118 protein-coding genes, 1 tRNA gene and 2 pseudogenes (1 of these 121 only partly in view) are annotated in these 109,099 nt (G+C 69.0%); 57 read left to right on the top strand and 64 right to left on the bottom strand.

Annotation, left to right across the window (positions count from 1 at the left end):
* Together nagA and CLM62_RS25885 are read left to right on the top strand one after the other, a co-directional pair.
* Positions 1 to 162, top strand: the 3' end of a protein-coding gene (nagA, locus tag CLM62_RS25890) for an N-acetylglucosamine-6-phosphate deacetylase (protein ID WP_095752345.1). It extends 945 nt beyond the left edge of the window; 162 of the gene's 1,107 nt are visible here — the last part of the coding sequence; its start codon lies off the left edge, out of view; the stop codon is at positions 160 to 162.
* Between the two features lie 138 nt (positions 163 to 300).
* A complete protein-coding gene (locus CLM62_RS25885; protein ID WP_095752301.1) occupies positions 301 to 1,230 on the top strand; it encodes a 1-phosphofructokinase family hexose kinase in 930 nt (309 codons plus the stop codon).
* A gap of 15 nt (positions 1,231 to 1,245) precedes the next feature.
* Here CLM62_RS25885 and CLM62_RS25880 read toward each other — a convergent pair whose 3' ends face one another.
* Complete coding sequence (locus CLM62_RS25880) at positions 1,246 to 2,199, bottom strand: carbohydrate-binding protein (protein WP_095752300.1); 954 nt, start codon at positions 2,197 to 2,199, stop codon at positions 1,246 to 1,248.
* A 118-nt stretch (positions 2,200 to 2,317) separates the two neighbouring features.
* Positions 2,318 to 3,976 (bottom strand): diguanylate cyclase CdgB, encoded by a 1,659-nt coding sequence (cdgB, locus tag CLM62_RS25875; RefSeq protein WP_095752299.1) that lies wholly within the window; start codon positions 3,974 to 3,976, stop codon positions 2,318 to 2,320.
* A 389-nt stretch (positions 3,977 to 4,365) separates the two neighbouring features.
* Between cdgB and CLM62_RS25870 the strand changes: the two genes are divergently transcribed.
* Positions 4,366 to 4,950 carry a flavin reductase family protein gene (locus CLM62_RS25870; protein ID WP_257004089.1) on the top strand — a complete coding sequence of 195 codons (585 nt, stop codon included), beginning with the start codon at positions 4,366 to 4,368 and terminating at the stop codon, positions 4,948 to 4,950.
* 41 nt (positions 4,951 to 4,991) lie between these two features.
* Here CLM62_RS25870 and CLM62_RS25865 read toward each other — a convergent pair whose 3' ends face one another.
* Together CLM62_RS25865 and arfB are read right to left on the bottom strand one after the other, a co-directional pair.
* On the bottom strand, positions 4,992 to 5,870 hold the full coding sequence (locus tag CLM62_RS25865) for a sigma-70 family RNA polymerase sigma factor (RefSeq protein WP_095752298.1): 879 nt from the start codon (positions 5,868 to 5,870) through the stop codon (positions 4,992 to 4,994).
* Between the two features lie 105 nt (positions 5,871 to 5,975).
* Positions 5,976 to 6,413 (bottom strand): alternative ribosome rescue aminoacyl-tRNA hydrolase ArfB, encoded by a 438-nt coding sequence (arfB, locus tag CLM62_RS25860; RefSeq protein ID WP_095752297.1) that lies wholly within the window; start codon positions 6,411 to 6,413, stop codon positions 5,976 to 5,978.
* 182 nt (positions 6,414 to 6,595) lie between these two features.
* On the opposite strand from arfB, the gene CLM62_RS25855 reads away from it, so the two are divergent.
* Positions 6,596 to 7,171 carry a TerD family protein gene (locus CLM62_RS25855; RefSeq protein ID WP_095752296.1) on the top strand — a complete coding sequence of 192 codons (576 nt, stop codon included), beginning with the start codon at positions 6,596 to 6,598 and terminating at the stop codon, positions 7,169 to 7,171.
* 65 nt (positions 7,172 to 7,236) lie between these two features.
* Here CLM62_RS25855 and CLM62_RS25850 read toward each other — a convergent pair whose 3' ends face one another.
* Positions 7,237 to 7,689, bottom strand: coding sequence for a hypothetical protein (locus tag CLM62_RS25850; protein ID WP_095752343.1), 453 nt, complete (start codon positions 7,687 to 7,689; stop codon positions 7,237 to 7,239).
* Between the two features lie 261 nt (positions 7,690 to 7,950).
* On the opposite strand from CLM62_RS25850, the gene CLM62_RS25845 reads away from it, so the two are divergent.
* The 3 genes from CLM62_RS25845 to CLM62_RS25835 all read left to right on the top strand — a co-directional run bounded on the left by CLM62_RS25845 (position 7,951) and on the right by CLM62_RS25835 (position 10,643).
* Positions 7,951 to 8,535, top strand: coding sequence for a helix-turn-helix domain-containing protein (locus CLM62_RS25845; RefSeq protein WP_095752295.1), 585 nt, complete (start codon positions 7,951 to 7,953; stop codon positions 8,533 to 8,535).
* A gap of 14 nt (positions 8,536 to 8,549) precedes the next feature.
* Complete coding sequence (locus CLM62_RS25840) at positions 8,550 to 8,738, top strand: hypothetical protein (RefSeq protein WP_095752294.1); 189 nt, start codon at positions 8,550 to 8,552, stop codon at positions 8,736 to 8,738.
* A gap of 150 nt (positions 8,739 to 8,888) precedes the next feature.
* Positions 8,889 to 10,643 (top strand): ankyrin repeat domain-containing protein, encoded by a 1,755-nt coding sequence (locus tag CLM62_RS25835; RefSeq protein ID WP_095752293.1) that lies wholly within the window; start codon positions 8,889 to 8,891, stop codon positions 10,641 to 10,643.
* Here CLM62_RS25835 and CLM62_RS25830 read toward each other — a convergent pair.
* A complete protein-coding gene (locus CLM62_RS25830; protein ID WP_095752292.1) occupies positions 10,626 to 11,081 on the bottom strand; it encodes a transposase in 456 nt (151 codons plus the stop codon). The genes CLM62_RS25835 and CLM62_RS25830 overlap by 18 nt on opposite strands.
* Before the next feature lie 260 nt (positions 11,082 to 11,341).
* Here CLM62_RS25830 and CLM62_RS25825 point away from each other — a divergent pair, with 260 nt between their 5' ends.
* Positions 11,342 to 11,896 carry a hypothetical protein gene (locus CLM62_RS25825; protein WP_143659146.1) on the top strand — a complete coding sequence of 185 codons (555 nt, stop codon included), beginning with the start codon at positions 11,342 to 11,344 and terminating at the stop codon, positions 11,894 to 11,896.
* 188 nt (positions 11,897 to 12,084) lie between these two features.
* Here the strand turns inward: CLM62_RS25825 and CLM62_RS25820 are convergent, their stop codons facing one another.
* Complete coding sequence (locus CLM62_RS25820) at positions 12,085 to 12,510, bottom strand: carboxymuconolactone decarboxylase family protein (RefSeq protein ID WP_095752290.1); 426 nt, start codon at positions 12,508 to 12,510, stop codon at positions 12,085 to 12,087.
* A 73-nt stretch (positions 12,511 to 12,583) separates the two neighbouring features.
* Between CLM62_RS25820 and CLM62_RS25815 the strand changes: the two are divergent.
* A pseudogene (locus tag CLM62_RS25815) lies at positions 12,584 to 13,513 on the top strand (PLP-dependent aminotransferase family protein); the annotation flags it as partial.
* Between the two features lie 1,338 nt (positions 13,514 to 14,851).
* Here the strand turns inward: CLM62_RS25815 and CLM62_RS25800 are convergent.
* The 8 genes from CLM62_RS25800 to CLM62_RS25755 form a co-directional block, all read right to left on the bottom strand.
* Positions 14,852 to 16,096, bottom strand: coding sequence for a helix-turn-helix domain-containing protein (locus CLM62_RS25800; RefSeq protein ID WP_095752287.1), 1,245 nt, complete (start codon positions 16,094 to 16,096; stop codon positions 14,852 to 14,854).
* A gap of 231 nt (positions 16,097 to 16,327) precedes the next feature.
* The gene (locus tag CLM62_RS53175; protein WP_095752286.1) at positions 16,328 to 16,960 is read right to left on the bottom strand and encodes a DUF2637 domain-containing protein; all 633 of its coding nucleotides are present in this window, start codon (positions 16,958 to 16,960) and stop codon (positions 16,328 to 16,330) included.
* Positions 16,957 to 17,172 (bottom strand): hypothetical protein, encoded by a 216-nt coding sequence (locus tag CLM62_RS25790; protein ID WP_143659145.1) that lies wholly within the window; start codon positions 17,170 to 17,172, stop codon positions 16,957 to 16,959. The genes CLM62_RS53175 and CLM62_RS25790 overlap by 4 nt, the downstream gene beginning before the upstream one ends.
* 628 nt (positions 17,173 to 17,800) lie before the next feature.
* Positions 17,801 to 18,094, bottom strand: a complete 294-nt coding sequence (locus CLM62_RS25780) for a hypothetical protein (RefSeq protein WP_095752283.1) — start codon at positions 18,092 to 18,094, stop codon at positions 17,801 to 17,803.
* A 643-nt stretch (positions 18,095 to 18,737) separates the two neighbouring features.
* Entirely contained in the window at positions 18,738 to 19,208 is a 471-nt protein-coding gene (locus CLM62_RS25775) for a hypothetical protein (RefSeq protein WP_095752282.1), read from the bottom strand.
* Between the two features lie 11 nt (positions 19,209 to 19,219).
* Positions 19,220 to 19,540, bottom strand: a complete 321-nt coding sequence (locus CLM62_RS25770; RefSeq protein ID WP_143659144.1) for a hypothetical protein — start codon at positions 19,538 to 19,540, stop codon at positions 19,220 to 19,222.
* A 1,692-nt stretch (positions 19,541 to 21,232) separates the two neighbouring features.
* A complete protein-coding gene (locus tag CLM62_RS25765; RefSeq protein ID WP_095752280.1) occupies positions 21,233 to 21,421 on the bottom strand; it encodes a hypothetical protein in 189 nt (62 codons plus the stop codon).
* A gap of 528 nt (positions 21,422 to 21,949) precedes the next feature.
* On the bottom strand, positions 21,950 to 23,512 hold the full coding sequence (locus tag CLM62_RS25755; RefSeq protein ID WP_179382231.1) for a recombinase family protein: 1,563 nt from the start codon (positions 23,510 to 23,512) through the stop codon (positions 21,950 to 21,952).
* Positions 23,513 to 23,655: 143 nt separating this feature from the next.
* Here CLM62_RS25755 and CLM62_RS25750 point away from each other — a divergent pair.
* Positions 23,656 to 24,228: pseudogene (locus tag CLM62_RS25750) on the top strand (aminotransferase class I/II-fold pyridoxal phosphate-dependent enzyme); the annotation flags it as partial.
* A 100-nt stretch (positions 24,229 to 24,328) separates the two neighbouring features.
* Here CLM62_RS25750 and CLM62_RS25745 read toward each other — a convergent pair.
* Complete coding sequence (locus CLM62_RS25745) at positions 24,329 to 25,726, bottom strand: M1 family metallopeptidase (protein WP_095752277.1); 1,398 nt, start codon at positions 25,724 to 25,726, stop codon at positions 24,329 to 24,331.
* 41 nt (positions 25,727 to 25,767) lie between these two features.
* Here CLM62_RS25745 and CLM62_RS25740 point away from each other — a divergent pair, with 41 nt between their 5' ends.
* Complete coding sequence (locus CLM62_RS25740) at positions 25,768 to 26,268, top strand: hypothetical protein (protein ID WP_095752276.1); 501 nt, start codon at positions 25,768 to 25,770, stop codon at positions 26,266 to 26,268.
* Between the two features lie 67 nt (positions 26,269 to 26,335).
* Here CLM62_RS25740 and CLM62_RS25735 read toward each other — a convergent pair whose 3' ends face one another.
* The gene (locus CLM62_RS25735; protein WP_257004086.1) at positions 26,336 to 26,983 is read right to left on the bottom strand and encodes a pentapeptide repeat-containing protein; all 648 of its coding nucleotides are present in this window, start codon (positions 26,981 to 26,983) and stop codon (positions 26,336 to 26,338) included.
* 214 nt (positions 26,984 to 27,197) lie between these two features.
* On the opposite strand from CLM62_RS25735, the gene CLM62_RS25730 reads away from it, so the two are divergent.
* The 7 genes from CLM62_RS25730 to CLM62_RS25705 all read left to right on the top strand — a co-directional run bounded on the left by CLM62_RS25730 (position 27,198) and on the right by CLM62_RS25705 (position 32,616).
* A complete protein-coding gene (locus CLM62_RS25730) occupies positions 27,198 to 28,358 on the top strand; it encodes an NAD(P)-binding protein (RefSeq protein WP_095752274.1) in 1,161 nt (386 codons plus the stop codon).
* Positions 28,359 to 28,440: 82 nt separating this feature from the next.
* Positions 28,441 to 29,421: a zinc-binding dehydrogenase gene (locus CLM62_RS25725; RefSeq protein ID WP_095752273.1), complete on the top strand. Its 981-nt coding sequence runs from the start codon at positions 28,441 to 28,443 to the stop codon at positions 29,419 to 29,421.
* A gap of 33 nt (positions 29,422 to 29,454) precedes the next feature.
* Positions 29,455 to 30,384, top strand: coding sequence for an aminoglycoside phosphotransferase family protein (locus tag CLM62_RS25720; protein WP_095752272.1), 930 nt, complete (start codon positions 29,455 to 29,457; stop codon positions 30,382 to 30,384).
* 5 nt (positions 30,385 to 30,389) lie between these two features.
* Positions 30,390 to 30,875 carry a GNAT family N-acetyltransferase gene (locus CLM62_RS25715; protein ID WP_095752271.1) on the top strand — a complete coding sequence of 162 codons (486 nt, stop codon included), beginning with the start codon at positions 30,390 to 30,392 and terminating at the stop codon, positions 30,873 to 30,875.
* Between the two features lie 33 nt (positions 30,876 to 30,908).
* The gene (locus tag CLM62_RS25710; protein ID WP_095752270.1) at positions 30,909 to 32,003 is read left to right on the top strand and encodes a DUF4037 domain-containing protein; all 1,095 of its coding nucleotides are present in this window, start codon (positions 30,909 to 30,911) and stop codon (positions 32,001 to 32,003) included.
* Positions 32,004 to 32,052: 49 nt separating this feature from the next.
* Positions 32,053 to 32,238 (top strand): hypothetical protein, encoded by a 186-nt coding sequence (locus CLM62_RS49430; protein WP_143659143.1) that lies wholly within the window; start codon positions 32,053 to 32,055, stop codon positions 32,236 to 32,238.
* 174 nt (positions 32,239 to 32,412) lie between these two features.
* Complete coding sequence (locus tag CLM62_RS25705; protein ID WP_095752269.1) at positions 32,413 to 32,616, top strand: cold-shock protein; 204 nt, start codon at positions 32,413 to 32,415, stop codon at positions 32,614 to 32,616.
* Positions 32,617 to 32,718: 102 nt separating this feature from the next.
* Here the strand turns inward: CLM62_RS25705 and CLM62_RS25700 are convergent.
* A tRNA-Thr gene (locus CLM62_RS25700) sits at positions 32,719 to 32,791 on the bottom strand.
* A 339-nt stretch (positions 32,792 to 33,130) separates the two neighbouring features.
* Between CLM62_RS25700 and CLM62_RS25695 the strand changes: the two genes are divergently transcribed.
* From CLM62_RS25695 to CLM62_RS25685, 3 genes are all read left to right on the top strand, one after another.
* Positions 33,131 to 34,267 carry an ABC transporter ATP-binding protein gene (locus tag CLM62_RS25695; RefSeq protein ID WP_095752268.1) on the top strand — a complete coding sequence of 379 codons (1,137 nt, stop codon included), beginning with the start codon at positions 33,131 to 33,133 and terminating at the stop codon, positions 34,265 to 34,267.
* 214 nt (positions 34,268 to 34,481) lie between these two features.
* Positions 34,482 to 34,937 carry a hypothetical protein gene (locus CLM62_RS25690; RefSeq protein WP_095752267.1) on the top strand — a complete coding sequence of 152 codons (456 nt, stop codon included), beginning with the start codon at positions 34,482 to 34,484 and terminating at the stop codon, positions 34,935 to 34,937.
* Between the two features lie 119 nt (positions 34,938 to 35,056).
* Complete coding sequence (locus CLM62_RS25685) at positions 35,057 to 35,788, top strand: nucleotidyltransferase family protein (RefSeq protein ID WP_095752266.1); 732 nt, start codon at positions 35,057 to 35,059, stop codon at positions 35,786 to 35,788.
* A gap of 115 nt (positions 35,789 to 35,903) precedes the next feature.
* Here CLM62_RS25685 and CLM62_RS25680 read toward each other — a convergent pair whose 3' ends face one another.
* From CLM62_RS25680 to CLM62_RS25655, 6 genes are all read right to left on the bottom strand, one after another.
* Positions 35,904 to 37,604 (bottom strand): DoxX family protein, encoded by a 1,701-nt coding sequence (locus CLM62_RS25680; protein ID WP_179382229.1) that lies wholly within the window; start codon positions 37,602 to 37,604, stop codon positions 35,904 to 35,906.
* A gap of 119 nt (positions 37,605 to 37,723) precedes the next feature.
* Entirely contained in the window at positions 37,724 to 38,665 is a 942-nt protein-coding gene (gene rlmB, locus CLM62_RS25675; RefSeq protein ID WP_095752264.1) for a 23S rRNA (guanosine(2251)-2'-O)-methyltransferase RlmB, read from the bottom strand.
* A gap of 120 nt (positions 38,666 to 38,785) precedes the next feature.
* On the bottom strand, positions 38,786 to 40,186 hold the full coding sequence (gene cysS, locus CLM62_RS25670) for a cysteine--tRNA ligase (protein WP_095752263.1): 1,401 nt from the start codon (positions 40,184 to 40,186) through the stop codon (positions 38,786 to 38,788).
* A 101-nt stretch (positions 40,187 to 40,287) separates the two neighbouring features.
* On the bottom strand, positions 40,288 to 40,815 hold the full coding sequence (ispF, locus tag CLM62_RS25665; RefSeq protein WP_095752262.1) for a 2-C-methyl-D-erythritol 2,4-cyclodiphosphate synthase: 528 nt from the start codon (positions 40,813 to 40,815) through the stop codon (positions 40,288 to 40,290).
* Positions 40,805 to 41,557: a 2-C-methyl-D-erythritol 4-phosphate cytidylyltransferase gene (gene ispD, locus CLM62_RS25660; RefSeq protein ID WP_095752261.1), complete on the bottom strand. Its 753-nt coding sequence runs from the start codon at positions 41,555 to 41,557 to the stop codon at positions 40,805 to 40,807. Before ispD ends, ispF begins: the two co-directional genes overlap by 11 nt.
* A 287-nt stretch (positions 41,558 to 41,844) precedes the next feature.
* Positions 41,845 to 42,327, bottom strand: coding sequence for a CarD family transcriptional regulator (locus CLM62_RS25655; RefSeq protein ID WP_003953493.1), 483 nt, complete (start codon positions 42,325 to 42,327; stop codon positions 41,845 to 41,847).
* Between the two features lie 636 nt (positions 42,328 to 42,963).
* On the opposite strand from CLM62_RS25655, the gene CLM62_RS25645 reads away from it, so the two are divergent.
* Complete coding sequence (locus CLM62_RS25645) at positions 42,964 to 43,656, top strand: copper chaperone PCu(A)C (RefSeq protein ID WP_095752259.1); 693 nt, start codon at positions 42,964 to 42,966, stop codon at positions 43,654 to 43,656.
* A gap of 134 nt (positions 43,657 to 43,790) precedes the next feature.
* On the opposite strand, the gene CLM62_RS25640 is transcribed toward CLM62_RS25645, so the two are convergent.
* Together CLM62_RS25640 and CLM62_RS25635 are read right to left on the bottom strand one after the other, a co-directional pair.
* On the bottom strand, positions 43,791 to 44,471 hold the full coding sequence (locus CLM62_RS25640; protein WP_015659563.1) for a response regulator transcription factor: 681 nt from the start codon (positions 44,469 to 44,471) through the stop codon (positions 43,791 to 43,793).
* Complete coding sequence (locus CLM62_RS25635) at positions 44,468 to 45,724, bottom strand: cell wall metabolism sensor histidine kinase WalK (protein WP_095752258.1); 1,257 nt, start codon at positions 45,722 to 45,724, stop codon at positions 44,468 to 44,470. Before CLM62_RS25635 ends, CLM62_RS25640 begins: the two co-directional genes overlap by 4 nt.
* A 262-nt stretch (positions 45,725 to 45,986) precedes the next feature.
* Here CLM62_RS25635 and phoU point away from each other — a divergent pair, with 262 nt between their 5' ends.
* Together phoU and CLM62_RS25625 are read left to right on the top strand one after the other, a co-directional pair.
* A complete protein-coding gene (gene phoU / locus CLM62_RS25630) occupies positions 45,987 to 46,688 on the top strand; it encodes a phosphate signaling complex protein PhoU (protein WP_095752257.1) in 702 nt (233 codons plus the stop codon).
* Between the two features lie 524 nt (positions 46,689 to 47,212).
* On the top strand, positions 47,213 to 47,461 hold the full coding sequence (locus CLM62_RS25625) for an SCO4226 family nickel-binding protein (RefSeq protein ID WP_095752256.1): 249 nt from the start codon (positions 47,213 to 47,215) through the stop codon (positions 47,459 to 47,461).
* 80 nt (positions 47,462 to 47,541) lie between these two features.
* Here CLM62_RS25625 and CLM62_RS25620 read toward each other — a convergent pair whose 3' ends face one another.
* From CLM62_RS25620 to CLM62_RS25610, 3 genes are all read right to left on the bottom strand, one after another.
* Positions 47,542 to 47,952, bottom strand: a complete 411-nt coding sequence (locus tag CLM62_RS25620; RefSeq protein WP_095752342.1) for a VOC family protein — start codon at positions 47,950 to 47,952, stop codon at positions 47,542 to 47,544.
* An 89-nt stretch (positions 47,953 to 48,041) separates the two neighbouring features.
* Entirely contained in the window at positions 48,042 to 48,434 is a 393-nt protein-coding gene (locus tag CLM62_RS25615) for an AraC family transcriptional regulator (RefSeq protein ID WP_179382228.1), read from the bottom strand.
* 107 nt (positions 48,435 to 48,541) lie between these two features.
* Positions 48,542 to 48,862 carry a GYD domain-containing protein gene (locus CLM62_RS25610; protein ID WP_095752254.1) on the bottom strand — a complete coding sequence of 107 codons (321 nt, stop codon included), beginning with the start codon at positions 48,860 to 48,862 and terminating at the stop codon, positions 48,542 to 48,544.
* Positions 48,863 to 49,119: 257 nt separating this feature from the next.
* Between CLM62_RS25610 and CLM62_RS25605 the strand changes: the two genes are divergently transcribed.
* Positions 49,120 to 49,854 (top strand): class E sortase, encoded by a 735-nt coding sequence (locus CLM62_RS25605; protein WP_095752253.1) that lies wholly within the window; start codon positions 49,120 to 49,122, stop codon positions 49,852 to 49,854.
* 22 nt (positions 49,855 to 49,876) lie between these two features.
* Here the strand turns inward: CLM62_RS25605 and CLM62_RS25600 are convergent, their stop codons facing one another.
* Positions 49,877 to 50,140, bottom strand: coding sequence for a hypothetical protein (locus CLM62_RS25600; protein ID WP_095752252.1), 264 nt, complete (start codon positions 50,138 to 50,140; stop codon positions 49,877 to 49,879).
* Positions 50,141 to 50,702: 562 nt separating this feature from the next.
* Positions 50,703 to 51,095, bottom strand: coding sequence for a DUF3883 domain-containing protein (locus tag CLM62_RS25595; protein ID WP_095752251.1), 393 nt, complete (start codon positions 51,093 to 51,095; stop codon positions 50,703 to 50,705).
* A 358-nt stretch (positions 51,096 to 51,453) separates the two neighbouring features.
* Here CLM62_RS25595 and CLM62_RS25590 point away from each other — a divergent pair, with 358 nt between their 5' ends.
* The gene (locus CLM62_RS25590) at positions 51,454 to 51,708 is read left to right on the top strand and encodes a hypothetical protein (protein ID WP_095752250.1); all 255 of its coding nucleotides are present in this window, start codon (positions 51,454 to 51,456) and stop codon (positions 51,706 to 51,708) included.
* Between the two features lie 395 nt (positions 51,709 to 52,103).
* On the opposite strand, the gene CLM62_RS53170 is transcribed toward CLM62_RS25590, so the two are convergent.
* Positions 52,104 to 52,244, bottom strand: coding sequence for a hypothetical protein (locus CLM62_RS53170; RefSeq protein ID WP_373559186.1), 141 nt, complete (start codon positions 52,242 to 52,244; stop codon positions 52,104 to 52,106).
* Here CLM62_RS53170 and CLM62_RS50220 point away from each other — a divergent pair.
* On the top strand, positions 52,186 to 52,329 hold the full coding sequence (locus tag CLM62_RS50220; RefSeq protein WP_179382227.1) for a hypothetical protein: 144 nt from the start codon (positions 52,186 to 52,188) through the stop codon (positions 52,327 to 52,329). The genes CLM62_RS53170 and CLM62_RS50220 overlap by 59 nt on opposite strands.
* Positions 52,330 to 52,465: 136 nt before the next feature.
* On the opposite strand, the gene CLM62_RS53165 is transcribed toward CLM62_RS50220, so the two are convergent.
* Both CLM62_RS53165 and CLM62_RS25580 read right to left on the bottom strand, forming a co-directional pair.
* Positions 52,466 to 52,807: a hypothetical protein gene (locus CLM62_RS53165; protein ID WP_373559185.1), complete on the bottom strand. Its 342-nt coding sequence runs from the start codon at positions 52,805 to 52,807 to the stop codon at positions 52,466 to 52,468.
* A gap of 61 nt (positions 52,808 to 52,868) precedes the next feature.
* Positions 52,869 to 53,630 (bottom strand): phosphoglyceromutase, encoded by a 762-nt coding sequence (locus CLM62_RS25580; RefSeq protein ID WP_095752249.1) that lies wholly within the window; start codon positions 53,628 to 53,630, stop codon positions 52,869 to 52,871.
* A 231-nt stretch (positions 53,631 to 53,861) separates the two neighbouring features.
* On the opposite strand from CLM62_RS25580, the gene CLM62_RS25575 reads away from it, so the two are divergent.
* Complete coding sequence (locus tag CLM62_RS25575) at positions 53,862 to 55,169, top strand: MFS transporter (protein WP_095752248.1); 1,308 nt, start codon at positions 53,862 to 53,864, stop codon at positions 55,167 to 55,169.
* A 108-nt stretch (positions 55,170 to 55,277) separates the two neighbouring features.
* Here CLM62_RS25575 and CLM62_RS25570 read toward each other — a convergent pair whose 3' ends face one another.
* A complete protein-coding gene (locus CLM62_RS25570) occupies positions 55,278 to 55,703 on the bottom strand; it encodes a DUF2000 domain-containing protein (RefSeq protein WP_095752341.1) in 426 nt (141 codons plus the stop codon).
* Positions 55,704 to 55,752: 49 nt separating this feature from the next.
* Between CLM62_RS25570 and CLM62_RS25565 the strand changes: the two genes are divergently transcribed.
* Positions 55,753 to 56,553 carry an AraC family transcriptional regulator gene (locus CLM62_RS25565; protein WP_095752247.1) on the top strand — a complete coding sequence of 267 codons (801 nt, stop codon included), beginning with the start codon at positions 55,753 to 55,755 and terminating at the stop codon, positions 56,551 to 56,553.
* 148 nt (positions 56,554 to 56,701) lie between these two features.
* Here the strand turns inward: CLM62_RS25565 and CLM62_RS25560 are convergent, their stop codons facing one another.
* Together CLM62_RS25560 and mshA are read right to left on the bottom strand one after the other, a co-directional pair.
* Positions 56,702 to 57,202, bottom strand: a complete 501-nt coding sequence (locus CLM62_RS25560; protein WP_095752246.1) for a YbjN domain-containing protein — start codon at positions 57,200 to 57,202, stop codon at positions 56,702 to 56,704.
* Entirely contained in the window at positions 57,195 to 58,571 is a 1,377-nt protein-coding gene (gene mshA, locus CLM62_RS25555; protein WP_179382226.1) for a D-inositol-3-phosphate glycosyltransferase, read from the bottom strand. Before mshA ends, CLM62_RS25560 begins: the two co-directional genes overlap by 8 nt.
* A gap of 201 nt (positions 58,572 to 58,772) precedes the next feature.
* Here mshA and CLM62_RS25550 point away from each other — a divergent pair, with 201 nt between their 5' ends.
* The 3 genes from CLM62_RS25550 (at position 58,773) to CLM62_RS25540 (ending at position 62,619) form a co-directional block, all read left to right on the top strand.
* Positions 58,773 to 59,585, top strand: a complete 813-nt coding sequence (locus CLM62_RS25550) for an SAM-dependent methyltransferase (protein WP_095752244.1) — start codon at positions 58,773 to 58,775, stop codon at positions 59,583 to 59,585.
* Positions 59,586 to 59,838: 253 nt separating this feature from the next.
* A complete protein-coding gene (locus tag CLM62_RS25545) occupies positions 59,839 to 60,936 on the top strand; it encodes a C40 family peptidase (RefSeq protein ID WP_095752243.1) in 1,098 nt (365 codons plus the stop codon).
* A 333-nt stretch (positions 60,937 to 61,269) separates the two neighbouring features.
* Positions 61,270 to 62,619, top strand: coding sequence for a PP2C family protein-serine/threonine phosphatase (locus CLM62_RS25540; RefSeq protein ID WP_095752242.1), 1,350 nt, complete (start codon positions 61,270 to 61,272; stop codon positions 62,617 to 62,619).
* A gap of 119 nt (positions 62,620 to 62,738) precedes the next feature.
* On the opposite strand, the gene CLM62_RS25535 is transcribed toward CLM62_RS25540, so the two are convergent.
* From CLM62_RS25535 to CLM62_RS25515, 5 genes are all read right to left on the bottom strand, one after another.
* Positions 62,739 to 63,074, bottom strand: coding sequence for a DUF2516 family protein (locus CLM62_RS25535; protein WP_373559184.1), 336 nt, complete (start codon positions 63,072 to 63,074; stop codon positions 62,739 to 62,741).
* Between the two features lie 124 nt (positions 63,075 to 63,198).
* A complete protein-coding gene (locus CLM62_RS25530) occupies positions 63,199 to 63,867 on the bottom strand; it encodes a hypothetical protein (RefSeq protein WP_095752240.1) in 669 nt (222 codons plus the stop codon).
* A 77-nt stretch (positions 63,868 to 63,944) separates the two neighbouring features.
* Positions 63,945 to 64,466 carry a helix-turn-helix domain-containing protein gene (locus tag CLM62_RS25525; protein ID WP_095752239.1) on the bottom strand — a complete coding sequence of 174 codons (522 nt, stop codon included), beginning with the start codon at positions 64,464 to 64,466 and terminating at the stop codon, positions 63,945 to 63,947.
* Between the two features lie 105 nt (positions 64,467 to 64,571).
* Entirely contained in the window at positions 64,572 to 64,895 is a 324-nt protein-coding gene (locus CLM62_RS51865; protein ID WP_257004085.1) for a GNAT family N-acetyltransferase, read from the bottom strand.
* Between the two features lie 333 nt (positions 64,896 to 65,228).
* Positions 65,229 to 65,582: a helix-turn-helix domain-containing protein gene (locus CLM62_RS25515; protein WP_095752238.1), complete on the bottom strand. Its 354-nt coding sequence runs from the start codon at positions 65,580 to 65,582 to the stop codon at positions 65,229 to 65,231.
* A 90-nt stretch (positions 65,583 to 65,672) separates the two neighbouring features.
* Here CLM62_RS25515 and CLM62_RS25510 point away from each other — a divergent pair, with 90 nt between their 5' ends.
* Positions 65,673 to 66,563: an NAD(P)-dependent oxidoreductase gene (locus tag CLM62_RS25510; RefSeq protein WP_095752237.1), complete on the top strand. Its 891-nt coding sequence runs from the start codon at positions 65,673 to 65,675 to the stop codon at positions 66,561 to 66,563.
* A gap of 202 nt (positions 66,564 to 66,765) precedes the next feature.
* On the top strand, positions 66,766 to 67,605 hold the full coding sequence (locus tag CLM62_RS25505; RefSeq protein WP_095752236.1) for a nitroreductase/quinone reductase family protein: 840 nt from the start codon (positions 66,766 to 66,768) through the stop codon (positions 67,603 to 67,605).
* 52 nt (positions 67,606 to 67,657) lie between these two features.
* On the opposite strand, the gene CLM62_RS25500 is transcribed toward CLM62_RS25505, so the two are convergent.
* The 4 genes from CLM62_RS25500 to CLM62_RS25485 all read right to left on the bottom strand — a co-directional run bounded on the left by CLM62_RS25500 (position 67,658) and on the right by CLM62_RS25485 (position 73,884).
* On the bottom strand, positions 67,658 to 69,733 hold the full coding sequence (locus CLM62_RS25500) for an AAA family ATPase (RefSeq protein ID WP_095752235.1): 2,076 nt from the start codon (positions 69,731 to 69,733) through the stop codon (positions 67,658 to 67,660).
* A 106-nt stretch (positions 69,734 to 69,839) separates the two neighbouring features.
* On the bottom strand, positions 69,840 to 70,445 hold the full coding sequence (locus CLM62_RS25495) for a TetR family transcriptional regulator (protein ID WP_179382225.1): 606 nt from the start codon (positions 70,443 to 70,445) through the stop codon (positions 69,840 to 69,842).
* 69 nt (positions 70,446 to 70,514) lie between these two features.
* Entirely contained in the window at positions 70,515 to 72,707 is a 2,193-nt protein-coding gene (locus CLM62_RS25490; RefSeq protein ID WP_095752233.1) for an aminoglycoside phosphotransferase family protein, read from the bottom strand.
* 76 nt (positions 72,708 to 72,783) lie between these two features.
* Positions 72,784 to 73,884: an aminoglycoside phosphotransferase family protein gene (locus CLM62_RS25485; protein WP_095752232.1), complete on the bottom strand. Its 1,101-nt coding sequence runs from the start codon at positions 73,882 to 73,884 to the stop codon at positions 72,784 to 72,786.
* Positions 73,885 to 74,140: 256 nt separating this feature from the next.
* Here CLM62_RS25485 and CLM62_RS25480 point away from each other — a divergent pair, with 256 nt between their 5' ends.
* Both CLM62_RS25480 and CLM62_RS25475 read left to right on the top strand, forming a co-directional pair.
* Entirely contained in the window at positions 74,141 to 74,881 is a 741-nt protein-coding gene (locus CLM62_RS25480) for an HAD family hydrolase (protein ID WP_095752231.1), read from the top strand.
* A 183-nt stretch (positions 74,882 to 75,064) separates the two neighbouring features.
* Positions 75,065 to 75,961, top strand: a complete 897-nt coding sequence (locus CLM62_RS25475) for a hypothetical protein (RefSeq protein ID WP_095752230.1) — start codon at positions 75,065 to 75,067, stop codon at positions 75,959 to 75,961.
* A gap of 6 nt (positions 75,962 to 75,967) precedes the next feature.
* Here the strand turns inward: CLM62_RS25475 and CLM62_RS25470 are convergent, their stop codons facing one another.
* The 3 genes from CLM62_RS25470 to CLM62_RS25460 form a co-directional block, all read right to left on the bottom strand.
* Complete coding sequence (locus CLM62_RS25470) at positions 75,968 to 76,840, bottom strand: winged helix-turn-helix domain-containing protein (RefSeq protein ID WP_095752229.1); 873 nt, start codon at positions 76,838 to 76,840, stop codon at positions 75,968 to 75,970.
* Between the two features lie 62 nt (positions 76,841 to 76,902).
* Positions 76,903 to 77,691 (bottom strand): HAD family hydrolase, encoded by a 789-nt coding sequence (locus tag CLM62_RS25465; protein ID WP_095752228.1) that lies wholly within the window; start codon positions 77,689 to 77,691, stop codon positions 76,903 to 76,905.
* Positions 77,640 to 78,518, bottom strand: coding sequence for a winged helix-turn-helix domain-containing protein (locus CLM62_RS25460; protein ID WP_095752227.1), 879 nt, complete (start codon positions 78,516 to 78,518; stop codon positions 77,640 to 77,642). Before CLM62_RS25460 ends, CLM62_RS25465 begins: the two co-directional genes overlap by 52 nt.
* Positions 78,519 to 78,697: 179 nt before the next feature.
* Here CLM62_RS25460 and CLM62_RS25455 point away from each other — a divergent pair, with 179 nt between their 5' ends.
* The gene (locus CLM62_RS25455; RefSeq protein WP_095752226.1) at positions 78,698 to 78,886 is read left to right on the top strand and encodes a hypothetical protein; all 189 of its coding nucleotides are present in this window, start codon (positions 78,698 to 78,700) and stop codon (positions 78,884 to 78,886) included.
* Between the two features lie 35 nt (positions 78,887 to 78,921).
* Here the strand turns inward: CLM62_RS25455 and CLM62_RS25450 are convergent, their stop codons facing one another.
* Complete coding sequence (locus CLM62_RS25450) at positions 78,922 to 79,782, bottom strand: winged helix-turn-helix domain-containing protein (protein WP_257004083.1); 861 nt, start codon at positions 79,780 to 79,782, stop codon at positions 78,922 to 78,924.
* Positions 79,783 to 80,017: 235 nt separating this feature from the next.
* Between CLM62_RS25450 and CLM62_RS25445 the strand changes: the two genes are divergently transcribed.
* A complete protein-coding gene (locus CLM62_RS25445; RefSeq protein WP_095752224.1) occupies positions 80,018 to 80,203 on the top strand; it encodes a hypothetical protein in 186 nt (61 codons plus the stop codon).
* Between the two features lie 168 nt (positions 80,204 to 80,371).
* On the opposite strand, the gene CLM62_RS25440 is transcribed toward CLM62_RS25445, so the two are convergent.
* Together CLM62_RS25440 and CLM62_RS25435 are read right to left on the bottom strand one after the other, a co-directional pair.
* A complete protein-coding gene (locus tag CLM62_RS25440; protein ID WP_095752223.1) occupies positions 80,372 to 81,634 on the bottom strand; it encodes a GNAT family N-acetyltransferase in 1,263 nt (420 codons plus the stop codon).
* Positions 81,635 to 81,875: 241 nt separating this feature from the next.
* Positions 81,876 to 82,463 (bottom strand): aerial mycelium formation protein, encoded by a 588-nt coding sequence (locus tag CLM62_RS25435; RefSeq protein WP_095752222.1) that lies wholly within the window; start codon positions 82,461 to 82,463, stop codon positions 81,876 to 81,878.
* A 159-nt stretch (positions 82,464 to 82,622) separates the two neighbouring features.
* On the opposite strand from CLM62_RS25435, the gene dtd reads away from it, so the two are divergent.
* Entirely contained in the window at positions 82,623 to 83,048 is a 426-nt protein-coding gene (gene dtd / locus CLM62_RS25430; protein ID WP_095752340.1) for a D-aminoacyl-tRNA deacylase, read from the top strand.
* A gap of 140 nt (positions 83,049 to 83,188) precedes the next feature.
* Here dtd and CLM62_RS25425 read toward each other — a convergent pair whose 3' ends face one another.
* The 6 genes from CLM62_RS25425 to CLM62_RS25395 form a co-directional block, all read right to left on the bottom strand.
* Positions 83,189 to 84,154: a folate-binding protein YgfZ gene (locus CLM62_RS25425; RefSeq protein WP_095752221.1), complete on the bottom strand. Its 966-nt coding sequence runs from the start codon at positions 84,152 to 84,154 to the stop codon at positions 83,189 to 83,191.
* 10 nt (positions 84,155 to 84,164) lie between these two features.
* The gene (locus CLM62_RS25420; RefSeq protein WP_095752220.1) at positions 84,165 to 84,674 is read right to left on the bottom strand and encodes a Fur family transcriptional regulator; all 510 of its coding nucleotides are present in this window, start codon (positions 84,672 to 84,674) and stop codon (positions 84,165 to 84,167) included.
* A gap of 9 nt (positions 84,675 to 84,683) precedes the next feature.
* A complete protein-coding gene (locus tag CLM62_RS25415; RefSeq protein WP_095752219.1) occupies positions 84,684 to 86,267 on the bottom strand; it encodes a substrate-binding domain-containing protein in 1,584 nt (527 codons plus the stop codon).
* Between the two features lie 330 nt (positions 86,268 to 86,597).
* On the bottom strand, positions 86,598 to 87,173 hold the full coding sequence (locus CLM62_RS25410) for an FABP family protein (protein WP_095752218.1): 576 nt from the start codon (positions 87,171 to 87,173) through the stop codon (positions 86,598 to 86,600).
* A gap of 250 nt (positions 87,174 to 87,423) precedes the next feature.
* Positions 87,424 to 87,600: a hypothetical protein gene (locus CLM62_RS50215; RefSeq protein ID WP_179382220.1), complete on the bottom strand. Its 177-nt coding sequence runs from the start codon at positions 87,598 to 87,600 to the stop codon at positions 87,424 to 87,426.
* A gap of 21 nt (positions 87,601 to 87,621) precedes the next feature.
* Positions 87,622 to 88,944: an RNA-guided endonuclease TnpB family protein gene (locus tag CLM62_RS25395; RefSeq protein ID WP_095752216.1), complete on the bottom strand. Its 1,323-nt coding sequence runs from the start codon at positions 88,942 to 88,944 to the stop codon at positions 87,622 to 87,624.
* Positions 88,945 to 88,967: 23 nt separating this feature from the next.
* Here CLM62_RS25395 and tnpA point away from each other — a divergent pair, with 23 nt between their 5' ends.
* On the top strand, positions 88,968 to 89,399 hold the full coding sequence (tnpA, locus tag CLM62_RS25390) for an IS200/IS605 family transposase (protein ID WP_095752215.1): 432 nt from the start codon (positions 88,968 to 88,970) through the stop codon (positions 89,397 to 89,399).
* Positions 89,400 to 89,492: 93 nt separating this feature from the next.
* Here tnpA and CLM62_RS25385 read toward each other — a convergent pair whose 3' ends face one another.
* Positions 89,493 to 89,684 (bottom strand): hypothetical protein, encoded by a 192-nt coding sequence (locus tag CLM62_RS25385; RefSeq protein WP_095752214.1) that lies wholly within the window; start codon positions 89,682 to 89,684, stop codon positions 89,493 to 89,495.
* Positions 89,685 to 89,696: 12 nt separating this feature from the next.
* Between CLM62_RS25385 and CLM62_RS25380 the strand changes: the two genes are divergently transcribed.
* Positions 89,697 to 90,059: a DsrE family protein gene (locus tag CLM62_RS25380; RefSeq protein WP_095752213.1), complete on the top strand. Its 363-nt coding sequence runs from the start codon at positions 89,697 to 89,699 to the stop codon at positions 90,057 to 90,059.
* A 4-nt stretch (positions 90,060 to 90,063) separates the two neighbouring features.
* Here CLM62_RS25380 and CLM62_RS25375 read toward each other — a convergent pair whose 3' ends face one another.
* Entirely contained in the window at positions 90,064 to 90,261 is a 198-nt protein-coding gene (locus CLM62_RS25375) for a DUF397 domain-containing protein (RefSeq protein ID WP_095752212.1), read from the bottom strand.
* Complete coding sequence (locus tag CLM62_RS25370; protein ID WP_095752211.1) at positions 90,243 to 91,085, bottom strand: helix-turn-helix transcriptional regulator; 843 nt, start codon at positions 91,083 to 91,085, stop codon at positions 90,243 to 90,245. The genes CLM62_RS25375 and CLM62_RS25370 overlap by 19 nt, the downstream gene beginning before the upstream one ends.
* Positions 91,086 to 91,261: 176 nt before the next feature.
* Here CLM62_RS25370 and CLM62_RS25365 point away from each other — a divergent pair, with 176 nt between their 5' ends.
* From CLM62_RS25365 to CLM62_RS25340, 6 genes are all read left to right on the top strand, one after another.
* Positions 91,262 to 91,666 (top strand): hypothetical protein, encoded by a 405-nt coding sequence (locus CLM62_RS25365; RefSeq protein WP_095752210.1) that lies wholly within the window; start codon positions 91,262 to 91,264, stop codon positions 91,664 to 91,666.
* A gap of 137 nt (positions 91,667 to 91,803) precedes the next feature.
* Complete coding sequence (locus CLM62_RS25360; protein ID WP_095752209.1) at positions 91,804 to 92,541, top strand: DUF2993 domain-containing protein; 738 nt, start codon at positions 91,804 to 91,806, stop codon at positions 92,539 to 92,541.
* Positions 92,542 to 92,746: 205 nt separating this feature from the next.
* The gene (locus tag CLM62_RS53160) at positions 92,747 to 92,827 is read left to right on the top strand and encodes a putative leader peptide (RefSeq protein WP_350310325.1); all 81 of its coding nucleotides are present in this window, start codon (positions 92,747 to 92,749) and stop codon (positions 92,825 to 92,827) included.
* Between the two features lie 137 nt (positions 92,828 to 92,964).
* Positions 92,965 to 93,804, top strand: a complete 840-nt coding sequence (locus CLM62_RS25350; protein WP_095752208.1) for a sulfurtransferase — start codon at positions 92,965 to 92,967, stop codon at positions 93,802 to 93,804.
* A gap of 41 nt (positions 93,805 to 93,845) precedes the next feature.
* Positions 93,846 to 94,133, top strand: a complete 288-nt coding sequence (locus CLM62_RS25345) for a DUF1416 domain-containing protein (protein WP_010351646.1) — start codon at positions 93,846 to 93,848, stop codon at positions 94,131 to 94,133.
* Positions 94,134 to 94,222: 89 nt separating this feature from the next.
* Positions 94,223 to 94,489 (top strand): DUF3099 domain-containing protein, encoded by a 267-nt coding sequence (locus CLM62_RS25340; protein ID WP_095752207.1) that lies wholly within the window; start codon positions 94,223 to 94,225, stop codon positions 94,487 to 94,489.
* A 33-nt stretch (positions 94,490 to 94,522) separates the two neighbouring features.
* On the opposite strand, the gene CLM62_RS25335 is transcribed toward CLM62_RS25340, so the two are convergent.
* Genes CLM62_RS25335 through CLM62_RS25325 form a run of 3 tightly spaced genes read right to left on the bottom strand, consistent with a single transcriptional unit; the run spans position 94,523 to position 96,832 of the window.
* The gene (locus tag CLM62_RS25335) at positions 94,523 to 95,650 is read right to left on the bottom strand and encodes a hypothetical protein (RefSeq protein WP_095752206.1); all 1,128 of its coding nucleotides are present in this window, start codon (positions 95,648 to 95,650) and stop codon (positions 94,523 to 94,525) included.
* A gap of 2 nt (positions 95,651 to 95,652) precedes the next feature.
* The gene (locus CLM62_RS25330; RefSeq protein ID WP_095752205.1) at positions 95,653 to 95,907 is read right to left on the bottom strand and encodes a MoaD/ThiS family protein; all 255 of its coding nucleotides are present in this window, start codon (positions 95,905 to 95,907) and stop codon (positions 95,653 to 95,655) included.
* A 37-nt stretch (positions 95,908 to 95,944) separates the two neighbouring features.
* Positions 95,945 to 96,832, bottom strand: a complete 888-nt coding sequence (locus CLM62_RS25325; protein ID WP_095752204.1) for an alpha/beta hydrolase — start codon at positions 96,830 to 96,832, stop codon at positions 95,945 to 95,947.
* Positions 96,833 to 96,997: 165 nt separating this feature from the next.
* Here CLM62_RS25325 and CLM62_RS25320 point away from each other — a divergent pair, with 165 nt between their 5' ends.
* From CLM62_RS25320 to CLM62_RS25275, 10 genes are all read left to right on the top strand, one after another.
* On the top strand, positions 96,998 to 97,777 hold the full coding sequence (locus CLM62_RS25320) for a response regulator transcription factor (RefSeq protein WP_095752203.1): 780 nt from the start codon (positions 96,998 to 97,000) through the stop codon (positions 97,775 to 97,777).
* Between the two features lie 311 nt (positions 97,778 to 98,088).
* On the top strand, positions 98,089 to 99,114 hold the full coding sequence (locus tag CLM62_RS25315; RefSeq protein ID WP_095752202.1) for a LacI family DNA-binding transcriptional regulator: 1,026 nt from the start codon (positions 98,089 to 98,091) through the stop codon (positions 99,112 to 99,114).
* 164 nt (positions 99,115 to 99,278) lie between these two features.
* Entirely contained in the window at positions 99,279 to 100,346 is a 1,068-nt protein-coding gene (locus CLM62_RS25310; RefSeq protein ID WP_179382224.1) for a S1C family serine protease, read from the top strand.
* A 51-nt stretch (positions 100,347 to 100,397) separates the two neighbouring features.
* Complete coding sequence (locus tag CLM62_RS25305) at positions 100,398 to 100,583, top strand: hypothetical protein (RefSeq protein ID WP_095752200.1); 186 nt, start codon at positions 100,398 to 100,400, stop codon at positions 100,581 to 100,583.
* Positions 100,584 to 100,690: 107 nt separating this feature from the next.
* Positions 100,691 to 101,428 (top strand): response regulator transcription factor, encoded by a 738-nt coding sequence (locus CLM62_RS25300; RefSeq protein WP_095752199.1) that lies wholly within the window; start codon positions 100,691 to 100,693, stop codon positions 101,426 to 101,428.
* Positions 101,425 to 102,933, top strand: a complete 1,509-nt coding sequence (locus tag CLM62_RS25295) for a cell wall metabolism sensor histidine kinase WalK (protein WP_095752198.1) — start codon at positions 101,425 to 101,427, stop codon at positions 102,931 to 102,933. Before CLM62_RS25300 ends, CLM62_RS25295 begins: the two co-directional genes overlap by 4 nt.
* Before the next feature lie 18 nt (positions 102,934 to 102,951).
* A complete protein-coding gene (locus CLM62_RS25290) occupies positions 102,952 to 103,896 on the top strand; it encodes an aminoglycoside phosphotransferase family protein (protein ID WP_095752197.1) in 945 nt (314 codons plus the stop codon).
* Positions 103,897 to 104,072: 176 nt separating this feature from the next.
* Positions 104,073 to 104,951, top strand: coding sequence for a hypothetical protein (locus CLM62_RS25285; protein WP_095752196.1), 879 nt, complete (start codon positions 104,073 to 104,075; stop codon positions 104,949 to 104,951).
* A gap of 80 nt (positions 104,952 to 105,031) precedes the next feature.
* Positions 105,032 to 107,110: a pectinesterase family protein gene (locus CLM62_RS25280; protein WP_095752195.1), complete on the top strand. Its 2,079-nt coding sequence runs from the start codon at positions 105,032 to 105,034 to the stop codon at positions 107,108 to 107,110.
* 158 nt (positions 107,111 to 107,268) lie between these two features.
* Complete coding sequence (locus CLM62_RS25275; RefSeq protein ID WP_306457934.1) at positions 107,269 to 109,038, top strand: immunity 49 family protein; 1,770 nt, start codon at positions 107,269 to 107,271, stop codon at positions 109,036 to 109,038.
* The last annotated feature ends 61 nt before the right edge of the window (positions 109,039 to 109,099 follow it).

Genomic DNA, 109,099 nt, shown 5'->3' with positions numbered 1-109,099 from the left:
GCCGCCCTGTCCGCCAACCCGGCCCGTCTCCTCGGCATGTACGACACCGTCGGCTCCCTGGAGCCGGGCAAGGACGCCGACCTGGTCGTCCTTGACGCCGATTTCGGCCTCAAAGGCGTGATGCGCCGGGGCGAATGGGTGGTCGATCCCCAACTGGGGTGATCTGTCCGGCTGTTGAGGGCGGCGGTTGTCCTGCGAAACTGGGACGACCGCCGCCCGTTTGGCATGATCAGCCGTCCGGGCGCACAGACGGCAAGCACAATCTGAGTATCTGAGTATCTTCGGGGGAGGTCGGCCCAGGTGATCCTCACGGTCACGCTGAACACCGCTCTCGACATCACCTATCGCGTACGGTCCCTGCGCCCGCACGCCTCCCACCGGGTGACGGAGGTCACCGAACGGCCGGGCGGCAAGGGCGTGAACGTGGCCCGTGTGCTCGCGGCCCTCGGGCACGGGGTGACGGTCACCGGCTTCGTGGGCGGCGCCACCGGACGCGTCGTACAGGAACAGCTCACCGCCACGCCGGGCGTGGTGGACGCACTCGTCCCGGTCGGCGGTGCCACCCGGCGCACGATCGCCGTCGTGGACGCACAGACCGGCGACACCACCCAGCTCAACGAACCCGGGCCGACGGTCACACCCGCCGAGTGGTCCGCCTTCCAGGAGGCGTACGAGGACCTGCTCGCGTCGGCGTCCGCGGTCGCGCTGTGCGGGAGCCTGCCACCGGGGGTACCGGTGGGGGCGTACGCCGGGCTGATCCGTACCGCGAGGTCGGCCGGTGTCCCCATACTCCTGGACACCAGCGGTGAGGCTCTGCGGCGCGGGGTGGCCGCCCGCCCGGACATCATCAAACCGAACGCCGACGAACTGGCCGAACTGACCGGCTCCCACGAGCCCGTACGGGCTACCCAGGACGCCCGCCGACGCGGCGCCCGGGCCGTCGTCGCCTCCCTGGGCGCCGAGGGCCTCCTCGCGGCGACCCCCGAGGGCCGCTGGCGAGCCACCCCACCCGCCCGCGTCCACGGCAACCCCACAGGCGCCGGCGACTCGGCGGTCGCGGGCCTGCTGTCGGGCCTGGTGGACCACCTGCCCTGGCCGGACCGCCTGACCCGCGCGGCCGCCCTGTCCGCGGCGACGGTCCTCGCCCCGGTGGCGGGCGAGTTCGACCGGGCGGCGTACGAGGAGCTGCTGGGGCGGGTGGCGGTGACGGGGGAGGTCAGCGCGGCGTGACGGCGCGACCTCGCGCTATCGCTTGACCTGCCCGGCCTTCAGCCACAGCTGGTCCAGCAGGACATCGCACTGGTCGCCGTTCTGGCAGGAGACCGAGATCGTGTTCGTGCCCTTGTTGAGGCTCGGGTAGGCGTAGGTCTGGGTCCAGCCCTTCGCGAAGTCGCCCTCCGGGGCATTGGCGAAGTTCCCCAGATTCAGCTTGGTGCCGAACACCTTGCCGTTGACGGTGAGCGTCATCTTCTGGTCCTTGCCGGGGACGCTGTAGCCCGCGAAGAGGGTGTAGACGCCGTCCTTCGGGATGTCGCTGACGGTCCACGTGACCTCGGCGCCCGTCTGGTCGAGCCCGGCCACATAGACGCCGCCCCCGGCGCTGGCGCCCTTGATCTCCGAGGCGGTCGACACACCACTCCCGAGCCGCAGCGCCTTCGCGTCGATCTTCGGCAGATCCACCGTGCTCGCCCCGCCGCTCTTGCTGCCCGACGGGCTCGGCTCCGAGCTCTGCGAGGTGGTCGGCGTGCCGGACGCCTGGTTGTCGCCCGCGCTGTTGTCGCCGTCGCCGTTCATCATCGCCACGCCGATGCCGATGACGACCGCGGCGACCACCGCGATGGCGCCGATCAGCAGCCCCTTGGTGTTGGGGCCGCGGCCCCGCCCCCCGCCGCCGGGCAGCGGCTGCTGGGTGGTGGGGGCGCCGCCCGGGAAGGTCTCGGGCGCGGCGTAGTGCGCGTTCGGCTGGCCCTGGGCGCCCTGCTGCTGCGGCGGGACCTGGCCGTACGGGGCGGTCGCGGCGGCCGGCGCCTGCTGCTGCCCGTACTGACGCTGGCCGACCGCCCGCACCCGGTTGACGGAGTTCGGGTAGCCGTAGCCACCGGACGGTGGCTGGGCCCCGTTGGCCTGCCCGTCCGCGTAGAGATAGCCGAACGGGTCGTCGTCCTCGGGCGTGCTCGCGCCGTTGTTGCCGGACGTCATCCCTGGTCTCCTAGGAGGTGCGGTGCGGATGCGAAATGTGCGGTGAGAAGGGCGAGCCTACCCGCTCCTGATGCCCCAAACGGGTGACTCGGATCGCATCAGCTCGCTGACCTGGGGGTCATCCCGCGCGTCTGTGCTGTTTGGGACGGGATCGTTTCTCGACGTACATCCGCTCGTCAGCGGATTTCAAGACCTCGTCCGCCGTCATCCCGCAGTGCGCCCAGCCGATGCCGAAGCTGGCGCCGACCCGCATGGCCCGTCCGTCGACCCGGATGGGCTGGATGATCTCGTTGCGCAGGCGTACGGCGAGGTCCTGGGCGTCGGCCCGGCCGAGCCCGTCGGCCAGGACGACGAACTCGTCGCCGCCGAGCCGGGCCACGGTGTCGCCGTCGCGGACGCCCCCGGACAGTCGCCGGGCGACCTCGATGAGGACCGCGTCTCCGGCGTTGTGCCCGAACCGGTCGTTGATCGACTTGAAGCCGTCGAGGTCGCAGAAGAGGACCGCGAGCCCCTTGGCGCCGTCGTCACGGTCACCCTCGGGGGCGACGGTGTGCACATGGTGGTCGTAGGCGTCGTACGTCTCGCTGCCGCCCGGCCGGAAGTCGAAGCCGTGGCCGCCCGTGTCGTGTACGGGATGGCCGTAGGCCGCGTCCACGGACTCCAGGGCGCCCGCCTGGGTGAGGCGCTGGCACAGGCGCGAGGAGAGGCGGGCGCGCAGTTCGGCGGAGTTGGGCAGGCCGGTGAGCGAGTCGTGGGAGGCGCGGTGGGCGAGCTGGAGCTCGCGGCGCTTGCGCTCCTCGATGTCCTCGACGTGGGTGAGCAGGAAGCGGGGTCCGTCGGCGGCGTCGGCGACGACGGAGTTGCGGAGCGAGACCCAGACGTAGGTGCCGTCGCGGCGGCCGAGGCGGAGTTCCGCGCGCCCGCCCTCGGCGGAGGTCCGCAGGAGCGTGCCTATGTCCTCCGGGTGGACGAGGTCGGAGAAGGCGTAGCGGCGCATCGCGGAGGCGGGGCGGCCCAGGAGGCGGCACAGGGCGTCGTTGGTCCTGAGGATCCGGCCGTGCTGGTCGCCGCCCATCTCGGCGATGGCCATGCCGGAGGGGGCGTACTCGAAGGCCTGCCTGAAGCTTTCCTCGCTGGCGCGCAGGGCCTGCTGCTCCCTTTCGAGCCTGACCAGTGCGCGCTGCATGTTGGCGCGTAGACGCGCGTTGCTGATCGCGATGGCGGCCTGGAACGCGTACATCTGGAGCGCCTCGCGTCCCCACGCGCCCGGTCGGCGGCCGTTGCGCGGCCGGTCCACGGAGAGCACGCCGATCAGCTCGCCGCAGGAGCCGCCGCCCGGCGCGGCGGGCGTGTACATCGGGGCGAAGAGCCGGTCCGAGGGGTGCCACTCGTCCTCGAAGCGGGGCGCGGGGCCGTCGGTGTACCACTGCGGTACGTCGTCGTCGTCGAGGACCCAGCCCTCGGTGTGCGGGATGAAGACCAGGTCGCCCCAGTGCTCGCCCATGCCCAGGCGGCGCTCCCAGGACTCGCGGGAGCCGACGCGGCCGGTGATGAGCGCCTCGGCGGCGGGGTTTCCGGAGAAGGCGGCGACGACGAGATCGCCGTCGGGGCGCACGAGGTTCACGCACGCCAGCTCGTACCCCAGCGCCTGGACCACGCCGTCGGCGACCGTCTGCAGTGTGTCCGCCAGGCTGCGGGCCGTGTTCATGTCGGCCATGACCTGGTGCAACTGTCGCAGGGACGCAAGGCGGACGTAGGGCTCCGACTCGCTCTCCATGCTCGCCCTCCCCCCGAGACCTCGCAGCGAATCAAGGGTTCTCATCGGCGTATCGTCCTAGCAGCTTCCCGCCACTGAATCACAGCGCGCTGCCCACTCGGTACACAGGGTCAACAATTAGCGCCCCTTGTGACTCAAGTCACAGCGAAAGATGAACAATTGAGTGGGGTTTCTGTGGTTTCCCTGTGCGTTTACTGAACGTAGGTTTTGCGCGCTTGGGGTGCCTCCAAGGGTCTACATGGCCCTCATGGGCCCTATGGACCCCCTGGACCCCTTGGCCCCATGGGCCTCCATGGCGGTCTCCGTCGCGGGTCCTACGCGGGTCCTAGGTCCGGGCTCCGCCCAGGGCCCGATGTGGTGCCCGCAGACCGGAGATTAGCGTTCCCGGCGTGCCGAAAACTCCCCTTGCCACATCCCCCACCCTCTCCCCGTCCGCCTCCGGGCATGCTGAGGGGGTGACCAACGACGAGTTCCGCGCCGCCATGTCCCGGCTGGCCGCGGGTGTGGTCCTGGTGACCGCCCAGGAGCCCTCACTCGACCCGAACGACCCCCAGGCGCCGGTCGGTGAGGATGTCGGCATGACGGCGACGGCGTTCATGTCGGTCTCCCTGGACCCGCCCCTGGTGCTGGTCAGCCTGCGCGAGGGCTCCCGCATGGACGACGTGCTCACCGAGCAGCCCCTGTGGGCCGTCTCCGTCCTCGCCGAGAGCCAGCGGCACATCGCCGGCCGCTTCGCCATGAAGGGCCGCCTCAGCGACCGCCTGCTCTTCCAGGACATCCCGTACATCCGCGGCGAGGCGACCGGCGCTCCCCTGGTGGGCGGCGCCCTGGCCACCCTGGAGTGCCGTACGGAGCAGCGGGTGCAGGCCGGCGACCACGTCCTGGTGATCGGCCGGGTCCTGACGGCGACGCTGCCGAGCGCGGACGGGAGGCCGCTGACGTATTTCCGGGGGCGGTACCGGCATTTGGGGTGACGTGCCGGTGGTGCCGGTGGTGGGTCCGCGGTGGTGGGTGCCTAGACCGGACGTACGTCCATACGCGCCACGCGCGCGGGATCCCAGACGATGTCGATCACGGCGATCCGGTCGCGTACGAAGGTGAAGGTCAGCACACGCTCCACGCGGCCGTCGACGAGCATGACCACCCCCGTCGCCCCGTCGACCAGGGCAGGCCGGCCGAGGCGGGCGCGGTGGGCAAAGGCGCCGGCGCCCCGCGCGACCGCCGCCGCGCCGGTCGTGACCCCGGCCTCGGTACGCACCAGGACATCCGGGTCCAGGACCGCGACCAACCCCTCGAAGTCGCCCTCCCGCGCCGCGGCCAGGAAGGCGTCGACGACCTCCCGCTGCCGGACGAGATCGGCATCCGGAACCCGGGCTCCCTGGACCCGACGCCGGGCCCGGCTGGCCAGCTGTCGCGCTGCCGCCGGTGACTTCCCGACGATCCCCGCGATCTCCTCGTACGGCACCGCGAACAGGTCGTGCAGCACGAAGGCCAGCCTCTCGGCAGGGCTCAGCGTCTCCAGCACGACGAGCAGGGCGGCACCCACCGAGTCGGCGAGCAGGGCGTCCTGCTCGGGATCGGTGGTGGTGGCGGCGGGGTCGGGTGCCGTACGGCCCGAAGTGTTCAGGGCGTCCAGGGCGTGCAAGGCGTCCAGCGGTTGCTCGGCGCGCGACCTGCGCGAGCGGAGCATGTCCAGGCAGACCCGGCCGACCACGGTCGTCAGCCAGCCCGCGAGGTTGTCCACCTGCCGGATGTCGGAGCGGCTCAGCCGGATCCAGGCCTCCTGCACGGCGTCGTCGGCCTCGGCGACCGAGCCGAGCATGCGGTGGGCGACGGCCCGAAGGTGGCCGCGGTGCGCCTCGAACCGCTGGGCAAGGAACTCGTCGTAGCTCATCTGTCCGTCACACCTCTGGTCGCGTCCCGTCGTCAGTGGTGTGACGTACGGAGCGACGCGGATGTGACAACGGGGAGGTGCCCGCCGAGGCGATGCCCTGCGGGTCTACCCCCAGTCCCGTCCGGACCGCCCCCGCTTGGTCTGCGAGCGCTGCTTCTTCTCCCGCAGCCGGCGTTCATTGATGCCGCGCGGGATCCGGGTGGGCCTGCGCGGCTTGGGAGGCGGGGCCGTCGCCTCGGCGAGGAGGGAGGCGAGGCGTACGGCGGCGGTCTCGCGGTTGCGCCACTGGGAGCGGTGCTCGGAGGCACGGACGGTGACGACGCCGTCGACGAGCCGCCCGGCCAGCCGGTCCAGGGCCCGCTGCTTCCACACCTCGGGCAGCGCCTCGGTCCTCGCGAGGTCGAAGCGCAGCTCCACCTGCGAGTCGCTGGTGTTGACGTGCTGGCCACCGGGTCCGGACGACCGCGAGAAACGCCACATGAGCTCGGCCTCCGGCAGGGAGACAGAGCCACGGATCACGTACGGACCAGACATGACGTCCATGTTCCCGGCTCTGACCGGTCCACGTCACCCCAATATCGCTCAGGTCTCGCTTACGTCGGCTACTTGGTAAAGAAAGTAAAGACGCGCGGAACCTTCGGTACCCCCGTCGGCGTTCCTAGGGGTAGCTGTAGCTTCTTGCCGTACGTAAAGCCGTACGTAAACGAGGGAAGGGACTCCCAACAATGGCTGTAAGCCTGTCCAAGGGTGGCAACGTCTCGCTCACCAAGGAGGCTCCGGGCCTGACCGCCGTCACCGTGGGCCTCGGCTGGGACGTCCGCACCACCACCGGCACGGACTTCGACCTCGACGCGTCCGCGATCGCGGTCAACCCGCAGGGCAAGGTCTACTCCGACGCCCACTTTGTCTTCTTCAACAACAAGCAGACCCCGGACCAGACCATCGTCCACACCGGCGACAACCGCACGGGCGAGGGCGCGGGCGACGACGAGGCGATCAACGTCAACCTGGCGGGCCTCCCGGCCGACGTCGACAAGATCGTCTTCCCGGTCTCCATCTACGACGCGGAGAACCGCTCGCAGAACTTCGGCCAGGTCCGCAACGCGTACATCCGCATCGTGAACCAGGCCGGCGGCACCGAGATCGCCCGCTACGACCTGTCGGAGGACGCGGCGACGGAGACGGCGATGGTCTTCGGCGAGCTGTACCGCAACGGCGCGGAGTGGAAGTTCCGCGCGGTCGGCCAGGGCTACGCGTCGGGTCTGGTGGGCATCGCGCAGGACTTCGGCGTGAACGTCTGAGGGACGCCTGTTTCATCTACGGAGCCCCTGGCCTTGTGGCTGGGGGCTCCGCTGCGGGCGAGCTTTCATGCAAGGACCGGGCACGCCAGTTCCGGGTGCGCGAGGTTCGGAGAACACGTCACCAGCGCCACGGACAAATACGAGGGACGTTCGAGGTAGAAACTGAGCGACACGTCACCGCCCCAACTCAGCTTATCCACAGACGAGTTGACGAGCAGCGCCAAGTGGGCGGTGTCGCGCTGCGCCTCGCAGGCGAATCGGAACGCATGCTCGGTCAGTCGCTCCCCCAGCCAGGCCGCAGCCTCTTTCGGCTCGTCCCAGGTCCCTCGCACCAGCGTGCGGGGCTTGATCAACCAGTAGGCGATCTCCAGCGGCGGTAGATCCTCGACAGGGAACTCCGCGACCACTTCCCGATACCGCTGGATCTGTTCCGGCTTGGCTCCCACCGGAGGCGGCTCGGGATGCTGAGGCCGCCGCAGCGCTTCATTGTCGAAACGCTGCTTCGGGCCGATCCGGATGGCACGGAATGGAGCCGACTCAGGTCCAGCCGGACCTGTCGGAAGCGTCCTTCGGAACGAGGACCACGCCGGGTGCCAGGACTCGGCCACGGCCCACGGGGGCAAACACGTCTGGTTCGAGCTCCGCGACCATCCCGCCCAGGGCTAGTGCTCTGACCGACATGGTTCACCGGGTTGGTGTTCGAGGCGTAGCTGCCTCACAAAGGACTCGTTACAAAGAATCCGTTGCAACAAGTCCTTTGCAACGCTACTTTTGCACGCATGAACGAGCCCCAGGACCCACAGGTCCGCAGTCTCGACGCCCGCTCCCTGCGTGGGCTCGCACACCCTCTGCGCATGCAGCTGCTGGACGCCCTGCGCTTCGGAGGTCCGGCCACCGCCTCGCAACTCGCCGAAAAGCTGGGCGAGTCGAGCGGCGCGACCAGCTACCACCTGCGACAGCTCGCCGCCCACGGCTTCATCGAGGACGCCCCCGAGCGGGGCAAGGGCCGGGAGCGGTGGTGGAAGGCGGCCCACCAGGGCCTGCGCTTCGACGACGCCCTGCTCACGGCCGCCAACCCGGACGTACGCGGGGCCGCCGACATGTACCTCCACGAGGTCGCGACCACCCAGACCCGGGACCTGTCGACCTGGCTCGGCAACCGCCACGCATGGCCGGAAGAGTGGAACCGCACCTGGGACATGAGCAGCGCGACGCTACGACTGACGCCCGAACTCACCCGAGAACTCGTCGAGAAGATGCACGCGCTCGTCGACACGTACCGCGACCGGGCCACCGACGAGGGCGACGCCGACACCGCTCAGGTACGCATCCACACACGCGCGTTCCCCCTCACCACGGAATGAGAGGCCACAGCCCGATGCACCCCGAGACCCACCTCGCGCTGCACCACACCCGCGCCGCCGAACTCCGTGCCGAAGCCGACGCCTACCGCCTCGCCACCGCGACCCGACGCCCCCGAGACCTCCGTATTCGCCTCGGCTGGACCCTCGTGGAGGTCGGCCTGCGGCTGGCCGCCACGCCCAAGACGGCAGCCGCTGTTCCCTAGCCCTGTGACCGCATGACTCGCCGGTTTTGGATCAGGCTGCAGTTTTGAGTGCCCGCTCCTGCTCGGTGTACAGGCTCGACTCCTCCCAGGCGGAAAGATCGAAGCCGTAGAGGCTGAGGCACTGTCAGACCCCTCTGCCACGATCGGCACATGGGATTCTTCGATGATCTGGTACTGCCGGAGGAGCCGGCCGCTGAGCGGACCGCGTTGGTCCGGCTGGGGCCGCCGGGAGCAGACGACGGGAAGTACGCGCCGCCCGTAGACAGGTTTGCGCCGGCGCTGCTGTCGCAGCTCGGGGTGGCCGGTGCCGGTCCGCACACCCGGGTGCTGCTGACGGGATGGTCGCTGTGGCCGCGTGCGGCCACGTTGCATCTGTCGGTCTTCCGCAAGACCCGCTGGCAGAGCGCGGACGCGGGCCGGCAGTCCGGGCTGCGGGTCGGCCTGCTGTTCTCCGACGGCCGCCGGGTGACCTCGTTGGATGGCACGGTGCAGCGGGGGGTGCAGTTCACGACGTCCTCGGGCCAGGTGACCGAGGCGGCGACGCAGCAGGCCATCGGGCTGATTCCGCTGGATCCGGGGCTGCACCATTCCCGCCGGTCCCTCTTCAAGACCGACGTCGACCTGTATCTGGCGGAACTCCCACCACCCGGCGAGGCACAGCTGGTCGTCGAGTGGCCGGACGAGGGCATATCCGAGACGCGCACCCCGATCGACGTGGCGGCACTGCATGCCGCGTCGGCGCGGGCGCTTGAGGTCTGGCCGGGGATCGAGCCGCCGGATCCGGCGGAGCAGCCGAGTTCCTTCGCGCACATGGAGATGAGCGGGCCGCCCGGCTTTCTGGCGCCGCCCCTGTCCCGGCGCCAGCGCGAGGAGCTGCGCCGTCAGGAGGAAGAGCGCCTGCGCTACGTGCCGCGGGCCGACTGGCAGCAACTCGGGTACCGGGACTGGGGAGACGCGGCGCTGATCAGGGCCCGGCTCGACGGGGGTGCGCCGCCCGATGCCCGTGTCGGATGGCGCGGCACCATTCCGCTGCACCTGGCGGCGGAACAAGGGGCGGCGGAGGCAGTGGTCGCGCTCCTGTCGCACAACGCGGAGCCCGACGCACGGGACGACGACGAGCACACGCCACTGTGGTACGCCGCCTGCAGCGCGGACGAGGGCAGCGTCCGCGCGCTGATCAACGCCGGGGCTGATGTGTGGACGCCACAGACAGGGCCCTGGTCGCCGGGCCGACTGCTGCTGACCACGTCGCTCGCACCGCTCGTCGCGGGCCTGCCGGGGGCAGCGGCGCTGCCCACCGAGGAGGCCGCCGCCTTCCGGGCAGCGGACGCGCTCATAGCGGCCTTCGGCGAGCAGGAACTGTGGACCGAAGGGCTCGGTATCGCCTTCGTACGAGAGCTGAGCGAGGACGAGCTGATCCGACGGCTGGGCGCCGACCCTGCACAGTGCCCGAAAGCAGACCCGGAGCACGCGCCCTTCGACCCGGAGGACTACAACGAGTCCCTCCGCTATGTGGGCGTGACAAGCGTGCCCGGCGACCCCGGCGGCTGCGTGATCACACAGGACGGGTACATGCCGAGCGACGACGCAGTGCTGCGTGCGATAACGGCGGACACCACTGCCTACGGCATCTACTTCAACCCCAAGGGCGGGACGTTCGGCGCCCTGGCCCGCGACGGAGAGGTCGTCGAGCGCGAGGAGATCGGCCTCGCGCCGCACGAGCCGGAGCCGCCCGCCCACTGGCACTTCCGCTTCTGGCAGCGACACCACGCCTTCCCCTACGGCGCCGACGCTCTTGCCTATGCCTGCGACGCGGCCGGCCTGCGGATCAGCGACGGCCGGGACGCGGCAGATCGCCGCGCTCCGCGTCGCTGGGTAGCACTGCCTTCACAGCTTCAGCGCTGAGTGCCCTTCTACAGAACGATCGCGTTGCCTCTTGATCTTTTTCACGCGTGTCACGGCGCCCTCGGTGCCGCCCGAGCTCCAGTGCAGGGTCAGCCCGGCGATCACGGCTTCGAGGTCGGAGGTCAGTCCGCGGGCGAAGCCGGTGATCCCGGACAGCTTCGCGGCACGGGCGGTGTTGATCCAGTCCGGCAGGTCGGCGCCGGTGCGCTGGGTGAGCATCTGGGCGAAATCCCGTACGAGTCCATGGGTTTGCTCCAGCTCCGGGCAGACGGCCAGCACTGCCTTGAGCTGCCGCTTCTCGTCCTCGGTGAGGGTGTCGGGGTGCCGGGTCATCCAGCCGGCAACGGTGCGGACCGAGGGCGCCGCGGCGGCCGGGACGGGCGCGTCGGGCCACTGCAGGCGGCTGCGGGCCCAGTCCCGCAGGCTGCTGTAGGGCACCGGATGACCGGGGCCGGCGAGCTCCTCGCGTACCTCGTGATGGTGATCGTGCCGTCGGTCTCGTCGATGCGCCGTTGCAGGTAGGGCTGGTGAATATCGAGGCGGCTGGTGCGGGAACGGCGTCCGGTAACCATGTCCTGCCAGCGGGCGGCGCGCGCATACCGCTGGACGGTGTGCCGCCCCCAGCCCAGGTGACGGGCGATGGCACGGAGCCCCATTTCCGTCTTCCGCCGTCCCGCCTTCCCCGTCATACTCCGGTCGTGGCGAGTGAGGCTTCTGAACATCTACGGGCCGTCGGACGCGAACTGCGGCTGCGACGTTTCATGGGACCGCTGCCGTTCGACGTGGACGAGTGGATGAGGAAGGGCCTGGAGACTGATCTGCCCCTGCCCGAACCGGGAGACGACGGCGGGAAGGAGGAGTGGGAGTACAACTTCAATGTGCGCAGTAGGTACTACGGCGGCACATATTTCCAGCTGCGTTACAGCCCTCAAAGGGGGGCGCATCTGGATGTCGGCGGCGGCGGCAGCTATCCCGCCGACCTGGAGGGGTGGCGCTCGGTGGTCGCCTATCTCAATCAGAACTTCGGCGGGTCGGTCTTCGACGTGCGGTACATCTGGCTCCACGGCAGCGACGCCTTGATGCGCGAGGCCGACGACAGGCACCAGTACCCGGTGGCCACCATCATGGCCGCTTCCACCAGGGAATTGCCGACCCCTGACAGCACGACATCCTCACCTCTGCCCTCCAGGGACAGGATGGCGAGGCGTCTGGCATGGCGACGTCGCCGATGGTGGCCCTGGGGCCGAGGGTAAAGGCGTGCATAGCCGAGTGCTTTGCAACTCATGGTCCAGGAGCCCAACTGGCTGCACGGATAGATCGGCCTCAGAGCGGTCCGAACCCGCCGTTCACGACCTCCGTCCCTAAGCGAGGAGAGCGGTCCATGGCATGCCATGGGCGGTGGCCGGGGGGCCATCGCCCATGCGTTGAGCTGTCCCGACGCCTACTCCGTACCGGGCGTCTTGCGCGTGGTCACGTTCATGCGGTTCCACGCGTTGACCGTGAAGATCAGCGCGATGAGCTGGGCGAGTTGCTTCTCGTCGAAGTGCTGGGCGGCCTCGTCGTAGACCTCGTCCGGCACGCCCTCGGGCAGCCGGGTGACGGCCTCGGTGAGCGCCAGGGCGGCCCGCTCCTGCGAGGTGTACAGGCTCGACTCCTCCCAGGCGGAGAGCTGATAGATGCGCTCCTCCGCCTCTCCGGCCTTGCGGGCGTCGGAGGTGTGGTAATCGATGCAGTACGCGCACCGGTTGATCTGGGAGGCGCGGATCTGCACCAGCTCCAGCAGGACGGGGTCGATGCCGTCACGGGCGGCGGCGTCGAGGGCCAGGACGGCCTTGAAGACCTTGGGGGCGACGGTCGAGAAGTTCATGCGCTCAGCCACCTGAAATGTTGTCATGCGATGAACCTATGAGCGGAAACGACCCTGGGTATGGTGCATTTCCGTGGCAGAAACTTGGGTCAATGAGCAGCCCCAGGACGCCGGAACCCAGCCGGGTCAGACCGCGGGTCAGACCGCAGGTCAGGCCGCAGGGACCGACCTCCACCTGGAGCTTTCCGGGGAAGGAAGCCTGCGGGGCCGGCTCATGCACGCCCTGCGGGGGGCCATACGGTCCGGCCGGCTGGCCCCCGGCACCCGGCTGCCGCCCTACCGGAGCCTCGCGGGCGACCTGGGGATCGCCCGCAACACCGTCGCCGACGCGTACGCCGAACTCGTAGAGGAGGGCTGGCTCACCGCCCGGCAGGGGTCCGGCACCCGGGTCGCCCGGCGTGCCGCGCCGCTCCAGCCGGACCATGCGCGCCGTCCTCAGCGGCAGACCCGGCGCCGTGTCCTGCACGACCTGATGCCCAGTTCGCCCGACGCGTCGGCCTTCCCGCGCGCGGCCTGGCTCAGCTCCGCCCGCCGGGCCCTGGCCGCGGCCCCCAACGACGCGTTCGGCGTGGGCGATCCGCGGGGCAGGGCCGAACTGCGCGACGCCCTGGCCGAGTACCTGGCACGCGCCAGGGGCGTGCGCACCGAGCCCGACCGGATCGTGATCTGCGCCGGCTTCGCCCACGGACTGCGGCTGCTGGGCAGCGTGTTGCGGGGGCCGGTCGCGGTGGAGTCGTACGGGCTGGACTTCCACCGGGGCATTCTCGGCGAAATGGGCCTGCCGACCGTCCCGTTGACGGTCGACTCCCACGGGGCGCGGATCGACGAGGTGCCGGACACCGGCGCGAAGGCCGTTCTGCTCACCCCCGCGCACCAGTTCCCCACCGGCGGACCACTGCACCCGCAACGCCGGGCGGCGGTCATCGACTGGGCCCGTTCCCACGGCGGGCTGCTCGTGGAGGACGACTACGACGGCGAGTTCCGCTACGACCGGCAGCCGGTAGACCCTACACCCTGGCAGCTTGGAAAGACCACAGGTCAGCGGCATGCGGAAGCCCCCACCGTGAGTCACAGCGACGCACGATGGGGGCCGTGTGGGGTCGGCTCAGGGGCCTAGCGCGCTGAGACGTACTCAGGGAGCGGGGCACCCTCGTACGTGGTCAGTGGGACAGCCCGGCGACGCTGGCGAGTCAGGTTGAGTTCCATGGTGCTTTCCGCTTGCTGCCGGAACAGCTCTTGAGCCTCTTCCTTGGTCGGTCCGGTCCACGGTTCGGACCAGGGGCTGACAGGTGCTGGATCGGTGAACGCAGCGAGGTATTCGGCGGAGTGTCGCCCGGGATGGGTCCGGCGCGTCCATGGCAGTACGGAGAGCACCCAGAGAAGGGCACGGGCGATAGCATCGCTCATGGTCGTTCAGCTCCTATGCAAGCTGTTCGGCAAGCCCCGATGGACCGGGCCTAATCGGTCTGTCGGGGCGTTTTGGTTTCAGTGGTTCCGAGGGGACAGGAAGGCCCCGCCCATGCGCCACGGGGGAGCAACGCACGGACGGGGCAGCCGACACGCTGAGCCTTGATTGCCGTCCTCAGCGCGCCGGGGTCATTCAGTCCGCTCTACGCGGGCATGGTCGGTGAACACGCGCCGGAAGGTGCCATGACCCGTCCGGCCAGCGTGGCGAAGGCACCACATCTGAACGGCGTCTTCGTCACCAGGGCCGGAAGTCTCCTTGCAGTCGGCCGCAGTGCAGAAGGCTTCCCGGGTGCACTCAAGGTCGGGCGCGTGCCGGATCGTGTGCGGGACATAGCGCATGACACTTCGGCTCATCCGGCTACCTCACTGGGTGCTGCCGGGTCATCTTCGTCCCCGTCTTCGTCGCCGTCATCGCTGGCGTTCGGTGAGGAAAGGCGCAGTCCCCGACTCTCAGCAATCCGCATCACATCGGTCAGGCACTCGGTGAGTCGGATTCCGGCGTACCTCACCTCAGCGTGCGGAGACATGGGGTCATCCAGCACCTTCCGCGCGGCCTTGAGCATGTCCTCAGCCATGGCAAGCTGCACGGCCTCAAAGTCGTCAGCGAGTCGGGACAGGAACCCCTCTCCGTCACTGCTCAGCAAGCATTGCTTGCCGTCGCCAGTCGTCCACGGGAGCAACCGGGGTCCGTGCCCTGATGACACGTCGGCAATGTGCTGCCGTCGCTGCCGGTCGCCGTCCGTTCTCTGCATCGCTTCGGTCCCCTCGCCGTTGGTCGGTAAGGGGGACCGTATGAGCACTCAGCGAGTCAATCCACGTGCGCTGAACGGTAGTTGTGAAGTCCAGCGCACCGAAGTACCACGCTCCGCAGTACCTAGCCAGCGACGCCTAGATGTGCCGCCATGCTGCGCATCTCTTCCGTCAGCGTCCGCTTGCGGGTCTTGAGAATGTCGGTCATGACGTATCGCGCCATGGGCTGATGGGTGATCCATCCTTCTGCGCGCTGCCTGATCTGCATCAGTTCGCACATGGCTTCCTGGTGTTCCCCAGTTGCGACGTACGCCTTAGCCACGTCCAGCCGGTGACGGTTCCAGTTGTTCGACGTGACCCCGCCGAGACTACGCAGACCGTTAGCGCTTACGGGGCCTTCATCGGCACGCCGTAGCACTCCGCGCACGTCCCCAGTCAGCGACAGATCTTCAATGGCCTTCATCTCCACCGTGGCCGGACCGAATCCGCCCCAGTGGTTCGGGAATCCGCTGTCTTCGCGGCCCATGGCGCTCGCTGCCGTCGCTGCCATCCTGCGGGCTTCCTGTGCCACGTCCGGGCGGTTGTTGCGCACGCTGGACGCAGCGACCCTGAGCCAGAGTTCACCCCACACGGCCAGATGATCAGTCGACGCCTCAGACAGCCGGGGTTCAATCTCCGCTGCCGTCTGCGCTGCAAGTTGCTCGCATTCGTCAAAGCGGTCTTGCCGCAGCAGCAACCAGCACATACCGACGACACCTGTAGCCGCTGTGAGGGTCTGGCCATTCTCTCGTGCAAGGCGGATCGCTTCGGCCAGCGCGTAGTAAGCCATGTCGTACTGCCTCACTTGCGTGAGGAATTGCCCTGTCATCAAGAGCACTTGAGAGCGCGCCATCATCGCGTGTTGCTGTTCTTCACCCTCAAGTGCGTTCACGGCAGCCTCAGAGCTACGCAGCAGCGGGGGCAGCAACTTTGCGACGGACGAATACCGGTCTTGCTCGTATAGCGCGCGGGCATCCCGGACCTTGTGCCGCATGGTGTCCAGTCCCCCGGGCTCCTCCGGGTCCCCTGTGAGAGGGGCAGCAAGCCCGATGGGTGGCATGAGCGCACGCCGTAGCTCCACCAGGTGGCGCCGGTTGGCATCATCCTGGGGACCGACCACAGATCGGGGCGCCTCAGTGGCGAACAGTGCGGACGTGGACACCCCCAGCGCGCGGGCAAGGGCATGCAGCGTCTCAACGCGTACGTCTCCGCCTTGCTCCACCTTGCGAACGGTGCTCAGCGAGAGGTCAGCCGCTTCCGCCAACCCCTCTTGGCTCAGTCCGGCCGTGCGCCGGTACTTCCGGATGTTGTCTGGCAACCCTGTGGACATCGGCACTCACCTCACGCTCAAGGGTATGCCCCCGCCGTAGCTGGGCAACGCGTATCGGTCAAGCGGGAGTGCACGCAAGAGATCATCTGACTCAGCGTCAGAACACGGAAAGCCCCGTACCGGCCACCAGTAAGGCAGCGGGTACGGGGCTCAAGATCACGAGTGCTACCGGCTAAAGCGGAATGACATACTCCGGAAGCTACCGGCTAAAGGCGGAGTGACACCCTCCGTTTACGTGGCCATGGACAGGTACCGGCGTCCGGTCCTCTCGGATACGCCGTAATGGTCAGCGACCATGCGGCCGGTCACGGGTCGGCCATGTCGAGAAGCCAGCACGGAAACAGCCGCGCGGATGTCCTCAGCGGAAGGCGGAGTGACCGGGGCTTCGCTTTCAGCGTCTGTCGCGCTGTCCTCAAAATCGGCCCACAGGTCATCCGGTGGCCAAACGCTCTCAGCGCCCTTCTGCGGGGCTGCCGTTGACTCCCTGGTCTCCGTCCCTGCCGAAGCGCCCGGCAGGCTCTCAGATGGCCGCTCAGCCTCGCTGCGATGCATTCGCCAAACGGTCAGCGGGAAGACGGCATGCAGCCCGGCGGACACCCATGTATCAACGGCGGACAGGGATTCGGTCGTGAGGACACCAGCCACATTCGCGGCCATGGCGACGGACACGGCCAGAGCAATGTCACGGCGTGACCGGACAGCCCAAACCATAAACAGATCGATGGCCACGGGAACGGCCGGAGCAACGGACTCAGGCACACCGTGCGCAAGGGCTAGGTCTCGCTGTGTCGCGTAGGAAATCACCATGGCCGCAGCAAGGGCCGCGTACCGGACAACGTCAGTTACGGATATGCGCCGGGTCACTCGGTATCAGCCCAATCAGTCACGCGCTGGTCATGCTCGGGAATCTGGAAGTCATCGCCAGCGGAAAGCCGGGCGAACATGCGTCGGTTACGCGCTGACAGGAAAGCCGTTCGGTCGGCGGGGTGGATCTCCCACAGCGGACGCCTTAGCTCTTCTTCGCTGAGGAGTAGGAAGGCAGCAACACGCGCCTTGTAATCGGGGGACATGGTCACTCTCAGGGCATAGGAAAGACCCGGCCAGCGAGTGACCAGGGCATCAAATGGGGGTCGTTCTCTCCGCGCAAACGCTCCAAGCTGCGGCGCTAGCTTTTTCCCTCCCTGCCGCGCTCCTGTCAGGCCCGGAGGGGGTCACCCCCCGGGTACATGTCTCAGAACGGCGGCTCTTCGCTCTCAGCGTCGCGCTTCTCTGTCCAGTGCTGCCATTCACGCTGAGCCTGTGACTGCCTCCGCCTCTCAGCGACAACACCACCAGCCTGGTTGCGGCCAGTCTCACGGTTATGGCAGCGCACACAAAGGGCTCTTAGGTGCTCGTGTGCATTCGGGTCAGAAACGCCACGCTTGACCAGTTCCTTGCGACTCAGCGGAAAGTGATCAGCAACCTTGGAAGGCTGACCACACAAGACGCACCATGCATTCATGTACAGGAATGACTCACGCTTGCGTGGCCAATCCTTGCCGTATGCGCTGGTTCCCTTCTCAGCGCGTCGGGCAGTCAGCATGTGCACATGATCGGGGCAGGCCCGTTCCTTACCGCTTATGGAGTTAGGACAGTTGGGTACGGCAGGGCAGGGGCGCCGGGGGCGGTATGGCATAGGGGGTCCATTCACAGAGACAGGGGCGCCTACGAAATTTCGGAGGTGGGGGTGTCGGTAATGGCGCTGAATAGCTCCGCATCACTGAGCCCATGGATTGCCGCCACGGTGTCTATCTCCTGCTGTACGTCGTCCAGTGGGTCTAGCTCATCTTCCGCAGAACACAGCATGTTCCGAATGGCTTGCACTAGGTGCGCTGCCTTCTCCGGATCGGCGTTTCCGACAGCGAGCATGGCGCGCAATTCGTCGGCATAGGTGAGCGCATATCTCAGGGATTGGGCCAGCGACTCGGCGTGTGAGGGCGCACAGTCATCAGCGAGCACGGGCGTACTCCTTCACGCCAGCACACACGCCAGCGAAGAGGTGGTCAGGGAAAAGTGCAGGTCACGAAACCTGGGGGTTTTTGCCGGCTCGGGGTGCCTGGTTGCAGTCGGGACCAGTGCGAGCGGGCAGCAAAAGGGCCGTACCACTGGTGGGTGGATTCCAGTGGCACGGCCCCTGGTGTGCTCAGGCGGTCCGCTTCCATGCCCGATAGCAAGCCAGGCACATTGACTTCCGGTATCCCAGGGAATCCGGCCGGGAAACGCCCCGGGCTATGAGCTGAGCGCGCGTCAGCGGGTAGAAGCAATTCACGTCCGCTGCCACGCCTAGACCGTCTTCCGTGCACAGTTCGCAGAACGGGCTATCAGCCATAGTGGCCAGCCCACAACTGCCGCAGCACGTCTAGCGGAATGGTCGGAGGCACCAGCGGATTGCCCGCAGCGTCATAGTGCGTGAGGTCAACCCATGTGTTACGCATTCGGACAGTGCCCCGGGTTACCGGCGCTGCACCAGGCTGAGGGAAGACCACATCAGCGGACGTGTGCGTGTCGGCAAAGCACGGGGCTCCGTTCCCGTCCCGGGGCCAAACCAGGTAAGCAGGCTGGCCGTTGAAGTCCGGCCCCGGGTCGAGTAGGTCATGTGCCATTACTGGACCAGCCATTCAGCCGCTAGCTTGTCGGCAAGATCAGCGCCGTGCCGCCGGGAAGCCGTGACAATCGCGTCCTCTAGCCGATCCGCAATGCGCATGTCTCGCTCCGGAAGGTCCCGCGCGAACAGGTCGTCAGGGTGCTGCCCGTGTAGCCGGTAATAGGCGCTACGTGCAAGGGAGCGGACAGCGTTTCGCTTTGCACGCTCAATCCAGAAGTTAGCCACAGCGGCAATCGGGTCAGCACCCTCATAGATGGCATCAGCGGCAGACTTCGAACCGACTTCCTGTAGCTCCGCGTCAAGCGCCTCCCACTGGCTGAGAAACGCAGTGTCCTTCTCCTGCTGTCGCTCAAGGCGCTCAGCGGCCTTCTCAGCCTGTCGGGCGGACTCAATGGACTCAACCTCAGCCAACTTCGCGGCAGCCGCCTGAGCAGCCTTACGCACCTTCTCAATGTCAATGGCAGTCATGGTGTCTCCTTTCAGTTGTTGGTGCCGTAGCCGCGCGCAATACGTGCTTCCGGCGTGATGTCCTCAGTGCTGGTGCTGGTCTCTCGCTGCGGAGCGTCGCCTAGCTGAGCGGCAGCCTTACGGGCAACCGTCGCGTAGCCCATGGCCATTCGCGTTGAAGGGTCGATCTCAACTCCGCGCGCCTCTGCGGCCTTTAGGTGCGAGACCATGGCGTCACCCTCGGCGCTGGCCGTAGAAGCAATGGACTCAAGGTGCTTGCGCTTGCGCTCAGGGTCGTTGGTGTCAATCGCGCCCGGGTCAACGGTGCGCATGAACCATGGTGTTTCAGTCATTGGGGGGGGAGTTCCTTTCAGGAGGGTTGGCGCCTACGAAATTTCGGAGGTGGTTAGTCCCAGTACCAGGACAGGTGATGCATCCTCGGGTCTTTCAGTCGAATTCCCGTGAAGCGCCTGCCGTACCGGTTGTAAACGCGCCTGTAGCCCGTGGCTTCCATCAGGCGAACGAAGTTGCTTACGGGGATGAACTCAGAGCCTTGTGCACGCGCGTATTCAGTGCACGCTCTATGGAGCACGGTGAGCGAAGTTTCGGCGTTTGCGTGCTCTTCGATGGTCTCTCCGACTACGGCCACGAATTGTGTGACGTATGCCTTGTCAGACTCGCTCAGTCTCGGCACTGTCACCACCCATTGCCAATAGGCGGAGAACAGCGAAAGCCGCGAACAGCTCTGCCCGGTGCCGCTCATCTCTCGGCACAATCGCGTGGCCTTCCAAGATGCGAAGTGCCTGAGTGGTTTCTATCGGTTCCATTGGGTCTCTCCCGAGCATGAAAAAAAGCCCCCGGCTAGCGCTGTCTCTCACTGTGTAGGCGGCAATTCCCGCAGTGAAGAGAACCGGCGCTAGCCGGGGGCTGGTCTTTGTGTGGTGCCCGGGGAAAAGGTTGCCGCCTACCCGAACAGTGGAGCACGCTTAACGCTGCCCTCTAACTGGTTCTAGGGAGTCGAAAGTGCGAGAAGGCGGAAATCCGCGAGATTCGAGCCGGCTCGGGGCATTCGTTATTCGACCGTTACGCTTTCTTGGCTGCCCGATAAAAGGCGGTCTTGCAGCGCGAAGAACAGAACCGGCGTGGTCGGCCAGCACCTTCCCAACCCGTGTTCTCTCCGCAGTGCTCGCAAGCCTTCTCCCAGCGCTCTTCGTCCAGCGCAAGCCTGACTGCCGTTCGCTGCCGTTCCCGCTCAGCCTGCATTTCCCGGCATGTGGCGCTGGTCTGCTCAGGCATGGCACAGACCCGCTGTTTGCCCCTCAGTGGCCGGAACGGGGCTCCGCATAGCTCACAGGTCATCTCGGCAGTCTTCGGCGCTCTGGCAGCCCTGTACGCGCTCATGCGGCAGCGAGCAGAGCAGTACAGCCGGTCAGCACGGGCACCTTCGGGGAGGTCAGCGCCGCAGCCCAAACAGTCGTACCGTCGCTCAGTCATGGGGTGTTCCTTATCTCGAATGCAGGGTTACGGGTCTCCCATTTGTTGCTAGGTATATGGGAGTTGTTTGGATGAGTGAGAACATTACATATTGGATTAGGAACAACTAACAGAGAGTAGTTAGTTGTTGAGTCCTTCGCGCTGTCTAGCCCTGTCGGCTGGCCCTGTGTGCTGCCTTCCGGCAACGGTCAGAGCAGAAGCGACGGTGACGCCCTACCCCGCTGTACTCAATGGCGTTGTCACAGGTAGGCGCTTCACAGCGGGGACCAGCCGCCTGGGTTTCTGCAAGGCGGAGCGCCGCCGCAATGGCCTGGTGCACGGTCGTGGCCTTATCGCTGTCCGGCTTCGCTATGGCATCCCATGCGAGCGATTCGGCGTTACGCAGTGCAGTCATAAGGTCAGTGGTCATGTGTACTTCCTAGGGACGTAATGAGACGGAACCCCTATCCGGCGGGACGGAACGGGGACGGAATGACTGAGGGGTGCGACGAAACGAGACGAAATGAGGCCAAGGAAAAGCCGCCCGGTCACGAAACCGGACGGCTCAACCCTCAGACAAGCGCGAGACCTTTACGGCTCTGCGCTTCCCGTTCCATATAGACAGACAGAAGACCGATGCGCTGAGCCTGTAGCTCCGCACTATTTCCAAGGTTGTCCCGGAAGGCGCGCACCAGGCGGCCCCTGTGGGATTCCTCTTCGGCCCAAGACATGATGTGTGCCCAGAACTTGTCAGCGCTCATGTGGTCTCTCCTCCGCGTTGCGCTCTCAGAATGGGTCTAGGGTGTCGAATGCCTAGACGTAACTGACGGATCGTCAGATTGGAGCGGCTGTTTCCCTGAGCGTGGGGGCGAGTGGTCCAGCGACAGCGGCGACCCTGTGAGGGCACGAAAAGACCCCGACCGGTCACGGGGACCAGCCGGGGCTAACAGGCGCTCAGACGGGCGCTCAGGTTCTCTCGGGGGGTTACGCGGCCAACGCTTCCGGCCAGCCCATGAGCGCCTGTTGTAGCGCCTCAAGCCGCCCTATGCGCTCCCGCGTCCGTACGCTGCCGTCCCCGGCCCTCACAGCGCCGTACAGGGCTTCCAGCTTCCGTGTGATCTGCCGCCACTCCAACTCGCGTTCCCATGCAGCTTCTTTGGCATCGTGGTCCGCCTGCCACTGTGCGCGCTCCGCGCTTGTCATATCCTGGTGCCTTCCCTCGGGAACACCGGTCCGGCTGTCACTCGCCAAAGTCCCGCCGGACCGGTGCCATTGATCTTTATTCGTGCTTACGCGGCTTGGGTCAGTTCCTCAACCTGCACAGGGTTTGCCCATTCGATAGTCACGCGCTCATCCCCCTTGAATCGCACGCCCTGTTTCGGTGCCCGGGTGACCGTGATCTGTTCAACGGCCAATCCGAACAGGTCTCGCCTCAGCGCGTCGTCGGCGTCTTCCCATGCTTCCGGGGCATCTCCGTTGAGCAAGAACGAAATGTCAATTGGTCCGCCGGACAGTTCCGATACGCGCTCTTCCGCTGCCGTTAGCCGGTCTTCGGCTTCCTTCTTCGCTGGCAACCGGTACTTGGCCGAACGACCGGAGTAAAACCCTGCCCGGTCGTCTGCGTGGAACTTGTCTAGGGCTGCCTCGGCGGCTTTCAGTGTCGCCATGGCTTCCTGTAGCTCCGCCGACTCCTCCGGCTTCGTAAGAGCCTCCCAGCGCTGCGCAACGGCGTGTATCAGTGGGTCGTCAATCTCGGCAGCATGCATGCGGGCAAGCCAGCGGCCTACGGCGTACGCCTCTAGCGATTCACGCCACACTGACGCCGGGTTCTCACATGCTCCGCCGGAAGCCCGAAGCTGACAGTTGTACGACTTTCCGTCAGCCACCATCGCGTTTCCGCATGAGGCGCAGCGAAGCCGACCAGCCAGCAATGCCTTTGCGCGTCCCGGGCGGGGCGTGTTGTCAATGATCTGATGCCCGCTAAGGACACGGCGCGCTTTGGCGGCAAGCTCAGCGGGAATCATGTGCGGCAGCACTTCGTCAGTCACGCACCGGACACGTTCCCCAGCATCGTTGAGGTAGTGAACCGGTGCCTTATGCGACTTCCCGCCGGGGGACACTGTGAGCCACCCCTCAAAGACAGGGTGAATGACGATTGCCCGGATGGAGTCCGCGCGCCATGTCTTGCCCGTCGCTGACTTGACGCCTTCGGTGTTGAACTTCCTTGCCAGCGCGCGCGAGGACGTGCCTTCGGCAATCTCCTTGAAGATGCGGCAGACCACATCCCACGGGGAATAGTCCTTGCCCTTGATAAGGGTTGTTTTCGGGGACAGCTTCCGCGCCTTGTCGGCAACCAGCCCGAATGGTGCGCGGGCAAGCCAACGCCCCTCATTCCGCTGCCGGTTCTTCGTGTTGCGGACGTTGTACGAGAGTCGCTGTGAGTACTCCCGCGCATCTTCCGCTCGCTGAATGATCCAGCGCCGGTCACGTTCGTTGGACGAGTCAAGTTGCTCGTAGTCGAAGATGACACGCGCCGTGCCAAGAATTGGCCCGATGGCTTCAATGCCCTTACGGCTGAACCTATCCAGTGCGTAGCACCACAGCGCAGGCACTTCCCCGTCAAGAACGGCTTTCATGGCAGCGTCATACTTCGGGCGCTCAACGTCGCTGTACGCGCTCAGGTTCTCGCGCCATACCTTGCGGACGGTGTAGCCGTTCTCGTCTGCCCAGCGTCGCCCCCGCTCTTCCTGTGCCCGGAGTGAGAGCGCGTTCTCACCTTCACGAACGATCTTCGACTTCCTGACCAACAGGTCAACTTCTGGCCTGTCGGCCTTGCTCTGCGTTCCGGGCATCGTGCCCCCATGTGCCGAAGTGGATTCCTCGGACACGTGTGAGCGAGTGGAACGCCTTCCTGCGCTGACTGCCATGGCCGGTCCCCCTTCTGACCAGCGGAAACGGCCCGCTAACCGGAAGGTCCCAGGGTGTTGGACCTACACCGGTCGGCGCGGTGCAGGGCCTCGATCCCGAGCGGGTCGTCCATATCGGCTCGACCAGCAAGAGTCTGTCACCGGCGCTACGGCTGGGGTGGATGGTGCTGCCGGGATGGCTCGTCGACGACGTGCTCGCCGCCAAGGGGCCCCGGGAGATGTGGTCGGGCGTCAGCGACCAGCTCACCCTCGCCGACTTCATCGCCGGCGGCTCCTACGACCGGCATCTGCGCCGGATGCGGCAGCGCTACCGGCGCCGCCGCGACCTGTTGGTGAGTACGCTCGCCGAGCGCGCCCCGCATATCAGCGTCAGCGGCATCGCGGCAGGCCTGCACGCCGTCCTCGAACTGCCGGAGAACACCGAGGACGCGGCCCTGCGCGCGGCTCGGCGGCAGGGACTGGCCCTCGACGGGCTGCGCCCCTACCGCCACCCGGACAGCAGGATGCCCCCGCGCGACGGCCTGGTCATCGGCTACGGCACCCCGCCGGAACACGCCTTCGCGGCGGCCTTGGACGCGCTGTGCCTGGCCCTGCCCGATCCACCCGATCCACCCGAGGACCCCGATGACCGCGGCCCTTGACCGCTCCCTGGCCGGGCGTGGCGGCAACGTCGACCGACGTCCTACGGCAGTGACTGCCGGGGCGACCGACGTCCTACGGCGGTGACTGCCGGCCCGTCCGTCACGGGCGCCCCGGCTTCCCCTCCCCGTACAGCCACTCCTCCCAGACCCCGCCGAAGTCCTCACCCGGCGCCGTCTCCTCCACGTACGCCGTGAAGTCGGCGGTGTCCGCGTTGCCGTGACGGTGGGCTGCTGCCCAGCCCTGGAGGATGGCGTAGAAGGTGTCATCACCGACGGTCTGCCGGATCTTGTGCAGGACCATCGCGCCGCGCTGGTAGACGGGGCTGTCGGAGATGTGGTCGGCGCCGGGCGGCTCGGCGGGCGGGAAGCTCCACAGGTCCTCGTAGGTGTCCTCGCCGTGGTCGTAGAGCGCGTCGAAGGTCTCCTCGGCGCTGTCACCGCCGTGGTCCTCCGCCCACAGCCACTCCGCGTACGTCGCGAAGCCCTCGTTGAGCCACATGTCCCGCCAGGTCTTCGGCGTGACGGAGTTGCCGTACCACTGGTGGGCGAGTTCGTGGACGAGGAGCGCGGTGTCGGGTACGCCCGGGAAGAAGGGGCGGTTCTGGGTCTCCAGTGCGTAGCCGGCGTCGCTGTCGCGGTCGACGATCGCTCCGGTGGAGGAGAAGGGGTAAGGGCCGAAGGCGTCCTCGGCCCACGCCTGGATCTCGGGGATCCCTGCCAGTACTTCGCGGCTCGCGTCGGCGCGGGTGGGGTCGACGGCGACGTACACGGGCAGGCCGTCCGGCGTGGTGGAGCGGCGGATGTCGTAGTCGCCGATGGCGAGCGTGGCGACGTAACTCGCCATGGGCTCGCCGGTGTGCCAGGTGAAGGTCGTGCGTTCCCCGCTGGTCCTCTCGCCCGTCAACTCCCCGTTGGAGACGGCCTCCAGGCCCTCCGGCACGGTCACCGCGATGTCGTACGACGCCTTGTCGGAGGGATGGTGATTGCCGGGGAACCAGGCCATGGACCCCGTCGGCTCACCGAGCGCGAGCGCCCCGTCGGCGGTGCGCACCCAGCCCTCCTCCGAGCCGTCCGGGTAGGTGATCGTCTCCGGGATACCGGAGTAGTGGACCGTCACTCGGAACGTCTCACCCTCCTTGAGGTCCCCGTCCGGGCGGACGGTCAGCTCCCGCCCGGCTCGGTTCCAGCGGGCGGCCTCACCGTCCACGGTGACCTTGCCGACGTCCAGGCCCTGGAGGTCGAGGTCGAAGGCGGAGAGGTCCTGGGTGGCGCGGGCGGTGACCGTGGCGGTGCCGGTGAGGCGGTGGGTGTCCGGGGCGTAGCCGAGGTCCAGGTCGTAGTGGGTGACGTCGTATCCGCCGTTGCCCGCCTTGGGAAAGTACGGGTCGCGCAGGCCGGAGGCGCCCGGGGTGCCCTGGGCGCCGCCGGTGCACGCGGTCAGGGCCAGGGCGAGCAGGACGGAAGCGCAGGTCGGGGCAACGGGGGCGGATCGGGACACGTCAGCAATCCTATGAGGACGCGCGTGACACCATCACCTACGTGCTCGACATCGGCTACGCCCTCTCCAACCGCTTCCCGGACCCCCCGCAGACGGACTACCGCCACGCGGACGTCCACACCCTCCGCCATGATCTGTTCTGCGGCGACGTCTACCTCGCCGACACCGAAGCGGACCGGGAGTTGTCCACAGCCTGGGGATGGGTGCCGGTGCTCGACTTCGCTTGGGCGCTGTGCGACATCGTGGAACGCCTCGACCAGGACCCGGCCGGCTCCCGCGCCTCCCGCCCCCAACGCGCGGAACTGGACTTCACCGAGTCCACCGACCGTCTCCTCTTCGAGCGCCGCTTCGGCTGGGTGGACATCGAGTCCGACTGGATGCCGGCCGAGGAACCTCCGCTCACCTTCTCCCACGCGGAACTACGCAGAGAGGCCCGGGACTTCCTGCACGACCTGATCGCCGACCTGGTCGACCTCCACGACGACCTGGGCGAGAACCCGGCGATCTGGACCCTGCAGGCGCGTTTTCCGCGGGTGCGGTGAGTGCGCGGGGCGTGAGCCGCCCCCACCACCATGCCCCCCTCACCTCTCACACCTCACCGCTCACTCCTCACCCCTCCACCCGGATCCCCATCTCCGCCGCCAACACCGGTGCCAGATCCAACAGCTGGGACGAGCTGATCACCGCGCCCCTCAGCCGGTCCACTCCCCGTGCGATCTCCAGCGAGGCAGCCCCCCGCAGGTCCACATCCACGAGCGTCACCCCGCTCAGATCCGCCCCCTTCAGGTCGCAGTCCACGAACTCCACCCGCTCCAGCCGGGCGCCCCCGAAGTCCGGCTCCACCAGCACGCACCCCTCGAAGACGACATCCTTGAGGCGGGCCGTACGCAGGTTCAGGTAGTCGATCTTGCCGCCGCGAATCAGGACGCGCTCCAGTACGGACCCGTGCATCTGCACCCCGCCCAGGCGGGCGTCCTTCACCTCGACGTCACGGAACGTCGACTCGGCGAGGTCGGTGCCGACGCCCCGTAGACCCGTGAGGACCGAGTCGAGGACACGGGCGTGGTGGAGCCGGGTCTCGTCCAGCGCGCAGCCCGTCAGCGCACAGTCCATGAAGCGAGCGCCTCTGCCGTCCTGCCCGACGAAGTCCGCCTCCCGGAACTCCACCCCGTCATAGTCCCCGTCCGGCTCCAACGGACCGCCCCTGTACGGCTCCAGCGGCGGCAACCGCACCTCCGGCCGCCGCGCCGCCTTCACCGCCGTACCACCAGTCCCACTGGTACCAGCAGTACCACTGGTACCTCTGGTACCGCCGATCCCGCCCGCTCCTCGCCTCACCATGCCCCCATGCTCCACCCCACCACTGACAACCCCTCCCCACCTGCGGAAACAGCCCCCATGTCACATTCCGGCCCCCTCAATCAGTCGTACTCACTGAAAGACGACCCCAACCCGAGGGAGACCCCCAGCCATGCACCGCATCACCGTCATCGGCGGCGGCTTCGCCGGACTGACCGCGGCCATCACCGCCGCCGAGGCGGGCGCCAAGGTCACCGTGCACGAAGCCCATCACACCCTCGGCGGCCGTGCCCGGACCGCCGAGGGGCCGTACAAGACGAACGAAGGACCGCACGCCCTCTACAACGGCGGCCCGCACTGGTCCTGGCTCAAGCAACGTGATCTCATCGGGCCGCTCGCGCCCATCCCGCCCCTGGAAGCCGCCCGGCTGCGGTTGCGCCACAACGGCGTCCTGCGCCGCACCCCGCCCTTCGCCATGCTGAAGCTGCTGCGCCCCGGCGCCCGCCAAGCCCCCGTCGACGTCGACTTCCTGACCTGGGCGACCGAGCAGGCGGGCGAGGAGGGCGCCCGCGCCGCCGCCCACTACTCCGCCGTCGCCCTGTTCCACCACGACCCCGGCGCCCTGTCCGCCGCCTTCGTCCAGGAACGCCTGCGCCGCGCCACCAAGCTGCCGCCCGAGGCCCACTACCCGCGCGGCGGCTGGGGCAGTGTCATCGACCGGATGGCCGCGCGGGCATGGAATCTCGGCGTCCGCATGGAGACCCTGTCCCGCGTCGACACCGTGCCGACGGACACGCCCGTCGTCGTCGCCACCTCCCTCGACGCCGCCCGCCGCCTCCTCCGCGACGACTCGCTGACCTGGACGAGCGGTCGTGCGGCTCTCATCGATCTCGCCGTGCGGACCCGGCGCGGGGACGCCTTCGCCGTCTCCGACCTCGACTCCCCCGGATGGATCGAGCGCTTCACGGCCCAGGACCGGACCCTCGCCCCCGCCGGCGAGCAGCTCATCCAGGGACAGATCCCCATCGCCCCGCACGAGACGAAGGCCGACGGCATCACCCGCGCCGAGCAACTCCTCGACCTCGCCTTCGACGGCTGGCGCGCACGCGTCACCTGGCGGCGCGAGACCGTCGCAAACGGCCGTACGGGCGCCGTCGACCTGCCCGGCACCAGCTGGCGCGACCGGCCCGCCATCGACCGCGGCGACGGCGTCTACCTCGCGGGCGACCAGGTCGCCGCCCCCGGCGTCCTGTCAGAGGTCTCCTTCAACAGCGCCCTCACCGCGGTGTCACTGGCGCTCGGCCGGCACACCCTTGACCTCAAGCATGCTTGAGGTTGAAGAGTGGGTTCCCAGATCCCAGATCCCAGATCCCAGAACCCAGAACCCAGAACCGGGATCCCATGGGGGACACCACATGCACGCCATCCGCCTGCACGCCTTCGGCCCGGCCGAGAACCTCACCCACGAGCAGGTCGAAGACCCGGTACCGGGCCCCGGCCAGGTCCGTATCGCCGTAGCGGCCGCCGGCGTCCACCTCCTGGACACCGCCCTGCGCGAAGGCATGCAGGGCCCTCTGCCCGAGCCGCCGACCCTGCCCACCATCCCCGGCCGCGAGGTCGCGGGCACGGTCGAGTCCCTCGGCGAGGGCGTCGCCGACCTCTGGCTCGGCAAGCACGTGGTCGCCCACCTCGGCTTCGCTCCCGGGGGCTACGCCGAACTCGCCGTCACCGACGTCGAACGCGTCCACGAGATCCCGGCGAACCTTGACGCCGCCCAGGCCGTCGCCATGATCGGCACGGGCCGTACGACGATGGGGATCCTGCAGTTCACCGAGCTCGGCTCAGGCTCCGTGGCCGTGATCCCGGCCGCCGCCGGAGGCATCGGCACCCTCCTCGTGCAGTACGCCAAGAACGCCGGCGCCACGGTCGTCGGCCTCGCGGGCGGGCCGGACAAGGTCGCCCAGGTGCAGGCGGGCGGCGCCGACCTCGCCGTCGACTACAAGGACCCGTCCTGGCCGGACAAAATCCGCGCCTACCTGGGCGGCCGTACCGCCACCGTCGTCTTCGACGGCGTCGGCGGCGAGGTCGCCCGCCAGACCACCGCCCTGCTCGGCCCCGGCGGCAAGCACATCGTCTTCGGCTGGTCCGGCGAGGGCCTGCACGACGGCAAGCCCTACCTCGTCGACGGCGTCTCCGAGCAGGTCCTCGGCCCCGTGATGATGCGGAAGGCGGGAGGCCCCAACCCCGTACGCACCCTGGAACTACGCGCCCTCACCGAAGCCGCCGCGGGCCGCCTCACCCCCGCCGTACAGCGCTTCCCGCTCGCCGACGCGGCCGCCGCCCACCGGGCCCTGGAGACGCGCGGGACTACGGGGAAGGTGGTCCTGGAGCCATGACCGGCCACCACCAGCGCTGCCCCGATTAATCACATGAGGTCACGCGCGCCCGCCGGTAGGGTCCGCCACGTGATCGACATTCCGGAGGAACTGGCGGCGGCACAGACCAAGTACAACGGCGAGGCGGGGCGGGCCATCATCGCCCGACTCCCGGAGCTGGCGGCCGAGTTCCTGGACCGCTGGGACCTGACGACCGACGGAGACGGACGCCCCATGCACGGCGTCTCCGCCCTGGTCCTGCCCGTCATCCGCGCGGACCGCACCCCCGCCGTCCTCAAACTGCAACTCCTGGACGAGGAAAGCGTCGGCGAACCGATCGCCCTGCGCATCTGGGACGGCGACGGCGCGGTACGCCTCCTCGACCACGACGAGGCCACCGGCACCATGCTCCTCGAACGCCTCGACCCGACCCGCATGCTCTCCTACCTGCCCGACACCCGCGAAGCGGTCCTGGTGATCGCCGGCCTACTGGCCCACCTCACCTCGACCCCCGCACCGCCCGGCATGCGCCAACTCGGCGACATCGCACAGGCGATGCTCGACCAGACCCCCTGGGCACTGGAACGCATCCCGGACCTCGAGTCCCGCCGTCTCGTCGCCGACTGCGCGGCCGCCGTACGCGAAGTCGTCACCGAACCCGGCGACCGCCTCCTGCACTGGGACCTCCACGACGAGAACGTCCTCGCCTCCGACCGCGCACCCTGGCTCGCCATCGACCCCAAACCACTGGCCGGCGACCCGGGCTTCGAGCTGTGGCCCGCCCTCGACAACCGCTTCGACGCCGACGAGATCACCTGGCGCTTCGACGCCATGACGGACGTCCTCGGCCTGGACCGCGCCCGCGCCCACGCCTGGACACTGGGCCGACTCCTCCAGAACTCCCTGTGGGACATCGAGGACGACCGCCCGCTGGAACCCCGACAACTGGACATCGCCCGCCGCCTGCGCACCCACCGGAGCTGACCACCATGATCCGCCCCGCGACCCCCGCCGACGTCCCCGCCCTCCACACCCTCATCCGCGAACTCGCCGAGTACGAGAAGGCGTTGGAGGAGGTGAAGGCGACCGAGGAGCAGCTCGATGAGGCCCTCTTCGGCGAACACCCGGCCGCCTACGCCCACCTCGCCACCGACGACACGACCGGCGACGTCGTCGGCTACGCGATCTGGTTCCTCAACTTCTCCACCTGGCGCGGCGTCCACGGCATCCACCTCGAGGACCTCTACGTCCGCCCCACCGCCCGCGGCGGCGGCCACGGCAAGGCCCTCCTGTCCGAACTGGCCCGCATCTGCGTCGACCGCGGCTACGCCCGCCTGGAGTGGTCCGTCCTGAACTGGAACGCCCCGACGATCGCCTTCTACGAGTCCATCGGCGCCCGTCCTCAGGACGAGTGGACGGTGTACCGGCTCACGGACGAAGCGCTCATGACGGCATCACGCATGATCAATCGCTGAACGGACACGGCTGCCCGCAGGAGCGTCACGAACATGCCGACCTTCATCCCCGGCCTCGAACTCTCCCGCCGCTTCTACACCGAGGCCGTACGCCCCCTGCTGGAGGAGGCCGCCCCCGGCATCCCCCACTCCGCCGCCCGCATCGGCAGCGGCTCCGAAGTCCTCGGCTTCGACACCGCCCGCTCCGCGGACCACGAATGGGGCCCGCGCCTCCAGCTCTTCCTCCACTCCACAGACGTCTCCCAGCACGCGGGACGCATCAGCCACCTCCTCGCCGCACACCTACCGAAGACCTTCCACGGCTACCCCACCCACTTCACCCCCACCGGCGAGGCGAACGACATCCGCGTCATGAGCCCCACCGACGGCCCCGTCCATCACCGCGTCCAGGTCGCCCACGCCTCCTCCTGGTTCACCACGACCCTCGGCTTCGACCCCACGTCCCCTATCGCGACGGCCGACTGGCTGGCGACACCCACCCAACTCCTCGCCGAGGTCACCGGCGGCGCCGTCTTCCACGACGGCCTCCACGTCCTCACCCCCGCACGCACCGCCCTGCGCTGGTACCCGCACGACCTCTGGCTCCACGTCCTGGCCTGCCAATGGCAGCGCATCTCCCAGGAAGAGGCCTTCGTCGGCCGCTGTGGCGAGGTCGGCGACGAACTCGGCTCCGCGGTCGTCACCGCCCGCCTGGTCCGCGACCTGATGCGCCTGTGCCTCCTCATGGACCGCCGCTACCCGCCGTACGGCAAATGGCTGGGCAGTGCCTTCGCCCGTACGTCGGCAGGGGCCCGCCTCACCCCGACCCTCACCGCAGCCCTCGCCGCCACGGACTGGCACACCCGGGAGCAGCACCTCGCCACGGCCTACGAGACGATCGCCGGCCTGCACAACGAGCTCGGCCTGACGGACCGGCTCGACCCGACCACCCGTCCGTACCACAGCAGACCCTTCCGGGTGCTGCGGGCGGAACGATTCACCGAGGCGCTTCTCGCCCGGATCTCCGATCCGGCGATCCGGGCGCTGCCGAGGGTCGGTGCGGTGGACCAGTTCGTCGACAGTACGGAGGTGCTGGGGCGGGCGGAGGTGGCTCGGACGGTGGCCGAGAGCATGGTGGCCGAGAGATGACGAAGCCCAGGTCAGAGGGTTCCTGACGCAGGCAGCCTGCACTCAGGAAGTGGAGAAGCCAGAAACTGTGTCGCTCTCGCCGGAAATGCTGCCGATGGCCGACGAGGTCCAGAAGATCATGACCACCGGGGAAGGCGATCTCCACCCTCATGACCTTGTCGAGCTGGCGCGGCGAGGGGATTCGGAACTCACCGGATACCTGGGACCTGTGTGGCGCGCAATCAAGGGTTACTGAGCGTGCCGGCTCACGTTGCGTTTCCCGTTGAGTCGGCACGGTAGCCACGCGCCGCGCGCCACTTCAAACGACCCCGGATGGCCGCGTTTGCCTCCCATGCCCCTGGGAAACCCGTGACAAGCACAGCACAACGGCACAAAGCGGACTCACGCTGTGCCCATGAAGGAGATCAAAATGGCTACGGGCATTGTGAAGTGGTTCAACGCGGAGAAGGGTTTCGGCTTCATCGCTCAAGACGGCGGCGGCCCCGACGTGTTCGTCCACTACTCGGCCATCGCCAGCAGCGGATACCGCGAACTCAACGAGGGCCAGAGGGTCCAGTTCGACGTGACGCAGGGACCCAAAGGACCCCAGGCCGAAAACGTCACTCCAGCCTGACCCAGGTGCTTGCGCGGGGGGACATGACCCACCCGCAGAACCTGGGCCGTAGCCGAAACTACGAGCTCACGGGCACTGCGGGCGGGTTTTCCTTGTTCATCGAGCCGCCTGTCGGAATCGAACCGACGACCTAGAGCTTACAAGGCACTCGCTCTGCCAACTGAGCTAAGGCGGCACCGCGCACTACAAAGCCATGCGCGAAGGCGTCACCACTGTACACAGAGCCCGTTTCCCCAAGCCACGACGTTCCCCTCTCACGCGACCGCAAAACTGTGCGTGACCAACCGTGCACCGAGGCCCTCGGCATCGGTGGGCGCGCTGCCCCCTGTCGAAAATTTCCGCGAAGTTCACATGTCCCGGAGTACTGACAGCCAGGCGAACGCCAGGTACCGTCCTGACCCAGTTCGCACGTGTGGACTACACCAACCTTCCCGGACGCTGTCCGGGACGGCTCACCACCTTCCTACAACGGATCGTCCGGCACGTTCCTGCCGGTAGAAGGGGGCCCATCACCATGGCCACTGTCTCGTTCGACAAGGCGACCCGGATCTACCCGGGTTCCACCAAGCCCGCCGTCGACGCTCTCGAGATCGACATCGAGGACGGGGAGTTCCTCGTTCTGGTCGGTCCGTCCGGTTGCGGCAAGTCCACCTCGCTCCGCATGCTCGCGGGGCTCGAGGACGTGAACGCCGGTTCCATCCGTATCGGTGACCGCGACGTCACGCACCTGCCGCCCAAGGACCGGGACATCGCCATGGTGTTCCAGAACTACGCGCTGTACCCGCACATGTCGGTCGCCGACAACATGGGCTTCGCGCTCAAGATCGCCGGCGTCAACAAGGCGGAGATCCGGCAGAAGGTCGAGGAGGCCGCGAAGATCCTCGACCTGACCGACTACCTGGACCGCAAGCCGAAGGCCCTCTCCGGTGGTCAGCGTCAGCGTGTCGCCATGGGTCGCGCCATCGTGCGTGAGCCGCAGGTGTTCCTCATGGACGAGCCGCTGTCCAACCTGGACGCCAAGCTGCGTGTGTCCACGCGTACGCAGATCGCGTCGCTGCAGCGCCGTCTCGGCATCACCACCGTCTACGTCACCCACGACCAGGTCGAGGCCATGACGATGGGCGACCGGGTCGCCGTCCTCAAGGACGGTCTGCTCCAGCAGGTCGACTCGCCGCGCAACATGTACGACCGCCCGGCGAACCTCTTCGTCGCCGGCTTCATCGGCTCCCCGGCCATGAACCTGGTCGAGGTCCCGATCACCGACGGCGGTGTGAAGTTCGGCAACAGCGTGGTGCCCGTCAACCGCGAGGCCCTCAAGACCGCCTCCGACAAGGGTGACACCACCGTCACCGTCGGTGTCCGCCCCGAGCACTTCGACATCGTCGAGCACAACGGCGGCGCCGCTTCCGCCCTGACCAAGGACACCGAGGACGCCCCGGCCGGCCTCGCCGTCTCCGTCAACGTCGTCGAGGAGCTCGGCGCCGACGGCTACGTCTACGGCAGCGCCAAGGTCGGCGACGACCTGAAGGACCTGGTCGTCCGCGTCAGCGGCCGCGCGGTCCCGGAGAAGGGCGCCACGCTGCACGTCGTGCCGCGGCCGGGCGAGACCCACGTGTTCTCGACGTCCACGGGCGAGCGCCTCTCCGACTGACAGGACAACACCACAACCGGGTGATTTCGCCCAGGTTGACGAGAAGGGCCCCGCAGCCTGCTGCGGGGCCCTTCTCGTTGTCGACAAATACCCCGGCAGACCGGTCGTTTCGAGCAGTGTGCGTCAACCCTCTACCCAAAAGAGAGCACCACTTCATCCCCCGAACCGGTGACTAAATGTCGCTAAAGCATTACCCCACGCTACCCTCACACGCGTGAAGCACTCCACTAACCAACAGACGCGACGCGGCCGGGGCCCCGCCCGCCGGATCGGCCGCTCCCTCGCCCTCGTCCTGCCCGTCGTCCTGGTGCTCTCCGGGACCCTCGCGGTCACCCGGGTCAACTGGTCGGGGAATCCCTCCAGCCCGGTGCTCACCGCCGCGGACGCGTCGTCGTCGGACGCCTCGTCGCGTGCCGCCGCCCGCGCCCCGCAGGACGTGCTGCGCGACCAGCTCCTGACGGAACTGCAGGAGGAGAACCCGGGCGTCGCGCTCACGCACCTCCAGGAGGCCGTGAACGGCCGTCCGTCGCTGGCGAAGCACTGCGTCTCCATCGCCCGGGCCCTGGGCCGCGCCGCGGTCCGTGTGTACGGCCCGACGCGCGCGCAGTCGTACGCCCGCCCGGTCTGCGACACCGCCTTCGCGTCGGGCGTCGCGGCGGCGCACGGCTGAACGGGCAGTTACGCCGGCACTACTTCGGAGGGGAGGACGCAAACGGGAGGACGGAAACGACTGATTAAGGAACGGTTGCCAGACCCGGCCGCGGGCGGGACGCGACGTACAGTTCGGTCATGACCGATCCGAACGTCGCGTCCCGCCCCGTTCAAGCCGTGGTTCTGGCCGGTGGCCAGGGCTCCCGGTTGCGCCCGTACACCGACGACCGGCCCAAGCCGATGGTCGAGATCCCCGGGACGGGGACTCCGATCATCGGCCATCAGCTTGTCTGGCTCGCGGAGGAGGGCGTGACGGATGTGGTGGTCAGCTGTGGCCATCTCGCCGAGGTTCTGCAGAAGTGGCTGGAGAACGCCGATCTGCCGGTGAACGTCACGACGGTCGTCGAGACGGAGCCGCTGGGCCGCGGCGGCGGCCTCAAGTACGCCGCCGCCCATCTTCCCCACCCGGACCGCGCCTGGTACGCCACCAACGGCGACATCTGGACCCGGTTCTCGCTGCGCGACATGGCGGACTTCCACACCGAGCGCGATGCGGTGGCGACCCTCGCGCTCGCGCGTCCGCGCATTCCGTGGGGGGCGGTGCGGACGGACGGGTTCGGGCGGATCACCGACTTCATCGAGTCGCCGCCGTCGACGTTCGAGATCAACGCTGGGGTGTATGTGTTCTCGCCGGAGTTCGCGGGGCTGCTTCCTGAGCGGGGGGATCATGAGCGCACGACGTTTCCGGGGCTTGCGCGTGAGCGGCGGCTGGCTGGGTTTCCGATTCCGCAAGGTGCGTATTGGCGTGCGATCGATACGGCGAAGGATTTGACGGAGGCTGCGAAGGAGCTGGCGGCGCTGGGGCGTTAGCGCCGTAGTCCCCCGTACGGCGAAGGGGTCCCGCATGTTGTTCATGCGGGACCCCTTCGTGTGGGCCGGAGTGTTCAGCCGGCAGGCGTGCCCAATACCCCGCCCACCGGCTCGGTTACCCCAACAGGCCGCCCACCAGGCCCTCCTGGCCGGAGGAGGAGCCGCCTCCGGAGCCGCCGGAGCCGCCGCTCGAGGTGCCTCCGGTGGCGCTGCCGCCGGAGGTCGGGCCGGAGGTGGTGCTGGGGGCCTGCTGGGCGGGGGAGGACCGCTGGGGCGGGGCCTGGCCCGTGGTGCCCTGGGTCTGGCTGGGTGAGCCGCCGGTCGCGGTGCCGGTCTCGCGGCCGGCGCCGGGGGTGGTGGCGGTGCCGGCGGACGGGCCGGCCGTCGTGCCCTGGGTGGGGGAGGTGGAGGCCGACGGGGTCTTCTTCTGCCGCTCGGTGGGGTCCTGCGGGAGCGGGGAGCCGGGCTGTTCGTTGCGCGGGGCCTCGCCGGGGCCGGGGACGACCACGCGGTCGGCGTCCCGGACGGCGCCGCCGAGCAGCGAGCCGATGAGCAGGGTGAGCCCGGTGACGACGGCGGTGATGAGGGCGCCGCGGCGCAGGACGTAGTGGCGCAGTTCCCAGATGTCGGCGCGGGGTCCGAGGCGCCGCCAGGCGCCGCCGGCGAGACGGCCGTCGATGGAGTAGACGGGGGCGCCAGCGATGATCAGCGGGGACCAGGCGGCGAGGTAGATGATGTCGGGTGTGTCGTAGGCGGGGACGCTCTTCCAGCTGACCGTGACGAGGAGGGCGGCGGAGAGGCCGGCGCCGACGACGGCGGCGACGCGCTGCCAGCAGCCCAGGACCGTGAGGACACCCACGATGACCTGGAAGAAGGCGATGACGAGCCCGGCGCCGACGGGGTGTTCGAGGGCGAACTGCCGGAGCGGCTCGGCGACTTCCCAGGGGTGCAGGGTGTTGAGCCACTTGACCATGGAGCCGCGCTTGCCGCCGTCGAAGTAGACAGGGTCGCAGAGTTTGCCCATGCCGGCGTAGATGGAGATCGCGCCGAGGAAGACACGCAGGGGCAGCAGGACGACGCCGAGGTTCATGCGGCGGCCCGGGTAATAGGCGTGCCGCGCGGGGTCGTCGCCGCGGCGTTCGGCGGACCGGGTCGCGCTCTCCGCCTCGTCGGGTTCGTGGTGGTCGTCGAACTGCTCGGTGCCGTAGGCGGGTTCGTCGTAGGCGCTGCCCACGGTCCGCATGTTCGGCAGAAGTCGGGTGCCTTGGGGATCGTGGGTGCGCTGGGCGCCGATGACGGGTGTTTCCATGGTCTGGGCGAGGTCGCCATAACCGTCGCCGTAACCGCGGTCGTCGTAACCGCCGTCGCCATAGCCGCTGTTGACGTCGACGCGTGGGATGACCTGGGTGGCTCCGGCGTCGGCGGACACGGATGGGGACGGGGACTGCTCGTCGCCGTGGCCGACGCTGCCGCCCCGCACGGCCTGGAGCAGGCGGTGGGCGCCGGTGTCGTCGGGGGCGGACTTGCCGCTCCAGACGACGGGGCGGCGACGGGCGCCCGCGGTCGCGGCCGGTCTGCCGGCCGCGCCGACGGCGGGGATACGGGCGGTGTCCTCGGTGGCGCTCAAGTGCCCTGCGATCCGCGGGGATTGACTGCGCCGCGCCGAGGCGCCGAACTGCACGCGGAAACTCGCATGATTGACGATGATCTGCGCCGGATCGCTCGGCACCTTCACCATGCTCAGCGCGGGAGCGTCGTCGTACCCCGACGAGCGGTCCCCCGTGGGTGTGCGGGGTGTTCTGGTGTCCACACTCATCTAACCGAGTGACGTGCGCTTAGGACACTGCCTTGACTTGGCGGATCTGTCCGGACCCCGTCAAGGTTGCCCCTGGACGCCGGAAATACCCCGTGTGAGTGACGTGGTCGAAGAGTCGTTCAGGCGCGTCGCCGAGCCGCCTCGTAGAGCACGATCCCCGCCGCCACACCGGCGTTGAGCGACTCCGCACCACCGGGCATCGGAATCCGCACCCGGAAGTCACAGGTCTCGCCGACGAGCCGCGACAGGCCCTTGCCCTCGCTGCCGATGACGATGACGACCGGACCCTGCAGGGCTTGAAGCTCGCCGAGTTCGGCCTCGCCGTCGGCGGCGAGGCCGACGACCACGATGCCCGCCTTCTTGTACGACTCCAGGGTCCGCGTCAGATTGGTGGCGCGGGCGACGGGCGTACGGGCCGCGGTGCCGGCGGACGTCTTCCAGGCGCCGGCGGTCATGCCGGCCGCGCGCCGCTCGGGGACGACGACGCCGTGACCGCCGAAGGCGGAGACGGAGCGGACGATGGCACCGAGGTTGCGCGGGTCGGTGACGCCGTCGAGGGCGACGATGAGCGGGTCCTCGCCCTCGTCGGCGGCGGCGTCGGCGAGGTCCTCGGGGTGGGCGTACTCGTAGGGCGGGACCTGGAGGACCAGGCCCTGGTGGTTGAGCCCGTTGGTCATGCGGTCGAGCTCGGGGCGCGGCGCCTCCATGAGGTTGATGCCGCCGCGGTCGGCCGCGAGCTGGAGCGCCTCGCGCACCCGCTCGTCGTTGTCGATGAACTGCTGGACGTACAGCGTGGAGGCGGGCACGCCCTCGCGCAGCGCCTCGACGACGGGGTTGCGCCCGACGACGAACTCGGACGCCGACTTGCCGCCGCGGCCGCGCGGCGCCTTGCGCACGGTCGCGCGCTTGACCTTCGCCTGTGCGGCGCGCTGCTTGGCGTGTCCCTTGCGCATCTCGGCGGGCGGCGTCGGTCCCTTGCCTTCCAGGCCTCGGCGCCGCTGGCCGCCACTGCCGACCTGCGCGCCCTTCTTGCCGGACATGCGGCGGTTGTTAGCGGCCATGACCTACCTGTCTGTCGTGAGTTTTCGTACGTACGTCTATGCAGTGTGCCGCCCGGAGGGCCGGGCGGCACAATCGATCACATTCGATTGCATTCGATTGCATTCGATCAAGAACGGGATCTACCGGGGACCGAGGCTCCAGCGCGGTCCCTGCGGGCTGTCCTCGATGACCAGGCCGGACTGGTTGAGCTGGTCGCGGATGGCGTCCGCGGTCGCCCAGTCCTTGCGGGAGCGGGCCGCCTCGCGCTGGTCGAGGACCAGGCGTACGAGGCTGTCGACCACTCCATGGAGGTCGTCGCCGCGGTCGGCCTCCCCGGCCCAGCGCGCGTCCAGGGGGTCCAGGCCGAGGACGCCGAGCATGGCCCGTACCTCCGCCAGCCGGGCCACTGCGGCTTCCTTGTCGTCGGCGGCCAGGGCGGAGTTCCCCTGCCGGACCGTGGTGTGGACGACGGCGAGGGCTTGGGGCACGCCCAGGTCGTCGTCCATCGCCTCGGCGAAGGCGGGCGGCACGTCGGCGGCCGGTTCGACGGCTCCTCCGGCCTTCTCCATCACCCGCTGCACGAAGCCTTCGATGCGGGCGAACGCGGACTCGGCCTCGCGCAGGGCGTCCTCGCTGTACTCGATCATCGAGCGGTAGTGCGGGGTGCCGAGGTAGTAGCGCAGCACGATCGGCCGCCACTGCTTGACCATCTCGGACACGAGGACGGAGTTGCCCAGCGACTTGGACATCTTCTCGCCGCTCATGGTGACCCAGGCGTTGTGCACCCAGTACCGGGCGAAGTCGTCGCCGTAGGCCTTGGCCTGCGCGATCTCGTTCTCGTGGTGCGGGAAGATCAGGTCCAGGCCGCCGCCGTGGATGTCGAAGGCCGAGCCGAGGTACTTGTGGGCCATCGCCGAGCACTCCAGGTGCCAGCCGGGGCGGCCGCGGCCCCACGGCGTCTCCCAGCTCGGCTCGCCCGGCTTGGCCGCCTTCCACATCGCGAAGTCACGCGAGTCACGCTTGCCGGTCTCGCCCTCGCCGGACGGCTGGAGCAGGTTGTCCAGCTCCTGGTTGGACAGGCTCAGGTACTCCGGGAAGGACTTCACGTCGAAGTAGACGTTGCCGTCGGCCTCGTAGGCGTGGCCGCGCTCGATGAGGCCGCGCATCATCTCGACCATCTCGGTCACATGCCCGGTGGCACGCGGCTCGTAGGTCGGCGGGAGGCAACCGAGGGCGTTGTAGCCGTCGTTGAACGCGCGCTCGTTCTCGTAGCCGATGGACCACCAGGGGCGGCCCTGCTCGGCCGCCTTGGTGATGATCTTGTCGTCGATGTCGGTGACGTTGCGGATGAACGTGACGTCGTAGCCGCGGTACCGGAACCAGCGGCGCATGATGTCGAAGTTCAGGTAGGAGCGGACGTGCCCGATGTGCGGGGCCGCCTGCACGGTGGCGCCACACAGGTAGATCGAGACACAGCCCGGCGTGAGCGGGTTGAAGTCACGAATCTGCCGGGCGCTGGTGTCGTACAGGCGAATGGTCACCACTCCAGGGTAGTGGGCCGGTGGGAGTGCCCTGCGACCTTCGGTTGAAGGTAGACGTATTCGTGTCGTTCACCCCCCGGTCGTTCACTCCCCGGCCGGGGTCAGACCCCGGTCCGCACCACCAGTGCCGTGGCGACCGCCATCAGGCCCTCGCCGCGTCCGGGGAAGCCGAGCCCGTCGGTCGTCGCCCCCGATACCGATACCGGCGCGCCGGCCGCTTCAGACAGGATCTTCTGGGCCTCGTCGCGGCGCTTCCCGATCTTCGGGCGGGGTCCGACGACCTGTACGGCGATGTTGCCGATGGTGAAGCCCGCCTCGCGGACGATGCGGGCGGCCTCCGTCAGCAGTGTCACGCCGGAGGCGCCCGACCACTGAGGTCGGCCCGTGCCGAAGTGCTGTCCCAGGTCGCCGAGTCCGGCGGCCGAGAACAGCGCGTTGCAGGCGGCGTGTGCGACGACGTCCGCGTCGGAGTGCCCGGCGAGACCCGCGCCCTCGCCCTCCCACTTCAGGCCGGCGCACCACAGGTCGCGGCCCTCTTCGAAGGCGTGGATGTCGGTGCCGATGCCGACCTGGGGGAGCGGGTAAGGCCCACCCGGCGGTAGCCGGACATCAGATGCTTCAGAAGCCATCGTTCGCCCTCCTGCGGGCCAGGACCGCCTCCGCGAGGACGAGGTCCAGAGGACGCGTGACCTTGAAGGCCTCCTCGTGGCCGGGGACGACCACGACCGTCAGGCCGAGCTGCTCGACCATGCCGGCGTCGTCGGTGACCTGGTCGGTCACCGTCTCGTGGGCGCGGATCAGGGTCGCGCGATCGAAGCCCTGGGGGGTCTGGACCGCACGGAGGCGCGCTCGCTGAGGGGTGGCCACCACCGGTTCCGGGTCCCCGGGTGTCGCGGCCGGCTCGACCTCCTTCACGGTGTCCGCGAGAGGCAGCGCCGGGACGACGGCGGGGGCGCCCTCGCGTACGGCCTCGATGACGGCGTCGACCGTGTCGACCGGGACCAGGGGCCGGGCGGCGTCGTGCACCAGCACGATGTCGTAGTCGGGCGGCAGGGCATCCAGGCCCAGCTTCACCGACTCCTGGCGGGTCGCGCCGCCCGGGACGACCAGGAAGTCCGTCCGCTCGGGCAGCGCGTGCGCGTCGAGCAGGGACTTGACCTCTCCGGCGCCGTCGGGCGGGGCCACGACGACGACCAGGGAGACGGCACGGGATGCGGCCAGCGCGCGGACCGCGTGGATCAGCATGGGTGTGCCATTCAGCGCGCGGAGCGCCTTGGGGGCGCCCGGACCGAGGCGTACGCCGCGGCCGGCGGCCGGAATCACCGCGGCCGTACGCGCGGGCGCGGGCGAAGGGCGCGAAACGTCAGACATCGGTTCCTGTCAGGTTTGTGTGCTCGGCCTAGTTGGGTATGGCCTCAAGCGTGCCGGGTACGACAGCTTGACCAGAACCCTTCCGTGACCCTGGTTGAGCAGGTTGCCCGGGCCCGGCACGAAAAAGTATCGGGGGGCTTCCCCCGAATCGGGGCACTTCCCTCGAGGCGAACACGCGTACGGCGTCTGAGTGCGAGCATGCCGCAGCGCCCGGCGACAGCTGGGATGTCATCGGGCACCGCGGCATTTCAATGTGCTGGGTGAGCTGAGGCCGGCTGGTGTCGGCGTCAGGACGCGAGGACCTCGTCGAGCAGGGCCTCGGCCTTGTCCTCGTTCGTGTTCTCCGCGAGAGCGAGTTCGCTCACCAGGATCTGGCGGGCCTTGGCGAGCATGCGCTTCTCACCGGCGGACAGTCCGCGCTCGCGCTCACGACGCCACAGGTCACGTACGACTTCCGCGACCTTGATGACATCGCCGGAGGCGAGCTTCTCCAGATTTGCCTTGTAGCGACGCGACCAGTTCGTGGGCTCCTCGGCGTACGGCGCGCGCAGCACCTCGAAGACCCGGTCCAGTCCGTCCTGACCGACCACATCACGCACGCCGACGAACTCCGCATTGTCCGCTGGCACACGCACCGTCAGGTCACCCTGGGCGACCTTCAGCACCAAGTAGGTCTTGTCCACGCCTTTGATCTGGCGAGTTTCGATGGCCTCGATCAGCGCGGCCCCGTGATGGGGATAGACCACGGTGTCGCCAACCTTGAACGTCATGTGACAGGTACCCCTTCCGTGGCTATCCAGAGTAACACGGAAACCGCGCGTTCTGAATGGCGTTTTCGCAGGTCAGGGCATATCTCGGGGCTTGACAACAGCAACTGGAACGTGCTGCGAGGGCCGAGCGGAAGAAGGTATTCGCAGGTGAGAGCGGCTCTCCGGGTGAGGTGAAACGCGTACGTTACACACATCCGGAGGCCCCTCCAGACGGCCGAACGTCCCCATATGTCCGGTTCCAAACGTGCGACTTCCGCTACTCCGTTCGACGTCCGGAGCCCCTCCACGCCGAATCCGGAATTGATCACGAGGCGGCCGACCGGGCGACTGGTGATCAATTCTGGGGACCGTGCATTCCTTCACGGAAAATCCGCGCTGCCGCTCCGGAGACGCTTATGTGAATGGCGGACGAGCACCGGGGGCAATGTGGCTGAAGGGTCACTTGTAGAGGAGAGTGACTGGTGCCCTTGCCCGCCGGGCACTAGCCCCCTTGGCCGCCGCTTGCGGGCCCGTCGGAGGGCCCGAGGGAGGGTCGGGTGCGGTCGGGTCGGAACGGCTCGGTAACCTAAGGCCGCTGACAGTCACTTAGCGCGGCTTTACGGGCCGCCTCGCTCGAGTCAAGGAGTTGCCGCCGCCGTGAGCAGCAGCCTTCGACGCGGCGCCCTCGCCGCCGCCGTCATCGCGTTCTCGATCGCCTCGCTCGCCGCGTGCGGTGCCGGCAACAACGCCCAGAGTCTGGAGATCAAGCCGGACAACGCGGCCACCTCCGTCGGCGACATCAAGATCCAGAACGCCGTCGTCATCACCCAGCCCGACCCCGAGGCCAAGGGGCCGGCCGCGGTCTCCGCCACCCTGTTCAACACCGGCCGCACCGCCCAGACGCTGGAGTCCATCAACGTCGCCGGCGCCGGCGACGCGGAGCTCAAGCCCGCCACGGGCAACGGCGAGCTGACCGTCCCGGCGGGCGGCTCCGTCATCCTCGGCGGCGAGGGCAACGCCTCGGCCTCGCTGAAGCAGGTCGGCGAGAGCGTCAAGGACGGCAACGCGCAGAAGGTCACCTTCACCTTCAGCAAGACCGGTGAGGTGAGCCTGCGCGCCTTCGTCGTCCCGGCCGACAGCTACTTCTCCAAGTGGGGCCCGACCGAGGTCCCGGCGGCGCCCGGTGCGTCGGCGACCCCGAGCGGGGAGCCGGGCGCGGGCGAGGAGCCGGGCGAGGAGGCCTCGGGCACGCCCACCGGCACCGCGTCGCCGGGCACCCCGGACGACGCGACCACCCCGACGGACGCGGCCTCCGCGAGCACGACCGAATCGCCGGCCGCCGATCACTGAGCGGCCGTCCGACACAGCCGTACGACAGCCGTACGAGACCGTCGTCGAGACAGCCGTACGAGACCGTCGTACGACAGAAGGGCGGGACCTCTCCGAGAGGTCCCGCCCTTCCCGCGTCAGTAGATGGCTATGGCTTACGGCTCGAACTTGTAGCCCAGGCCACGAACCGTCACCAGGTACCGCGGCGCACCGGGATCCGGCTCGATCTTGGCGCGCAGGCGCTTGACGTGGACGTCGAGGGTCTTGGTGTCGCCGACGTAGTCGGCGCCCCAGACGCGGTCGATGAGCTGCATGCGGGTCAGGACGCGGCCCGCGTTGCGCAGCAGCATCTCCAGCAGGTCGAACTCCTTGAGAGGAAGGTCGACCTTGGAGCCCGAGACCGTGACCACGTGACGGTCGACGTCCATGCGGACCGGACCGGCCTCCAGCGCGGCCGGGGTGACCTCCTCGGGCTCGCCGCGGCGGCGCAGTACGGCCCGGATGCGGGCCACCAGCTCGCGGGAGGAGAAGGGCTTGGTGACATAGTCATCGGCTCCTATTTCCAGGCCCACGACCTTGTCGATCTCGCTGTCCTTGGCGGTCACCATGATGACGGGGACGTTGGAACGGCCGCGCAGCTGACGGCAGACCTCCGTGCCCGGCAGGCCGGGCAGCATCAGGTCGAGGAGGACGAGGTCGGCGCCGTTGCGCTCGAACTCGTCGAGTCCGTCGGGCCCCGTGGTCGCGACGGCGACCTCGAAGCCCTCCTTGCGGAGCATGTACGACAGGGCGTCGGAGAAGGACTCCTCGTCCTCGACGACGAGCACTCGGGTCACGGAAGGACCTCCGGGGCGGGAAGCGGTTCGTACGGGGATGACTCGGTGGGGGACTGCCCGGCCTCGTCGTCGAGTCCGGGGTGCTGGTGCGCGCGGTCGCGGGCCGCACCCGCCTCCGGCAGCCTGAGGGTGAAGGTGGAGCCCTGTCCCTCGGAGCTCCACACCGTGACCTCCCCGCCGTGCGAGGCGGCCACGTGCTTGACGATCGCCAGTCCCAGGCCCGTGCCGCCGGTGGCACGGGAGCGGGCCGGGTCGACGCGGTAGAAGCGCTCGAAGATGCGCTCCTTGTCTCTGTCGGATATCCCGATGCCCTGGTCGGTGACGGCGACCTCGATCATGTCCCCGCCGGGCGCGTTCACCCGGCGGGCGGCGATGCCGACGCGGGTGCGCGCGGGCGAGTAGTTGACGGCGTTCTCGACGAGGTTGCCGAGGGCGGCGGCGAGCTGGCCGCGGTGGCCCCAGACATGCAGGTCGGCGGTGCCGCCGGCGGCCATGGTGATCTGCTTGGTGCCGGCCGCGTGCCGGCACCGGTCGATGGCCTCGGCGACGAGTTCGTCGACGCGGACCGGTTCGGCGTCCTCCAGCGGGTCGTCGTTCTGCACCCGGGAGAGGTCGATGAGCTCCTGCACCAGACTGGTCAGCCGCGTGGCCTCGATCTGCATGCGTCCGGCGAAGCGCTCCACCGCCTCCGGATCGTCGGAGGCGTCCATGACGGCCTCGGACAGGAGGGAGAGCGCGCCGACGGGGGTCTTGAGCTCGTGGCTGACGTTCGCGACGAAGTCGCGCCGGACCGCCTCGATGCGCCGGGCTTCGGTGAGGTCCTCGACGAGGAGCAGCACCAGCCGGGAGCCGAGGGGCGCGACGCGCGCGGAAACGGCGAGGGCCTCTCCGCGTCCGCTCCCCCGCCTGGGCAGATCCAGTTCGACCTGCCGTATCTCCCCGTCCCGTCTGGTGTCCCGCGCCATCCGGAGCATCGGCTCGATGGAGAGCCTGCCGCCGCGGACCAGTCCGAGGGCGTACGCGGCGGAGCTGGCCTTGACTACGGCGTCCGCCTCGTCGAGTACGACGGCCGAGGACCGGAGCACGGACAGGACGGTGTCCACGCCCGGCGGAAGCACCGGGTCCGTGTGCAGGGAGGTGCGAGTGGGGCGTTTCTGCTCCCGCTCGCTCCAGCGGAACGCCAGCATGGCGATCACGCCGGTGAGCACACCGGCGATCGCTGCCGCTGCGGCGACCGCCGCGTTCACGTCCATGCACCCAGGTTAGGCACGGGAGAGCCGCTGGCCACAGCCATCCGAGTGCGAGCTCGAACACTCGTCGCTCAGAGTTCACCTTGGAGCCAGTGTTGGTTCATTTGAGGTGACGGAAACCGACGCGTAGTGGCCGGAACGTGGGAGCGTGGGGTGCGAGGGGCCGGTTTGCACGGCCGGTATTGGTCGGTTCGCACAGCCGGTTTCGGTCGGTTCGCACAGCCGGTGTTGCACAGCGTAGGCACACGTACGAGAGGGAACCCTGATGCGGGACGCGTACCACGAGGAACTTGATTCGATCGGCGACGGTCTGGTGGAGATGGCCCGGCTGGTCGGGTCGGCGATCGGGCGCGCCACGACGGCGATTCTCGACTCCGACCTGAAGCTGGCCGAGAGCGTCATCGAGGCCGACCAGAAGGTCGACGATCTGCAGCACGACCTGGAGGCCCGGGCGATAGCCCTGCTGGCCCGCCAGCAGCCGGTGGCGACGGATCTGCGGATCGTCGTCACGTCCCTGCGGATGTCGGCCGACCTGGAGCGCTCCGGCGACCTGGCCCAGCACGTGGCGAAGCTGGCGCGCCTCCGCTTCCCCGAGCGCGCGATCCCGCACGACCTGCACGCGACGATCCTGGAGATGGGTCAGCTCGCGCAGCGCCTGATGGCGAAGTCGGCCGAGGTGATCGTCACGAAGGACGTCGACCTGGCACTCCAGCTGGAGCAGGACGACGACGAGATGGACCTGCTGCACCGCACCCTCTTCCAGCACCTGATGGACGACCGCTGGAAGCACGGCATCGAGACGGCCGTCGACGTCACGCTGCTCGGCCGCTACTACGAGCGGTACGCCGACCACGCCGTGGCCGTCGCCAAGCGCGTGGTGTACCTCGTGACGGGCGAGCACGCGGACGAGCTCCAGCAGGATGTCCAGCCGGAGATCCAGCCGGCGGCGGGCGCGGACGGGGCCTGATTCCTTCTACGGGGCCTGATTCCTTCTGGGGAGTGCGGGGGCCTGTTGGGTCCTGTTCGGGGCGCGTGCGAGCCACAGTGCGCCGTTGATGCGCCCAGCGGGGCGGACATCCAATGGGCACAGGTACCTGGGCACAGGCACCAGCCTTGAGGAGGGACCATGGCCGAATCCCCCAGCACCCCCCGCACCCCAAGCACCACGCCCGACCCCACGCAGGAACGCCCGACCGAGCAGCCCGCCGAGATCAGGAGCCTGCCGCTCTTCGGCGCGTGCGGCTGCGGCTCGGGGTGTGGCTGCGGGTGTCAGTCGGGCAATCCGTGCCAGTGCGGCTGACGGCTGACGACGCGGAGAATCCGTACGACGGTGAAGGGCCCCGGTGTGGAACCGGGGCCCTTCGTCGGTGCGGGTGGCCCTGGGTCGCCCCGGCTGCCGTACAGGCGCACCCTGAAGAGAGAGCCGGCGAGCACACTCGCGCACTCGCGCACTCGCGAGAACAAGTTCGGAAGAACAAGGAGGTGCGAGGCATGGCTCAGTTCATGGACGTCCACCACGGGTTCGAGGGCATCACGCCCGAGCAGCTGAGGGAGGCGCACGACGCGGACCTCGCCATAGAGAAGGACGAGGGCGTGCACTTCGAGCGCGCCTGGGCGGACCCCGAGTCCGGAATCGTCTACTGCCTCTCCGAGGCCCCCTCGGCCGACGCGGTCGAGCGCGTCCACGAACGTGCGGGGCACAAGGCGGACGAGATCCACAAGGTACCGCTGTCGATCTGACGGCCCGCCCCTCCACCTGTCCCGGCCTGCGGCGGCCCGCGGGCCGGGACGAGAGGATTCGTGGCCGCTTCCCGCGGTTCTCAGTCCTTCGGCTGAGTGAAGCGGATGCTGTTGCCGAAGGGATCGCGCAGGCCGCAGTCGATCCCGTACGGCCGCTCGGTGGGCTCCTCGGTGAACTCGACGCCTCTCCCCCGCAGCGTCTCGTAGGTCTTGCGGCAGTCGTCCGTACTGAGGATGAGGTGGCCTCCGGTCGCCCCCTTGGTCAACAGCTCGCGGACCTGCTGCGCCGTCTCCTCGGACATCGCCGGCGGACCCGGCTTCTCCAGCAGGATCTGGCGCTCCGGATGACCGGGGACGCTGACGGTCAACCAGCGCATGAAGCCCAGGTCGGCGTCGGCGTTGACCTCCAGGCCCAGCTTGCCGACGTAGAAGTCGAGGGCCTCGTCCTGGTCGAGGACGTATATCTGTGAGTGCGTGATGGCGGTGAACATGTGCATCACGCTACGGGTGAGCCGGACGAAAAACTTATCCAAAACTGCTCAGTCGACGGACGTCACGGGCTGTGCGTCGCTGGTGGCGGTCACGCGTGCGGCCGCGTCCACGCCATCGTGAAGCAGGTCGGGACGGCCGCGGCCACCGCTTCCTTCCGGTACGCCCTCGGCGACCGACCGACGATGTCGCGGAACGTGCGGCTGAAGGTCCCCGGGCTGCCGAATCCGACGGCGAAGCAGATGTCCGTCACACTGCGGTCGGTCTCCCGCAACAGGAACATCGCCCGCTCGACCCGCCGGCGCTGCAGGTAGCGGTGCGGCGTCTCGCCGAACGTGGCCCGGAAGGTGCGCGCGAAGTGTGCCTGGGACACATGGGCGATCCCGGCCAGGGCCGGAATGTCCAGCGGCTGCGCGTAGGCGCGGTCCATGGCGTCCCGGGCGCGGAGCATGCGGCGGTTGGTCTCTTCTGCGGCGCGGCTCACGGGGTCATCACACCATGAGTGGCCGGGGCGGGTGCACGGTTCTACTGCGGTTCTGCTGGCTGCGGTTCTACTGACGGCCAGGCACCGGGGGGTCAGGCACCGGGGGGTCAGGCACCCGGGGTGCGGTACTCCACCCTCTTACGGACCGCCTCGTCGATCTCGTCGGGTGTCAGCAGCACGACCGTACTCGTGCGAACGCCGCCGGCCGCTGACGTGACCAGACCCATGGCCGCGGCGGAGGTGTTGTCCGGGAACTCCACGGTGACGTAGACGTCGTCCTCGCCGAAGGCCCAATACATCGATTCGAGCCGCCCGTCCAGGCTCTGGACCAAGCGCTCGACGACCTCACGGCGCGCAGCGGCGCCCTCTTTGAGCAGGCCTTGCAGTCCGTCCACGGTCAACTTGACCTTGAAGAGGTACTTCGGCATGGGATCACCTTTCGCCAACGTGCCTGTAGTCACCATTGGGTCGCTCTTATCCGAATCCTCCTTCTGCTCCGCGTTCACTGCCGCGAGGACCGCCGCCATACGGCTGATGGAGAGAGGGGGAGGGCAGCCCTCGCAGGGTGTCTTGCGCCCCGGGGCGGGACGGGGAACACCCGGTCGGCTCCAGTCGTTTCCCCTTCAACGCGCCCGGCCTCCCCGCACGATGGCGCGACCCGATCCGGCTGACGAACCCGAGTGCCATGCCCCGTTCCCGTGCCCTCCCCGCCATACTTGCCGGCGCCGGCATCGCCGTGCTGCTCGGCTGCTCCACCGGCGGCAGCGCAGCCGGCGAGTCCACGACGGCTCCGGGTGCGGCGGCGTCCTCGGCGACCGGCCGCGCCGGGCCCGTACGGGAAACTCCCTCGGATACGACGGCCCCGACCCCGACCCCGGCGCAGCCGTCTCCTCGCAAAACCAGCCCCCAGAGCCAGACCGCCCGGATCACCATCCCGGCGATCGGCCTCAAGAACCTGCGCGTCATTCCGTACGAGGGGACGACGGACGACTGGCCGGGCACACGGATACAGAACCGCGGTGTCGGTGCCAGCCCGTACGGTGAGCGAGGCGGTGTCGGCCCCGGCGAGGTCGGCAACTACCTCGTCACGGCCCACCGCCTTTCCGCCGGAGGCCCCCTGCGCGAGCTCCCGTCCCTCGACGAGGGCGACCGGGTCCTCGTCACGTCGGGCGGCAAGATCTATGAGTACGAGATCACCGACACCCGACAGACCTCCTTCCGCTCCGCGCGCTCACTCGCCGAACAGCGGGCGGCGGTGCCGGGCTCCCCGGGCAAGCGCCCTACCCAGGCCATGATCACCATCTCCACCTGCGCGACGCCCGAGGACAACGCGGCCGGAAACTACTGGCGCGACGACAGGGGCAACCCTGAACACCGCATAGACAAGATCGGGGTGTTGGCCTCCACACGGGCGGCTTGACGGCTGCAAGCCCGAGCCACGGTCAGAGGTACTGCCCATCGTCAGTAACTCTCACTGACGTCGGCCACACCTTCACCGCCACGACATTGCCGAAGTTGACCAGAGCGAACCCGTTCTCGGCGTCATCCGGGCCGATCAGCCCGAACCGCAACGTGCGCCCCTGTTCAAGCGCCTCGTTCAACGCGGCGACAGCCGACTCCACCGTCTCGAAGTCGCTGCTCCTGACGGCCAGCGCTTCCCCATGGACCGGCTGGAACCAGATGTGCAACTCCGGATTCTGCGGCATACGGTCGCTCCTCCGCTCGACGACGCAAGGCCACGATGCGCGCTGCACCCATCGTCCACAAGTACGCGTCCAGGACCCTGCCAGCGACGGTCGGCAGGCGCACCCATGCCAGGAGGGGCGCTGGTACGAGCGATTGCGAGAGGGCACCAGGGCGGACACCGCATCGACAAGATCGGCGTACTGGTTTCCGCACAGACTTCACCGAGCGTGCCCTGACGGTCTTCAAGGAATCGCTCCAGAGTGGAGTTCTCCCACTCCTCCCCACGTTGGCGGTAGTCCTCCGCGAGCCGTGCCAGGAAGGCAACGAAAGCTTCCTGGCTGGCGATTGGCTCGTCTGCTCTCAGCGGCGATGACATGCGGCTCACCTTACGAGTCAATGCATTCCTAGACCTGGGAAAACGGCAGGTACCCGCCCGGCACAACTTTGGCGCGACCTCTTCGTCCCGAACTCTCAGCTGGGAGGTCATTGAGGTCCAGCGAGCTGGTCAGTCGGCCGCTGACGGCTCTTGGCGGTCGGCTGCGCTCGTGGTGGTTGCTGTACTTCGCTGCTGTACCGCAGCGCTCACAGCAGCCGTTCCGCCTGGTCGTACTCGGCTGCCTTGAACGTGGGCCAATACGTGATCTGGGGCTGGGTTCGCTCGATCATTGCCAGAAGCGCCTCTCCGTGCAGGATTCGCACGCCGACGTCTGTCCCGTCGGGGCCCGCAAGGTTGTCGACCACATAGAGGTAGTAGCGCTCGGGGTTCGCCTTGGCTGCCTCGACCTGCCGGTGTTCCAGCGGCAGCGCTTCACTACGCGCCGAGCGACTGTAGGCCTTCACCTCAATCATGCGAGGCGAACTCTCCACGTCGTACGGGAGACCCGAGGTGCGGACGTCCTTCGGATCGCGGCCGGCGGCTCGCTCCAAGGCCATCACATGCGTGACCGCGGCCTGCTCCGTCTCCTTGTTCCCCACGACACCCCCTGTAGTCAGCGGACCCATGGTGCCGTGAAGACCGTCAGCTTGGGAAGCTTGGGTTTTCTGGGGGCATTTGCTGCTCCGACCTGCTGTGGAGTGGCGTTGGAGCCCTGGTCGCAACCGGGGCCAGTGCCCGCTGTTCCCCGTGATTCCCCGCACGATCTGGCACGCGACTGGCACGGCTCCTTCGTCGAGCGGCCAGTGAGGAGGCTGGACCTTGGAACGCTTGAGCCTCAGCTCATGACAGTCAGCCACGCTGGCGGGTGCGCCCACGGCTCAGGCGCGCGTGTGCGACCGATATTCCCTGCAGGGGCCTGCGCCGTGTCCATAGAATCCTGCCTCGATGAAGAGACGCGTGCAGTTCACCGAGCAGGTTGTGCGGTTCCGTGACTACATGCCGACCGCAGATCGGGAGAAGTTCCTGCGGCTCGTCGACAGGATCGCAGCTGAGCCTGAAGGCGCCGACAGTCACCTTGCCTACACGACCGACACTGTGACGCGCGCGGCCTGGGAAGACCACGTAATGGTCCACTACGTCGTGACGAGCTTCTTCGTGGTCGTCATCGAGGCTGACATCTACGACGCGTCGCGTGGCTTCAACGAGGTGTAGTCGGCCACGCGAGGCCCCCATCGCCGGTCGGGACCCTCTTGCGGGCGATTCTCGGCAACGGATGAAAAAGTGAGCCGTCCACCAGAGCAAGTCCCGACGCTGGAAGCGCAGTGGCCGAACCCTGCGCGATGACCCGTCCCGAAGCAACTTGGGTGGGCTGCTGGCCTGGGGTTGGTGTGCCCTTCACCTGCGCTGATGGTCCGTACGCGTCCGCGTACGTACGCCGTGTGCGTCGGCATGTCACGCCATTGGACACGCACCTGGGTGGGACCGCGTTACTCCTCCTCAGACGGGAGGAGGCGATCGTGAATGGCCCTGCAGGGAAGACCGAAGCCGACAGCTCGGTTCGCGGATCAGGGCCTGAACAGCCAGCGCTCGATCTCGTAAGTCGAGGATCACGCAGGGTGGTCAAGAGCGCCGCTGCCGACGAAATACAAGACCTTGGTCGAGAACGCCGGGCCTGGATATGCAATGCCGTTGCGTCCTCCCGGGCGCAGAGCTTCGTACGCCTGCGCCGGATCCTCGCGTGCCGCCACCGGTCTGCCGGAGTCCGGGCGGCTGCACGAGGCCACGGCCCCGGGGCACGACGATCTGCGCGGGGCCCGGACGCTCACCCAGTGATTGGCAGATCTGTTCCACTGGCACGGCCACATCACCTGGGGTTTTCCTTCGCGGGGGTGGAACAGATCTGCCAATCACCCCTTGATCCCGGTCGTAGGCCTCGTGCTGGCCATCCCGAGTTCGCCAGTCCAGGTCGCTACACCACCCGACGGGACACGACGCTGCCCCAGGCGATGACTCGCCATAGAAATCGCAGCAGCTCCACTTCGTAGTCCGCATTAAGGTTGGCCGCATCCGTGAACAAGTCGCCGCGACTGAGCTGCGTGACATCTGGCCCGGTCACAGGCGCACCAGGCAGGTGAGCAGCGGCTATCTCGGTGTTCCACCAGTCGGTGGCTATGGGGATGGTGTGACCGTCGATCCGCTCCGACCGCCGCTTGGCAAGAGCTTTACGGCACGCGTGCGTGCGGCAACTGTAGGCGAGACAAGTCGGTCCGTCGCTCGCGTCGTCGCACCTGACGGCCCAGAGACGGCCCAAGCACAACAACTAGCCCCCTACCGGCAGAGAACCCGCTGGCAGGGGGCTTGATCGAGCCGGGTTACTTCTTCTTGCCCTGATTCTTGACCGCCTCGATGGCCGCCGCAGCCGCCTCGGGATCCAGATACGTCCCGCCGGGGTTGACCGGCTTGAAGTCGGCGTCGAGCTCGTACGACAGCGGGATGCCCGTCGGGATGTTCAGGCCCGCGATGTCGGCGTCGGAGATGCCGTCGAGGTGCTTGACCAGGGCGCGGAGGCTGTTGCCGTGGGCCGCGATCAGGACCGTGCGGCCTGCGAGGAGGTCCGGGACGATGCCGTCGTACCAGTACGGGAGCATGCGGATGACGACGTCCTTCAGGCACTCCGTGCGGGGGCGGAGCTCCGGGGGGATCGTCGCGTAGCGGGCGTCGTCCGACTGGGAGAACTCGGCACCGTCCTCGAGGGGCGGGGGCGGGGTGTCGTAGGAGCGGCGCCACAGCATGAACTGTTCCTCGCCGAACTCCGCGAGGGTCTGTGCCTTGTCCTTGCCCTGGAGGGCGCCGTAGTGGCGCTCGTTCAGGCGCCAGCTGCGGTGGACCGGGATCCAGAGGCGGTCGGCCGCTTCGAGGGCGAGCTGTGCGGTGCGGATCGCTCGCTTCTGGAGCGAGGTGTGCACCACGTCGGGGAGCAGGCCGGCGTCCTTGAGCAGCTCACCGCCGCGGACTGCCTCCTTCTCGCCCTTCTCGTTGAGGTTGACGTCCACCCAGCCGGTGAACAGGTTCTTCGCGTTCCACTCGCTCTCGCCGTGGCGGAGGAGGATCAGTTTGTACGGTGCGTCGGCCATGCGGATGAGCGTAATCCAAGGCTTTGGGCGGCTGCGGGCCGCACCCGAGGAGCGGACGCCGGGCCGGCTGAGGGCGGGCTGATGGGCGGGCTGGTGGGTGGGGCGGCGGGCTGTCTGATGGCGGACCGTTGACGGGATTTGTTAATTGAATGGCCTCCCCTCCGTCGCACTCGTAATGTGTGCTCACCGCTTCAGCCGCTTACGCTCGCTTACGTCCGTGGGGGATCCGCCATGCCAGCCACCGCACTGAGACGCGCCGCCCGCGAAACCGTCTCCGGGCTCCCCCGCGAGTTCTGGTGGCTGTGGACCAGCACGCTGGTCAACCGGCTCGGCGCGTTCGTCGCCACCTTCATGGCGCTCTACCTCACCCTCGACCGCGGCTACTCCGCCTCCTACGCCGGACTCGTCGCCGCCCTGCACGGCCTCGGCGGTGTCGTCTCCTCCCTCGGTGCGGGGGTGATGACGGACCGGCTGGGCAGGCGGCCCACCCTCCTCGTCGCCCAGTCGTCGACCGCCGTCTCCGTCGCGCTGCTCGGATTCGTGCACCACCCCGTCGCCATCGCGGCTGTCGCCTTCCTGGTGGGCATGGCCAGCAACGCGTCGCGGCCGGCCGTACAGGCGATGATGGCCGACCTCGTGCGGCCCGAGGACCGTGTACGGGCCTTCTCGCTCAACTATTGGGCCATCAACCTCGGGTTCGCCGTCTCCTCCATGGGGGCGGGGTTCATCGCCGAGTTCAGTTATCTGGTCGGCTTCCTGATCGAGGCGGTGATGACCGCCGTCTGCGCGATCGTGGTGTTCCTGAAGCTGCCGGAGTCCCGGCCCGTCGTCGTGCGGGACGCCAAAGACGCCAAAAGCGCCAAAGACTCGGACGGCGACGGCGACGGCGACGGCGTCGGGCTCGGTGGCGTGCTGCGCGACGGGCGGTTCATGGGTGTCGTCGGGCTGTCGTTCCTCGTCGCGGTGGTCTTCCAGCAGGGGTCGGTGGGTCTGCCGGTGGCCATGGGCGAGGCGGGGTTCACGCCCGCCGACTACGGCATGGCCATCGCCGTCAACGGCGTACTGATCGTCGCGCTGCAGATCCCGGTGACCCGTTTCATCGAGCACCGGGATCCGAAGCGGCTGCTCGTCGTCTCGTCCCTCCTCACCGGATACGGCTTCGGGCTCACCGCGTTCGCCGGGTCGGTCGGCGTCTTCGCGCTCACCGTCTGCGTGTGGACGCTGGGCGAAATGATCAACGCGCCTACGCAGAGCGGGCTCGTCGTGCAGCTGTCACCGGTGCACGGCCGTGGGCGCTACCAGGGCGTCTACACCCTGTCCTGGGCGGTCGCGTCCCTGGTGGCACCCCTGATGTCCGGCTTCGTCATCGACCGCTACGGCGCCGAGTGGCTGTGGGGGGTGTGCGCGGTGATCGGGACGGTGGCGGCGGTGGGGTACGCGGCGTTGATGCGGGGGCTGCCGGAGGAGGGGGCTGCCGCGGGAGTGGCGAAGGCCTCGGCAGACCCGAGCGGTACGGAGGAGCGGGCCGGCACGGTCTGAGCCGCCAACCGCAAGCCCCCCCAGAAACGCGCACCCCTCAGGGATGCACAAGCCCCAAGAAACACGCAGCCCTCAGGATGCACAAAGCCCCCAAGAAACGCGCACCCCTCAGGGATGCATCCGAGCCCCCTTCAAGACCTTGTCCACCGCATTCCGCGGCCCATACACCGCAAGCCCCACCAGATCCAACTCCCCCGTCGCCACCGCCCGCACCGCCGCCCGGTTGTCCCGGTCGTTCCCCGTACCGAAGAGGTCGGACGTGAACACCGCGCGCGGCAACGCCCGCGACAGCACGCGCGCGTGGGCCGCCGTCAGCGTCTCCTTCGAACCCTCGAAAACCAGCACAGGCTGCCGGAACATCGGCATATAGGCCACCCCGTCGGCGTCCTCGTACGGCTCCCCGATCACCTCGGGGACCGTGGAGCCCAGGCCGCTGACGAGGAACGCGGTGACGTTCAGGCGCTGCCACGGCTCCAGGTCCTCGCGCAGCAGGACGGCGATCTTGGTGTCGAAGCGGATCGGTTCAGTGCTCATGCACCGATACTGCCGACCGTCGTACGACACCGTCTTGTACGTTCTTTGCATGGCCGCCCGGCAGACAGTCTCCGCCTGGCGCCCGGCCGTCCCGGGTGTCGTGGAGGTCTTCCACGCCCACTTCACCGAGTACGCCTATCCGATGCACGTGCACGATGCGTGGACGCTGCTCATCGTGGACGACGGGGCCGTACGGTACGACCTGGACCGGCACGAACACGGCACCCCGGACGACACGGTGTCCCTGCTGCCGCCGCACGTCCCGCACAACGGCTCGCCGGTCACGCCGGACGGCTTCCGCAAGCGGGTCGTGTATCTCGACGGCACCCACCTCGGCGACGACCTCATCGGGCCCGCCGTCGACGGGCCCGACCTGCGTGATCCCGTACTGCGGCGGCGGGTCGGGCAGTTGCACACCGCGCTCGTGCGGCCCGGCGAGGAACTGGAGGCCGAGAGCAGGCTGACGCTGATCGGCGACCGGCTGCGGGCTCTGCTGCGACCTCGGCCGCACACGGAGGCGGCGCGCCGCGACCCCGTCCTCGCCCGCCGGCTGCGGGAACTGCTCGACGAACGGGTCGTCGAGGGGCTTTCGCTGGAGGAGGCCGCGGAGCTGGTCCAGGCCCATCCCGCCCATCTGGTACGGGCGTTCAGCGGTGCGTACGGCATCGCCCCGCACCAGTACCTGAACTCCCGCCGCGTCGACCGGGCTCGCCGTCTGCTCCTCGCCGGCCACCCGCCCACCGAGGTGGCCTCGACGACCGGCTTCTTCGACCAGTCCCATCTCACCCGGCATTTCAAGAAGTTGGTCGGGGTGACGCCGGGACGGTATGCGAGGACGGGGCATCGGTAGCCGATCAGCGGAAGGCCTCCGTCCTGTGCTGATGCCCGGCTGGCGTCACCTTCATGGACGACACACAAGAAGGAGCTCGCCGACGCCCTGCGCGCCTTCGCCGACGAACTCGACAAGGAGTAACCGGCGCTCGGGTGGCCCGGGGCGGTCAGTCGGCAGGGCGCTGCGTAAGGTGCGCGAACGCGTCCAGGTTCCGTGTCGACTCGCCCCGGGACATCCGCCACGCGTACTCCTTGCGGATGGCGCTCGCGAAACCCAGCTCCAGGAGGGTGTTGAAGCTGCCGTCCGCCGCCTGAAGGACCTGGCCGAGGAGGCGGTCGATCTCGTCGGCGGTGATCGTGGACAGCGGCAGCTTGCCAGTGACGTAGACGTCGCCGAGGGGGTCGACGGCGTAACTCACGCCGTACAGTTTGAGGTTGCGCTCCAGGAGCCAGCGGTGGACGCCGGACTCGTTCTCGTCGGGGTGGCGGATGACGAAGGCGTTGAGAGACAGGGAGTGACGGCCCACGAGCAGGGACACCGTCGTCGACAGCTTGCGGGTGCCCGGCAGCTTGACGACGTAGTTGCCCGGTGCGGGGCTCTCCCATTCGAGTTCGGCGTCCTTCAGCACGCCCTCGATGACCTGTGCTGCCTTGTGTGCGTCAGCCATGGTGGGAGCGTACGTGACGCCGGTGCCACTGGGTCGCCGCCGCGTAGACGTCCGCCGTGGCGGCGGCCGCGGTGTCCCAGCCGAAGGACTGCGCGTGCCGGGCGGCGGCCGCGCCCATGCGCGCCGACAGCGCGGGGGCGTCGGCGAAATCGCGCAGCACGCGCGCGTAGTCGGCGGGATCGTGTCCTCGTACGAGGAAGCCGGTCTGTCCGTCGCGCACGGCCACCGGCAGCCCGCCCACCGCGGCCGCGAGCACCGGCGTGCCGGTGGCCTGTGCCTCGATGGCGACCAGGCCGAAGGACTCGCTGTAGGAGGGCATGACCAGCACGGACGCGGCCCGGAACCATTCGGCGAGCTGCTCCTGGCCGACGGGCGGCTGGAACCGTACGACATCGGCGATGCCCAGGCGCGCGGCCAGCTTCTGCAGTCCTTCCGGCTTGGCGAGGCCGCTGCCGGAGGGGCCGCCGACGACGGGGACGAGGATGCGGGAGCGCAGGTCGGGGCGCTGGTCGAGGAGGAGGGCGACCGCGCGCAGCAGCACGTCCGGGGCCTTCAGGGGCTGGATGCGGCCGGCGAAGAGGGGGATCAGGGCGTCCTGCGGGAGGCCGAGGCGGGCCCGGGCGGCGGCACGTGCGGCGGGCACGTCATCGGCCCGAAGCCGGTCGGAGCCCTGGGGGAAGGGGCGGAAGCGGTCGAGGTTCACGCCGGGATGCACCACGGCGACCTTGGCGGGGTCGGCGGCGTAGTGCCGGATGAGTTCGCCGGCCTCCTCGGCCGTGTTGGCGATCAGCCGGTCGGCGGCGGCGACGATCTGGGTCTCGCCGATGACGCGGGCGGCCGGCTCGGGCGTGTCGCCGTCGGCGAGGTTGGCGTTCTTGACCTTGGCCATGGTGTGCATGGCGTGCACCAGCGGGGCGCCCCAGCGCTGGGCGGCGAGCCAGCCGACGTGGCCGGAGAGCCAGTAGTGCGAGTGGACCAGGTCGTAGTAGCCGGGGCGGTGGCCGGCCCAGGCCTGCATCACGCCGTGCGTGAAGGCGCACAGCTGGGCGGGGAGCTCCTCCTTGGCGAGGCCCTCGTAGGGGCCGGCGTCGACGTGCCGGACGAGGACGCCCGGCGCGAGCTCCACGGTCGGCGGGAGGGCGGCGGTGGTGGACCGGGTGAAGATCTCCACCTCGATGTTGATCGCGGCGAGGCGCTGCGCGAGCTCCACGATGTAGACGTTCATGCCTCCGGCGTCGCCGGTGCCGGGCTGGTGGAGCGGTGAGGTGTGCACGGAGAGCATGGCGACGCGGCGGGGGCGCCGGTGCAGCCGCAGTCGTGAGGGAGCCGCCGGAGAGCGACGCCCGAGCCTGCTGACGTAGTGGCTCACGTGGCGTTCCTCCTTGCTGCGGGCATGCCGTACAGAGGGTGCGGGGCCCTCCAACGGAGGCAACACCGGAAGGAGGCATTCCCATTCCGGGTGTGGTGGTTTTTGCCGAGGCATTACTCCAGATCGCTCAACCGTTCGAGGGTGGGGTGCGTCGGGACTGCCCTCCAAGCCATGACCCAGGGGCCCCTTACCCTCGTACGCATGACATCCCGCGCAGCCACCCGCCCCGTGGGAACGGTGACGCGCGGGACGACCAACCCCAACCGCCTGCGCCGTATGGACCGCTGGATCGCGGCCGCGCACGGCACCCATCTGCGCCGCGCCGCCGATCCCGTCGCCGTCGACCTCGGCTACGGCGCCGCTCCCTGGACGGCCGTCGAACTTCTCGCCCGTCTCCGTACCATCGCCCCACGCGCGCGCGTGGTCGGCGTCGAGATCGAACCGGCACGGGTCGCGGCGGCGCGGCCGTACGAGCGCGACGGGCTCGCCTTCCGGCACGGGGGCTTCGAGATCCCGCTCCCCCAGCGACCCCACCTCATCCGTGCCGCCAACGTGCTGCGCCAGTACGACGAGGATGAGGTCGCCGCCGTATGGGAGCGGCTGTGCGCCCGTCTGGCCCCGGCCACCCCGCACTCACCCGGCGGGCTGCTCGTCGAGGGGACCTGCGACGAGATCGGACGCCGGCACGTGTGGGTCGCGCTCGGCCCGGAGGGACCCCGCACGGTCACCTTCGCGACCCGGCTGGGGTCCCTGGAGCGCCCCTCGGACCTCGCCGAGCGCCTGCCGAAGACGCTCATCCACCGCAACGTCCCCGGCGAGCCGGTGCACGCCTTCCTCCGCGACTTCGACCGCGCCTGGGCGGCCGCCGCGCCCTACGCCTCGTACGGCGCCCGCCAGCGCTGGATCCGGGCGGTGCGGGACCTGGCGGCCGACTGGCCGGTGACGGACGGGCCGGTGCGGTGGCGGCAGGGCGAAGTGACGGTGCGCTGGGCGGCGTTGGCGCCGCGGATCTGACGACTTCGCCCCTCGCTCCTCCCGGCGTTTCCCGCGCGGGCGCGCGGCGCGGAACGATCTCCATGCGTCGTTCGTCACAAAGGCGGGGAGATCGTCGTACGACGGACGAAGAGGGAGACGGACGAAGGGGGAAGGGAGTCGGAGGGGGAAGGGAGTCGGAGGGAGCAACTGCCTCTGTCGTTTTGCGCCAGGGCGTGGCACGATCCCCCAGGTCCGTAAGTTACTGACGGTTCATCAGTTTGGGGGAACAGGTATGGGTACGGGCAAGCGTGGCCTGATCGCGGCGGCCGTGACCGTGGTCTGCGCGGTCACCGTGCTGGCGGCTCCGGGCACGGCGTTCGCGAGTCCCAGCCCGACACCGACCCCGAGCGCGTCCCCCACCCCCTTGACCCCCTTGCCCAACAAGGACCTTGAGGCCGTACGCCTGAAGCTGGACAAGCTCTACCGCGAGGCCGCCGCCGCCACGGACGCGTACAACGCCGCCGAGGAGAAGGCCGAGAAGCAGTCGGCCGAGATCGTGCAGCTGGCGAAGAAGATCGTCAAGGGCCAGGAAAAGCTGGACGAGTTGAAGGAGCGCGCGGGAGCCGCCGCCCGCGCCCAGTACCGCAGCGGCGGGCTGCCGGACGAGGCGCAGCTGATGCTCAGCGACAACCCGCGGCAGTTCCTCGACGGCGCCGGCCGGGTGCTCCAGGGCGAGCGCGCCACCAAGGCCCTGATCGGCCAGATGACCCGCACCCAGCAGGACTTGGAGCTGTACGCCAAGGACGCCTCCGCCCAGTGGAAGAAGCTGGAGGCGGGCCGCAAGGCCAAGGCGACGGCCCAGAAGAAGATCGAGAAGCAGATCGCGGCGGCAGAGAAGCTGGAGTCCCAGCTGGAGAAGGAGGACAAGGAGCGCCTCGCCCAGCTGGAGGAGGCCGCCGCCCTCAAGGCCCAGACCGCCTGGCTCGACTCCGGTGTCGTCGACGACATCAGCGGCGAGGCGACGGCCGCGGGCAAGAAGGCGGTGGAGTACGCCACGGCCCAGATCGGCAAGCCGTACGGATGGGGCGAGGAGGGGCCGAAGGCGTACGACTGCTCCGGCCTGACCTCACAGGCCTGGGCGAGCGCCGGGACGGCCATCCCGCGCACCTCGCAGGAGCAGTGGAAGCAGCTGAAGCGGATCGACGTGACGGACATGCGCCCCGGTGACCTGATCATCTACTTCGAGGACGCCAGTCACGTCGCGATGTACATCGGCGACGGGGCCATGGTGCACGCCCCGCGACCGAAGCGGACGGTGACGATCGCCGGGGCGGGGTCGATGCCGATCCTCGCGGTGGTACGGCCGGACGCGAGCCCGGCGACTCCGTAAACGGGTAAGCCGGATGAGCCGGGCGAACTGGGCGAGCCAGCAAGCAAGACGGGTAAGCCGGGCAATCCGGACGGCTCCCGTAACCGCCACCACGTGACCTGGCACACGCCCAAATCCCCGCCAAACCCCCGGCGGACGTGACCTTCGTCATCCCCCGCCCGCTGCCGTCCTGTCCAACTGCGGTACGGCTTGCGGCATATGACAGCGGCCTGCGTCCAGGCGACGTGCCTCACACCATTCCGTTGCGGCGCCGACAACCGCTATGGTCCCCGTCGGTAGGTCGAGGTCCCTCGCCCTGCCGTGCCCTCGGGGGGAGGGAAGGAACCCAAGACGATGCCCGTACCCATACCGCGGCAGAGAGGGATCCCGGCCGTGGAGAGTGGTCAGGCGCAGCCCGCGTCCTCAGGCACCGGCCCCTCCAGGGAAGAGTCCCCGCGCACGGAGGGCCCGGCCGGAAACACCGGCACCGGGAACACCGGCACCACGCCCACGAGCGCCACCGCGACCGCCACCACGAACCTGACGCTGCTGGTGATCGAGGACGACCCGGGCGGCTCGACGATCGTGCCCGAACTGCTGGACTCGGCCGGGAAGCCGATCCGCGTCCGCACCGCCCGCAACCTCACCGAGGCCGAGCGGCTGCTCACCGACGACGTCCACTGCATCCTGCTGGACCTCGCGCTGCCCGCCCCGGGCCGGGCCGGTGACGACGACGAGCTGGCCGTACTGAAGCACGTACTTCAGCTCGCGCCCCGGCACGCCGTCCTCGCGCTCACCGCCTCCGGCGACGCCGAGCGCGGCGCCGACGCGGTGCGGGTGGGTGCCCAGGACTACCTCTTCCGGGACGAGCTGGACGGACGGCTGCTGAGCCGGGCGATCCGGTACGCGGTCGAGCGGAAGCGTTCCGACACGGCCGAGCGGCGGCTCGCCGAGGGCCGGCTGCGCGCCCAGGAGAACCGCCGCCTGGAACGCGGCCTGCTGCCCACACCGCTGCTCGAGGGCTCCCCGCTCCGCTTCGCCGCCCGCTACCGCCCCGGCCGCTCCCGCGCCCTGCTCGGCGGTGACTTCTACGACACCGTCCGCACCCCGGACGGCACGGTCCACGCCATGATCGGTGACGTCTGCGGCCACGGTCCGGACGAGGCGGCGCTCGGCGTGGAGCTGCGCATCGCCTGGCGCGCGCTGACTCTGGCGGGGCTGTGCGGCGACGAACTCCTCGGCACGCTCCAGCAGGTCCTGGAGCACGAGCGCTCCGACGACGAGATCTTCGCGACCCTGTGCACGGTGGACATCTCCCCCGACGGCCGCCGCGCCGGCCTGTGCCTGGCCGGGCACCCGTCCCCGCTGCTCGCCCGCCCGGGCCGGCCGGTCCAGCTGCTGCCGTACGACAACAACGGCCCCGCGCTCGGGCTGCTGCCGGGGGCTCGTTGGCCGCGGATGCAGGTGGAGCTGGGGGCGGAGTGGAGCCTGATGCTCTACACCGACGGCCTGATCGAGGGCCGCGTCGGTGAGGGCGGGGAGCGGCTCGGTCAGGACGGGATGATGGAGATGGTGCGTCGTCTGCTCGCTGAGGGATTGCGTGGGGAGGCGTTGCTGCGGGCCGCGGTGAATGAGGCCCGCGATCTCAATGGGGGCGAGTTGACGGATGACGTGGCTGTGCTGCTGTTGGATCGGGCGGTCTGAACACGGAGACCCGCTGTTTTGGGTTCTGTCGCACGCCGACTGCTGCTCCGCTGTGGCTGGTCGCGCCCACGCGGCGGAGCCGCATATCAGGCACAGCCCCGCGCCCCTGAGGGGGCGCTTCAGCGGCCGCCGTTGTACGGCCCGTACGGACCGTCGCTGCTCGAACCGCCGCGGCGGCCGCCACCGCCCCCGCCGGAGACCTGCCGGATGGCGGGCCGGACGTCCACGAAGAAGACGATCGTGGCGATGAGCCCGGCGATCTGCAGGAAGAGGAAGGGAACCACAAGGTTCACGACGACCGTGATGCCCAGGATGATCAACCAGAACATCTTGTTCTGCTTGTCAGCGGCGCGATACGCGTCCTCGCGCGCCATAGCGGCCATGACCAGCGCCACCACCGCGAGCACCAGCATGGCCAGGTAGAGCAGCGACATGAAGCCGCCGAATGCCGTCATCAGCACTATTGCCCACCGCCCGGGTCGAGTCGTCTTACGGCCACCGTACCCGTAGAACGGGCCGGGCACCCCAAACGTGCCCGGCCCGTTGCCGTACTACGGTGTACTGCTCGCCGTCCGGGACTTACTTCGCCGGAGGCGTCGTCTTCTTGGCGGTGGTCTTCTTGGCCGGGGCCTTCTTCGCCGCGGTCTTCTTGGCGGGCGCGGGCTCGGCCTTGGCCTCGGCGGGCTTCGGCTCTTCCTTGACCTCGACCGGCTGCGGCTTCGGCTCGGTCTTCGGCTCGGTCTTCGGCTCGACGGCGACGGCCAGTTCCTCGATCTCCTCGGCCGCTTCGCCGCGCCAGGTCTTCACGGCCTGCTCGCCGTGCTCGGCGACCTTCTCGTAGGTCTCGCGGGCCTTGACCGCGTACTCGGCGGCGACGCCGACACTGCGCAGGGCCAAGTCCTGGGCGGTCTCGCCCAGCTTCTTCAGGTCCGCGTCGATCGTGCTGCCCAGCTTCTTGAAGTCACCGTCGAGGGTGGTGATGAACTCGCCGACCTTGGCCTGGATGGTCTCCTGCGCCTCCTTGGCCCTGGCGCCGGCCTCCTTGGCGCGCGCCTGGGCCTTCTCCTGCACGGCCTTGGGGTCGGTGTTGCGGACCGCGTCGATGCGGGCCGGGGCCTCGGCGCGCAGCTGCTCCACCAGACCCGGCACCTTCTTGGCCTGCTGCAGGGCCAGGTCGGCCGTGCCGGCGGCGAAGTAGAACGGGGTCGGGTGGCTGAAGGTCTTGCGCAGGTCGTCGGTGATGGCCATGGTGAGGGTCCTCCCGGATTCACGTTCGGCTGAGGGTTGTGTGGTCCGCAGTAGGGCGGTCGGCGCCCTGGTCCGGTCTAACCGGCCGCCTGCTGCGGGTCGGCGTCGCTGTCGCCGGTCGTGCGGGTGCCGTCCACGGCGTTGGCTCTGTCCTGAGCGTCCTGAGCGTCCTTGGCATCCTTCGCACTGTCGCTCCGCGCGGCCTGCGCGACCCGCCCGTCCGCACCGGACGTCTCGTCGCCGTCGATCCCGAATCCGTTCTCCTTGCGGAAGGACTCGTAGATCTGGAGCAGCACCTGTTTCTGCCGCTCGTTCAGCGTGGGATCGGCGAGTATGACGGCACGCGTCTCCACCTCGTCCAGGTCCCGCTCGGCGTCGAGAATTCCGGCGCGCACGTACAAGGTCTCGGCGGAGATCCGCAGCGCCTTTGCGACCTGCTGCAGCACCTCCGCGCTCGGCTTGCGCAGCCCGCGCTCGATCTGGCTCAGATACGGATTGGACACCCCGGCGGCATCGGCGAGCTGCCTGAGCGACAGCTGCGCGTTGCGCCGCTGCTCGCGCAGGTACTCACCGAGATTGCCGACGTTGAGCGTTGCCATGCCTCCACCTTGCACCACCGCCGCTAACTATTGCAAGCACCCGCTTGCAAAAGTGCGCCACGCCACGCACGGAACCACCCGTCCGGCCCGCCCCATCTTGTCCGTTCATGGTCCGACGTAGGTGTACGTGCGGGAGTACACGCTGAAGTCCATGGATTCGTAGAGCCGTTTGGGGACGGGGTGGGCCGCGTCGCCGCGCGAGTAGACGACGGCGCGGTGGCCGCCGGCTCGGGCGAAGGCGTGCAGTACGGCGGTGCAGACGGCCCGGGCCAGGCCGAGTCGGCGGTGGTCGGGGTGGGTGCCGACCGGTTCGAACTCACCGATGCCGTTGGTCTCGTCGTACCAGCCCTGGCAGTAGGCCACGACGTCGCCGGCGGGAGAGACCACGACGAGATCGAGTTCGGGGCGGTAGGGCCAGGTGTCCCTCATGCGGGCGTGGCGTTCGGTGGTGATCCGGGTCGACCTGGAGCATCAGGGTCTCCGGTAATTCCAGCCACGCCCATGCCAGCGGCCGGTCGTCCCGGGTCCAGACCGCCGTGGGGCACTGGTCGGCGCGGTCGAGGGCCAGGCACCAGTTCCAGGTGAGGTCGCCGACGTGGTGGTAGCCGGTCGACGGGAAGACACGGGTGGCCAGGTCCTGCATGGCGCGTAGCGCCACGGGACCGGCGTGCTCATGACGTCGCATGGGCGCCATGCTGCCGTACCCACTTTTTTGTGCGTACTTGGCAGCGCGCCGCGCACGGCAGAGGCTGGTCGCAGTGGTCAGGGGGTCGCCATCTTCTCCAGGCGGCGGTGGCCCCAGTCGGAAAGGGGGGCCAGAGCCTCGGAGAGTTCGCGGCCGAAGTCCGTGAGGGAGTAGACGGTCTTCAGCGGCAGTACGTCGTGCACCTCGCGGTGCACCAGCCCGTCCGCCTCCATCTCGCGCAGCGCCTGCGTCAGCACCTTCTCGCTGAGGCCGGGCGCGCGGCGGCGCAGCTCGGCCGGGCGGTGCGGGCCGGATTCCAGCAGCCACAGCAGCATGGTCTTCCACTTGCCGTCGATCACGGAGATCGCGGCGGTCACTCCACAGACGTTCGGGTCGTGGGCACGTCCGCGCGTCACACCTGCCCCTTTCATCCGGCTCCGTAAGCCTTCGTCAGTCGTCGTCAGTAATTGTCAGTAATTGTCAGTTGTGTCAATCGTATCTGTTCTCAAGGGAGTTGAACCTTGTCCACGTCCACTGACCAGTCTGCCGTCACCGTCCTCGGTCTGGGTCCGATGGGCCGGGCGCTGGCCGGCGCCTTCGTGGCCGCCGGGCTGCGGACCACGGTCTGGAACCGCACCCCGGGCCGCGACCGTGAACTGCTCGAACGCGGCGCGATCGGTGCCGGATCGGCGGCCGAGGCGGTCGCCGCGAGCGCGCTGACCGTCGTCTGCGTGGTGAACTACGACGCGTCCGACAGCGTCCTGCGGGACGAGGCCGTCACCGACGCCCTCAAGGGCCGCACGGTCGTGAACCTGACCGCCGACACCCCCGACCGCGCCCGGGACACGGCGGACTGGGCGGCGGCCCACGGCGTCCGCTACCTCGACGGCGCGATCATGACGCCGACCCCGACCATCGGGACCCCGGACGCGGTGTTCATCCACAGCGGGCCCGAGGAGCTGTACCGGGAGCACCGGCCGGTGCTGGAGGCGCTGGGCGGCACCCACACCCACCTCGGCGAGGAGATCGGCCGGGCCGCCGGCTACGACATCGCCCTGCTCGACATCTTCTGGACGGCGATGGCCGGCTACGCGCACGCCGTGGCGGTGGCCCGGGCCGAGGGCATCACCGCGCGGCAGCTGGCCCCCTTCGCCCGGGGCATCGCCACTATCCTGCCGCCGCTCTTCGAGGAGTGGGCGGACGACGTCGACAACGGCACCTTCTCCGGCGAGCTCAACCCGATCACCTCGACGGTGTCCTCGATGGCCCACATCGTCCACGCCTCCGAGGCCCACGGCATCGACGCGAGCGTGATGCGCGCCGCCGAGGGACAGGCCCGCCGGGTCGTCGCCCTAGGCCACGGCACGGACGGGTACATGCGGGTCACGGAGCTGCTGAACGGCCGCCGCTGACGCGGAAATCCGGTGGCGGCAGTCATACGGGGCGGCTAGCGTGCCCCGTATGACTGCCGGGTCGGCCTTGTGCCGTGAGCGAGTTGGGTGCCCGGCCTCTGAGTGAGGCCGGGGCGGGCCAGGAGCCCGCCTCTTTCTCTGCGCCGCCTTCGAGAAGACCTTCGAAAGAAGCCAGCGACAGAGAAAGAAGAGAGAAGAACGAGTGCCCAACCCCTTCAATGAACCGATCATCGAAGAGTTCCGCGCCAACAAGGGCCGCGTAGGCGGCTACTTCGAGGGCGCCCGGCTGATCCTCCTCACCACCACCGGCGCCCGCACCGGCACCCGGCACACCACCCCCCTCGGCTACCTCCCCGACGGCGACGGCCGCATCCTCGTCATCGCCTCCGCCGCCGGCGCGCCCCGGCACCCGCACTGGTACACCAACCTCCTCGCACATCCCCAAGTCACCGTCGAAAGCGGCGCGTTCACCTACGAGGCGCGGGCCGTCGTACTGGAAGGCGAGGAACGCGACCAGGCCTTCGCGCGGGCCGTCGAGGCGGACTCGGGCTGGGCGGAGTACCAGGAGAAGACGGAGCGGGTAATCCCGGTGGTCGCCCTGCATCACATCGCGCAGGACGGTCCGGGGGACATCAACGCCGGTTCGATGGGCGAGGCGATCAAGGTCGTCCACGATGCCTTCCGACGCGAACTCGGCCTGATCCGCCAGGAGATGAGCGTCGGCGCGTCGATGCTCGGCGCGCAGCTCCGCGTCAACTGCCTGAGCTTCTGCCAGGGCCTGCACAACCACCACACGGGTGAGGACCTCGGCATGTTCCCGGTCCTCGCCGACCGGCACCCGGAGGCCGCGCCCGCCCTGGCACGCCTCCGGCACGAACACGAGCGGATCGCCGAGCTCGTCGAGGAACTGCGCCGGACGGTGACCGCCGAGAACGCCGACCCGGCCGCCGCCCGCGCGGAGGTCGAGCGCCTCACGGCCGAGCTCGAGGCGCATCTGACGTACGAGGAAGAGCAGCTGATCCCGCTCCTCGACGCCGCCTGAGCCACGGGGGCACCTCACAACAGAGGTGCCCCCCTTGGGGCCTGTCCGGCGGCTAGAACGGCAGCGCCCTCCCGTGCACCACCTCCAGCCGAGACACCGCCCGCGTCAGCACCACGTACAGCCGGTGCAGCCCCCGCTCCTCCGCCTCCGCGATCGCGGCCGGTTCGACGGCGACGACATGGTCGTACTCCAGGCCCTTGACGACGCTCGCCGGCACCAGGCTCACCCGGGCGCCCAGCTGGTCCGGGCCGGCCGCCGCGATCCCGGCCGTGTGGAGGGCGTCCCGCACGCGGGGCACGTCCGTATCGGCGGCGATCACCCCGACGGACCCCTCGCGTGTCAGCGCGTCGCGTACGGCGTCCACGACCGCGGCCGGCAGATCGCCCGCCGCGTCCCGGATCCTCAGCTCCCCGTCCCCGCGCAGGGACCGGCCCGGCGGCACGTCCACGTCCAGCCGCTCCAGCAGCCGGTTGGCGAGCGTCACGACGGCCTCCGGCACCCGGAACCCGATGGTCAGCGGCACCACGGCCGCGTCCGGCTTCCCCAGGTGCCGTAGAGCCGTGTCCCATGACCGGGCCGCCCACGGTGTGGTTCCCTGCGCCAGGTCGCCGAGGACGGTGAGCGAGCCGAAGGCGGCCCGCCGGGCGATCGCCCGGCACTCCATCGGGGACAGGTCCTGCGCCTCGTCGACGACGAGATGGCCGTACCCTTCCGGATGCTCGATGAGCCCTGCGACCTCGTCTAGGAGGACGAGGTCGGCGGCCGACCAGCGCGCCGACTTCCACGACCGCGGCGGCTTCGCCCACAGCAGCGCCTTCCGCTCGTCGGCATCCAGCAGCCCCTCGGCAGCGGTCGCCGACACCACCGGTTCGGTGAGGAGTTCGGCCACGATCTCCTCCGGCCGCACCCGGGGCCATACGGCGTCGACGTACGCCCCGATCGCCCGTGACCGCTCGATCTTCCGCACCCAGGCGTTCGTCTGCGGCCCGGCCCGCCGCTCGGCCCGCATCTGCACATACCGCACGACCCGGCTGCGCACCCGCTCCCGCCCGACACCGTACGGCGGCTCCTCGGCCCGTACGTCGTGCAGGATCCGTGCGAGTTCCTCGGCGGGCACCCGCCAGCGGTACGACCCGTCGGGCACCGCGAGGGAACCCACCCCGTCCGCCGACACGCGCGCGTACAGCGCCCGGCGCAGCACCTCGGCCATCCGGGCGTCGTGCTTGACCACGGCGGTCCGCCCGCCGTCGGCCCCGGTGACCGGATGCCGGGCGATCTCCTCCAGGAGGGTCGACTGCCGTACGCCGGTCTCGCCGAGGGCCGGGAGCACCTGCGAGATGTACGACAGGAAGGTGCGGTTGGGTCCCAGGATCAGCAGGCCGCCGCGCCGGATGCGCTGCGGGTGGGTGTAGAGCAGGTACGCGGCCCGGTGCAGGCCGACGGCGGTCTTGCCGGTGCCCGGGGCTCCCTGCACGCACACCGACGTCGCCAGGTCCCCTCGTACGAGATCGTCCTGCTCGGGCTGGATGGTCGCGGCGATGTCCCGCATGGGGCCGACCCGGGGCCGCTCGATCTCGCGGGCCACGATGTCGCTGGTACGGGACCCGGACCGGCTCTCGGACCGGCTCTCGGCTCGGCTCTCGGACCGGCTCTCGGCCCGGTCGAGGTGCTCGTCCTCCAGGCCGGTGAGGTCGGCGGAGTCGCCGCGACTGCAGGGCGCCCAGCCGAAGCGGCGGCGGACGGCGACGCCCTGCGGGTCGCGGGCGCTCGCCTGGTAGAAGGCGCGGGAGACGGGGGCGCGCCAGTCGACGACGAGGGGCGGGGCGGCAGGGTGCTCGCTGATCCGCAGGCGGCCGATGTGGTAGTGCTGCCCGGCATGTTCTCCGTCCGAGAAGTCCAACCGGCCGAAGAACAGCGGCCCTTCGGGCAGCTCCCGCATGGCTTTGGCCTGGCTGCGCAGCCGGTACCCGAGGACTTCGGCGTCGGCACCGGAGGCGGAGACGTCCTCGCCGGTGACGACCTGTTCCCGGGCTCCGTCGACCATGGCGGCGAGGGCCGCGCGGCAGAGGTCGTGGTGGGCGCGTTCGTGGTCGAGGGCGTGCCGTAGGGCGGGGTCGGGTGACGTCATTCCAGCAACCGTACCGGAATAACGTAACCGAGTTAAATTTCTTACTGAGCCTCACTCAAGCGCGAGCCTCACTCAAGCGCGAGCCTCACTCAAGCGCGAGCCTCACTCAGGCGAAGGACGGCAACCCGGCCGCCAGCAGCCCGAACGCCCGCTCCGCCGCGGCCACCGCATCCGCCCGTACGTCCGCCAGCCGCTCCCCGGCCGCGATCCGCCGCCAGTTCTCCAGAGCGAGAATCCGCTGCACGGCGACGATCTGCCCGGCGGCCAGCCGGGCGTCCAGCCCGCCGCCGAGGGCCTCGGCGAGCGCGGCCTCGGAGCGCTCCTGGTAGCCGTACAGGCGGGCGACCAGGGAGGGAGTGCCGTAGAGCAGCGCGTGGAAGGCGAGCACCTCGGGGGCGTCGTTCAGCCCGGTGACGGGGTCGTGCCGCTCGAGTCCCTCCAGGAAGTGCCGCCGCAGCGCCCCGATGGGCGAGGCCTCGCCGCTGACGACCCGCGCGGCCTCGTCCTCGTGATCGGCGAACCGGTACAGGACGAGGTCCTCCTTGGCCGGGAAGTACCGGAAGAGGGTCGGCTTGGAGATCTCCGCCGCGGCCGCCACCTCGGCGACGGACACGGCGTCGAAGCCCTTCTCCAGGAACAGCCGGATCGCGATGTCCGACACGACCTGGTACATCCGCTGCTTCTTGCGCTCGCGCAGGCCGATCTCACTCATACCGCCGAGCCTACGCACCGACAGTCCTGCCGCCGGCCAGGGCGGCCTCAGGCTGCCGTGCGGGTCCTCTCACGCCAGAGCGCGGGCAAGATAGGGGTTCGCCGTCGGGCGGCCGGGCAGGCCCAGCGAGCCCTTCGCGGCCGCCAGTGTCATCGCGTACGAGTCCACGGCCCGGCGCACATTGGGGGCGTCCAGGCTCGCGCCGGTCACCAGGCGGTCGAGGTCGATGTACGCGGACCGGACGATCTCGATCCAGCGGTACACACGCCAGTCGTTGCGCCAGTTGACGGTGTACGCGGGAGGCAGCCGGCGTTCCCAGCGACAGAACATGCGGTCCCGGATCTCCGGCCTGGTGGGAGTGAGGTGCATGTGCCGGACCAGGTCGTAGAGCGGATCGCCGACCAGGGCCATCTCCCAGTCGATGATGGTCAGCGCCAGATGGTCGTCGCGGCGTACGAGGTTCCACGGGTTCAGGTCGCCGTGCAGCAGGGCCGGCTCGCGGTGGCTCACCTCGTGACGGGACAGGATCTGCAGCAGTCGGTCCGCGTCGGGCAGCCCGAGAAGTCCGGCCAGTTGCTGCGACTCCTTCGGCAGACCCCTCACCAGATCCACGAGTTGGCCCCTGAGCCAGTGGTGGAAGCCACTCTCGCCGGACGTCGGGTCGACCTGCTTGTAGTTCACCTGCGTCAGCGCGCAGAGCTGGTCCACGAACGCGTCCGCCTCGTGCGGCAGCAGGCCGTGCACCGGGTGGTCGGGGCGCCTCCGGTCGATGTCACGTGGTCCGACGTACGTGTGGATGGCGAAAGGGTCGTGCGGGTAGCTCTCGGCCAGCGCCAGAACCCTGGGCGCCGCCACGGCGACCCCCGCCTCCTCGATGGCGCGGAGCACGGTGTGCTCGCTGAGGAATCCGGTCTCCCGGCGGCAGACGTCGGGCAGCTTGCGCCGGACCACCACGGGAGCGTCGATGCTCGGCGCCCAGACCACGGTGTTGAGGTACGCGGTCCCCTTGAACACCCGGCCCGCCGGAGCGGCTCCCTCCGCCACCAGGGCCTCCCGGACGGCGGAGGCGGGAAAGTCCGGGTGCTCGGGAAGACGCCGGTCCGGCTGACATCCGAAGGCCTTCGCGATCCCGCCCCGGCCATCGCGACCACGGTCGCCGGGGGCGGCCAGCCAGCGGAACAGGGCTCGCTCGATCTCGCCCTCGCCGGGCACGTTCCTCAGCTGCAGCGGCTCGGCCCCGGACTCCAGGGCCCGGCGGACCTCCGCCGTCGCCTCGTCGAGGCTCTTCTGGGTGAATGACTCCTCCAGGGACCGCGCGGCCCGCATCACGTCCGGATAGACGGACTGCGCCCGCTCGAAGGCGAGGTAGTGGCGCAGGTCCTTGGTCAGGCCCGCCACGGCGGCGGGGCGGCGGCTCTCCATGGCCTCGGCCCACGCGTCGACCACCTCGGCCCACTGGTGGGACGGGTACCGCATGCGCACGAGGTGCGTGGCGAGGTCGTGCAGCGGGTCGCCGTAGGTCGCCAGTTCCCAGTCGACGCAGATGAGGGGCGGCTCACCGGCGTACGACACGATCAGGTTGTCACGGTGCAGGTCGGCGTGGAGCAGGCTGTACGGGCGGCGGGCCATGACGGGAACCCGCTCGGCCAACCGGAGCAGGGCGTCCTCGGCGATGCCGAGCGCGGCGAACAGTCCGCCGAAGGCCGCCCGGTTGGGTCGCCTGATCTGCCGGTCCGCGAGATGTACGAGGGTGCGCAGGAACCCCTGGCTGTCCGTGTCGTTGCTGGGCCAGACGGACGGCAGCGGCGGCAGCGCCCCCCGCCGCACCTGGGTCATCTGGGCGAGCAGGTCGGCCAGCGCCCTGATGAGCAGGGTGTCGACGGGTTTGCCGTTCCCGCAGACGGCGGAGAGCGGTAGGCCTTCCACATAGCTGTGGATCGCGAAGTGGTCCCCTTTGACCAGGCACTGCGGCGCGTGCGGCAGGATCCCCTTGATGGCGTCGAGGATCTCCGCCTCGTTCTGCCAGGTCCTGATCACCACGGGCAGTGCGTCGGCGCGCGGGATCCGCACGGTGACGGACGTGCCGGCGGGACGGCCGAGCCGCCAGGACATCGGCTCCGTCAACCGCACCACGTAGTTCAGGTTGTGGTGCCCGCTGCTGGCCTTCCCATGCCGTCGGGCCAGTCCCACGAACTCCCGGTAGGCGTACTCAGGCCGGGCGCGCTCCCTGAGAAAGGGACGGGGAAGAGGAGGTGCGCCCACAGGCCGCTCCCGGTGTCACAACCAAGGCGAGATACAAGACTCCATGAGACCACAGCGGCTCCCCCCGGAGCACCGGTTACTGCGAACCCGGCACCTCTGCATTGCCGTGCTGCTGCCGCCAGCGCACCAGCGCCGTGACGATCTCTCCCCGGCTCGGCACCATGTCCAGGCCCAGCGGCACGGCGGCCGCAACCAGGATCGTCCGCAGTCTCCGTCCGGCATGGTCGAGCCGGCCCTCGACATCCGGTCCGAAGTCCAGGGACAGGGCCTCACGGATGACGTCGGTGAAGACGGACTGTGCCTTCTTGTAGTCGATGAGCAGCGAAAGGTCACGCTTCAGGCCCTTGGAGCTGCCGGGCCTGATCCCATCGACGGCAGCGCGCCATCGTTTCACCATCCGATGTTCCTGCCACGCCGGGTACCGCATCAGGTACAGGTGGGTGGCCAGGTCGTACAAGGGGTCGCCGACCATGGCCAGTTCCCAGTCGATCGTCCAGAGTCGGCTCCGGGAATCGATGACGAAGTTCTCGCGGTGCAGGTCCGCATGGAGAAGGCAGAAGGGCCGTTGACTGAGACCGGCCACATGATTCCGGAGCCACTTGAATGAGCGTCCGTCCACCCCGAGGTCTTCGAAGAGACGCTCGAACTTCGGCAGGTTCTCCTCATAGACGCGTTTCTCGGTGAAATGGACGAGCCGCCTGAGGAATCCGTTCGTGTCACCGTCGTCCGGCCGGTCCTCGTCCGCGCAACGCCGATCAATCGTGAGGGTTTCCTGAGTCACCCGGGCCAACTGCTCGAAGAGAACGACGATCTGATCGAAAATGCCCTCTGGAACCGCTCCGCCAAATGGGTAGAGCGAGCCGAGCGTCCTTCCCTCGATGAACCGTTGCAAGCCGGCGGTGCCGACATCGAAGACGTCCGGGATACGGGAGATCCGACCAGCGAGGGCCTTCAGCAGCTGCTCCTCCGAGACGAAGCACCGCCGGTCGAACCACAGGAGATTGTCGCGCGGCTCCCGGCACTTCCATCGGACCGGATCCGGCGATGCCGTTTCCCCGGGCAGCGGAAACACATAAGTCTCGTGGTGGTAGCCGTGGAGCGGTCCCTCGACCGCTCTCGGGTCTCCACTCACCTCGACCGCACGCAGTCGAGCAGCGGAAGCCAATTCGGGTGACATTGCCCGTTTTCTCTCGCCTCGAACCCTTCTCGCAGGGTACGGAAGTGGCAGAACATTACTCCCCCGCCGACGAGCATCGTGCCAGAAGTGTGTTACATGCCGAAGGCGGTACCCCCTGGCAGGGGACGAGCACGCACCTGTGAGGCAACTTGCCCACTTCTGACCGAAATGTTCACCTGGTTGGGTGATGACCTGCGGAACTGGTCGCGCGCCCCGACATCGTCCACACTGAACCGGGTGACCGGGAGGAGACCCCATGGGCGAGGCACACGACGAGCAGGAAGCCCTGCGGCGGCTCCTCGGCCGCACACAAGCGGTCCTCCTCGACTTCGACGGCCCCGTCACAGCCCTCTTCAAGGGCACCTCCACCGCGCACGTCGCCGACGAGATCAAGGACGCGGTGCGGGAAATGTGGGGTGCTCTGGACCAGGACGTGGAGGACTGCGACGACTCGCACGACCTTCTCCAGCGAGTCAGGGACATGTACGACCGGCCCCGTGCAGCGCCCCGTACCGGAGAAGCGCTCGAGCGTGCCGAACGCATCGTGACACACCACGAATTCGTGGCGGTGAAGTCAGCCAGGCCGGTACCGCACTTCGCCGGTCTCGTGAAGGCCCTGCAGGGCCTCGGCATGCACCTCGCGATCGTGAGCAACAACGCGGACGGTCCGATCCTGGAGTTTCTCAAGTCCCTGGGCCTGCGGTCGAAGTTCGAGGCCGTAGCCGGGCGCGACCCGCACGATCCGCGCCACATGAAACCCCACCCCGACTCCGTGAACCGTGCCGTGGAACACCTGGGGCTGGACCCCTCCGACTGTCTCTTCGTCGGAGATCAACTCACCGACCTGGAAGCGTCTCTGCGGGCGGGAACCCTGTTCCTCGGATACACCCGTTCGAAAAAACGCGCAGCGGAAATGCGGCGTCGCGGCGCCGACTGGGTCGTGTCGTCACACAAGCCTCTCATCAGCGCCGCCATGGCACCGCGTAACCCGAACTGACCTTCTGGCACTGGCGAGTTGACCGAGGCATCATGGTGAACCTCGGAGATCGGCAGGCATCGCCGCCGCCTCACGTCCGCGGCGCACAGGGGGTAGAGGGTGTCTTCTCGCAGGCCGGGTGACGGCAGTCCACGCAGATTCGAACGCGTACGGCGTTCGTTGAGCGTATGGAAGCCGCGCATTGTGAAGTGGCTGCTGGCCTTCGTCGTCGTACTCGGTGTCACCGCCGAAATCATCGAACCGCTGGGAAACGCACTGAAGGGACAGGGATTCCTCGGCGGATCCTTCGCCGCGCTCATCGCCCTCATCCTTTTCGACGCCATCGGTGACTCTGACCCACAAGAGGTATCGGGCGTCTATGTCCTCGCTGATCTGGGCGATCTGCGGGCCCCCGTGATGGAGGCGTTCGAGGCCAGGCAGGTAACCATAGAATTCTCTGGCTTCACTATGCAGACACTGCTCGGCCTGCTCGTGGAACCGCTCAACAGGATGGCCGACGAGAAAGTGAACACGCAAAAGCTGACACTGCGTCTCACCATCGCCCATCTCAATCTGCCACTGAGCCTGCCGGGAAAGCTGGAACCCGCCTCCGAGAGCTCCGGACTTCCCTCTGGAACGCTGCATTTCAGCGACTCGGGTGATAACCGCGAACGCATGCGAGAGAAATACACGTTGTCCAACTGGGACGAGCTCAAGCGGCTCTTGGGACGCGTGCACGCGAAGAACCCGCACGTCATCATATCCTGCGAGGTGCGGGAGTCACCGCAGGTACCCGAGCGGAAACTCTATATCCTCAACGAGGAGAAAGTGTTTTCCGTGCCGTATGGAATACGAAAAAACGAGAACGTGCACTGGCGCGGAAACACTTTCGATATCCTCGACGCCGAGGGACACGGGCTCAAGCACGGAAAGGCGCGGGCCATCGGATGGGACCGGCGATCCGACTCCCGCTCGACACGGGACATCGCGGAGCATCACATGGAGTGGTACCGGAACCTGTGGGAACGGCTGGAACTCATCAAGCCCGAGTACCCCGTCATCGCCGATCCCAAGTGGCCCGCCGAGCGGCCTGCGAGCTGACCGAGGTCAGGCGGCAAGCAAGTCCCAGACGGAGTCGAACCACTGCCGCATGCTGTCCACGAAGACAGACCCGGGCGAGGTCGGACTCTGGTCCTTCACGTGGTGCGTGAGGGTGGCGCCGAGGCCCAGGACGTCGAGTGCGGTGACCTCCTCGCCGGAGTCCAGCACGATCTTGCGCTCGATCACTTCGTACGGGCCGTGCAGCGCCTCCACGCCGTTGAGGAGATAGAGCTTGAAGGTCGGGCTCAGCGGCGCACGGCGGATCCGGATGTCGACGGAGGGGACCAGCCCTTCCGTCTGCAGGTCCGTCAGCGCCCCTGCGAGCGACGCCGTGTGCCGCTCGGTGATGTCGCGCAGGCGCTCCCGCAGGCGCGGGTCGTCCGGGTCGCCCTTGACGCGCGGATACGGCAGCGGCAGCGACGCGTCCGGCAGGAGCACGCGCAGGGTGATGTGCCGGGGCTCTATGAAGCCGCCGCGGATGCGTTCCGCTTGCAGCCGGATGTGCGCGTCGAGCGACTCGGACGTCAGCGTGTAGACGTCCAGGGTGACTTCGGGATGTTCGAAGGCCTCACTGATGAGCGGCCCCAGTGTCATGCCGTGGCGCGATCGGCCAGCCTTGGGCGTCGAGGACCGTATGCGCTGGGTCTTGACCACCCGTGACCCGCTGCCCTGCCGCGACTCGATCCACCCCTCGTCGGCCAGCTCCCGCAGCGCCCCCTGCACGGTGTACCGGGACACTCCGAGTTCTTCGGCCAGTTCGCGTTGTGACGGCAGGAAGGACCGCAGCGGATACGTCCCGTCGGTCATCCGCTCTCGCAGTTCGTCGGCGACCCGCTGGAACTCCCGGTCGCCGACCGCCCCGATCTGCTGTGCGTCCACGGTGTGGACCGTACCGCTTCCGGTCCACCAGCAAACCGGTGTCCAGCCAACTGGGCGGCCACTCAGGCCTGAGTGCGCATCAGCATGAGCAAAGGCTCGAGTGAGTCGACGGTCATCTCGGCGCCCGCGTCCCGCAGCAGCTTCTCCTTGCGCTCGTTACGCGCGTAGCCGAGAAACGGAACGCCGGCGGCGTTGGCGGCGAGCAGGTCCGAGGGGGTGTCGCCGATCATCAGGGCGGTGGACGGGGCCGAGCCCATCGCGTTCAGGGCCCGGTTCAGGCAGTGCGGGTGGGGTTTGAGGTGGTTGAGTTCCTGGGTGCGGCCGTAGATGTGGGGGGCGAAGCAGGAGGAGAGGCCGCGGCTCTCCAGGTAGGTGCGAACCACCCGCGGGGAGTTGTTGGTGGCGATCGCCAGTCGGGAGCCCACGGCTGTCCAGGTGCGTATCAGCGGGTCCGCGTACGGCGTGGGCATCGCCAGGGCGGTGGCCCGCAGTTCTTCCTGGGTGAGACGTTCCTCCAGCTCGGCCACGAGGTCGCTGCCGGGGTGTCTGCGGTCGACGGCACGCAGGACGATGTGCGGATCCAGGGACTCACGTTCGTCGTCGGTCAGCAGGCCGTGCAGGCCGCGGCCTTCGAGCCAGTCCACCAGGTCGTTCGCCACTTTCTCCGCCGAATGCCCGGCGAACAGGCGGCAGATGGGGCCGTCGAAGTCCCAGAGCACGACTCGCGCGCGTGCGATCAGCCCCCGCAGTGCCTCGGTCTTGGCTGCCACCAGTTCAGTCTGCGTCGTATCAGAAGTCACTAGGAGAGTGTCATGTCCGTGGTGATGGTTTCCCAGAGGGCGTCGAACCACTTCTGCGATTGCTCCACGAACGCGGCGTCCCGCTGGCCGGCGCCCTCCTCGAAGGAGAAGAGGAGCGATTCGGTGCCGAGGACGTCGTACATGTCGAGGGTTCCGGTGTCCGAGGGCTCCTCGCGGCGGGTGACCATGTAGTACGCGAGCAGCGCCTCCGTGCCGTTGAGGAGGTACAGCTTCACCGGCGGCGTGAAGGGCAGCGCGCGGAACGTGACGCGGACGTCGATGCCGTGGGAGGAGCGCAGGGCCTGGAGGTTGTGACGCAGGACGTGGGCCTGGGCGTTGCGCATCTCCAGCCAGCGCTGGTGGACCGGGTCGCCGTCGCCCGGTCCGTCGACCGGGACCGGGAAGGCCAGAGTGATCTCACGGGAGGGCAGGAGGATGCGTACATCGATGGACTGGGGCCGTACGCGGTCCTCGTGGATCAGACGGAGCGGCTGGCTCAGCGCCACGAGCAGGCTCTCCGCCGTCAGGCAGGCCGCGTCGATCCGTACGTGCGGTGCGGCGAACGCCTCGGCGAGCCTCGGTGCCAGCCCCACCATCGTCGGCTGGGGTCCCCCCACGGCGCGGGCCGGCGCGGCGATCCGCGGCGGGCTGCCTTTGCTCACATTGCTCAGGAGGCCGTCCTCCTGGAGGGACCGGAGGGCCTGGCGGACCGTGCCGCGTTCCACGCCGAACTCCTCGGCGAGTTCGGCCTGGGTGGGCAGGCGGTCCCCCGCCTTGAGTTCGCCCACGCGGATGCGTTCCCGCAGGATGTCGGCGATCTCCTGGGGCGAGAGTCTTCTGCTGCCGTTCACTGCCACGTTCTCCTGGGTCACGACCAAACGCTACAACTCTGCTCCATCTGGCGGGAGTTGTTTGAACCTTGTTTATAAGTAGGTGCCAAGTGGGGACAACCTAATCAGAGTTGGCAGCCAACTTGATTGAGTTGGCGAAAGTTTTGCCTTCTTGTCGCCCAACCCCCCACGTCCGTCCGCCCCGGAAGCCTGAAGGGGGAAACACCGTGCCCGTCCTCGCCCTCCTCTCCGCAGTCTTCGTCATCGGCATCGAGCAGACCGTCCAGTGGAAGTACGGCGCCGCCGGCATCATCGGGCTGCTCCTGCTCACCATCGGCATCAAGGCCAAGAGCCCGGCCGTCAGCTCCGCCGGCGCGGTCGTGATCGCCCTGCTGGTCGCGAGGCCCGCCCTATGAGTCACGAACGCCCTGGTCGGACACCGTGGGAGACCTCAGGTCGTGAGTAACAACTCCGAACTGATCGTCTCCCACAGTGCGTTGAACCACAGGTGCGACTGCTCCACGAACGTCGTGTCACGCAGACTCGCGCCCTGCATGAAATCGAACAGCATCGACTGCGTGCCGTCGGCGTCGTACATCTCCAGGCGCTCGTGGTCGATCTCCGTCTCGCGCAGCCCCAGTGTGTAGTACGCGAAGAGCGTCTCCGTGCCGTTGAGCAGATACAGCTTCACCGGTGGCGTGAACGGCAGGGCGCGGAAGGAGACCCGCACGTCGATGCCGTGCGTGGCACGCAGAGCCAGCAGGCTGTGCCGGAGTACCTGGCCCTGGGCGTTGCGCTGGGCCAGCCAGCGGTCGTGCACGGTGTCGTCGTCCTCGCCCCGGCCCTCGACCGGGACCGGGAAGGCGAGGTCGATGTTCCGGCTCGGCAGCAGGACCCGGACGTCGATCTTGGCCGGATTCGTTCGCCCGGCGTGGATCTGACGCAGCGGTTCGCCCATGGCGAGCGTGAGGGAGACCGAGGTCAGACACAGGGCGTCGATCTCGACGTGCGGGGCCGCGAAGGCGTCCGCGATCCGGGGAGCGAGGGCCACCATGGTGGGCAGCGGCGGACCTCCGGGCCCGGGCTGCACCCCGCCGAGGCCCAGGTCAGGGGCGACGGTCGCGGGGCTGCCCTTGGAAACGTTGGTCAACAGGTGCTCCGACTGCAGGATGTACAGCGCCTGCCGTACGACGCCGCGCTCCACCCCGAACTCGTCGGCCAGCCTGGCCTGCGTGGGCATGCGCTGGCCTGGTCGCAGCGCGCCGGACCGGATCCGGGCACGCAGCTCCTCGGCCACCTCGCGATGTGACATGTGTGGCCGCTGTGACCTCTTCCGTCCATTGACGGCGGCGTGTTTCGGGTCCACGACCAAACACTACAACTTCCCGCCATCTTTGGGCAGTTCGAGGGAAGGTGGTTATGAGCCGCTTCCAAGCGGAGATAAGTACAGTGAAGTTGGTCGCCAACTTGAGCAACGTGGTCAAACTTCCGCAAGGTTGGCCAGCTGGGCGACCGACAGGGACCACCGTCCCGAAGGGGGGACCGCCATGCCGCTCATCGCCATCGCCCTAGCCGCCCTCGCCGTCACCTTCGAACAGCTCGTCCAGTGGAAGTTCGGCGCGATGGGCATCATCGGCCTCGTCGCGCTGACCGTCGGCGTCAAGGCCAAGAGTGCCACGATCGGCGGCCTCGGAGCGGTCATCCTCCTGATGCTGCTCGCCCAGTCCGGCTGACCGGGCTCCCTTCCGGAGGGGAGCCGGGAGCCCGGTCGGTCCGCACAGACACAACTGAACACGGTCAGCACCCCAGCACAGCCACAACTGAATGCACAGCCACAACTGAACAGCTCGCTACGGATGCAGAGCAGCAGCACAGTCCACAGTCGCCCGCAGGAAGGAGTCTCAGAACATGTCCGGGCACCAAGGTCGCCTGGACGTACGCAGCAGGGCGTCGGTCACCCGGCCGGCGCCCGCTCGTTCTTCCCGGACCCGCCCGAGCGCCACCAGCCGCTCCGCCGACTCGTCACCGAGCCAGAGCGCCGCCAGGTCGCCCACGTCGAGGGTGAGGTCGGCGTCGGCCGTCGTCGGCGTGCAGGACCCGCCGTCCCGCTCCGACGCGTTCAGCTCGTAGCGCCCGCCCGTGAACCCGTCCGGGTCGTTCACCTCCAGCACAAGCCGGCCCTCCCCCGCGTACGTCCGTGCCTCCAGCGCCCGTACGACGTCCAGGATCCGCACCCACAGCCAGTCCGCCTGCGTGGTGATCCTGGCCGCGCGCGGGTTCGGCAGGAAGAACGGGAGCAGGTCGTCGGGGGAGCGCCAGCCGCTCTTCACCTGCGTGATCCAGTCGATCGAGCAGAGGTGGTGCCACAGGGCGCGTTCGGCGGCCGGGGTCGACGCGATCAGCCAGTGCACGGTCGCCGTGTTGTGCGGCTGCTTGTCGTGCCAGTTGTCGTCCGACTTGTACGCGGCCAGAGCCTCGACCTCGCCGCCCGCCGAGCGGTACACCGCGTAGTGCGGCTCGGTCCACGACGGGTCGAACCGTACGGCACCGGTGTTGAGCCGCCACCACAGGTCGTCGCGGCTCACCGCCCCCGGCTGGGCGCGGCGCACCCGCTCGTGCAGTTCGGGGCCGAGTTTGCGGACGTCCTCGCCGTCCACCAGCTCGATACGGCCGCCGTCGTCCGGGGCGCCGGAGCGGCGGGGGTCGAGTCCGGTGCGCGGGACGTCGATCGTCCACTCGGTCATCCAGGTGGCGGGGCCGAAGCCGTAGCGGCCGTAGATCGGGTACTCGGCGGCGATCAGGGTCGCGACGACGTCCCCTCGGTCCTTCGCGGCCGCCAGGTCCTGCGCCATCATGCGGGTCAGCAGGCCGCGGCGGCGGTGGGTGGCGGTGACGGTGACGGCGGAGATGGCGTCGGCGGGGACAGTCGCGCCGCCGACGGCGGTGAGCTCCTGGGCGAAGGACTTGAAGGTCGCTACACAGCGGGCGCCGTCGAAGGCGCCGAGGTAGCGGCCGGGGGTGAACTGGGGGCGGCGGGCTTCGAGTTCCGCTTCGGAGGGGGTGGGTTCGCGCAGGAAGCCGGTGTTCACCGCGCGCAGCCAGTCCGGGAGTTCGTCCTCGGTGATGGGGCGGACGTCGATGTCGGGGTGCGGAGGGTGGGTCATGGGGTCACGGTAGGTGTGCGGCGGGGAGGTGTCGCGGGATTTCCTCGCCCCCGCCGCCCCTACCCGTCCCATCCCCAGGGGGTCCGCCCCTTCGACCCCGCCAGGGGGCTCCGCCCTGGACCCCCGGCCTATGCTCACCCACCACCCGACTCGGTCAGCCGAGAAGTGACCCTCCTCCTGGGGCTCCGTCCCAGACCCCGGCGGGGACTGCGTCCCTGCCCCCAACGCACCCGCACCCACCTCACGTGAGCAGGTCGTCGACCTGTGCCTCCCCCTCGCGGTACCGGCGGGCGATCTCCGCGCTGCAGTCGTCGGCCGTGCGCTGCAGCCGCTGCCGGCGCCGGGACAGTTGCTGCTCGTACCGCACGAGCCGCCCCATCGCGGTGTTCAGCTCCAGGTCCGTCCGCGCGTCCAGGTCCGACAGCTCGACCTCGGCGAGCATGTCCGCCGCCAGCCGCCGGGACTCCTCGCTCTGCGGGACGCCCAGCGTCACATGGCGGGCCGAGGAGCGCTGCCGGGCCGGGGCGTCCGTCAGGATCTCCGGCAGCCGCTCCACCACGGACGGCTCGCCCGTGGTCACGACCGACGTCGACGTCGGGCACCGCCGCGCCAGCTCGGCCCGCAGGATGTCGATACGGCCCTGCAGCAGCCGCCGTACATAGCTCAGGTCGGCCTCGTCGCGCTGGGCGTCCCGCCGCAGGACGCGCAGCTCGGGAAGGCTCAGCACGGCCAGGTCGTGCTCGGGCGGGTCACCGGGCAGCACGGGGCTGTCCGTTCTCTGCACGGGTGGCCGCTGTGTGCCCAGCCACCCGGTACTCGGTGTGCTCATGTGCCTCAACCGTCCCCTCGACCGGCGTGTGGAAGCATGGTGCCACCCCAAGTGGCCGCTATGTGAACGAGTGCCCCCGATCCGCCCCAGATGGGCGGGTAAGGAATAAAAAAGAATCCCCTTACGGGCGCTTCTCCTCCGCACGGCATCATGGACCGCATGCGTGCAGTGGTGCAGAGGGTGGACGGCGCGAGCGTCGTCGTGGACGGCGAGACGGTCGGGGCGATCGAGGGCGAGGGGCTGTGCGTCCTCGTCGGGGTCACCCATGAGGACACGAAGGAGAAGGCGGCCCAACTCGCCCGCAAGCTGTGGTCGATCCGCATGCTGGCCGACGAGAAGTCGTGCAGCGACATCGACGCACCCCTCCTCGTCATCAGCCAGTTCACCCTCTACGGCGACGCCCGCAAGGGCCGCCGCCCCACCTGGAACGCGGCCGCCCCCGGCGATGTCGCCGAACCGCTCGTGGACGAGGTGGTCGCCCAACTGCGCGCGCTGGGCGCGACGGTGGCGACGGGCCGGTTCGGCGCCCGGATGCGGGTGTCTCTGACGAACGACGGCCCGTTCACCGTACTGCTGGAGATCTAGAAAGCCGAGGGTGTGCAGTTCCCCAGGGGCGCGGGGCTGTATCGATATGCGGCTCCGCCGCGATGGGGGTCCCCCCGCTCGAGCGAAGCCGAGAGTGGGGGAGCGACCAGCCACGACGGAGCGGAGCCGCAGTCGCACGACTACGGCTCGACGACCACTTCCTGCGCGGCCGCTGTCTCTCCGGCCAGGAGCCTCGCGTCCACCGGCACGTTCCGCTTCACCAGCGCGAGCGCGACCGGGCCGAGCTCGTGGTGCCGTACGGACGTGGTGATGAAGCCGATCTTGCGGCCGTCGGGGCCCTCGTCCGCGAGGCGGATCTCGGTGCCGGGCGTCGGCAGGTGGACCTCGCTTCCGTCGAGGTGGAGGAAGACCAGGCGGCGCGGGGGCTTGCCGAGGTTCTGCACGCGGGCGACCGTCTCCTGGCCGCGGTAGCAGCCCTTCTGGAGGTGGACCGCCGTGCTGATCCAGCCCAGCTCGTGCGGGATGGTGCGGTGGTCGGTCTCGAAGCCGAGGCGCGGGCGGTGGTGCTCGACGCGCAGGGCCTCGTAGGCCAGGATTCCGGCCGCGGGGCCCGCCTTCTCGGCGTACGACTCCAGTTCCGCGCGGGGGAGGAAGAGATCACGGCCGTACGGCGTCTCGCGGACGACGACGCCCTGCGGCACCTCGGCGATCGAACCGGCCGGCAGGTGCACGAGGGCGAAGTCGTCCGTCCGGTCGGCGACCTCGACGCGGTAGAAGAACTTCATCGACTCCAGGTACGCGATCAGCGCCTCCTGGGTGCCGGGCTCGACGTGCGCCCAGACCGTCGAGCCGTCGTCCACCAGGTACAGGGCGTGCTCGATGTGGCCGTGCGCGGAGAGGACCAGCGCCTCGGTGGCCTGCCCCGTCGGCAGCTCGCTGACGTGCTGGGTGAGCAGCAGATGCAACCAGCTCAGCCGGTCCTCGCCGGAGACGGTGACGACTCCGCGGTGCGAGAGGTCGACGAAACCGCTCCCGTCGGCGAGGGCGCGCTGTTCGCGGAAGAGATCGCCGTAGTGGGCGGCGACGCCTTCGTCCACGCCCTCGGCGGGGACGGCGCCGGGCAGAGACAGCAGGGGGCTTTTCATATGCCTAAGCCTACGACTCGGTAGTTGAAGTCTTTGTTGAAGCATTCACCGTTGAGGGCTTCACGGTTGAGGGCTGCACCGTTGAGGACTGCACCGCTGAGGTCTTCAGAGAGCAGTCCTTGCACCGGCCGAAGATCGCGAAGTGCTTCATGTCCGTGTCGAAGCCGAACTCGGCCCGCAGCTTGGCGGTGAACTCGGCGGCCACGCTCAGATCCGCCTCGATGACGTTCGTGCAGTCACGGCAGACGAGGTGGATGTGGTGGTGCCGGTCCGCGAGGTGGTACGTCGGCGCTCCGTGCCCCAGGTGCGCGTGGCTGACCAGCCCGAGCTCCTCCAGGAGCTCCAGGGTCCGGTAGACCGTGGAGATGTTGATCCCCGACGCCGTCTTCCGCACTTCCACGAGAATGGCGTCGGGGGTCGCGTGTTCCAGGGTGTCCACGGCTTCGAGCACGAGTTGCCGCTGCGGCGTCAGCCGGTAGCCGCGCTGCCTGAGGTCACTCTTCCAGTCGGTGCTCACCACGATGCAAGTCTAGGCGCACCTCATCTCCTCGTCCTTGGAGTCCCTCAGCTCCCGGCACGGGAGGAAGCCCTGGCCCTCCAGCAGCTTCGACACTCCCCGGCTGCGCAGGAAGTCGAGGAAGTCGCGGGTCAGTCCGGACGCGCCCTCACGGGTGTAGAGGACCTCGGAGGCCCAGAAGGGGTAGTCGCCGTCGAGGACGCTCTCCTTGGTCGGGGGAGTGCCGTTGATCGGCACGGTCCGCACGTTGGGGAAGAAGGGCAGGGCGTTGGCCTCCGCGTACCCGATGGCGTTCTTGGTCCGGTTCACGTAGTCGAGCAGTTCCATCGTGGAGCCCACGGAACAGACTCCCGTCGAGCCGGCGGTGCACCGGGGCGCGGGCGGGGTGCCCTGCCCGCCGGTCACTCGCTCCTCGAAGGCGTTCCGGGTGCCCGACCCGTCGGCGCGGACCACCGCCACGGGCGTTGTGGCCATGCGTCCGTCGTCGTCGCGGAAGCCGCCCTCGGTGAAGATCTGCCTGAGCTGGTTCTGGCTCAGTCCCAGGTCCCAGAGCGACTGGCCGGGGCCCAGGTCCTGTGCGAGGGACTGGTTGGCCACCACGGCGAAGACGATCACACCGACGGTGTGGGCGTCGAGGCCCTTCTCCGGTTCCTGTCCGGCCACGGTGTCCACCATGGCGATGGTCTCCGCGGCCGGGTTCGCCCGCAGTTCCTCCAGCCCCTCCTGGCTACCGGTCGCCTCCAGCACCACGTCGGTGTCGGGGCACTGCTCCTCGTACGCCTCCTTGACCTCGTGGGCGAGGGGCGAGAAGGCGGTCGAGCCCGTCAGCGTGAGGCGGCGGACCTGGGAGCAGTTCGCGTCCAGCCGGAGACTCTCGTTGTTCGCGTAGACGCCGGCGCCGACGCTCAGGGCCGCGACGAGCGTCACGACGATGGCGGTGGCCCACCGGCGTCTGGCCCGCCCGGCGGTCTTCTTGATCCGGCCGCCCTTCAGCTTCCCGCCCGAGGTGATCTTGGGCGGCTTCGCCGAGGAGCCGGCCCCGTCGTCCTCCAGCAGCACCAGCAGCCGGAAGCGCTCGCGCCGGTTGAGGGGGAAGACCGGCAGGGTGATCGTGTCGGCCTGCCGGCTCGCTGCCGGGACCGGGGCCAGTCTCACACCGGGGCCGATACCGTCGGCCGGCTCGGGGGCGGCAGGCGCGGGTACCTGTGGACGCAGGGTCACCTCCAGCGGCTCGTTGGCGTCCCGCACCTTGAAGTGCACGACCTTCTTGCCCGTGAAGGTGAAGGTGAGAGGGTTGACGAAGTGCTCGGGTTCCAGCGTCTGCACACCGGAGTTGCGCACCTCCAGCATGACCAGACTGCCTTCGCTGATCTGGCGGCCCTGCCAGTGGATCTCCCACATGCCGGGCGGCGGCTGGTGGTTGATGTGCTTGTTGATGGGCCCGTTGTAGACCTCGCTCCAGCTGATGCGCCGCACCCCTTGGTACCGGTCCAGCCAGAAAGCGACGGTGCTCGCGCAGAGGGCACACACCAGGGCACCCGCCCACATCTGCCCGTCACTGAGTCCGCCGAAGAAGTCGGCGATCGTCTCGAACACCTCAAGTCCCCCTGCTCGAGCGTCGAATCAAGGGGAACAGATGCTCGGTAGAGGAGACTTCAACAGCGTGAGAGCCCGCTGTCCCGCACATGAACGGGACGCGAACAAGGTGACGCCTATTCAGGCCTGCCGGGCGGGAAGGGTCGCAGGGCCGCGCTGTCGTCTCAATGGATCTTGTCGTCGAGCGCGGCGAGCGTGGCACCGATCGCCCTCTGCTCGCCGTCCGGTGGCAGCGGCAACGAAGGCATGAAGGGGCAGGTCAGAAGAGGCCGAGCCCGGCAGACTCGACGGTTCCCAGGATGCGGCACTTCACCCAATGGTGAACGAGACCTACCGGAAGAACGCGATCCCGTCGTCCGGCATGTCGTCCGGCAGGGCCTTGGCCCAGCGCTCGACGTCCTCCGGGGTGACGACCTTCTTCAGGTGGGCCGACATGTAGGGGCGCAGCTCGACCTCGGGGGTCTGCTTCTCGCCGACCCACATCAGGTCGCTCTTGACGTAGCCGTACAGGCGCTTGCCGCCGGTGTACGGGCGGGAGGCCGCCGTACGCGCCACCGCGTCCGTGACCAGGTCGATCTGCGGCTTCTTGTCGGCCAGCCGGCCGTACCAGACCTCGACCACGCCGTCGTCGCGGACCATCGTCACCTCGACCTTGCGGTCGGTGTCGATGCGCCAGTAGCCGGACTCGGACTCCAGCGGCTTGACCTTGTTGCCGTCGTTGTCCAGCACCCAGGTGTGGGACCGGTACTCGAGGAAGTCCCGGCCGTCGTGTGTGAAGGTGACCTCCTGACCGAAGTTGCACTTCTCGGCGCCGGGGAAGTCGTGCACGCCCGCGCCCGCCCAGTTTCCGAGCAGGAAGGCGAGGGGGACGAGCTCCTTGTGGAGGTCGGACGGGATCTCGATCATGAGCAACAGTTCCTAGACGGGGGTCAGCGTCCTACTACGGCGGTCAGCGCTGGCCCTGGTACAGCTTCTTCACGGTCAGCCAGGCGAAGCCGAGCACGCCGACGCAGACCAGGATCAGCAGGGCCTCGAAGAAAATCTCAAGCACGGAGTGCTCCTCGGACGATCGTGGGACAGCGGTACACAAAAGAGCCGGGCCCCAGCTTACGCGGCCGGAGACCGGCTCTCCGTGTGAGGTACACCCTCGTGGGCCTCACCCGAGCAGCTGGCTCTGCAGGGTCACCGTCTGCTGGAACGGAACGGCCGGCGCGGTGCCCTTCCGGGACTGGACGATCACACCGAGGACGTCCCCGGCGGCCAGGTACGCCTGCCGGACGTGCTCGGCGCCGTACGGCTTGGTCTCCGTTTGAAGTGCTCTCCTCCTTCGCAAGCTCAGGAAGGAGATTCCTGCCTACCTTGCGGTGGCGGGCTTGACGCCGCGTGTGCGCCTGACGACTGCCCTTCCGGCAGCCGGGATGAGCCCGTGGCCCATCCGGTACAGGTGCAAGACGTTCCGGGCTGCGTTGTGGTCGGCGTTGCCTTCCCAACCGCAGTCCGGGTTCTTGCATACGAACGTGGCCTGGTCCTCGCGGCTGCCGGGGGTGATGAACCCGCATGCGGAACAGCGCCGGGAGGTGTTCGGAGCGGGAACCTTGTGCAGGGTGCCACCCTGGCGGGCGGTCTTGTACGTCAGCATGGTCACGGTCCGGCCCCACGCCTCCTGGCTGATGGAGCGGTTCAGGCCGGACTTCTGCGCGACGTTCCTCCCCGGCTCTTCCACGGTGCCCTGGGCGCTCTTGGTCATGTTCGTGATGGTGAGTGCTTCGACCACGACCGTGCCGTACTGGCGGGCGAGGGCGGTGGTGGTCTTGTGCTGCCAGTCGAGCGCGCGGCGCGTGGCTCTTGCGCGGAGCTGCTTGATCTGGTCGTAGGTGGCGTGGAGCCGGTTGGAGCTGCGCTCCTTGGGCTTGCGGAAGGACTTGCGGTGTGCGGCCCTCTGTTCCAGGCGGAGCAGCTTGGCTTTCTCGTCCGGGTTCAGCCACTTGTCGCGGTCGGCGGTGCCGTCCGGGAGTCGGGGCGGCCGTCCGTGGTCCTGGTGGTTGCCGTCGGACAGGGCGAGAGGGAGGTTCACTCCGGCGTCGATGCCGACTTCCGGGCCGGTGTGCGGTTCAGGTCTGGGCTCCAGGGTCTGGACGCGGAAGGCGATGTGCCAGCCGAGCGCGTCTTTGACGAGCCGGGCCCCGGTGATGCGGTTCTCCCTGTCGGCGTTCTTGCCGACAGGGAGATCTTTGGTCCAGCGGAAGCGGACGCGGCCGATCTTGGGGATGTTGACCATGCCCCAGCGGCGGTGCACTCGCTTGATGTGCAGGTCGCGGGCCTGCGGGATGTCCACGGACATCACGGCGCGGATGCGGGCCTTGAACGTGGGCTCCTCGGCCCGGCCGTCCCAGCAGTTCTTCCACGCCTGGACGTACGTCTTGAGGACTGCTTGTGCGGCCTGCGCGGGCAGCACCGCGTACAAGTCGATCTCCTTGCGGGCCTGCCGCAGCGTCTGGTCCATGCGGGTCAGGGAGCGCTGGCATTTCGGCGTCATCTGCCACAGATCGTGGAGCTGATTCCACATCGCGCGGGCGGCGTGCGCCTGGTCGTCCACGAGCCGGGTCTGCGCAGGCGTCAGCGCCAGCCGGGCACGATGCCCGAACTGCCGCTTCTCCAGCACACGTTCCGTGGTCACACGGTCACTGTATCATTTGGTTTATGTCGCCACGCTGGAAGCCGAACCCGGATGTACGCACCGGCCGTCATGTCATTCACAACCTGCACGTCCACTTGGTCTTCGTCACTAGGTACCGGCGCGGGGCATTCACCGACGCCATGCTCAGCCGGTGCGAAGAGATCATGCGGGAGGTGTGCGCGGACTTCGAGGCCGAACTGAAACAGTTCAACGGCGAACATGACCACGTGCACCTCCTCGTGCACTACCCGCCCAAGGTCCAGCTCTCCAAGCTGGTCAACTCCCTCAAAGGCGTCTCCGCCCGACTGCTGCGCAAGGAGTACGACACTCACGTACGCCGGTATTTGTGGGGCGGCCACTTCTGGTCCGGCTCCTACTTCGCCGGATCCTGCGGCGGGGCACCGCTGACCGTCGTCAAGCAATACATCGAGAACCAGCAGCTCCCCACAGGCTGATGACAACACTGCGGACCCGTGCGAACGGTGGGGGTCAGAGCGGTCCTGAGATGGCCTTCACTCCCGCCCCGAATGGCGGAGCACTGGCCAAGATCAAAGGCAGACCGAGCGCTGGACGTCGTCGAGGCGGGCCGGCTCCGGGAAGTCCTCGTCGAAAGCGGAGTCCCCGGCGCCGCGCACCACCCAGCCCGGGCTGCTGTACGGGGTTATATCTGCGGAGAACACCTCGTCCACGACGGCCGCGGTGTCGAGGTGGAGCAGATCCTGCCGGAACGCCTCGCGCATTACGATTCGAGCATGGCGAAGAAGCTGGTTCTCAAGGTGACGGCGGGGGCCGATGCCCCCGAACGCTGCTCCCAGGCGTTCACGGTGGCGGCGGTGGCGGTGGCCAGCGGCGTCGACGTCTCCCTGTGGCTGACCGGCGAGTCCGCGTGGTTCGCCCTGCCGGGGCGCGCCGCCGAATTCGAGCTGCCGCACGCGGCCCCGCTGCCGGACCTGCTGGACTCGATCCTGGCGGGCGGCCAGGTCACCCTGTGCACGCAGTGCGCGGCCCGCCGGGACATCGCGGAGAAGGACGTCATCGAGGGCGTGCGGATCGCGGGGGCGCAGGTGTTCGTGCAGGAGGCGCTGGGGGACGAGACCCAGGCGCTGGTGTACTGAGGGTCTACTGAGACGACTTGACCGCTCCGACGAAGGTGACCCAGGCCGCCGTATTGAAGACGAGGGTGCCCTTGGCGGGGGCCTTGCTGTCGCGGACGGGGACGACGGGGAGGTTGTCGGCGACCTCTATGCAATTGCCGCCGTCCGTGTTGCTGTAGCTGCTCTTGCGCCACGTCGCGTTGCTCAGGTCGATGGCTCGCACGGCACTTCCTCCAACATCCGCAGGATGAACTTCCGCGACTCGACCGGGGACAGGGCCAGGTCACGCACCGCATCATAAGCGCGCTGCAAGCGCTCAACCATGCTTGTTTCCTCGATCAGTTCACCGCGTACGTCAGTCTCGACGTACGCCACGGTTTGCCCGTCCAGCAGCCGCAGGAACATCGTGTCGGTACTCATCAGGCCGTGAGGACCGGCGCTGAACGGCAGCACGTGGAGCGTGATGTTCGGGCGCTCCGATGCCTCCGCCAGATACTCCAGCTGCGCACGCCACTCCCCTGCGTCTCGCAGCAACGTGCGCAGCACTGCCTCGGAGAGGATGGCGCGGAACGGCGGCGCGTCCTCCCCCTCCAGCAGTTCCCGTCGACTTTCACGCGCTTCGACCTGCTGGTCCAGCTCCCGGTCCTTGATCCCGCCCGCCGCAAGCGCTTCGCGGGCGTATCCGCCCGTCTGGAGCAGACCCGGCGGCGCACTCACTGAGTACTGCCACAGACTCACCGCCTCGCCCTCCAGCGCCATGTACCGCCGGTACTGCTCCTTGAACTGCGTCTGGTCCCCCACCGCCAGCTCCCACAATGCCAGCAGCATCCCCGGCGTCCCGTAGTACTGGTCCAGCGCCTGTACGGCCTCGGGCCCGCCCAGTGCTCGCCCGCTCTCCATCCTGCTGAACTGGGACGAGTCCCACCCGACCTCCTTCGCGAGGTCCCGCAAGCTCAAGCCCTGCTCACTCCTCAGGAGCCGCAGCTCCTCGGCGAACCGCTTCCTGGGCTCGTAGCTGCGGCCTGAGATCACCCTTCGTTGTGGCATCGCGCTCCTTCGCGTCGGCTGTTGCGTTTGTTGCCTTTGGACCGCCTGGCGTTGCAGTAAGGCCCTGCAACAGCCCAAAGGCCCTGTTTGTGCGCCATGCTCATAGCACCCGAACACGCAGCGTAGTCCAACGCTCGCGCTGCGTACGGGCGTTCGCAGAAAAGGAGCCGCACACGATGACCAAGAAGTCGGACCCCCTCGAACCCGGATCCCTCCTCTACGACCCGGCGACGAGCAAGGTCGGCGAGTACCAGGACAAGTCAGGGCCGTACGCCCTGCTACGCCCCGTCGGCGGCGGCCGGGAGTGGCAGGCGGACCCGGCCGCCCTGCGCCCGGCCACCCCGCAGGAACGGCTGAGCGCCGGACTGCGGGCGGCTAACGCGCGCACGTGGGCGGTCGGCGCCGCCGTACCCCCGGACCCCGACGACCTGAGCCGCCCGCCGCTGCCCGTCCCCGGCTGCGCGGTGTGCGCGGAGCTGGCGGAGCGGCGTGAGGCCGCGCGGGCGGTGTTCGACCGCAGCGCGGAGACGGACGCGAACGTGCTGCTGCGCCAGCACCAGCGCAAGGAGCACCGCTCATGAGGCAGGCGGTCCCGCCTCCGGCCCTGCCGTATCCGCCTCCTGTCACAGAAGATCGACAATCTGAGGCCCATCCCCCTCCGCAGAGTTACCGTGGCTCGACTGCCGCCGTCGAACAAGCCACCTTGGGAGGCCACCGCATGCGAGCGCTGCGCATACTGCTGATCGTCGTCGTGATCCTCGGCGGCCTCTTCGTGATCGCCGACCGCGTCGCGGTCAACTTCGCTGAGGGCGAGGTGGCCGACAGGCTGAAGACCACCGAGAGCCTGGCCACCACCCCGGACGTCTCCATCAAGGGCTTCCCCTTCCTCACCCAGGTAGCGGGCGGCGAGCTGGACGACGTCCAGGTCGGCATCCAGGACTACGAGGCGGACACCGGCACCGGCGGCGAGAAGATCCGTATCGACGATCTCAACGCGAACATGAAGGGCGTCGCGTTCTCCGGCGACTACAGCTCCGCCACCGCGGCGACCGCCACCGGCACCGCTTCCATCACCTACGACGAGCTGCTGAAGACCGCCAAGTCCGAGCCGACCGAGGTCGCCCCCGGCGTCACCGCCAACGTCGTCGGCCTCTCCGACGGCGGCAACGGCAAGATCAAGGTCACGGTCGAGGCGACGGTGCTCGGCACCAAGCTGCCGGAGCCGGTCGACGTGCTCAGCACGGTCACCGCCAAGGGAAACACCGTGCGGGTGCACGCCGACAACCTGCCCTCGTTCGGCGGCGTCGACCTCGCCGAAGGCCGGGTCCGGGCGATCACCGACTTCGAGCAGAAGATCGACGGTCTGCCCGGCGGCATCCAGCTGGACAAGGTGCAGGCGGCGAAGAGCGGTGTGGAGATCACGGTGACGGGTTCGAACGTCAAGCTGGCCGGGTAGGACGAGGCTCGAACATTCGGTGGACAGACGGTGTCCGAAAGACGAGACGCCGCCGTCCGTACCGTAGATGTGACGACGGCTGCACGCGCCCGGGAACCGTGCGACACGGCCCGGGCGCGATTCTCGTCCCACATCGCGGACGATCGCATCTCACTATCCGACACGCCGGTGACACGCCCACCCGTCCATCCCTACGATCGAGCCCATGAAGCGACAGGCGGATCTCACGAAGCGGCGGGCAGTAGACCTGTGCCGCGTCGCCGCCATGCTCTGTCGCACCTTCTGAGCGGAAGGACCGGACGCCGGCTTCCGCATCCCCGCCGCCCTGCCCAGGGCATCCGCGCGCGTGCGCCGCTCACGGTCTGCCCGCGCGCCCCTCTCACTCGCACGCCCCGCCGCAACTGCCCCGGAGGAGAAAGAGCCATGAGCCGCAGCGACGTCCTTGTCGACGCCGACTGGGTCCAGGACCACCTGGACGACCCGAACATCGCCGTCGTGGAGGTGGACGAAGACACGTCCGCCTATGAGAAGAACCACATCCGCAACGCGATCCGCATCGACTGGACCAAGGACCTCCAGGACCCGGTCCGTCGTGACTTCATCGACCAGGAGGGCTTCGAGAAGCTCCTGTCGGCGAAGGGCATCGCCAACGACACGCTGGTGATCCTCTACGGCGGCAACAACAACTGGTTCGCGTCGTACGCCTACTGGTACTTCAAGCTGTACGGCCACGAGAACGTCAAGCTCCTCGACGGCGGCCGCAAGAAGTGGGAGCTGGACGCCCGCGAGCTGGTCGAGGAGGTCCCGTCGCGCCCGACCACGGACTACAAGGCCAAGCCGCAGGACAAGTCGATCCGCGCCTTCCGCGACGACGTCGTGGCGGCCATCGGCTCGCAGAACCTGGTCGACGTCCGTTCGCCCGACGAGTTCTCCGGCAAGCTGCTCGCGCCGGCCCACCTTCCGCAGGAGCAGTCGCAGCGTCCGGGTCACGTCCCGTCCGCCCGCAACATCCCGTGGTCGAAGAACGCCAACGACGACGGCACGTTCAAGTCGGACGAGGAGCTCAAGGAGCTCTACGCCGAGGAGCAGGTGGACCTGTCCAAGGACACGATCGCCTACTGCCGCATCGGTGAGCGCTCGGCCCTGACCTGGTTCGTCCTGCACGAGCTGCTCGGTGTCGAGAACGTCAAGAACTACGACGGCTCCTGGACCGAGTACGGCTCCCTCGTCGGCGTGCCGATCGAGCTCGGCGCCAACAAGTAAGCAGACCCGACCGACCTTTCAAGACCTCTTCAGGAGACGACATGTGTGGAGCGAAGGCCGGCGGCCCGGACGCCTCGACGATCAAGCCCGGTGAGACCACGATCCAGGGTCAGGTGACGCGCGACGGCGAGCCGGTGACCGGCTACGTCCGCCTGCTGGACTCGACCGGCGAGTTCACCGCGGAGGTCCCGACCTCCGCCACCGGACAGTTCCGTTTCTACGCGGCCGAGGGCACCTGGACCGTCCGCGCCCTCGTACCCGGCGCCACCGCCGACCGCACGGTCGTCGCCCAGCAGGGCGGCCTGGCCGAGGTCGCGATCGCGGTCTGAGGCACGACTCGAACGCCTGAAGGGCCGCACCTCGCGGGTCGGACTCCTGAGGTGCGGCCCTTCGGCGTGCCCCGACCTACGCTGGAGGCATGTACGCACAGCGCCGTCATCGCTACTTCGCCATGATGGGGATCTGCATCGGCCTCTTCGTCCTGGCCTGGGGTGTCGTACGCCTCTGGTCGATCCCCGTGGCCGTCGGCATGTGCGTGATCGCCATGGTCATCCCGCCCCTCGCCGCGATGGTCGCCAACCGCCGCGGCCCCGAGGACCGCTGGTGGGACGACCCGTCCGGCGACCCGAAGTCCGACGAGTGGTGGGACGAGCTGGACGGCAAGAAACGGCCGCGGTCGAGGTGACCCTCTGGGGGCTCCGCCCCCGGGCCCGCCCCCTCAGCCCAGCGCCCGCCCCAGCACATAAACCGCCGGCGCCGCCGCAGCCAGCGGCAACGCCACCCCCGCCGTGAAGTGCACGAACTTCGACGGGTAGTCGTAGCTCGCCACCCGGTGGCCGATCAGCGCGCAGACCGCCGCCCCCAGCCCCAGCATCGCCCCGTCCGCCCCCACGCCCGTCATCCCGCCCACCGCGATCCCCGCCCCCGCCGCGGCGAGCAGAGAGACGATCACGGAGGCCGGGGTCGGGAGGGGCAGTGCGCGGGCCAGGAGGGCGATCGCCACCGCCACCGCGCCGACCGTGACCGCCTCCGGCTCGGCCGCGAGGTGGCCGGCCGCGACGATGGCCAGGGCCGCCGAGGCGACGCTCGCCATGAGGCCGTACATCCGCTCGTCCGGGTCGGCGTGCGAGCGCAGTTGCAGGACGAGGGCGAGCAGTACCCACACGCCCAGCGTGCCGAGGATCGCGGCGGGCCCGTGCTCGCGGCCCGCCACCAGCAGCACCGCGTCCGCGGTGAGCCCGCCCGCGAAGGCCAGGGCGATGCCCTGCCGGGCGGGCCACATGCCGTTCAGCCGGAACCAGCCCGCGGCCGTGACGGCCTGGAGGACGACGAGCGGTACGAGGAGGGCGTACGACCCGATGGCCGCCGTACCGGAGAGGAGCAGGCCGAGAAGCGCGGTGAGCGCGGCGGGCTGCATGCCGGGCTCGATGATCGGGGAACGGCCTTCCAGCCGGGCGCGCTGGGCGTCGGTGACGCGGGCGTTGCCGACGACGGTGGCGGGGCCGTAGGCCGGGCCCTCTTCGGACGCGGGCGGCTGCGGCGGGCGGGCCTGCGGCTGCCGCGCCTCATAAGCCTCGTACGAGGGGTACGCGGGCGCCTGCTGCGGCACATACGCGGTCTCGGCCGCGGACACCGGCGCGTGCGCCTGCGTCTCCCAGGTCTGCCCCTGCCACTGCTGCGTGTACTGCTGAGCGGCTTGCGGGTCCTCGTACGCCTGGTTCCCGGGCCACGCCTGGCCCTGCCGGCTGTGCCGGCCTTGCTGGGCCTGGTGCCTCTGCTGCTGGTACGGGTCGTACCCCTGCGGGTACTGCCCCTCGTACGGTCCCTCATACGGCTGGTCGGTCATCCTCACCCTCCTGCGAACGGCGGGAGCACCTCGACCGTGCCGCCGTCGGCCAGCCGTACCGTCTCATGTCCGCGGGTGCCCACGGGGTCACCGTCGACGAGGAACGAGCATCGCTGCAGGACGCGCACCAGTTCACCGGGGTGTCGCCCGCGCACCTCGTCGAGCGCCTCGGCGAGCGTGTCCGCGTCGAACGGCTCCTCGGCGATCCCGGCCGCGGCCTTCGCGGCCGCCCAGTAGCGCACCGTGACCTTTGGCATCCGGTTCCTCAATCAGTCGGTGGTGTACACCGTCAGGCTAGCCGGACTGTCCGACAGCCCAGTCCCCGATCCGCCCCAGCAGCCCGTCGTCCGCCGCGTGCTCCGCGTGCCCCATGCCCGGCTCCAGCCAGAGTTCGCCGTGGTCACCGGCTGCGGCGGCCAGCATGCGCGGGTGGTCGACCGGGAAGTAGCCGTCCATCTCGCCGTGCACGATCAGCAGTGGGGTCGGGGCGATCCTCGGGACCGCCTCGACGGGAGACAGCGGGACCGGGTTCCACTCCCGGTGGTGGATCCGCGTCCGGAAGCCGTAGCGGCCGACGAGGCGGCCCTCGGGGCGGGTCACGAGCCAGTGGAGCCGGCGCATCGGGGCCGTACCCCGGTAGTACCAGCGTGCGGGCGCACTCACAGAGACCACCGCATCCGTGTGCGCTTCCCCGCGCGCTTCCGTGCGCCCCTCATTCCGCCCCCCATGCCGCGCCCCGTACAGCGCCGCGTGCCGCAGCACCACCGAGCCGCCCATGGAGAAGCCGACGGTGACCACGCGCGCGTGGCCGCGCGAGCGGGCCCACTGCACGGCCGCCGCCAGATCCAGGACCTCCCGGTCGCCGACCGTCGAGCGCCCGCCGGAGGCTCCGTGGCCCCGGAAGGAGAACGAGACCACGGCTCCGTACTGGGTGAACGCCTTCACCACCCGCCGTACGTGCGGGCGGTCCACATCGCCGGTGAAGCCGTGCGCGATCACGAACGCCAGGTCACGGGCAGGTGGCCGTGAAGCGTCGTATACGACGCCCCCCGGGTCGTATACGGAATCGATCGTCACACCATCGGTGGTGTGCAGAAACGTCCGTATAGGGGTAGTTCTGCTCGTCTCAGAGTGCGGACGAACGGTGGATCGGGCCACATGACCTGCCGGAGTAGTGCTCATGTGGGCTATTCTGCTGGGCAGAGGACTCGGGCAGCGTAGCCCCCGGGTCCTTTTGTGCTTTCGGAAGCGTTGTATACGACGCGGGAAACCGCAGGTGTACGGGGCCCCGGGATCGCAGAGCATGGCCGTAAACGTCCTCGCAGGGACCGAGGAGGAACCAGACGTATGAGTTCTCTGCTGCTCCTGACCAACGCTCTCCAGCCGTCCACGGAGGTGCTCCCCGCACTCGGTCTGCTGCTGCACAACGTGCGCGTGGCCCCGGCGGAGGGACCCGCTCTCGTCGACACCCCCGGTGCCGACGTCATTCTCATCGACGGGCGGCGTGACCTTCCGCAGGTCCGCAGCCTGTGCCAGCTGCTGCGGTCCACCGGGCCCGGCTGTCCTCTCATCCTCGTCGTGACGGAGGGCGGGCTCGCCGCCGTCACCGCCGACTGGGGCATCGACGACGTCCTGCTCGACACCGCCGGACCGGCGGAGGTCGAGGCGCGCCTGCGCCTGGCCATGGGCCGCCAGCAGATCGTCAACGACGACTCCCCCATGGAGATCCGCAACGGCGACCTGTCGGTCGACGAGGCGACCTACTCCGCCAAGCTGAAGGGCCGGGTCCTCGACCTCACCTTCAAGGAGTTCGAGCTCCTGAAGTACCTCGCCCAGCACCCGGGCCGCGTCTTCACGCGCGCGCAGCTCCTCCAGGAGGTCTGGGGGTACGACTACTTCGGTGGCACCCGGACGGTCGACGTGCACGTACGACGGCTGCGCGCGAAGCTGGGACCCGAGCACGAGTCGCTGATCGGGACCGTCCGGAACGTCGGTTATCGATTCGTTACGCCGGAGAAGGGCGACCGCGGCCTGGACGAGGCGAAGGCCAAGGCGATCCAGGCAAAGCCGGAAGATGCGGACGATGCGGCCGCTCTGGACGGTGCGGAGATCGCGGCCGAGGCATGACGGGCGCCCGCGCTGGGGCCTGTCCGGCGGATCAGGTCGCAGGAAAGCAGCGGGACCAATAAGCGCAGGTGAGCGGGGTCTGGCGTCCAGCTGCAAGGCGGAGGAGGGAGTCGACGCGGAGCGTCGGCGACCGACGACAACGCGGCAGATGGGAGCCCGCCGCGGAGCGGCTGGTGTCACTGCGACCCCGCTCTGCGGCATGATCCGCCGGACAGGCCCCAGCATCGCTCCCGCTCGGGCGGGGCCCTTCCGGCGCAGGTGGCGTGCCGCACGCCCTGCCCAGAGCGGGTCCATCCGCGTAGACTCCGCGCGTGGCCAAGGTAACCAGGGATGATGTGGCGCGGCTGGCGGGTACGTCCACCGCCGTCGTCAGCTATGTCATCAACAACGGACCCCGGCCGGTCGCCCCGGCCACGCGCGAGCGTGTCCTCGCCGCCATCAAGGAGCTGGGCTACCGGCCCGACCGGGTCGCGCAGGCGATGGCGTCCCGGCGTACGGACCTCATCGGCCTGATCGTGCCGGACGCGCGCCAGCCCTTCTTCGGGGAGATGGCGCACGCGGTCGAACAGGCCGCGTCCGAGCGCGGAAAGATGGTGCTCGTCGGCAACTCCGACTACGTCGGCGAGCGCGAGGTCCACTATCTGCGGGCCTTCCTGGGGATGCGCGTCTCCGGGCTGATCCTGGTCAGCCACGCCATGAACGACCTCGCCGCCGCCGAGATCGAGGCCTGGGACGCGCGCGTGGTGCTGCTGCACGAGCGGCCGGAGGCCATCGACGACGTCGCCGTCGTCACGGACGACCTGGGCGGCGCCCAGCTCGCCGTACGCCATCTGCTGGAGCACGGGTACGAGTACGTCGCCTGTATAGGCGGCATAGCGGAGACGCCGGCGGTCGGCGACCCGGTCTCCGACCACGTCGAGGGCTGGCGGCGCGCGATGGCCGAGGCCGGGATCTCCACGGAGGGACGGCTCTTCGAGGCCCTGTACAACCGCTACGACGCCTACCAGGCGGCCCTCAAGATCCTGGCCGGGCCGAACCGGCCGCCCGCGATCTTCTGCTCCACCGACGACCAGGCGATCGGCCTGCTGCGCGCCGCGCGCGAGCTGCGCATCGACGTGCCGGGCGAACTCGCGGTAGCGGGCTTCGACGACATCAAGGAGGCCGCTCTGGCCGACCCGCCGCTGACCACGGTCGCGTCGGACCGGCCGGCCATGGCCCGCGCCGCGGTGGACCTCGTCCTCGACGACGGGCTGCGGGTGGCGGGGGCGCGGCGGGAGCGGCTGAAGCAGTTCCCGTCGCGGCTGGTGGTGCGGCGGTCCTGCGGGTGTGTCGCCTGACGGGCCTTGGCTGAGAGTTCTTTGCTGAGAGTTCTTTGCTGAGGGTTCTCTGAGAGAGCTCTTCAAGCTGCCAGAAGCGTCTTTATATCGGACGTACGAGGTTCTGCCGGGCTTCTCAGGGAGCACTCAGGGAGCTCTCATGGGGGGGCGACAAGCTCATTGCCATGACCGAGACATTCCGCGGCAGCGGCGAGTACGAGAACCCCCAGGGGCACGGCCACGAGTCCGCGTACCCCGAGCAGCAGCACGTCTCCCCCACCGTGAACCCCGCGACCACCGCGACTTACGTGAACCCGGAGTGGCCGCCCCCGCCGGGGCCGCCGTCCGTGGCTCCTCTCGCCGGTCCCGCCCCGGCTCCCAAGAAGCGCACCCGCGGTCCGCTCGCCCTGCTCGCCGCCGTGGCGATCGTCGCCGCGGCCATCGGCGGCGGTACGGCGTACGGCATCCAGGAGCTGACCGGCAACGACACCGTCACCTCCTCCAGCAGCACCAGCACCAACGTGGTGCCGTCCGCCGCCAAGGGCACGGTCGCCGGGGTCGCCAAGGCGGTCAGCCCGAGCATCGTCGAGATCAACGCCAACTCGAACGCCGGCGAGTCCACCGGCTCCGGCGTGATCATCACCGGCGACGGCGAGATCATCACCAACAACCACGTCGTCTCCGGCGCCTCGTCGATCAAGGTGACGACCAGTGAGGGCAAGACGTACACCGCGCGGATCGTCGGCACCGACAGCAAGAAGGACCTCGCGCTCATCAAGCTGGAGGACGCCTCCGGCATGAAGGCGGCCACCCTCGGCGACTCCGAAGGCGTGCAGGTCGGCGACGAGGTCGTGGCGATCGGCTCCCCGGAGGGCCTGAGCGGCACCGTCACCAGCGGCATCGTCTCGGCCCTGGACCGCGACGTGACCGTCTCGACGGACGAGGGTCAGCAGCAACAGCAGCAGGGCGGCGGCAGTTGGCCGTTCGAGTTCGGCGGCCAGCAGTTCAACGGCGACACCGGCTCCTCCACGACGACGTACAAGGCACTCCAGACGGACGCCTCGCTGAACCCCGGCAACTCCGGCGGCGCGCTGATCGACATGAACGGCAACATCATCGGCATCAACTCCGCGATGTACTCGTCCGCCTCCAGCTCCGCCGAAGCCGGCAGCCAGGGCCTCGGCTTCGCCATCCCGATCAACACCGTCAAGGCCGACCTCAGCACGCTGCGGGCCGGCGGGTCCGACAACTGAGCCCGTTCCGAGCCCGTTGCGAGTCAGTTCAGAGCGAGTAGGGAGTACGTCGTGATCAAGCAGGTTTCGCACACGGTGACCGGCATCGACCCGGCCGGGTTCGCCCTCGCCCTTGAGGTGGCGTACGAGTTGCACGCGCCGGCCGCGTCGGCGGCCCGGGCGCCCGAGGTCGCCCCTCGCCCGGCAGGCCGCCGTACGGCTGCCGCCCGCGCCCGCCGCCGGACGGTACGCGGCTGACCCACCGTCCCCGTCCCATACCGCGCCCGTCGGGAAACATGCGACGCTGAAGGCGTTCATCACCTTCCGTCCCCTGTCGTCCCACCGCACCCGAGGAACCCGAGCCCATGAGCCCCGCCGAAGGCGACCGTGACACCCAGCGCATCCTGATCGTCGACGACGAGCCGGCGGTGCGCGAAGCACTCCAGCGCAGCCTCGCCTTCGAGGGGTACGACACGGAGGTCGCCGTGGACGGCGTGGACGCGCTGGAGAAGGCGACGGCGTACAGGCCCGACCTGGTCGTGCTCGACATCCAGATGCCGCGCATGGACGGTCTGACCGCCGCCCGCCGGATCCGCGGCGCGGGCGACACGACCCCGATCCTGATGCTGACGGCCCGCGACACGGTCGGCGACCGGGTGACGGGGCTGGACGCCGGGGCCGACGACTACCTGGTCAAGCCGTTCGAGCTCGACGAACTGTTCGCCCGTGTCCGCGCGCTGCTGCGCCGCAGCTCGTACGCGGCGGCGGCCGGAGCGGGTGCCCTGGAGGACGACGAGGCGCTGACCTTCGCCGACCTGCGGATGGATCTCGCGACGCGGGAGGTGACGCGGGGTGGGCGCGCGGTGGAGCTGACCCGCACGGAGTTCACGCTTCTTGAGATGTTCATGGCGCATCCGCGTCAGGTGCTCACCCGTGAGCAGATCCTGAAGGCGGTCTGGGGCTTCGACTTCGAGCCGTCGTCGAATTCGCTGGACGTGTACGTCATGTACCTGCGCCGCAAGACCGAGGCGGGCGGCGAGCCGCGGCTCGTGCACACGGTTCGGGGTGTGGGGTATGTGCTCCGACAGGGCGGCGCGGAGTGAGGAAGCTGGCACGCCGGTTCCGGTCCCTGCCGATCCGGTCGAGACTCGCGCTGCTGGTGGCGGCGGCGGTGGCGTTCGCGGTGGCGGCGGTTTCGGTGACCTGTTGGTTCATCGTGCAGGGGAAGCTGTACGAGCAGGTGGACAGTGACCTGAAGGAAATGGTGAAGAGGCCCGGCACGGTCGGGTCGCTCCTGCAGAACTGCTCTCCGACTGCCCAGTCGAACCCCGGGGGATTCCGGTTCCCGAAGGACTACGCCCAGCTGATCAAGGAAGAGGGCGACCCATGCGTCGCCCTGGACTCCCTGGGCACGGTCAAGGTCACGAACTCCGACAAGGATGTGATCAGGAACGCGAACCGTGACAAGGGGATCGTCCGCAACGGCACCGACGAGGACGGCAACGCGGTACGCGTGCTGACGCTGTACCTGGGCGTCGACTCATCCGACTCGCAGGGCGTCGCCCTGCTCCTCGCGACCCCCCTCGAGGGCACCGAGTCCACCCTCAACGAACTGGCGCTGATCCTCCTCCTCGTCTCCGGCGTCGGAGTCGTCGGCGCCGGTGCTGCCGGCTTGGCAGTCGCCCGGGCGGGCCTGCGTCCCGTCGACAAGCTCACCGAGGCCGTCGAACGCGTGGCCCGCACAGAGGACTTGAGCGTGCGCATCCCCGTGGAGGAGGACGCCGAGGACGAAGTCGCCCGCCTCTCCCGCTCCTTCAACTCGATGACATCGTCCCTGGCCAGCTCCCGTGAGCTACAGCAACAGCTCATCGCCGACGCCGGCCACGAACTCCGCACCCCCCTCACCTCACTCCGCACCAACATCGAACTGCTCACCCGAAGCGAGGAGACCGGCCGCCCGATCCCGGAGGCGGACCGCAAGGCCCTCCTCGCCTCGGTCAAGGCGCAGATGACCGAGCTGGCCTCCCTCATAGGCGACCTGCAGGAACTGTCCCGGTCGGAGGGCCAGCGCGGCGAACGCGTGCAGGTGATCGCGCTGGAGGACACGGTCGAGTCCGCCCTGCGCCGGGCGCGGCTGCGCGGCCCCGAGCTGACCATCTCCGCCGACCTCCAGCCCTGGTACGTCCGGGCGGAACCGGCCGCCCTGGAGCGCGCGGTCGTCAACATCCTCGACAACGCCGTGAAGTTCAGCCCGGACGGCGGCATCGTCGAGGTGCGGCTCGCCCACGGCGTCCTCACCGTCCGCGACCACGGCCCGGGCATCCCCGCCGAGGAACTCCCCCACGTCTTCGACCGCTTCTGGCGCTCCCCCAGCGCCCGCGCGCTCCCCGGCTCGGGCCTGGGCCTCTCCATCGTCGCCCGTACGGTCCAGCAGGCCGGCGGCGAGGTGACGCTGGCCCGCGCGGAGGGCGGCGGCACGGTGGTGACCGTACGGCTGCCGGGGGCTCCGACGCCTCCGCCGGAGACGCCGGAGCCGGAAAGCCTGGAAATCCTGGACGGCCCGGTGAGCCCGGTGAGCCCGAAAGGCACCTCCCCCGCCGCCGAGTGACTCTCGTAGGGTGCCCGGATGATCGCGATACCAGAGACGTTCGCGCGGACCACCGTCGAGCGCGAAGGGGAGACCGGCGCGGCCTGGCTCGCCGAACTGCCCGGCATCGTGAACGAGGTGCTGGAGCGCTGGGAATGCGTGCCGGACGGCGAGGTCACGCACGGGGCTGTCGGAGTGATCGTCCCGGTGCGGAGGCGAACCAAAGGGACCGAGCCCGCCGTACTGAAGGTGTCGTTCCCGCACCCCGGCAACGTCCATGAACCCGACGCGTTCGTGGCCTGGCGGGGGCGGGGCGCCGTATTGCTGTACGAGCGGGACGACGACCGGTTCGCGATGCTGCTGGAGCGGGCCCGGACGTCCACCCTGGCTCAACTGAAGGACGGCGACGAGGACGAGATCGTGGCGGTCGCGGGGCGGCTCAACCGCCGGCTGGCCGTCCCCGCGCCGCCCGGGCTGCCCGGGCTGCCCCGGCTGCGGGAGCGGGCCGACGCCTGGGAGGAGGAGCTGCGCCGGGACGCCGTAGAGCTCACGCACGCGCTGCCCGACCGGGTACTGGACGCGGCGGTGGCGACCGTGCGCGAGCTGGGCCGTGTCCAGCCGGACACCCTGATCCACGGCGACCTGCACGCCCGGAACATCCTGCGCGCCGACCGTGAACCGTGGCTGGCCGTCGACCCCAAGGGCCATGTGGGCGATCCCGCCTACGACGGCGGCACCCTGCTCAAGTCGCGTGCCCTGGCCTTCCTGGAGGCGGACGATCTGACCAAGGCGGTCCACCGTGCCCTGGACGTCTTCGCCGAGTCGGCGGAACTCGATCGCGAACGCGTGCGGCGCTGGGCGCAGTTCCATGCCGTCGAGGCCGCGTTCCACGGGCGCCGGCACGGGTTCCGTATCGCCCGCGGAGGGCCGCGGCTGGACTGGATCGTCCAATTCGCGGACGGCTTGGCGGAGTTGCTCACGTAATCGGGCAAAGACCGACAGGCATGCCCCCGTTCCTGTCAATGTCCTGTCATTCCTCACGCGATTTCGACCCTACCCGTGAGTTCTCTGCAATGTTCCTGGGCTGTCAGACAGGTGCCGCAGATTCCTCGCAGCACCTGTGCACAACTGCGCAAGCACACAGGAGTGAGCCACCCCCCATGCGACTCATTCGCACGACAACCCGCAAGGCTCTCAAGAAGAGCGCCCTGATCGCGGGCTCCACCGCCCTCGCCGTGACCGGCCTGCTGGCCGGCACCGGTTCCGCCCAGGCGGCCGGCGGCGGACCGGGCGGCGCGACGAACATCCGGGGCACGGACCCGGGCAACACCGACCAGATGATCGAGCGGCTCTGCGGTCAGGAGGGCAGCCTGACCGGCGTCTACGGCGCCCTCAACGTCGACACCGGCGAGTTCAAGACCCGGGACGAGTACCTGGACGACGTGTTCCCCCTCTGGGAGCCGGTCGGACCGTGGGAGACCTTCCGCGGCTGGTGCGGCCACGCGCAGGCCTCGACCTGGTCCACCAAGGGCGAGCCCGTCCGCGTCTCCCCCTGGATCGGCAACCGGGGTTCGAAGGACGACAAGGAGACCTTCGTCAGCAGTTACAGCACCAAGACGTTCGCCAAGAAGAGCGTCGGCGCCTCGATCAGCCTCTCCGCCGCCAAGAGCATCTTCTCGGGCACCGCGGGCGGCAGCTTCAGCTACGAGTGGGGCTGGGAGAAGGAGTCCAAGTTCGAGCGCCGCAGCGAGAAGACGATCCCGCCGTGCACCCAGGTCGCCGTGACGTGGACGCCGTACCAGCGCGTGGTGCGGGTGAATCCGATCTTCTACGTCGAGGACTACCAGTGGAACAAGGACCCCAGCAGCAGGGACAACATGCAGACCGTGCACACCTGGCGCGGCCGCGGATACAACACGATCTACTCGTACGGCTACTACATCGACGGCGTCTCCGACAAGCTCCTGCCGAACGGCCAGCCCGACGGCCGTGAGGACAAGGTGGAGGAGAAGCTCGACCCGGCAACCTGCGCCAAGTAGGCGGGATTTGGCGGCAACCTTTCCGTGCGGGGCGGCGACCCACCAGCGGTCCGATACCCCCCGCACGGAAGGTACGCCGCATGAGCGAGCACCGCGGCAAGGCGAACGACAGGCCCCGCCACCGCAGAAGGAGGACCGCGCTGGCGGTCGGCGTCCCACTGGCGCTGACCGCCGCCGGGACCATGGCCTACGGCACCGACCTCGGCGTCTTCGGCGAGGACGCCCAGCACACGGCGTCCGCCGCGACCGCCGCCGCCTGGGCGGCCGAGACCGCCGACGGCTTCGCCTCCGTCAACGCGCTCGGGCAGAACGGCACGTACGGCGGCCGGGACGGCAAGACCGTCACCGTGAAGACGCTCGCCGACCTGGAGAAGTACGCGACCGCGCCCGAGCCGTACGTCATCGTCGTCGCGGCGACGATCAACATGAACCCGGTGGGCAAGGAGATCAAGGTCCAGTCGGACAAGACCATCGTCGGCGCCGGCACCTCCGGGCAGATCGTCGGCGGCGGCTTCTTCCTCGGCTCCGGCGTGCACAACGTGATCATCCGGAACCTCACGATCCGGGACTCGTACCAGGGCATCTGGAACGACAAGGACCACGACTTCGACGCGATCCAGATGGACGGCGCCCACCACGTCTGGATCGACCACAACGACCTGCGGCACATGGCGGACGGGCTCATCGACGTCCGCAAGGACAGCACGTACGTGACGGTCTCCTGGAACAAGCTGAGCGACAACAACAAGACCTTCGGCATCGGCTGGACCGAGAACGTCGTCACCGACATCACGATCCACCACAACTGGTTCCGCGAGACCGAGCAGCGCAACCCTTCGACGGACAACGCCGCCCACGCGCACCTCTACAACAACTACCTGGAGGACGTGTCCGGCACCACGATCAAGTCCTCCTACGGCAACTACTCGCGCGGCAAGACCAAGATGGTCCTGGAGAACTCCTACTTCCAGGGCATGAACAACCCCGTCACCAAGGACAGCACCGCGGCCGTCGTCCAGAAGGGCAACACCTTCGTGGGCACCAGCGGGCGCAACGAGAGCGGGGGTACGGCCTTCGACCCGAAGTCGTACTACGGCTACACCCTCGACAAGACGGCGGATGTGCCGGGGCTGCTGAAGTCGGGGACGGGCCCGCGCACTTCGATCGGTACGACGGCGGCCGCCACGAAGGCGGCTGCGGCGACCACCCTCACGGTCGCCAAGGACGGCAGCGGCCAGTACAAGACCGTGCAGGCCGCGGTGAACGCCGTACCGGCGAACAACCCCTCCCGTGTCGTGATCGCCGTCAAGCCGGGCACGTACCGCGAATTGGTGAAGGTCCCCGCCAACAAGCCGCACGTCACCATCCAGGGCACGGGCGGCAGCCGTAAGGACACGGTGATCGTCTACAACAACGCGTCGGGCACTCCCAAACCCGACGGTTCCGGCAACTACGGCACGTCCGGCAGCGCCAGCGTCGCCGTCGAGGCGGACGACTTCCAGGCCCGCAACCTGACCATCTCCAACGACTTCGACGAGGCCGCCAACCAGTCGCTCTCCGGCCACCAGGCCGTCGCCCTGCGCACCGCCGCCGACAAGGTGATGCTGGACGGCGTCATCGTCACGGGCGACCAGGACACCCTGCTCCTGGACACGGCCGCCAAGGACAAGCTGGGCCGGGTCTACATGACCAACTCCTACGTCACCGGCAACGTCGACTTCATCTTCGGCCGGGCGACGGCGGTGATCGACAAGTCGGTCATCACGCTGAAGAAGCGCTGGAACGGCACCTCGGCCGGTTACATCACGGCCCCGTCGACCGCCGCGAACCGCAAGGGCATCCTGATCGCCAACTCCACGGTGAACGGCGACGTGTCGTCCGGCACCTTCTACCTCGGCCGCCCCTGGCACGCCGGCGGCGACGCCGCCCTCGACCCGCAGACCACGGTCCGCAACACCAACCTCAGCGCCGCGATCAAGTCCACTCCCTGGACCGACATGAGCGGCTTCTCCTGGAAGGACGACCGCTTCGCCGAGTACAAGAACACGGGCCCGGGCGCGGGTTCGGCGAGCGGCGACCGCCCACAGCTGACGGACGCGCAGGCATCCGGGCAGGAGGTCGGGGACTGGTTGGGGGACTGGACGCCGACCGCTTCCTGACCTCTTCTCCCCTTCTCCCCTTATCCCCTTCGAACCCCTTCTCCCCTTCCTCTCCCCTTCTTCCGGCCCCGGCCCTGATCGTAGAGTCAGTCGATCTAGGCTGGGGCCGGATCATGGAAGCGGCGGGGAGCCACGGGGAACAGCGGGGGAGCGGAAGAGTGCAGGCGGAGCGGATAGAGCGGCACCGGGTCGGCGAGGCGGCGGTCTCGGCCGTACGTGAGGACTTCGCCAACCGGATCGGCTCACGGGTCCGGTCGATGTCGAAGGCCGGGCCGGTGACGGCGTACGAGTGGTGGACGCTGGCGGAGGAGTTCGTCGACTACCTGGGCGCGCTGTCCGTCGAGACGCCCGATCTCGACACCCCGGAGGCGAAGGCGGTGTTGCAGGACGCCGCCGAGGCCGCCGCCGGAGCGGTGGCGTACGCGGCGTACTACCCGCACCACCACTTCCAGGTCTTCCTCAACTACGTCAACTGGGGCATGGTCTACGACGCCGGGTCCGAGGGCGGCCCGGAGCCGGTCACCGCCGCCGAGTGGCTCGACGCCTTCTGCCTGGCCGTCCTCGCCGGCAAGGCCGAATGGCACGGCGAGGCCTTCCAGTTCGCCCGCGAACATCCCCAGAAGAACCGGGCCGGACGCCCAGACGCCGAGCTGATCAACGGCTTCATGGCGTACGTCATCGGCGACACCGGAGACGACGACGCGGACTACCCGCCGTCCCGCGAGGAGAAGCTGGCCGCGATCGACGCGTCCCTGGCACGGATCCGGGCCCTGGACGCCGAGGTGCCCGAAGACCTGCCGGCCGGGTCACACGGCATCGCCCTGCACGCCCTGCGCGCGCTGACCGCCGGCGACCAGGAGCAGTTCGGGAGAGCGGTGGTACGGCTGCTGCTCCCCCTGACCGCCCTCCCCGGCCCGGGAGCACGCCCGCGCAGCCTGCTACCACTGCTCCCCCTCGCGCTCACGGCACTGGCGTACCGTCGCGAGGGCTGGCCGTCCCCCGTCGACACCGGCTACCTCCCGCACGCGCTGATCACCGGCTTCGAGACCCCGCCGCCGAGAGTCGGCGCGTACGGCCGTGACCGGCGCGCGGACGCGATCACCGAACTGGCCCACGGTGTGGTCGAGTTCGAACGTCCCGTGGATCCGCAGCCGCTGACCCTGGAGAGCGCGGCCCAGTTCGAGCGGTTCACCAGGGAGGCCTTCACACCCGTGCCCGGGGAACGGCTCGCCGTCTGGCAGCTGGCGCACGCCATGACCGACCAGGAGATCCTCTTCAAGACCCGCGCCTCGCACTCCGCCGACGTCACGGACCTCCAGCTCGCAAATCTGCGGCTCGCCGCGGAGTTGGGCGCCGCGCTCTTCCGTACGACGCTCGCCGAACCCGGCACCGACATCGAGGTGACGATCGACGGTACGACCGTGACGTACCCCGCGGGCCGTGACGACGAAGCCGGCCCCGACGCCTGGCACAAGGCCGTCGACTTCGCCCTGATCACGGGCCGCCGCGAGGACCTGGCACCGCTGGTCCTGGCCGGCCCGACCTGCGCCGGCAAGGACGGCTCCCTCTTCGCCTCGTACCGCGAGGCCCTCCACGACTACCTGCGCTGCGAGGACCCGGAACCGGCCACGGAGCGCGCGCTGCGGGACTGCGAGAAGGCGAAGGACCAGGGCTTCTTCCCACCGCCGGCGGTCCTCTTCTCCCAACTCGTGGAGGGCGACGAGCAGAGCTTCAACCTGGCCCTCCTCGACGCCCTGGAAGCCCACCGCGACCACCACCGCATCGCCGACCGCGCCACGGACTGCGACGCCGCGATCAACCTGGACATCCTGGCGCTGACGTGCCATGCGCGTCGGCGGGGCTGGAACATCGGGGTGGTGTCACCGTATTTGCCGGCGCGGATTCTGGGGGCGGCGGTGCCGTTCTAATCGCAGACCAATTGGCAGATTTGTTCCACCGGCAAGCTCTCGTGACCTGCGGTTTTCGCTT

The organism is Streptomyces sp. SA15 (assembly GCF_002291145.1).
In the GTDB taxonomy this organism is placed as follows: Bacteria; Actinomycetota; Actinomycetes; order Streptomycetales; family Streptomycetaceae; genus Streptomyces.
This window is presented reverse-complemented; position numbering and strand designations above follow the sequence as displayed.

What these genes read in the sequence shown, in the direction of transcription:
- CLM62_RS25880 (WP_095752300.1), bottom strand. Translation starts at nt 2,199, where the DNA reads ATGACGTCCGGCAACAACGGCGCGAGCACGCCCGAGGACGACGACCCG.
- cdgB (WP_095752299.1), bottom strand. Translation starts at nt 3,976, where the DNA reads ATGGAGAGCGAGTCGGAGCCCTACGTCCGCCTTGCGTCCCTGCGACAG.
- CLM62_RS25865 (WP_095752298.1), bottom strand. Translation starts at nt 5,870, where the DNA reads ATGAGCTACGACGAGTTCCTTGCCCAGCGGTTCGAGGCGCACCGCGGC.
- arfB (WP_095752297.1), bottom strand. Translation starts at nt 6,413, where the DNA reads ATGGACGTCATGTCTGGTCCGTACGTGATCCGTGGCTCTGTCTCCCTG.
- CLM62_RS25855 (WP_095752296.1), top strand. Translation starts at nt 6,596, where the DNA reads ATGGCTGTAAGCCTGTCCAAGGGTGGCAACGTCTCGCTCACCAAGGAG.
- CLM62_RS25845 (WP_095752295.1), top strand. Translation starts at nt 7,951, where the DNA reads ATGAACGAGCCCCAGGACCCACAGGTCCGCAGTCTCGACGCCCGCTCC.
- CLM62_RS25840 (WP_095752294.1), top strand. Translation starts at nt 8,550, where the DNA reads ATGCACCCCGAGACCCACCTCGCGCTGCACCACACCCGCGCCGCCGAA.
- CLM62_RS25835 (WP_095752293.1), top strand. Translation starts at nt 8,889, where the DNA reads ATGGGATTCTTCGATGATCTGGTACTGCCGGAGGAGCCGGCCGCTGAG.
- CLM62_RS25820 (WP_095752290.1), bottom strand. Translation starts at nt 12,510, where the DNA reads ATGAACTTCTCGACCGTCGCCCCCAAGGTCTTCAAGGCCGTCCTGGCC.
- CLM62_RS25800 (WP_095752287.1), bottom strand. Translation starts at nt 16,096, where the DNA reads ATGTCCACAGGGTTGCCAGACAACATCCGGAAGTACCGGCGCACGGCC.
- CLM62_RS25775 (WP_095752282.1), bottom strand. Translation starts at nt 19,208, where the DNA reads ATGACTGCCATTGACATTGAGAAGGTGCGTAAGGCTGCTCAGGCGGCT.
- CLM62_RS25770 (WP_143659144.1), bottom strand. Translation starts at nt 19,540, where the DNA reads ATGACTGAAACACCATGGTTCATGCGCACCGTTGACCCGGGCGCGATT.
- CLM62_RS25765 (WP_095752280.1), bottom strand. Translation starts at nt 21,421, where the DNA reads ATGAGCGCTGACAAGTTCTGGGCACACATCATGTCTTGGGCCGAAGAG.
- CLM62_RS25755 (WP_179382231.1), bottom strand. Translation starts at nt 23,512, where the DNA reads ATGCCCGGAACGCAGAGCAAGGCCGACAGGCCAGAAGTTGACCTGTTG.
- CLM62_RS25730 (WP_095752274.1), top strand. Translation starts at nt 27,198, where the DNA reads ATGCACCGCATCACCGTCATCGGCGGCGGCTTCGCCGGACTGACCGCG.
- CLM62_RS25725 (WP_095752273.1), top strand. Translation starts at nt 28,441, where the DNA reads ATGCACGCCATCCGCCTGCACGCCTTCGGCCCGGCCGAGAACCTCACC.
- CLM62_RS25720 (WP_095752272.1), top strand. Translation starts at nt 29,455, where the DNA reads ATGAGGTCACGCGCGCCCGCCGGTAGGGTCCGCCACGTGATCGACATT.
- CLM62_RS25715 (WP_095752271.1), top strand. Translation starts at nt 30,390, where the DNA reads ATGATCCGCCCCGCGACCCCCGCCGACGTCCCCGCCCTCCACACCCTC.
- CLM62_RS25710 (WP_095752270.1), top strand. Translation starts at nt 30,909, where the DNA reads ATGCCGACCTTCATCCCCGGCCTCGAACTCTCCCGCCGCTTCTACACC.
- CLM62_RS25705 (WP_095752269.1), top strand. Translation starts at nt 32,413, where the DNA reads ATGGCTACGGGCATTGTGAAGTGGTTCAACGCGGAGAAGGGTTTCGGC.
- CLM62_RS25695 (WP_095752268.1), top strand. Translation starts at nt 33,131, where the DNA reads ATGGCCACTGTCTCGTTCGACAAGGCGACCCGGATCTACCCGGGTTCC.
- CLM62_RS25685 (WP_095752266.1), top strand. Translation starts at nt 35,057, where the DNA reads ATGACCGATCCGAACGTCGCGTCCCGCCCCGTTCAAGCCGTGGTTCTG.
- CLM62_RS25680 (WP_179382229.1), bottom strand. Translation starts at nt 37,604, where the DNA reads ATGAGTGTGGACACCAGAACACCCCGCACACCCACGGGGGACCGCTCG.
- rlmB (WP_095752264.1), bottom strand. Translation starts at nt 38,665, where the DNA reads ATGGCCGCTAACAACCGCCGCATGTCCGGCAAGAAGGGCGCGCAGGTC.
- ispF (WP_095752262.1), bottom strand. Translation starts at nt 40,815, where the DNA reads ATGGCTTCTGAAGCATCTGATGTCCGGCTACCGCCGGGTGGGCCTTAC.
- ispD (WP_095752261.1), bottom strand. Translation starts at nt 41,557, where the DNA reads ATGTCTGACGTTTCGCGCCCTTCGCCCGCGCCCGCGCGTACGGCCGCG.
- CLM62_RS25655 (WP_003953493.1), bottom strand. Translation starts at nt 42,327, where the DNA reads ATGACGTTCAAGGTTGGCGACACCGTGGTCTATCCCCATCACGGGGCC.
- CLM62_RS25635 (WP_095752258.1), bottom strand. Translation starts at nt 45,724, where the DNA reads ATGGACGTGAACGCGGCGGTCGCCGCAGCGGCAGCGATCGCCGGTGTG.
- phoU (WP_095752257.1), top strand. Translation starts at nt 45,987, where the DNA reads ATGCGGGACGCGTACCACGAGGAACTTGATTCGATCGGCGACGGTCTG.
- CLM62_RS25625 (WP_095752256.1), top strand. Translation starts at nt 47,213, where the DNA reads ATGGCTCAGTTCATGGACGTCCACCACGGGTTCGAGGGCATCACGCCC.
- CLM62_RS25620 (WP_095752342.1), bottom strand. Translation starts at nt 47,952, where the DNA reads ATGTTCACCGCCATCACGCACTCACAGATATACGTCCTCGACCAGGAC.
- CLM62_RS25610 (WP_095752254.1), bottom strand. Translation starts at nt 48,862, where the DNA reads ATGCCGAAGTACCTCTTCAAGGTCAAGTTGACCGTGGACGGACTGCAA.
- CLM62_RS25605 (WP_095752253.1), top strand. Translation starts at nt 49,120, where the DNA reads ATGCCCCGTTCCCGTGCCCTCCCCGCCATACTTGCCGGCGCCGGCATC.
- CLM62_RS25600 (WP_095752252.1), bottom strand. Translation starts at nt 50,140, where the DNA reads ATGCCGCAGAATCCGGAGTTGCACATCTGGTTCCAGCCGGTCCATGGG.
- CLM62_RS25580 (WP_095752249.1), bottom strand. Translation starts at nt 53,630, where the DNA reads ATGGCCGACGCACCGTACAAACTGATCCTCCTCCGCCACGGCGAGAGC.
- CLM62_RS25575 (WP_095752248.1), top strand. Translation starts at nt 53,862, where the DNA reads ATGCCAGCCACCGCACTGAGACGCGCCGCCCGCGAAACCGTCTCCGGG.
- CLM62_RS25570 (WP_095752341.1), bottom strand. Translation starts at nt 55,703, where the DNA reads ATGAGCACTGAACCGATCCGCTTCGACACCAAGATCGCCGTCCTGCTG.
- CLM62_RS25565 (WP_095752247.1), top strand. Translation starts at nt 55,753, where the DNA reads ATGGCCGCCCGGCAGACAGTCTCCGCCTGGCGCCCGGCCGTCCCGGGT.
- CLM62_RS25560 (WP_095752246.1), bottom strand. Translation starts at nt 57,202, where the DNA reads ATGGCTGACGCACACAAGGCAGCACAGGTCATCGAGGGCGTGCTGAAG.
- CLM62_RS25550 (WP_095752244.1), top strand. Translation starts at nt 58,773, where the DNA reads ATGACATCCCGCGCAGCCACCCGCCCCGTGGGAACGGTGACGCGCGGG.
- CLM62_RS25545 (WP_095752243.1), top strand. Translation starts at nt 59,839, where the DNA reads ATGGGTACGGGCAAGCGTGGCCTGATCGCGGCGGCCGTGACCGTGGTC.
- CLM62_RS25540 (WP_095752242.1), top strand. Translation starts at nt 61,270, where the DNA reads ATGCCCGTACCCATACCGCGGCAGAGAGGGATCCCGGCCGTGGAGAGT.
- CLM62_RS25535 (WP_373559184.1), bottom strand. Translation starts at nt 63,074, where the DNA reads ATGACGGCATTCGGCGGCTTCATGTCGCTGCTCTACCTGGCCATGCTG.
- CLM62_RS25530 (WP_095752240.1), bottom strand. Translation starts at nt 63,867, where the DNA reads ATGGCCATCACCGACGACCTGCGCAAGACCTTCAGCCACCCGACCCCG.
- CLM62_RS25525 (WP_095752239.1), bottom strand. Translation starts at nt 64,466, where the DNA reads ATGGCAACGCTCAACGTCGGCAATCTCGGTGAGTACCTGCGCGAGCAG.
- CLM62_RS51865 (WP_257004085.1), bottom strand. Translation starts at nt 64,895, where the DNA reads ATGAGGGACACCTGGCCCTACCGCCCCGAACTCGATCTCGTCGTGGTC.
- CLM62_RS25515 (WP_095752238.1), bottom strand. Translation starts at nt 65,582, where the DNA reads ATGAAAGGGGCAGGTGTGACGCGCGGACGTGCCCACGACCCGAACGTC.
- CLM62_RS25500 (WP_095752235.1), bottom strand. Translation starts at nt 69,733, where the DNA reads ATGACGTCACCCGACCCCGCCCTACGGCACGCCCTCGACCACGAACGC.
- CLM62_RS25495 (WP_179382225.1), bottom strand. Translation starts at nt 70,445, where the DNA reads ATGAGTGAGATCGGCCTGCGCGAGCGCAAGAAGCAGCGGATGTACCAG.
- CLM62_RS25485 (WP_095752232.1), bottom strand. Translation starts at nt 73,884, where the DNA reads ATGTCACCCGAATTGGCTTCCGCTGCTCGACTGCGTGCGGTCGAGGTG.
- CLM62_RS25480 (WP_095752231.1), top strand. Translation starts at nt 74,141, where the DNA reads ATGGGCGAGGCACACGACGAGCAGGAAGCCCTGCGGCGGCTCCTCGGC.
- CLM62_RS25450 (WP_257004083.1), bottom strand. Translation starts at nt 79,782, where the DNA reads ATGTCACATCGCGAGGTGGCCGAGGAGCTGCGTGCCCGGATCCGGTCC.
- CLM62_RS25445 (WP_095752224.1), top strand. Translation starts at nt 80,018, where the DNA reads ATGCCGCTCATCGCCATCGCCCTAGCCGCCCTCGCCGTCACCTTCGAA.
- CLM62_RS25440 (WP_095752223.1), bottom strand. Translation starts at nt 81,634, where the DNA reads ATGACCCACCCTCCGCACCCCGACATCGACGTCCGCCCCATCACCGAG.
- CLM62_RS25435 (WP_095752222.1), bottom strand. Translation starts at nt 82,463, where the DNA reads ATGAGCACACCGAGTACCGGGTGGCTGGGCACACAGCGGCCACCCGTG.
- dtd (WP_095752340.1), top strand. Translation starts at nt 82,623, where the DNA reads ATGCGTGCAGTGGTGCAGAGGGTGGACGGCGCGAGCGTCGTCGTGGAC.
- CLM62_RS25425 (WP_095752221.1), bottom strand. Translation starts at nt 84,154, where the DNA reads ATGAAAAGCCCCCTGCTGTCTCTGCCCGGCGCCGTCCCCGCCGAGGGC.
- CLM62_RS25410 (WP_095752218.1), bottom strand. Translation starts at nt 87,173, where the DNA reads ATGATCGAGATCCCGTCCGACCTCCACAAGGAGCTCGTCCCCCTCGCC.
- tnpA (WP_095752215.1), top strand. Translation starts at nt 88,968, where the DNA reads ATGTCGCCACGCTGGAAGCCGAACCCGGATGTACGCACCGGCCGTCAT.
- CLM62_RS25385 (WP_095752214.1), bottom strand. Translation starts at nt 89,684, where the DNA reads ATGCGCGAGGCGTTCCGGCAGGATCTGCTCCACCTCGACACCGCGGCC.
- CLM62_RS25380 (WP_095752213.1), top strand. Translation starts at nt 89,697, where the DNA reads ATGGCGAAGAAGCTGGTTCTCAAGGTGACGGCGGGGGCCGATGCCCCC.
- CLM62_RS25370 (WP_095752211.1), bottom strand. Translation starts at nt 91,085, where the DNA reads ATGCCACAACGAAGGGTGATCTCAGGCCGCAGCTACGAGCCCAGGAAG.
- CLM62_RS25365 (WP_095752210.1), top strand. Translation starts at nt 91,262, where the DNA reads ATGACCAAGAAGTCGGACCCCCTCGAACCCGGATCCCTCCTCTACGAC.
- CLM62_RS25360 (WP_095752209.1), top strand. Translation starts at nt 91,804, where the DNA reads ATGCGAGCGCTGCGCATACTGCTGATCGTCGTCGTGATCCTCGGCGGC.
- CLM62_RS53160 (WP_350310325.1), top strand. Translation starts at nt 92,747, where the DNA reads ATGAAGCGACAGGCGGATCTCACGAAGCGGCGGGCAGTAGACCTGTGC.
- CLM62_RS25350 (WP_095752208.1), top strand. Translation starts at nt 92,965, where the DNA reads ATGAGCCGCAGCGACGTCCTTGTCGACGCCGACTGGGTCCAGGACCAC.
- CLM62_RS25345 (WP_010351646.1), top strand. Translation starts at nt 93,846, where the DNA reads ATGTGTGGAGCGAAGGCCGGCGGCCCGGACGCCTCGACGATCAAGCCC.
- CLM62_RS25340 (WP_095752207.1), top strand. Translation starts at nt 94,223, where the DNA reads ATGTACGCACAGCGCCGTCATCGCTACTTCGCCATGATGGGGATCTGC.
- CLM62_RS25335 (WP_095752206.1), bottom strand. Translation starts at nt 95,650, where the DNA reads ATGACCGACCAGCCGTATGAGGGACCGTACGAGGGGCAGTACCCGCAG.
- CLM62_RS25330 (WP_095752205.1), bottom strand. Translation starts at nt 95,907, where the DNA reads ATGCCAAAGGTCACGGTGCGCTACTGGGCGGCCGCGAAGGCCGCGGCC.
- CLM62_RS25325 (WP_095752204.1), bottom strand. Translation starts at nt 96,832, where the DNA reads ATGAGCACTACTCCGGCAGGTCATGTGGCCCGATCCACCGTTCGTCCG.
- CLM62_RS25320 (WP_095752203.1), top strand. Translation starts at nt 96,998, where the DNA reads ATGAGTTCTCTGCTGCTCCTGACCAACGCTCTCCAGCCGTCCACGGAG.
- CLM62_RS25310 (WP_179382224.1), top strand. Translation starts at nt 99,279, where the DNA reads ATGACCGAGACATTCCGCGGCAGCGGCGAGTACGAGAACCCCCAGGGG.
- CLM62_RS25300 (WP_095752199.1), top strand. Translation starts at nt 100,691, where the DNA reads ATGAGCCCCGCCGAAGGCGACCGTGACACCCAGCGCATCCTGATCGTC.
- CLM62_RS25290 (WP_095752197.1), top strand. Translation starts at nt 102,952, where the DNA reads ATGATCGCGATACCAGAGACGTTCGCGCGGACCACCGTCGAGCGCGAA.
- CLM62_RS25285 (WP_095752196.1), top strand. Translation starts at nt 104,073, where the DNA reads ATGCGACTCATTCGCACGACAACCCGCAAGGCTCTCAAGAAGAGCGCC.
- CLM62_RS25280 (WP_095752195.1), top strand. Translation starts at nt 105,032, where the DNA reads ATGAGCGAGCACCGCGGCAAGGCGAACGACAGGCCCCGCCACCGCAGA.